This window comes from Actinomadura sp. 9N215, assembly GCF_044326345.1.
Lineage (GTDB): Bacteria > Actinomycetota > Actinomycetes > Streptosporangiales > Streptosporangiaceae > Spirillospora.
In genome coordinates this window covers 1-115,063 of record NZ_JBIRBA010000004.1, presented here as the reverse complement: position 1 = coordinate 115,063, position 115,063 = coordinate 1, and the positions used below count along the sequence as shown (strand labels likewise).

Below are 115,063 nucleotides of genomic sequence, written 5' to 3'. Positions count from 1 at the left end.
GAGCGGCCGGTTTCCAGGAAGCTCATATGCCTCGGGGTGGTCATCGCGGCCGAGGCGAGATCGAGCTGGCTCATCGCCCGCACCCGGCGCCAATACCGGACCAGGGCGCCGAAGCCGAAGGACGCCGGATCGGACATGAGGCGACCTTACGGCCGCCCGTGATTCGCGGCCCTTCCCTGCGAAGGAATCGTGAACGGACGCCGGAGCGGGAGAAGGTCGGCCCATCATCCGAACTCCAAGGAGCTGTGATGCGCCTTCCGATCCTCTCGCCGGAGACCGCGCCGCCCGCGTCCCGGACGATCCTCGACGGCATCGAGGCCGACCTCGGCTTCGTCCCGAACCTGGCGGCCGCGATCGCCGCCAGCCCGATCCTGCTCGCGGGCTTCGACGGGCTGCGGCGCGCCGTCGGCGACGCCTCCTTCGACGCGGTGCACCGGGAGATCGTGCCGAACAGTGAGCTTCCGCAGGTGGTCAATCCGCCCGCCGGGTTCATCGTCTCGGCGAACAACGACCCGACCGGCAATTCGTTCGACAATGACATGCTCAACCAGCTCCGTCCCGGCGGCGGAATCTCCTACCTCGGCTTCCTCCACCGGCACCCGGGCGGGCCGCATCACCGACATGCTGCGGGCCGCCGTCGCCAAGGGCCGGATCACGTCGGACGACGTCGTCACCATGCAGTCCGACACCTCGTCGGTGGACGGACGCCTCTTCACACCGTTCATCACCGCGCACTGAAGAGGGCCAAGACCAGCAAGAACGCGGAGCTGGCCGCGCTCGCCTCGGACCCGCGCGTGGCGGAGGCGGTGAACCGGCTGGCCAGGTGGGACCTCACCTACCCGACCGGAATCCCGGAGGGATACGACGGCGGTGACCGCGACGGCAACCTCGGCAGGCCGTCGCAGTACGAGATCGACAACAGCGTCGCCGCGACGCTCTACACGCTGTGGCGCGGCCGGTTCCTCATCAACGTCTTCGACAAGCGCCTGGCGCAGATCTCGCCGAAACTTCCGGCGCCCGCCGATTTCTACGCGCTGCCGGCGATTCGGCAACTCCTGGTCGACTTCGACGAGCGCAAGGGCCTCGGCCGGTCCGGAATCGACTTTCTTCGCCGTGCCGGACGTCGCCGACCCGGACGACCGGCGCGACCTGCTGGTGCTGCGCAGACCACCGGTACAACTTCCCGTCGCCGCTCGGCGCGCCGTACTCCATTCCGTCGGAGGGCAATCGGTTCACCTCGCCGCTGCCCGGTCTGCCGGGCATTCCCGCCGACGGCGGCGCGGGCATCGTGGACGCGTCCAGCCATCCGATCCGGGCCGACTCGCCGGACAGGTTCGCCTTCACCTTCGTCCCGGTCCGGCGGGGCGTCCACCAGGCCACACCTTTCGGCATGCGCGGGGTGGACTCGCTGGCCGGCGGCCCCAGCGAGGACCCCGGCGGCGAGTTCGAGCAGAACCTGCTGCCGGGCTGGCTGACCAATGACACCTATCCGATCCGGATGTACCCGTCGGACCTGAAGGGCGCCACCCACTCGGTGACGCGGTTCGCGCCCCTCCGGCATCAGTGACCGCAACCGTGCTCCCGCCGGGCCCTGTCGTGCGGATCGTCCGTTGCGGCGTTCCCTCCCGTGGGCGGCTATGGGTGGTCGGCGGTGTGGGGAACGTCGGCGGTGGCGCTCTTATGAGCGCAGGCGACGCGCTCGATCTCGGCGGCGGCGGCCCTTCCGGAGATGAGCGCGAGGATGTGCGCGTGCTCGGCCACGGAACGACGGGCGTGGCTGGGAACGTAGGTGAAGGTCGAGCGGCGCATGTGGTTCAGGAGGGTCCACTGCGCTTCCAGCAGGGAGCGCAGGCGCGCGTCCGGGCAGTGCCGGTAGATGGAGAAGTGGAACTCGCGGTTCAGCGTCGTGAAGGCTGTGGAGTCGAACTCCGCCAGCGCTTCCGTCATCCGGTCGTTGATCTCGTGGGACGCGGAGACCTGCGCGGACGTCATGTGCGGTGCGGCAGCGGCGGTGGCGTAGCCCTCAAGGCGGGCCAGGATCTGCTGCGTGTGCTCCACCTGCTTGGCGTCGAAGACCGCGACGCGGGCGCCGACGTTGCGCACCACCTCGACCACCCCGTCGGACTGCAGCCGGCGCAGCGCCTCGCGCAGCGGGATCGTGCTGACCCCGGTCTCCCGGGCGAGTTCCTTGATGACCAGCCTGTACCCCGGTACGTACGTGCCGTCCAGGATGCGCGACCGCAGCAGTTCGTAGCAGAACTCGGCCTTGCTCTCCTTGACGGTGCGCGGCGTCTTCGCGGAGTTCACCCGGTTCTCCTCATCTTCACTTCCTCGGGAGGAAAGCCCGACGATGCGAACGCGATGATCACACGGATCTCCCTAGATGATTTCGCATACGATTTCTCACACTACTTGATCTGAAGGGCCGCGTCCCGTTCCCTCTGAGGGCGCGTAAACTGTTCGATCCCAAACGATTGGTCCGTTTGAGCTCAAACGATTGGCCACCGCTGTACCTGCATCATTCGGATCTTGCGCGGACTCTGGACGCGGTGCAATACATACGATTAACTACACCAAATCAGATACGATTTCGATCAGCAGGTGCTGGTGTTCCGGCGGACTCGGAGGTGGCGATGCCCTCGGATTCCGAGCCCGGACCGCGGGTGCCGAGTGTCCGGTCGCCTGCGTCCCCGCCTCGCGTGCTGGTCAGCTCCCGTCGATCCGTTCGGCGTGACGACGGCGTGAAATCGCGCGGCCGTCGGCGCGCCGAGGTTGGGAAATGTCCCAACGGCCCCGAGAGGGCGCAGCTTCTCACCAACCCGGGAGGTCCCCCGATGCGCAAACTCGTCCCGATCATCAGCGCCTCAATGCTGGTCGCCGCCGCGTGCGGCGGAGCCGGCGGGTCTGGCGGCTCCACCGTCAAGGTCGGCTTCATCGAGTCCCTGACCGGCAATTACGCCCCGCTGGGCGGCGACGCGAAGAAGACCGTGGAACTGGCCGTCGACCAGATCAACAACGCCGGCGGAATCAAGGGCAAGAAGATCAAGCTGATCACGCTGGACGACAAGACCGCCCCCGACCAGGGCGTGCTGCACTTCAACAAGCTCAAGTCCGAGAAGGTCACCGCGATCCTCGGCTCGACGTTCTCCAACACCGCCCTCGCGGTGGAGCCGCTCGCCGAGCGGGAGCGGATACCGTACGTCTCGCTCGCCTCGACCGACGCGCAGGTCGACCCGATCAAGTCCTACACGTTCGTCGTCCCGGCGATCGCCTCCACCTACGCCCAGCAGATGCTGGCCTACTTCAAGGCGCACGGCATCACCAAGGTCGTGGTCGCCCACGACACCCAGAGCGCCTACGCCAAGGCAGGCCTGGGCGGTACTCGGAAGTACGCGGCCCAGTACGGGGTGCAGATCCTCAAAGAGGAGACCTACGAGACCGCGGCGTCGGACTTCAGCCCCCTGTTCGCCCACGTCCGCGCATCGGGCGCGCAGGCCCTGGTCGTCTGGGGCAGCGGCGCCCCCGTGGTGACGATGGCCAAGCAGTACCCGTCCTCCGGTCTGAAGCTGCCGCTGTTCCTGACCGGCGCGCAGGCCAGCAAGCTGTGGCTCGACCCGGTCGGGAAGGCGGCCGAGGGCGTGTACGTCCAGTCCGCCATCGGCGTCGTCGGTGAGCACCTGCCGGACGGCCGGCTCAAGCAGGCCGTCCGGGAGATGTCCGGGCCCTTCAAGCAGAAGTACGGCTACGAGCCGCCGCAGTTCGCGATGGACGGCTACGCGGGCGTCAAGCTCCTCGCCGCCGCGATCGAGAAGGCGGGCACCGACCGGAAGAAGATCCGGGACGAGCTGGAGCGCCTCACCCTCGTCACCCCCACCGGCAAGTACACCTACTCCAAGACCGACCACTCCGGGCTTAAGCCCACCGACGTCTCCATGAACCAGGTCGAGGACGGCAGGTTCGTCCCCACCAGGTGGTCGCTCAAGCAGCTGGCCGAGACCGCGAGGGCGGCCGGATGACCACGCTGCTGGAGATCGGCTCGCTCAGCCGGGCGTTCGGCGGCGTGTACGCCGTCCGCGACGTGACCATGAGGGTCGCCGAAGGCGAGACCCGGGCCGTGATCGGCCCCAACGGGGCGGGCAAGTCGACCTTGTTCAACCTGATCAGCGGCCATCTCGCCGCAGACCACGGCGCCATCCGCTACCGCGACGGGGAACGGTTCCGGCGCGTCCACCGGCTGCCGCCGCATGCGCGGGCGCGGCTCGGCGTCGCGATCGTCTTCCAGGGCGCCCGGCTCTTCCGCGGGATGACCGCGCTGGAGAACGTCATGGTCGGCGCGCACGCCCGCACCCGGCACGGCTTCCTGTCCGCGACGCTGCGGCTGCCCGCGCACCGCCGCGAGGAGGCCGAGATCCGCGCGGACGCGCTCGCCGCGCTCGGCCGCGTCGGGCTGGGCGACTGGGCACACCGCTCCGCGGAGGTCCTGCCGCTCGGCCAGCAGCGGTCGCTGCAGGTGGCGCGGGCGCTCTGCGCGCGTCCCCGGCTGCTGCTGCTGGACGAGCCGGCGTCCGGGCTGCGGGCCGGCGAGCGCGAAGCGCTGGCGCAGCTCGTCGAGGGCCTGCGCGCGGAGGGGTTGACGATGATGCTCGTCGAGCACGACGTGGCGTTCGTCGCGCGCCTCGCCGACCAGGTCAGCGTCCTGGACCTCGGCCGCCTCATCGCCGAGGGCACCCCGGCGCAGATCCGTGCGGACCCCGCCGTCATCGCCGCCTACCTGGGGCAGGAGGCCGCGTAGATGTCCACGCCCCTGATCGAGGTCGACGATCTCGTCGTCCGGTACGGGACGGCCACCGCGCTCGACCGGGTCGGGCTGAGCGTCCGGCCCGGGGAACTGGTCGCGCTGATCGGTCCGAACGGGGCCGGCAAGACCTCGCTGGTGAACGCGATCCTCGGCGTCGTGCGCCCGGCGGCGGGACGGGTGCGGGTGCGCGGCCGGGTCGCGCTCGTCCCCGAGGGCCGGCAGATGTTCGACGACCTGACCGTCGAGGACAACCTCGCCCTCGGTGCGTGGCGGCGGCGCCACGAGAAGGACGCGCGCGACACCTCCCGCGTCTACGCGGTGCTTCCGCAGCTCGCCGACCTCCGCAAGCGGCGCGCCGGGTCGCTGTCGGGCGGGCAGCAGCAGATGGTCGCGTTCGGGCGCGCGCTGATGGCGCGGCCGGACGTGATGGTCGTGGACGAGCTGTCGCTCGGTCTCGCCCCGCTCGTCATCGCCGACCTCGCCGCGCATCTGCGCGAGCTGAACGCCCGGCACGGCCTCGCCGTCCTGCTGATCGAGCAGAACGCCCGGCTCGCGCTCGACCTGTGCGGGCGCGGCTACGTCCTGGAGGCCGGATGCGTCCGCGCCCACGGCTCGGCCGCCCGGCTCGCCGCGGGCCCCGACCTCGCCGACGCCTATCTCGGCGCCGGCGGAGCGGCCGGCGGCCCCACGGAGGGAGAGCCCCGATCATGAGCGCCTTCCTGCAATACCTGATTTCCGGTGTCGCCGTCGGCTGCGGATTCGCGCTCCTGGCCAGTGGCCTTGTCACGATCCACCGGGTGACCCGCGTGGTGAACTTCGCGCAGGGCATGTTCGCCGTCGTCGGCGGCATGACCGCGGGATCGCTGCTGGGGGCCGGGCTCCCGCACGGTGCCGCCGAGGCCGCCGCCGTGCTGGTCGTGGGCGCCGCCGGACTCGCGGTCGGGATCGCCTCCACCGGACGCCGCGGCACCTCGCAGCAGTCCGCGTTGATCATCACGCTCGGGCTCGGCTTCCTGGCGTACGCGGTCGAGATCCTGATCTGGGGCGACGGCCCGCGGTCCTTCCCCGGGGTCGGCGGCGCCGTGACCGTTCTCGGCGCGCACGTCCAGAGACAGTCGTTCCTGGTCATCGCGGCCACGGCCGTCGTGTTCGCGCTGCTCGGCCTGTTCTTCACCCGCACCTACACCGGCAAGGCGCTCAGCGCGTGCGCGTCCAACCCGTACACCGCACGGGTCATGGGCATCGACCCCCTGCGCATGGGCCTGATCGCCTTCGCGCTCGGCGGGATGCTCAGCGGCCTCGCCGGAGTCCTGATCACCCCCCTCCAGCCCATCTCGTACAACAGCGACGTCCTGCTGATCACCAACGCGTTCGCGGCGGCCGTGCTGGGGGACCTGAACCGGCCGGCCGTCGCGCTGGCCGGTGCGCTGACGCTCGGCGTCGCCGAGGCCATGGTCGCCGGTTACGGCGAAGCGTCCTACCAGACCGTCGTCGCGCTCGTCCTGATGCTCACGATCATGATGGTGCGGGCTTCGCGCAGGACCACGCTCCAGGAGGAGGCCGCCCGATGAGCGTGTCCGTCCACAACACCTCGCACCGGGCCGGGCCGGCCACCGGACCACGACGCCGGTACCGGCCCACGCCGGGCGCCGCCGTCGCCACGGCCGTCGCCGCCGCCGCGCTGGCCGTGCCGCCGCTGCTCCCCGAGACGCAGGTGCCGGTGTACGTGCTGCTGCTGCTCGCCGCGATCGTGGTCGTCGGGCTGTCCATGCTCATGGGGTACGCGGGCCAGGTCTCGCTCGGCCAGGCGTCCTTCACCATGATCGGCGGCTACACCGCGGCGCTGACCGCGACGCACGGCCTGCCGGGCTGGCTCGGGCTGGTGCTGGCGCCGTTCGCGTCGGCCGCGGCGGCCGCGCTCGTCGGCGTCCCGCTGCTGCGGCTGCGCGGCCACCAACTCGCGTTCGCGACCCTCGCCATCCAGCTCATCCTGCTCAGCCTCGTCGGACGGCAGGAATGGACGGGCGGCGACATCGGCCTCCAGGGCGTCCCGCGCCTCCAGGCCGGCGGATACGAGTTCGCCACCGACATCTCCTACGCCTACCTGGCGCTCGGCGCGCTGGGGCTGGTCGTACTGGTCACCCGGCACATCGTGACCTCCCGTCCCGGACGCGGCCTGCGCGCCCTCGCGACCAGCGAGGTCGCCGCCGCGTCCTCCGGCGTGCCGGTCGCGGTCTACAAGCAGGCGGTGTTCAGCCTGTCCGCCGGGTTCGCCGGACTGGCAGGCGGCATCTACGCCTTCTACATCGGATACGTCGCGCCCGGTTCGTTCCCCGTCCTGCTGTCGTTCGAGTACGTCGTGATGGTCGTCGTCGGCGGCGCCGGGACGATCTGGGGCGCGCTCGCCGGCGCCACCGCGATCACGCTGCTGCTCCAGGTCCTGAACGACATTGGCACACGCGAAGGCCTGCCCGCCTCCGCACCCACCGTCCTGTCCTACGCCGTCTACGGCCTCCTCCTCGTGGTGATCGTGCTGTTCCTGCCCAGAGGGCTCGTGCCGTCCGCCACCAGCTGGTGGGAACGGCGCTCGACTTGCAAACGACGGCACGCACGACGCCCGACCTGAACCAGCGAACCCACGTCCCCGGAGAGGACAACCCCATGCCCAATCAAGAACCCGGGCCGCGGCACGCACCCCGAGCCCGGCAGTTCCCACGGACCCCCGCCCCGGTCCGCGCGGACCGGACGCTCACCTGAGCAGACCGCTGGGCCGCGTCACGTGACCGAGGCCCTTCACGTGACGCGGCCCCGGCGTCCGCCGAACCAGATGTCCGCTCTCGGCCCCGGCACGCGCGTGCCTGCGCGCCTTCGGCGGTGCTCCGGAACGTGGCGAGTTCCCGGACAGCGACGCCTAACGAGCACCCGCGAACGGGCCACCACGCCGACGCGCCAGCAGCCCCGCCGGGACCGGCAGCGCACCACTACCCCGGACCAGACGGCGCCCCGGCCACCGGACCAGGTCAACCAGCAGTTCACCGCCGACCGGTCGGATCGGTTGTGGCTGGCAAATATCACCTATGTGCGCACCTGGGACGGATGGGTGTACGCGGCGTTCGTGCTGGACCGCCTTCTCCCAGCGGGTCGTCGGCTGGCAGCGGGCTGACCATCTGCGCACCAACCTGCCGCTGGACGCGCGTCGAATGGGTCGGCTGGTACAACCACCACCGGCTGCACACCAGGATCGGTCACGTCCCACCCACCGAGTACGAAGCGGCCTACTACCTGCAAGTATCGCCCGGGTACGTGTTGAGCTGGGCTGTCGTGGATTCCTCAGGCAGGACGGCGGTACTCGTTGAGCAGTCCGTTCAAGACGGTGCGGCGCTGTATCCGGGCGGTCAGGTCCAACACGCGGCCAGGATCGTCCAGCGGTGGGCGGAGTTCGCGGCCTTGGCGCGGGCGGTGGGTGTTGTAGTGGTGCTTGTACTCGGTCAGGACCGAGCGCAAGTGTCTTTGCCCGGAGATGAGCAGGTGGTCAAGGCGCCCACGGCGCAAAGTGCCGACGGATCGCTCGGCGTGGGCGTTGGCGCGCGGTGAGCGCGGCGGTGTCTTCACCACGCGGATGCCCGCCGCTGTGAACACCGCATCGAATGCCGCGGTGTACTTGGCGTCGCGGTCGCGGATCAGATACCTGAGATGCTCGGCCCGCTCTCCCAGGTCCATCAGCGGGTTGCGGGCCTGCTGCGTGGTCCACAGCCCGGTCGGGTTGGTGGTAACACCCAGGATGTGCACGCGGGCGGGTCTCAATCTCCATCGCAGACCACACGTACAAGCGTCGGAGCAGAACGGTGTCGACGTGCCGGAAGGCGCACGCCAGCACACCGGAGGCCTGCGCGGTGCAGAATGCTGCCAGGTCGGCGAGGCCCTCCTCGGGGGCCCCAGCCCGGCCGCCGCCAGGATCCGCCGGACGGTGCCCACTGATCCGGTGACCCAGGCCGCGCAGCTCGCGATGGCCCCACCGCGGATTCTCGGTGACCAGTCGAACCACCAGGTCGCCGACCTCTTGCGAGACAGGCGGGCGACCGGCCTTGCTCGGGTAGGCCCAGTGCTTGGCGACCAGGCGCCGATGCCAGGCCAACAGCCTGCTCGGCCTCACCAGCCGATGCGAGCGCAGTCACAGCGGATCTCGACGCGCCAGTGCCGAGATCACCGCGCGGTCGGCCCAGGTCCCACCGCGGCTGCCCGACCTGCCGACGCAGCACCGCGACCTCGTGGCGCAGCACCAAGATCTCTGCCTCCTTCGAGGCATCACCGCGAGCGGGCAGCACCAGCCGAAAGAGCATGAGAGCCGAGGGTGGCCCGGCTCACCTGCCATGGACGAGTTCTGGCACCTCACAGGTTCGCAGCAGCCATTGAATTTTCATCTTCCCGCGCATTCGGTAAAAAACGGAGGCGACCTCTTTGCGCGAATCTTCCCTGGCGGGCATTGCGGCATTAACGCGGCATCGTGGACTCTGACTGGTAAGAACCCGATACCCTCGAGGAGGGATTTGACATGGCTGGACCGGCCTATCCTGGCTACGTCTTCAAGCAGCCGCCGCCGATGAAGGGCAAGGGCAACGACGTAAAGAACTGGCAGACCCAGATGAACAAGCGCGGATTTCATCTCAAGGTCGACGGCATCTACGGCCCGAAATCCGAGGACGACTGCAGGGATCTCCAGAAGATGGCAAAACTGAAGGTGGACGGGATCGTCGGCCCGAAGACCTGGCACGCAACCTGGAATGCCGCGATCACGCTGCCCGTGTAGCCGTTGAGCCGTCCGCCATTCATTGGTGACGCTCACCACAAAGCGTGCCGGAGCCCTGTTCCGGCACGCTCTGTTCTTCCCCGGCGCCGTTCCCCGGATCGGCTCTGCAGGGTCGGTACACCGGCGACCGGTTCATTCCCGCCGCGGTGGTCACCCGGTACGGCGACTACCAGTCGGCCTCCCGACTGGATCCAGCCGGGGAGCTGATCACCATGCTGGATGAGAAGCCATCGCGGATCAGCGTGGCGTTGCGGTGACTCGTCGGCAAGATCAATGCACTGATCGAGAGTGCGCGATGAGCCGGAACCTGCGCGCGTTCAAGGGCGGCGCAACCGAGTGGGTGCACCGGCAATCCGGCACCGCTCAACTGCTGCCCCGCCCTGCTCGGCGGCCGCAGCGCAGGACCGGTGCTTCTGACCGACCGGCGCGCCCCGTCCCGCACCCCGGTCGTGGACGTCTGCGCGATCACCCAAGCGGGCGCGGTTGTCGTACGGGCGCGCGCCGCCGAACTGTTCGAGGGCTACACCCGGCCGCTGGCGCACCCCGATATCACCGACGCGGTGCTGCTGGGCTGTCGGCGACGCCTGAACGCTGCAGCAGCTGCGGCACTTTCCTCTCCTCCCAGGGTTGGCAGTCCTGAGATGTTGAGCACCGGCCGGTGATCCCGGAGGGGATGCCGGTGCCGGTCGACGACGATCTGCGGGCGATCGCCTACGACCGTCCCGGATACGGCGAGGCGGTACAGGACGCCCTCCAGGGCCGGGAAGAGACCTTTGCTCGCTACACCCCACCAGGCTGGGAAGGTCGGGTGTGGCATACCGCTTCGACGGCTTCCACGCACGCGCGCTGTACGAACTGACCGGCCTCCCCGACGAAGTCCGCGACGGCGCACTCCTGAACCGCCTCCTCGACCTCCTAGAAGCCCCATGGGACGCAGTACCGGAACGGCCAGGTCAAACAGCATTCCGACACGCCTTCTTCGGTGACACAGCGAGGGCATGCTCACGATCGTGGTGAAGGAGGAATCCAGACGCTCCGCATCATCGACATCCTCTGGACGGGCGTACGGCGTAGCCGCTTTTCTTCCCCCAACCTTCCTCCCCCCGACCCCGACGAGACCTGCACTTAGCGGCGGACGGGTTCTGTCAAGGGTGGCGAAGCCATCACGTAGTGACGCCCGTAGGGCGCCCTTGACAGGTTCCGGCCGCCGCCATCCTCAACACGCGGGGTCGGGGGGCCACGCACATTTCCATCCCAGCTGGCGACGTCCTTGCGCCGGGGACACGTCGATCGCCTCGGCTGTACGCTGCGCGGCGTGATCGGAAACGCGCTGGAATGGCTGGTCATTGGTTGTGTGGCCTGCTTTGGCTTGGTGATGGCGATCGTGGTCCCCTTGCGGCGGAGGACTGGTCCATCCTGCACCGCGCATGGATGGCGTCGGGTGGGCTCTGCATGCTCGGGTGGTGCGTCCGGCAGGTCAGGACGCGGCTGACTCGCTGAGGGCGGCGGCGCGTACCCCGTGGCGGCCGGTCGGGGCGGGGCTGGCGGAGGTGGCGCGATGCGCGGCCCGGCGCGGCCGTCCGGTGACCGGCGCCCACGCCGCACGCTCCGGGCGGCCAGGCGCGGGGCCGCGCAGCGGCCTGAGCGCCGCCGCCCCTTGACCGGGTGAAGTGGCGTCCGCCGAAACAGAACGGGGCCGTTGATCGGCGCGTGGTGGTGAATCCGGCGCAGGCTCGGGAGCTGTTGGCGGCGGTGTCCTATGTCGGCCGGTCGCGTGGGCCACGGCTGCGGGCGATGTTCGCAAGCATGTACTTCGCTGGCCTTCGTCCGGCTGAGGCGGCGGGGCTGCGGCGGCAGGACTGCGAACTTCCGGCAACGGGCTGGGGCCTGATCACGCTCAAGAGGACTCGGCCGCAGTCCAACAAGAGGTACACGGACTCGGGGGAGACCTTCGACGATCGCGGCCTCAAGCATCGGGAGGACGACATCGTCCGCCCGGTCCCGATACCTCCAGAGCGGGTGGCGATCCTCCGCGAACACGTCGACACGTTCGGGACGGCCGAGGATGGGCGGCTGTTCGTCACCAGTAGCGGCGCGTCGTTCTCCGGCTCGGCCTACGCGCAAGTCTGGAAGCGGGCTCGTGCCCTGGCGCTGACTCCAGATCAGGTTGAGTCACCCTCGGCGGCGCGGCCGTACGACTTGCGGCACGCGGCGGTGTCGCTGTGGCTGAATGCTGGCGTCCATGCTCCCGAAGCGGCCGAACGCGCTGGGCACGGGGTCGATGTGATGTTGCGTGTTTACGCTAAGTGCATAGATGGGCAACGGGACGTCGCCAACCAGCGCATAGAGGATGCGTTGGCGGCATGACGAACGAGTGCGGTGGAGAGGCTTCGGAGCGTCCGGGGCCTCTCTTCGCTTGTGTGCTGACCTGGGCAAACGTAGGCGAGGTCATTCCGCGTATATTCCGGGAACGGTGCCGTGCGGCTGCTTCCGGTGGCACATGGCTGCATCCGGGCGAACAAGATCAAGAAGCGTTCTTGCAGGTCAGCGCCGAGATGTGCTGGTGGGTGGGCGCGCCCGGCAGGATTCGAACCCGCGACCGTCGGATTAGAAGTCCGATGCTCTGTCCAGCTGAGCTACGGGCGCCCGGCGCCCGGCGGGACGCCGGGACACAGTGTAAGGGGGCGGGTCCTCCGGCTCCACATCTATAACGCCGTTACCACGGGTGAACGGGCGGAGGTGGTGTATTGGGGGTCTTATCTTTGGTTGTTGTGGTGGTGGACTTTGAAGTGCCGCTCTCCGGCGGGGACGTGTCGGAGGGCGTGGTGCGGGTCGGGGACACGGTGCGGAGGCCGTTGGGGGCGCACAGTCCGGCGGTGCACGGGTTGTTGCGGCATCTGGAGGCGGTGGGGTTCGACGGGGCGCCTCGGGTGCTGGGGGTCGATGGGCGGGGGCGGGAGGTGCTGAGCTGGGTTCCTGGGGAGGCGCCGCGTCAGCCGCTGCCGGGGTTCGCGGTTTCGGAGGAGGCGCTGAGGGGGGTCGGGCGGCTGCTGCGGCGGTATCACGAGGCGGTGGCGTCGTATGAGGCGCCGGACGGGGCTCCGTGGGACGGGGAGACGTCGAATCTGGACGGGGAGCCCGAGGTGATCGGGCATTGCGATGTGACGCCGGAGAATGTGGTCTTCCGGGGCGGGACGCCGGTGGCGTTGATTGATTTCGATCTGGCCCGTCCTACGACGCGGTTGTTCGATGTGGTGACGGCGTTGCGGCATTGGGGGCCGATCGCAGATCCGGCCGATCGGGACGCGGTGCTTTACCAGGTGGATGTGGGGCGGCGGCTGCGGATTTTCTGCGATGCGTACGGGTTGGAGCGTGGGCTGCGGGGCGATGTGCTTCCGGCGGCACGGGTCAGGTTCGAGCGGTCCTATGAGGCTATGCGGATCCGGGCGGAGAGTGGCGGGGGCTGGGCTCGGATGTGGCGGGGCGGGGCGGGGCAGCGGATACTTCGGGCGCAGGACTGGCTGGAACGGAACTGGGATGAGCTTGATGCGTGTCTCTGGTGAGGGGCTTCTTCTCGGGGTGGCGCTGGACGCGCTTTTCGGGGATCCGAAGAGGTGGCATCCGGTCGCCGGGTTCGGGCGGGTCGCTTCGATGGTGGAGCGGTCGGTGTACGGGGACTCTCGGTGGCGTGGGGTTGTTTACGCGGGTGTTTTGGTGGGGGGTGCGGGGGCGTTGGGGGTTGTGCTTGAGCGGGTCGGGCGGGGGAGTGTTCTGGTGACGGCTGGGTGCACTTGGGCTGTGCTCGGGGGGACGTCGTTGGGGCGGGAAGGGCTCGTTATGGCGCGGGTGTTGGAGCGTGGGGATTTGGCCGCCGCGCGGGAACGGCTTCCGCATTTGTGCGCTCGGGATCCGAGGGGTCTGGACGGGCCGGGTTTGGCGCGGGCCGTTGTGGAGTCCGTGGCGGAGAATACGTCGGACGCGGCGGTCGCGCCTTTGGTGTGGGGTGCCGTGGCGGGTGTTCCCGGGCTGCTGATGTATCGGGCCGTCAACACGCTCGACGCGATGGTCGGGTACCGGAATCCGCGGTATGAGCGGTTCGGGTGGGCGGCGGCGAGGCTGGACGATGCCGCCAATTGGGTTCCGGCGCGGGTGACCGGGGGGCTGGTTGTGCTTTGTTCGGGTCGTGAGGCGTGGCGGGTTCTGAGGAGGGACGGGAAGAAGCATCCGAGTCCCAATGCGGGACGGTGCGAGGCCGCGTTCGCCGGGGCGCTCGGCGTCCGGCTGGGCGGTGTGAACGAGTACGGCGGACGGGTCGAGCGGCGTCCTGAAATGGGCGACGGCCGCGTTCCCGAGGTGCGGGACATCAGGCGGGCGGTGGGGCTTTCGGCGGTGGTGACGTTCGCGGCGGCGGCCGTGGTCTGGAGTTTGCGGTGAGCGGGCTGCTCGTCGCCGGGACGACGTCCGACGCGGGAAAGAGCGTGGTCACCGCCGGGTTGTGCCGCTGGCTCGCGAGGCGCGGGGTGAGGGTCGCGCCTTTCAAGGCGCAGAATATGTCGCTGAATTCGATGGTGACGAGCGACGGGGCCGAGATCGGGCGGGCCCAGTACATGCAGGCGCAGGCGGCGGGGGTGGAGCCGCGGGCCGTGATGAATCCAGTGCTGCTCAAGCCGGGCAGCGATCGGCGCAGTCAGGTCGTGGTTCTGGGACGTCCGGTGGCGGAGGTCGACGCGCTGCGGTACGGGGAGCACAAGGCGTGGCTCGCGGAGGTGGTGGCGGAGAGTCTCGCGGAGCTCCGGAATGAATACGACGTGGTGATCTGCGAGGGCGCGGGGAGTCCGGCCGAGATCAATCTGCGGGCGGGCGACATCGTGAACATGGGGCTCGCGCGGGCCGCGGAATTGCCCGTGGTCGTGGTCGGGGACATCGACCGGGGCGGCGTTTTCGCGTCGCTGTACGGGACGGTCGCACTTCTGGAACCCGAAGACCAGGCGTTGGTCGCGGGATTCGTCATCAACAAGTTCCGCGGCGCCAGGGAGTTGCTGGAGCCGGGGCTTGAGCAGCTTCAGAAGCTCACCGGACGTCCCACGCTGGGTGTCCTGCCGTGGAAACTCGGGCTGTATCTGGATTCCGAGGACACTCTGGCATTGGACGCGCCCAGGCCCGACGCCAGAGGCCCGGTCGGGAAGGAGACGCTGCGGATCGTCGTGGTCCGGTTTCCGCGGATCTCGAATTTCACGGATCTGGACGCGTTGGCCTGCGAACCGGGCGTCGTCGTCCGGTACGCGGCGAGCGCCGGGGATCTGCTGGAGGCCGATCTGGTCGTCCTGCCGGGAACGCGCGCCACGGTGAGCGACCTCGCCTGGCTGCGCGAGCGGGGAATGGACGAGGTGATTCTCGGGCGTGCCCGCGAAGGGCGGCCCGTGCTCGGCATCTGCGGCGGATATCAGATGCTCGCCGGCGAGATCGTGGATCACGTCGAATCGGGGACCGGACGGGTCGAAGGGCTCGGCCTGCTGCCCGCGAAAGTCGAATTCGGAAAGGAGAAGACGCTCGGGCGGCCGAGCGGGCGGGCATATGGCGAGGACGTCCACGCGTACGAGATCCACCACGGCGTGGCGATCACCGCCGGCGGGGAGCCGTTCCTCGACGGATGCCGGAAGGGCGCCGTCTGGGGGACGACCTGGCACGGCGCAATGGAGAACGACGGATTCAGGCGGGCCTTTCTCAGGGACGTGGCACAGGAGAGCGGACGCGATTTCACACCCGCGCCCGATGTGTCGTTCCAGGCATTGCGGGAGGCGACTCTGGACGCGCTCGGCGACCTCGTCGAACAGCATCTGGACACCGGCGCCGTATGGCGGATCATCGAGCACGGCGCGCCGCGCGGCCTTCCCGTCGTCCCGCCGGGCGGGGCGCCCACCGCGGCGGTAGGGTGATCCATTCGTAGGCACCGGCCTCATCAGGAGGAGCGTCCCGTGACCGAGCCGCGGTCCAGTCTGATCGTCCCGCTGATGAAGGCGCGGGTGCCGGCGGAGGTCCAGCTGGAGTTCCCGCTGCCGGCGGACGAGGAGCCGATCCGCGACCCGTTCGCCGCCGACCTGTACGTCACCTACGCGCTGGAGATCGCCGACGAGGGCGTCCCGTCCGGGCGGCGGCACGAGCATGTGGCGCTGCGGCACTGCGCCGAGCTCGGCGTGCAGCCGGAGGAACTGCGCCGCCGCGCGGTGCTCAACCTGCGCGACCGGCGTCCTGACCTGAGCCTGGGCTGGTACCCGGACGTCCGGGCCGTCACGGTCTCCCTCGGCGGGACCGCGACGACGGCGGCCGCGACGGCTGCGACGGCGGCGGCGGGCCGCGGCACCCTGGAGTCGGGCCTGCTCCTGGACGAGGCCTTCCTGGAGAAGCTCGCCCAGGACGTGGACGGCGACCTCGTCGTGGCCGTCCCGGCGCGGGACGTGTTCGTCGCGTCCGGAACCGGCCACCCGGACGGCGTCGACAAGCTCCGCTGGACCGTCGCGCAGGTGTGGGCCGGGGACCGCGGCGACAGCGGTGGCGGCGACGGGCCCTGGGACGTTCCCGCCGGGAGCCTGCTCACCCACGACCTGCTCATCCGCCGCGGCACGACCTGGGACGTCCTCCAGGCGTGATCACGACGAGCACGTGATCACGACGAGCACGTGATCACGACACGCGTGATCAGGACAGGGTCTTGAAGCGCGGCCACAGCTCCGGCCAGGGCGCCCGCTGCCCGCGGCAGATCCAGATGGGCTTGCCCTGCTCCTGGTTGTCGAGGTCGACGCCGTTGTCGACGCGGCTCACCGGGCGCACGTCCGTCCAGAACCGACCCAGGTAGGACGCGCCCGCGAGCGTCTCCGGGCCGACGACGACGGTGGGCCCGCCCGTGTCCGCCGGACGCCCGAAGTACCAGTAGCCGTTGTGGCCGCTGTACGCGCGGGGCAGGCCGAGGCCGGGCCCGTACTTGTCGAGCGCCCCCGCCTCGCCGTAGTTGCTGACGACGATCGTCGCCTTCGACCGTTCGTCCGGCGGCAGCGTCCGGTAGGCCGCCGCGACCTGGGCGGCGAAGCGGGGCCAGCGACCGGCGAGTCGCCTGACGCCGCCGTGATCGCGCGGGCGAGCAGCGGCATCAGCGGCGGCTGGTCCGGATAACCCCAGGCCAGATGGCGTCCGGCGACGCGGAAGTACAGCTCGTCGCGGTGGTACCCGTACCGTGCGCTGACGGCCAGCAGCAGGACGCCCAGCACACCGGCGATCAGCAGCACCGGCCGCCAGGCCACTGCGGCGGACGGGCCGGGGCGGGCGATCTCGACCGGACGGCCGGACGCCGCGGACGCTGGCGCGGACATGCGTCGAACCTATGCCGGGCCTCGTCCCGAGTCACGATCTTGAACCGGCCACCCCTGGACACCGTCCACCCTGGTGGGGCCGCCGCGAGCCGGGCCGGGCGGGCCGGGCCGGGCGGGCCGGATATTCGGTGGGACGAACCGGACATGCTGCGTAGTGTCGCGGTCATGGTGTCGACAGATCAGATGCTCGCCTTCTCCGCGATGGCCTTCGCCATCATCATCATTCCCGGCCCGTCCGTGCTCTTCGTCGTCGGACGGGCCCTCGCGCACGGCCGCCGCACCGCGCTCGCCGGCGTCGTCGGCGGTGTGGCCGCCGCGCTCGTGCTGACCGTCGCCGTCGCGGTCGGCGTCGGCTCGATCGTGGAGCGTTCCGCCGTCGTGTTCACGACCTTGAAGATCGTCGGGGCCGTCTACATCGTCTACCTCGGGGTGCAGGCCATCCGGCACCGCCGCTCGCTGCAGGAGACGATCGGCGCGGACGAGGAGGGGCAGGGCGGCGACGTCCGGGCCTTCGCGCAGGGCTTCGTGGTGGGCGTCACGAACCCGAAGACGACGGTGTTCTTCGCGGCCGTCCTCCCGCAGTTCGTCGTCCGGGAGCACGGGCACGTGCCGCTGCAGATGATCGTGTTCGGGCTGCTCTTCGCGGTGATCGCGCTGCTGAGCGACAGCGTCTGGGGCATCGCCGCCGGCGCGGCCCGCGACTGGTTCGCCCGCTCGCCCCGCCGCCTCGCCGCGATCGGCGGCACCGGCGGCCTGATGATGATCGGCCTCGGCGTCACCGTCGCCACCACCGGCCGCAAGGACTAGCGAGGCGCCCCCGCCCCGCCCGACCGGCCCCGCCCCCGCTCGACGGCGCCCGATCGCGCTCGGCCGGCCCCGCCCCGCTCGACGGCGCCCGAGCGCGCTCGGGCGCGCCTCGGGTGTCAGAGCTCGCAGAGTGAGAAGTTGTCGAACGTCGCCTCTCGCGTGGCGCCGTCGGGGCTGGTCACGAGGAGCCCGATGCCGCCGTCGCCGCCCGTGGGAGCGGGCGCGGTGGCGGACGTGACGAGCTCGTCGTTGACCCACATGCCGAGTCTCATGGACGGCCCGTCCGGCACGCACGCGGCGTGGATCAGGTCGTCGTTCTCGCTGAGGTCGCCGGCGGCGCCGGTCACCAGCTGCCGCCTCGGCTCACCGCCCTCCATCGCGACGATGCGGGCGCGTCCGTCCGAACGGAGGAGGAACGCGAAGCCGCTCCGCGTCCCGCGGCAGTACACCCCCGCCTCGCCGTCGCCGCCCGGCTCCACCTCCACCTCGATGAGGTGCGACATGGACGCGGGCGGCGAGACGGGCGCCCCGATCACGTTCTGTTTCGCCGCGGGGAGGACGTGGACCTCGTACTTCCGGTCGAGGTAGGCCGCCTCCCAGAAGACGTTGGACGTGGCGGCCCTCTTCCAGCCCGACGTCTCGTCGCTGAAGTTGTCTGCGTAGAGCTTCTGCTCGGGCTCCGGCGGCTTCTCGCCGAAGCCGGAGGAGGAGGCCGCGGCGGAGTCGTTCGGCGTCCGGTCGGGGCCCGGGGCGAGCAGACCGGCCAGTATCGGGACGACGACGCCGACCGCCGACAAGGCCGCGATGAGCAGGCGGCGCTGCTTCAGCGGACGTCCCGCAAGGCGCCCCGCAGTGCGCCCCGCTGAGCGCCCCGCGGGAGAACGCGCAGGGGGAGCGGACGGCGGCGGCGCGTTCACGGGACGCGTCACCGGGACGGGGTCGACGGTGGTCTGCGGAACCGTCCCGCGCTCCGGTGGCCGCCCGGACTCGGGCGCCGGTGGGGGAGGCGGCGCGTCGTTCTGCGGCGGCGCGGGCGCCACCGGGGTCGCGGGTGGCTCGTCCTCGCCGGTCAGGGCTTGGATCAGCTGCTTGACCGTGGGGCGTTCGGCCGGCTTCTTGGCCAGCGCCCGGGCCACGAGGGCGCGGACGGCCGGGTCGAGGCCGTCCAGGTCGGGGTCGCCGGTCGTCACCCGGTTGATGACCTCCGGGAGCGTTCCGCCGCTGAACGGGACGCGCCCCGTGCCGGCGTACGCGACGACGCAGCCCCAGGAGAACACGTCGGCCGCGGGCGTGATCTCCCTGCCGTGCATCAGCTCGGGCGCGATGTAGGCGGGGGTGCCGACGAACTGGCCGGTGCGGGTCGGGCCGTCGGAGGAGTCCAGCGCGCGGGCGATGCCGAAGTCGATCACGCGCGGGCCGGTCGGGGACAGCAGCACGTTGGACGGCTTGAGGTCGCGGTGCACGATCCCGGCGCCGTGGATCGCGCCGAGCGCCGTCGCGATGTTGACCGCGAGGGCCTCCAGGTCGCCGCCGCGCAGCGGCCCGCCCTGCTTGACGGCGGCCTCCAGCGACGGTCCTGCGACGTACTCGGTGACGACGTACAGCGGCTCGCCGTCGAGGCGGGCGTCCAGCACCGCGGCCGTGCAGAACCGGCTGACCTGCCGCGCGGCCGTCACCTCCCGGCGGAACCGCTCGTGGAAGGCCTCGTCGTCGGCGAGCTCCGCGTTGATGACCTTGACCGCGACCTGCCGTCCGGCCCCGTCCTCGCCGAGGAAGACGGTGCCCATGCCGCCGCGCCCCAGCCTCCCGGCGAGGCGGTACGGGCCGAGCCGCTGCGGGTCGCGGTCGCGAAGAGGGGCCTGCATGGCTCGACTCCCGGGGGCCGGAGGGCGTGTTGTGGTTCGGGCGGTCTACGGTTCAGTCTTCTATGACGTTCGATCAAGGGGAATCAGTTCGCCCGCCTGGGGAGGAAAGAAGCATGGACGTGACGGAGGATGTGCTCGGCCCCGGGTACGAGGCGATCGAGCTGCCGATGGGCCGGGACGCCGAAGGCGAGGTCGTGGCGACCCTGGTACGGCGGCGCGGCCCTGGTCCGTCCCGGCGGGCGGTGCTGTATCTGCACGGGTTCGTCGACTACTTCTTCCAGCGGCATCTGGCCGACTTCTACCTGGACCTCGGATTCGACTTCTACGCGCTCGACCTGCGCAAGTACGGGCGGTCGCTGCGTCCGCACCAGACGCCGAACTACGTGGAGAGCCTGGCGGACTACTTCCCGGAGATCGACGAGGCCGTCCGGATCGTCCGGGACGTGGACGGGCACGACACGGTCCTGCTGAACGGCCACTCGACCGGCGGCCTCATCGCCGCGCTGTGGGCGGACGGGGCGAAGGGCCGGGGCCTCGTCGACGGCCTCTTCCTGAACAGCCCGTTCCTCGACATCGCGGAGCCGCTGGTGATGCGCAAGCTCGGCGCTGGCCTGGCGCGGGCGCTGCGCCCGCGGTTCCCGAAGGCGAGGCTGCCAGCGGGCGTGTCCGACCGGTATCCGCGGAGCATCCACCGCGACCACGAGGGCGAGTGGGACTTCGACCTGGCTTGGAAGCCGATCCTCGGGTTCCCGGTGCGGGCGGCGTGGCTGGCGGCCGTCCGCCGCGGGCAGCTCCGCCTGCGCAGGGGGCTGGACGTCGACGTGCCCGTGCTGGTCATGGCGTCGACGCGCAGCGTCCGGCCGACCCGCAAGGCGCTGGACGTGTCCGGGGCCGACGCCGTCCTGGACGTCGAGCACATGGCCCGGTGGGCGCCCAGGATCGGGCGGCACGTCACGCTCGTCCGGATCGACGGCGGCCTGCACGACCTGGTGCTGTCGGCCGAGCCCGCCCGCGCGCGGGTCTTCGCCGAGCTGACCCGCTGGACGGCCGCCTACCTGCCCGCGAAGAACGCCTGACCCAGGCTCGGAAGAACGCCTGGGCCAAGCTGGGAAGAACGCCTAGCGGAGGATCTTCGAGAGGTCGAAGTCGTCGAAGACCGCGACGATCTGCTGGGCCGGGTTGCCGCCCCGCGCCGCATGCAGCCCGGCCTTGCCGTTGGGGAGCGGCTGGTCGTCGTCCGTCGCGTCGATGACCTGTTCGCCGTTCACCCAGAGCCGCAGCCGCACCTTCTTGCCGCCGTCGGCGCTCTCGCAGCCGATCTGGATCTTGTTCGGCTCGTCGTCGGAGAGCCCGGGGACCGACGTCGGGGCGGCGAGCTCCTTGGCGCCCCTTTCCTCGCTCGTCTTGCGCAGTGACGCGCCCTTGCCGTCGTTGCGGATCATGAAGGTGTACCGGTCGTCGAGGTCGTCGTGCGAGCGGCAGTAGAGGCCGTAGCCGCCGTCGGGGGGTCCGCTCGCCACCGAGACCGTGACCGTGGCCAGCATCGGGTCGGGGGCGGGCGCGTCCTTGGGCACGTCCTGCGCCACCGAGTCGGTCGAGGCGTCGGTCAGGATCCGGTACTTGCCGTTCTGGTAGTTGTTCTCGCCGCTGTAGGTGCGCCAGCCGGACTCGCTGTTCGAGAAGTCGTCGCTGAACGCGGTCGCCAGCTTGTCGGGCGGGCCGTCCGAGCCGAGGAGGGTGAACCCGACGACCGCGAGCGCGGCCACCACGGCGACGGCCGCGGCACCGATGACCAGCGGGAGGCGCCGGGACCTGCCGGACGGCGACGGCCTGGCGTCGCGGCGCGTCACGTCGGCGCCGAGCATCGACGTCGGCTGCTGGAACGCGGCCTGACCGGTCGCCTGACCAGGTCCCTGGACGGGCGGGTGGGCGTGCGTGGGCTGGCCGGGCGGGCCGGTGCGCGCCTGCACGGTCGGGTCGGTCGCGGTGCCGTGCCAGCCCGCCTGGACGGTCTCCGCCAGCCTGGCCGGGTCGGTCTGGCCGTTCCCGACCAGCCGGCCCAGCAGATCCTGGACGGACGGCCGGTTCCGCGGGTCCTTGTCGAGCGCGGCGGCGACGACGTCGCGCAGGGCGGCGTCGAGGCCGTCCAGCTTCGGCTCGTCGTGCGCGACGCGGTAGAAGATCTCCGGGACGGTGTTGCCCGCGAACGGGGCGCTGCCCGTCCCGGCGTAGGCGACGACGCAGCCCCAGGAGAACACGTCCGACGCCGGCGTGACCTGCTCGCCGCGCAGCAGCTCGGGCGGCAGGTAGTTCGGGGTCCCGACGAACTGGCCGGTGCGGGTGGGGCCGTCGGCGGCGTCGAGCGCGCGGGCGATGCCGAAGTCGATCACGCGCGGCCCGGTGGACGACAGCAGCACGTTCGCGGGCTTCAGATCCCGGTGGACGATCCCGGCCCCGTGGATCGCGGCGAGCGCGGTGGCGACGCCGACCGCGAGGCCCTCCAGGTCGGACCCGGGCAGCGGGCCTCGGTCGGCGACGGCACGTTCCAGGCTCGGGCCCTCGATGTACTCGGTGACGACGTACAGCGGGTCCTCGTCGAGCTCGGCGTCCAGGACGGGGGCGGTGCAGAACCGGCGGACCTGCCGGGCGGCCGTCACCTCGCGGCGGAACCGGTCCCGGAACGCGGTCTCCCCGGCCAGCTCCCGGTTGATCACCTTGACGGCGACGCGGCGGCCGCCGCCGTCCTCGCCGAGATAGACCGTCCCCATGCCGCCGCGGCCGAGCCTGCCGACCATCCGGTAGGGGCCGAGTTCCGCTGGGTCCTCGGGGCGCAGGGCCTCGCCGTTCTCTCCTGCGTGCGTGGTCATCGTGATCCTGAACTGGAAATCGGGAGTCGTTTCCGTAGAACCCTAGCGGGATGCACCAATTCAGACGCGCAAAGTAAGAGGGTCAGCGGTTTCGGCGGGCGCGGGGCAGCGTCCGGAACGGCGGAAGCATCTCGCCGGTGAGCCCGAACGCGTACGCCACGACCCGGGCGGACCAGCGCTGGCAGCCGACCACCAGCCGGTACAGCCAGCGCGGGTAGCGGCCGGTGAACGGGATGACCAGCCAGCTCAGCGCCATCAGGACCACCAGGACCACGAACACGACCATCATCACCAGCAGGTGCGGGATGACCAGGATGCCCCTGACCAGGGTGAACCAGCGGCGCGGCCCCTGCCACTCCGCCGGGAACGGCAGGTCGACCACGACGGTCCCCTCGTCCGGGGCGGGCTCCTGGGCGGCGGGGGAGGCCGCGGCCAGCGTCGGCTCCGCCGCCTGCTCCTCCACCTCGGGGACGGGTCTCGGCCGCGGCACCTCCGCGGCCGGGGCGCGCTCCGCGGCCGGGGCCGGGGCCGTCCAGGTCGTCGAGATCGTCTCTGCGGCGTGCTCCGGGCTCTCCTGGCCGACGAGCCGGGTGAGGATCTGCCGCGCCGTCGGACGGGTCCGCGGGTCCTTGCCGAGCGCGGCGCCGACGACGTCGCGCAGCCGCGGGTCGAGGCCGTCGAGGTCGGGCTCGTCGTGGCCGATGCGGTGGAACGTGTCCGCGACCGTCTTGCCCTGGAACGGCGGGCGTCCCGTCCCGGCGTAGGCGACGACGCAGCCCCAGGAGAACACGTCCGACGCCTGCTCGACGGGCTCGCCGCGCAGCACCTCGGGCGCGATGTAGGCGGGGGTGCCGACGAACTGGCCGGTGCGGGTGGGGCCGTCGGGCGCGTCGAGCGCGCGGGCGATGCCGAAGTCGATCACGCGCGGCCCGGTGGACGACAGCAGCACGTTCGCGGGCTTCAGATCCCGGTGGACGATCCCGGCCCCGTGGATCGCGGCGAGCGCCGTGGCGACGCCGACCGCGACGCCCTCCAGGTCGGACCCGGGCAGCGGCCCCTTGCCGCCGACCGCCTTCTCCAGGCTCGGGCCGTCGATGTACTCGGTGACGATGTAGGGCGGGTCCTGGTCGAGCCCGGCGTCCAGGACGGGTGCGGTGCAGAACCGGTGGACGCGCCGCGCCGCCGTCACCTCCCGCCGGAACCGGGCGAGGAACGCCGGCTCCCCGGCCAGCTCCCGGTTGACGACCTTCACCGCGACGCGGCGGCCGTCCGGCTCGGCGGCCAGGTAGACGGTGCCCATCCCGCCGCGGCCGAGTCGTCCGAGCAGGCGGTAAGGACCGAGGACGCGCGGTTCGTCCTGCTCCAGCGGTTCGGCGGCGTATGCGGTCATGGCGGAGGGACTCCTCGAAGATCGTATATTCCCGCCCAGCCTAAGGCAGCCGCCGCCCGCCCGAGCGGACGATCAAGGGATCAGCAGGAGCTTCCCCGTCGTCCGCCGCGCCTCCAGATCGGCATGCGCGGCGGCGGCCTCCGCGAGGTCGTAGCGGCGCCCGACATGCACCCTGACGTCGCCTGCCCCGACCCATCCGTAGACGGCGGCGGCCCGTTCCCGCAGCTCTTCGCGGGTCACGATGTAGTGGGCGAGCGTCGGCCGGGTGAGGAACAGCGAACCGGCCGCGTTGAGGCGCTGCGGGTCGAACGGCGGCACCTTCCCGCCCGCCGCCCCGTACAGCGCCAGGGTCCCGCGCCTCCGCAGGCTCGCCAGGCTCCCCTCGAACGTGGGCGCGCCGACGCCGTCGTACACGGCGGCGACACCCTCCCCGCCGGTCAGCTCCCGGACCCGGTCGGCGAAACCGTCGTAGCCCATCGTGACGTCCGCGCCCGCGTCCTCCGCGAGCTTCTCCTTCTCCGGCGTGGACGCCGTCCCGATCACCCGGGCGCCGAGGGCCTTGGCCGCCTGGGTGAGCAGCAGCCCCATCCCGCCGGCGGCCGCGTGCACGAGGACGGTGTCGCCCGCCCGGACCGGGTACGTCGACCGCGTCAGGTAGTGCGCGGTCATGCCCTGCAGCAGCGACGCCGCCGCGTCCTCAAGGTCCACCCCGTCCGGGACGGGGACGAGCCTCTCCGCCCGCACCAGGGCCTTCGCCGCGTAGGCGCCCTGCACGTCGCTGGACGCGACGCGGTCGCCCACCGAGAACTCCCGGACGCCGTCGCCGGCCGCCGCGACCGTCCCCGCCGCCTCGATGCCCGGCGTGTACGGGAGCCGCCGCGGGTACGCGCCCGTCCGGTAGTACACGTCGACGAAGTTGACGCCCGCCGCGGCCACGTCGATGAGCACCTCGCCGGGCCCCGGCTCCGGGGCCGGACGCTCCGCGGCGGCCAGCACCTCGGGGCCGCCGTTCTCGGTGATCACGATCGCGCGCATGCCGTGCTCTCCTGCCTGTCGGGGCGGCGGACTGATCTCGGCAACCCGGCCTCTCCGCGGGCTATTCCACCGCCGGAAGGGCTAAATCCAGTCGCGCATAGTCTGGCCGACCAGCGCGACGGCCTCCTCCACGCGGGCCGCTACCGTCGGGGGGTCCCAGATGTCCAGCCGGGCGCAGTCCTCGAACGCGATCTTGGTCGCGGCCATGAAGAACGCGACGACGATCTTGGGCCGCAGGTCCTCGTCGGGATCCGCGTCCTCGCGCCGCGCGATCTCGGCGGCGAGCGCGTCCGTCGCCGCCCCGTACCGCGCCATCTGCGCCGCCATCAGCGCCGGCGTCGCCTCGATCACCTGCCGGACCCGGCGGAACCTGGCGCTGTCGGCCGGGTCGCCCTCCGCGATCGTCCGCAGCATGACGCGCAGCGACTCGTACAGCGCGGTGAACGGACGCTCCCCTGGCGGGCGCTCCGCGAGGGCGGCCGCCAGGGCCCGGTCGTGCTCGGCGAGGAAGCTCGTGACGACGTCCTCCTTGGTGGCGAAGTAACGGAAGAACGTCCGCTGCGACACCTCAACGGCCGCGACGATCTCGTCGATCGTCGTCGCCTCGTACCCCTGGGAGACGAACAGCTCCAGCGCGGCGTCGACGAGCGCGAGCCGGGTCCGCTGCTTCTTGCGCTCGCGGAGCCCCGCGAGCGCGGGAGCGGGCTCGGGCGCACCCGGGGCCGCCGGGTCGTCGTTCGCGTTCGCCGGGTCGTCGTTCGTGTTCGCGGGGTCGGCGTTCGGGGTCGCCGGGTCGCCGTCCGTGGGGCCTGACGGGTCGCCGGCGGGGACGGCGCTCATCGGCTCGCTCCTTCTGATCCGCGTGACGCGGGCGGGTGGACGCCCGTCTTCACAGAGGCTTCTATCACGGACGGACCCTCCGCCTACGCGGCGGGGGTTCCATCATCCGGAACCCCGTCCTCCAGCCCGCACCCACCGCCATTTCAACGGACGAGCTCCGCCCGGCGCTCCGCCGCGCGATTGGCGCATGTGAGCGCGGCGCGTCGTGGCGCCCAGCACGGACCATCGCATGGCCGGAAGGGAAACAGCCGTCCCACTCTCCGGGAATTCCCTGCGCAGCCCGCGGATTCGGGTCATGCTGAGGGCCGGTCACCAATTGTCGCCGGACGGTCGCCGAAGGTCATCGTCCGGCGCCTCGGACCATGCTGAGGCGGCTGATGTGTCAGTAGTCGGTGGGCGGGAGATCGCCGAGGTGCGCCGGCGTCACCTCGCGGCGCTAGCGCACGAAGTCGAGGTCCGCGGGCTCTCCTGGAGGCTCGCCGGGCCCGAGGAGTCCCTGCTGAGCGTGTCCGGCACGCGGACGCGACGCCAGATCATGGTCGTCGCGACCCCGTGCGGCGACGGCTGGTACTACCTGTGGCCGGGCGGCGGCATGGCCGAGGTCACCGAGGCCGCCACGGTCGCCGACCGCCTCAGCAAGTTGTGAGGCTGCCTCCGCCTTGCTCCCTGGTGGACGGCTTCCCTAGACTCGGGCCCGAACATTTGTTCTAATGCCCGCATGTCCTTCCCCCGTGCGGTGAGCGCGAGGGGGAGGCAGATGACACGCGTGTTCGGCGACCCGGTGGACGTCTGGGTGAGCGATGGACGTCCTGTCCGGTTCGTCTGGCGTGGCCGGCTCTACACCGTGCGGCGGGTGCTGGAGCACTGGGTCACGACCCGTGACTGGTGGCGGGAGCAGCAGCCCGACGGCGAGGCCACCGGAGAGCGGGAGTTCTGGCGGGTCGAGGCGACTCCGGACAGGGAGATCGGCGTCTACGAGCTGCGTTATGACGTGGCCGCCGACAGCTGGCTGCTTTCCCGGGTATGGGACTGACGTGCACCTTCATGTCGCCTCGTGCTATTCGCTGCGGCACGGCGTCGCGCCGCCCGCCGCGCTGGCGGAGCGCGCCGCGGGCCTCGGCATGGAGACGCTCGCGCTGACCGACCGCGACGGGCTGTACGGCGCCGTCCGTCACGTTCGGTCATGTGCGGACGCGGGGATCGGGGCCGTCGTCGGCGCCGATCTCCGGGTCGCGTCCACCGGCGAGGAGCGGATCGTGGTGCTCGCCGAGGGGCGTGCCGGGTGGCGGTCGCTGTGCCGGTTGGTGACGGCGGCGCACGCGGCGGGTGAGCGCGGGAACCCGCTGGTCACGCGGCAGATGGTCGGTGCGCATGCGGAGGGTCTCGTCGTCCTGCTCGGTCCGGCGTCGGACGTGGGGCGTGCCGTCGGCGGGCGGCGTCCGGACGTGGCGGGGGCCCGGCTGGACGCATGGCGCGCGACGGCCGAGAGCGTGGTCGAGATCGTCGACCATCACGGCAAGGGCGAGGGGCCCAGGGCGGCCCGGATGCTCGCGCTCGCGCGCGAGGCCGGGGTGCCCGCGGTGCTCGGCAACGCGGTGCGCTATCTGGAGCCGTCCGACCATCCGGTCGCGCAGGTCCTGGACGTGACGCGCCGCCTCGCCCCGCTGGACCGGCGGCATCTCGACGACCGCACCGGGCACGCCTACCTGAAGTCGGTCCCGGAGATGCGCCGCGTCGCGGAGCTGGGCTGCGGGGCGGACGAGGCGGACGCCCTCCTGGCCGCGACCCGGCGGCTCTCCGAGCGCTGCGTCCTCGACCCGGGGCGCGATCTCGGCATGGACGGCGTCCATCTGCCGATCGGCGAAGGCGACCCGTACGCGCGGCTCGTCGCCCGCTGTGCGGACGGGCTGGCCCGGCGCGGGCTGGACGGATCGCGGAAGGCCGCCGCGCGGCTCGATGAGGAACTCGGGGTGATCGCCCGGAAGGGGCTGGCGTCCTACTTCCTGACGGTCGCCGACGCCGCGGCGCTGATCAGGTCGCGCGGGATCCGGTGCGCCATCCGCGGCTCGGGCGCGGGCAGCCTGGTCAACTACCTGCTCGGCATCGGCGACCTCGACCCGCTGCGGCACGACCTGGTCATGGAGCGGTTCCTCGCCGACAGCCGGGAGGGGCTGCCCGACATCGACCTGGACGTCGAGTCGGCGCGGCGACTGGAGGCCTACGAGGCGCTGTTCGATCGGTTCGGCGCCGAGAGCACCGCGTGCGTGTCGATGATGGAGACCTACCGGGCGCGCAGCGCGCTCCGCGACGTCGGCAACGCCCTCGGGCTCCCGCCGCTGGAGATCGACGCGATCGCGAAGGCGTTCCCGCAGATCAGGGCCGGCCAGATTCGCGCGGCCCTCGACGACCTGCCCGAGCTGCGGCAGAGCGGCCTGGCGAGCGGGCGCCTGGAGGTGCTGTTCCGGATCGCCGAGCGCCTGGACGGCCTGCCCCGCCACATCGCCATGCACCCGTGCGGCGTCCTGCTGTCGAACCCGACGCTGCGCGACCGGACGCCCGTCGAGCGGGCCGCCGTGGGGTTCCCGATGAGCCAGTTCGACAAGGACGACGTCGAGGCGATGGGCCTGCTGAAGCTCGACGTCATCGGCGTCCGGATGCAGTCGGCGATGGCGCACGCGGTGGCGGAGGTCGCCCGGCTCACCGGCCGGACGATCGCGCTGGAGGACGTCCCACGCGACGATCCCGCGACGTACGAGCTGGTCCGCACGTCCCGGACGCTCGGCTGCTTCCAGATCGAGTCGCCGGGACAGCGGGAGCTGATCGGCCGCCTCCAGCCCCGCGACCTGGACGATCTCGTCCTGGACATCTCGCTGTTCCGGCCGGGCCCGGTCAACTCCGACATGGTGACGCCGTTCCTGGAGTCCCGCGCCGGGACGCGGGAGCCCGCCTACCCGCATCCCGATCTCGAACCGGTGCTGCGGGAGAGCCTCGGCGTGATCGTCTTCCACGAGCAGGTGCTCCGCGTCTTCGACGTGATGACCGGTTGCGGCCTCTCCCGGGCGGAGGCCGCGCGCCGGAGCCTCAACCACGAGCGCGGCCAGGCGGTGGTGGGCGCGTGGTTCCGCAAGACGGCGCTGGCGCGCGGCTACGACGAGGCGTCCGTGGAACGCGTCTGGCGGATGCTGACCGCGTTCGGCGCGTTCGGTTTCTGCAAGGCGCACGCGGCGTCGTTCGCGCTGCCCACCTACCAGTCGGCCTGGCTGAAGCGGCACCACACGGCCGCGTTCTACGCCGGCGTCCTCACCCATGATCCCGGGCTGTACCCGAAGCGCGTCATCCTGGACGACGCGCGGCACTTCGGCGTCCCGATCCTGCCCCTGGACGTCAACCGGTCGGCCGCCGGCTGGCACGCCGAACCCGTCTCCGGCGGCGGGCCGACCGGGATCCGGGTGGCGTTGAGCGAGGTCAAGGGCATCTCCGACGCGGAGGTCGGCAAGATCGTCACGGCCCGTCCGTTCGCGTCGCTGGGCGACTTCTGGCGCCGGGCGCGCGTGTCCCGTCCGATCACGGAGCGGCTGGTGCTGGCGGGCGGGTTCGACGCCGTCCACGACGCCCCGCGCCGCGACCTGCTCTGCCGCGTGGGCGCGCTGGAGCGGGCCGGAAGCCGTGCCGCGCACGTCATGGAGGGCCAGCTTCCCCTCGGCCACGAGGACGGCACGCCGCCCGGCCCGGTGGAGGAGATCCCCGCGGGCGAGCTGCCCCCGATGACGCCCGCCGAGGTGGTCGAGGCCGAGCTGGACATCCTCGGCATGGACGTCAGCCGCCACCTCATCACCTTCTACGACGGGCTGCTCGCCGGGCTCGGCGTCGTCCGGGCCGCGGACCTGCCGGGACGTCCCGCCGGAAGCGAGGTGCTGGTCGCCGGGGTCAAGGTCGCCACGCAGACCCCGGCGGTCAGGTCGGGCCAGCGCGTGATCTTCGCCACGCTGGACGACGCGACCGGCCCCGTCGACCTCACCTTCTTCGAGTCGGTGCAGGACAGGTGCGCCGCGACCGTCTTCGGCTGCTGGCTCCTGGTCGCCCGCGGCCGCGTCCGCCGGGCGGGGGACCGCGCCGTCTCGATCGTCGCGAACGCCTGCTGGGACCTGAACGCCCTCGACGAGGAGTGGCGCCGCGGCGGGCCGGACGCCGTCCGCGCCGCGATGGCCGCCCCGTCGCCGCCCGCCCGCGCCGTCGGCCGCCGGATCGTCCAGCCGACGGGGTTCGCGATGTCTCCGTACTCCGACATCGGGCATGCGGGAGCGGCTGTCAAACGTCCGCCCGCCGCCCGCCTCTGGCACAGCAGCCAGGGCAGCTCGGGCCCCTAGCGGCCCGCCGGCCGGCCCGTCAGGCGCCGGGGGCCTGGGCCGAAGGCGTCACCGACAGGCACTGGAGCCGCGTGATCTGGAAGACCGTGGCCATGCACAGGGTGGCGGCGAGGGCCTGGAACGCGGCCGCGGCGACGCCGACGTGGACGTCGAAGCGGGCGTCGGCGAGGGTGTCCACGCTGCCGTGCGTGAAGGCGCGGCCGAGGACGAGGCCGAGCAGGGCGCACGTCCACCAGGCGGCGACGACGAGGCCGGCGCCCTGGCGTTCGGCCGTCCGGTACCGGCCACTGTTGACCCAGATGTCGTAGACCATGCGCGGCGGCAGCCACAGGTTGACGACGGGGCAGAGCCAGCCGAGCACGACCCAGGCGCGGTGGTGCCGGTGCGGGCCCGGCGACTGCCGGTACGCGCGCCACAGCCACGTCAGGTACAGCACGCCGGTGACGACGGCCATGATCGCGCTGATCGTGAACACGTCCGTGTAGGGGGCGAGCTCCTGACCGGTGACGGCCGGGTCGTAGTTGCCGTGGGTCGCCCCGCGCAGGGGATGGGCGAGGCGGAGCAGGCTGATGCCGGAGCCGAGGGCGATGAACGCGTTGAAGCCGAGCAGCATGAACACGGCGACGCCGACGGCGCGGAAGTCGCGGCGCCGCGCCCATGCCCCGCATGCCGGGCAACGGGTGACCTCGGCCGGGATGATGTCGCCGCACAGCGCACACGGCATGGTTCACCTCCGACGGCCTTTGCGTTTCGCTGCTTTGGATACTACGTACGTTTGACTGGCGCGGCCCACCACGGGTTCGGACGCACCGCGTGTGGATGTTCACACGCGTAAGACCGTTCACCCGCGCCAGACCCGTCCACCCGTGGGAGAGCGCTCACACGTGGAAGACGAGGCGCGCGGCGGCGTACGTGGCGGCGGCGGTGACGGCCGCCCAGGCGGCGAGGCGGCCGAGACCGCCGCCGCTGAGGAGCCGCTCGGGCCGGAACCCGGTGACGAGGAGCAGCGCCCACCATTCGGCGGTCAGCGCGATCGTGGCGTACAGCGACCCGAAGCCGATCAGCGAGCACGTCAGGATCACGCCCGCCGGGGTTGCGGTGTGCGCGAAGAGGCAGGGGCCGCGGGCCGGTCCGTGGACGCCGCCGCGCAGGCAGGCGAGGACGGCGCCCCATCCGGCGGCGCACAGCACCCAGACGGCGACGACCGTCGTGGGCAGCCCGTTCAACGACTCCGGTGCCAGCGCCTCGTCCTTCCCCCGCGTGTTCTCGTCCCGCCCGCCCGGTGGGCGGGTCAGGTCATGAGGCCCGACTCCCAGGCCCAGGCGGCCGTCTCGACCCGGTTCCTGGTCGCGAGCTTCCGGTGGACGCTGCCCAGGTGCGTCTTGACCGTGGACAGCGACACGTACAGCTCCGTGGCGATCTCCTCGTTCGTCCGGCCGCGGGCGACGAGGCGCACGACGTCCAGCTCCCGGTCGGTGAGGGGCTCGCGGGGCGGGGCGGGCGCGGCGGGGGGCGCCGCCAGGTGCTCCAGCAGCCGGACGGTGATGGACGGCGACACCAGCGACTCGCCGTTCGCCGCCGCCCGGACGGCCTCGACCAGCAGCGCGGGCCCGCTGTCCTTGAGCAGGAACCCGACCGCGCCGCCGCGCAGCGCCCCGTACACGTACTCGTCCATGTCGAACGTCGTGACGATGACGATGCGGGGCGGGTCGGCGACGCCGGGCCCGGCCAGCACGCGGGTCGCCTCCAGGCCGTCCATCCGGGGCATCCGGATGTCGAACAGGCACACGTCGGGGTGGAGGCGGCGGGCCAGCGCGACGGCCTCGGCGCCGTCCGCCGCCTCCCCGACCACCTCCATGTCGGGCTGCGAGTCGACGATCATCCGGAACCCGGTCCGGACCATCTGCTGGTCGTCGGCGATCAGTACGCGGATGGCCACGCGCTGATTCTGTCAGGTCGTCCGTCCCCGGCGGGCAGGTCGTCCGTCCCTGGGGGGCAGATCATCCGTGCCCGTTGGGCAGATCGTCCGTCCGCGGCGGGCGGGTCAGCGGTCCCCGGCGGGCAGGACGGCGACGACCTCCCAGCCGCCCTCGGGGCGCGGACCGGCGTACAGCCGCCCGCCGAGCGCGCCGATCCGCTCCGAGAGCCCGGTCAGCCCGAACCCGCTGGACGGGAGCCGCCGGCCGCGTCCCCGCCCGTCGTCGCGGACGGCCACCTCGATGGCGCCGCCGACGCGCGCGAGCGTGACGCGGACGGTCGCCGCGTCGGCGGCGTGCTTGCGGACGTTGGTGAGCGCCTCCTGCACGACGCGGTGCGCCGACGCCGCCACCTCGGGCGGCAGCGTGCCGAGGTCGGGCGCGAGCGTCAGCGTGGCGGGCGGGTCCGCGAATCCGTCGACGAGGTCGTGGAGCAGAGCCAGGTCGCCGACGGGACGGGTCGCGGCGCCGCCCACGCCGCCCACGCCGTCCGCGGCTTCCGCGCGGGCGTCGCCGTCGGGCGTCCCGACGTTCTGCGCGTCGCGCAGCAGCCCGACCATGCGGCGCATCGAGGTGAGCGCCTCCGTGCCGGCCTTCTCGATCCCGCCGAACATGGCGTCCAGGTCCCCGGGCTCCGGCGGCGCGGCCCCCGACCGGGCCGCGAACCGCGCCGCCTGCGCCTGGACGACGATCCCCGTCACATGGTGGGCGACGAAGTCGTGCAGGTCGCGGGCCAGTTCCAGCCGCTCGTCCCGCCGCGCGGCGGCGAGCGACCTGGCCCGCCGCGCGTCCATCGCCCGCAGGTACAGCCCGATGCCGGCGGCGATCGCCACGGTGATGCCGAGCGGCGCGGTGAACAGGATCGCGGCGATCGGCGACCAGCGCAGCGGGACCGACAGGATCGCGACGGCGAGCAGCCCCGCCAGCGGGACGAGCGGCCGGCGGGCAACCTTCCATGTCGTCCGGGTGATCAGGATCAGCAGGCCGCCGATCTCGGCGAACAGGCTCGGCACGTCCTCCACGAGGCCGACCGCCGTGCCGAGGAAGAGGGTCGTGAGCGCCGACAGCGCCCCGGCGGCGATCGCCCAGGCGGCGAAGCGCCGACCGGAGACCGCGGCGGCGTTGGTCGCGGCCGCGACGAACACCATCCACGCGGTGGTCTCCGCGCCGAAGCCGGCGGCGAGGCAGCCCAGCAGGAAAAGCCCGGCGAACGCCGCGTACGCGGCGCGCGCCAGGCAGCCGCCCACCGAGTGGATGCGGTCCAGCCGTGCTCCGACGTCGCTCACGCCAACGCAGCGTACGACCCGCGGCCGACCGCCGGATCGACCGTTCGGCCGATAACCGGCGCCGGGAACCGGTCCCGCGCCCGATGCGGGGGCGGGGCGGCCGCGCGCACGCTGGAGGCATGGAACTCATCTACATACCGTTCGTCCTCGTGTTCGCCGCCTTCGTGATCTACGCGGGCATCGTGATGCCCGCGATGGAGATCGCCGAGTCCTTCCGGGGCCACCGCCGTTCATGAGGCGGTCGAATAAAGGTTCGAGAATGTCAGAGGTGACGCGTAGCGTTGACCTTGTGATTCGGGCGACACCTGGGAACAGATGTCGAACCGAGTGGCTTGTACAGACGTACCAATGGGTATGTGACTGACGGTGGCGATCCGCACTGGAGCGGCCCACCGGGCTTTTGGAAGGGGTGTTGGCATGAGCGCAGCTACCGGCACGTTCCATCTCTCCCACCCGCGGCTTGACGGGCCCGCCGAGCGGACCGTCGTGGAGCCGTGGCTCACCGACCTTTCCCACGCGACGCTCAACGCCTACGCCGAGACTCCGCCCGCGCTGGCCCCGGTCGAGGCGCTGCCGATGCGGCCCGTCCCGGCGGCCCCGTCCGTCCGGCCCGCGCCCGCCCGCATCGCCGTTGCGGCCTGAGCGGCGCTGGGGTCGAGGCTGCATGACGGGTTAACGACGGCGAAGGGGACCGAGGAGACTCGGTCCCCTTCTCTTGTGACCTGTCGTCTCAAATAGTGATACTTAATTCTCAAAGTGTGAGAAGAGGTCGTAGGGTGTGGGCACGGCACAGAGAGGCGGTCCGATGTCCCCAGACGCGACCTACACCCACGGCCACCACGAGAGCGTTCTGAGCTCGCACACGTGGCGCACCGTCGAGAACTCCGCGGCCTACCTGGTCGGGCGGCTGCGGCCCGGCGCGTCCGTCCTCGACATCGGCTGCGGGCCCGGCACGATCACCGCCGGTCTCGCCGAACGCGTCGCGCCCGGCCGGGTCGTCGCCGCTGACTCCGCGCGGACCGTCCTGGACGAGGCCCGCAAGAACACCGCCGCCCTGGACAACGTCGACTTCGCCGTAGCCGACGTCCACGCCCTCGGCTACGCCGACGACACGTTCGACGTCGTCCACGCCCACCAGGTCCTGCAGCACGTCGCCGACCCCGTCCTGGCCCTCCGGGAGATGCGCCGCGTCACCAGGCCCGGCGGCGTCGTCGCCGCGCGCGACGCCGACTTCGGCACCATGGCCTGGTACCCGGACCCGCCCGGCATGGACGCCTGGATGCCGATCTACTACAAGGTCGCCCGCGGCAACGGCGGCGAACCCGACGCCGGACGCCGGCTCGTCTCCTGGGCCCGCGCCGCCGGATTCACCGACGTCGAGGCCTCCACTTCGTCCTGGTGCTACGCCACCCCCGAGGAACGCGAATGGTGGAGCGAATCGTGGGGCGGCCGCCTGCTGCGGTCGTCCGTCGCCGACCACGCCGTGGCCGGCGGCCACGCGACCCGCGACGAGCTGCAACGCGTCTACCAGGGCTGGAAGGCCTGGGCCGCCGCCGACGACGGCTGGTATTCCGTCACGCACGGCGAGATCATCTGTCACGCCTGAACGGGCTCGGCCTCGGGCCGAGATCACGCCGATCGTAGAATGGACCGGTGCCCGACGCTGACCTGCTGGTCGTCGAAGACGATGCTGACATCGGCTCCGATCTGGTCGCGATCCTGAGCGACCACGGGTACGCGGCGTCGCTCGCGCGGGACGGCGAACGGGCGGCGGACGCGGCGCTGCGCGTCCGGCCGCGACTCGTCCTGCTCGACCTCGGGCTCCCCGACATGGACGGCGTCACCCTGTGCCGGTGGCTGCGGACCCGGCTGCCCGACGTGGGCATCCTCGTGGTCACCGCCCGGACCCGCGAGGGCGAGATCGTCAAGGCGCTGGACGCCGGAGCCGACGACTACGTCGTCAAACCGTTCCGGGTGGGCGAGCTGCTGGCCAGGCTCCGGGCGCTGGGCCGCCGCCGCGGGGCGCGCTCCGGCCTGCTGAACGCCGGCCCGCTGACGCTCGACCCGGCGGCCCGGCAGGCGTTCCTGGACGATCGCGAGCTGACCCTCCGCCCGCGCGAGTTCGACCTGCTGGCGGCGCTGGTCCGGCAGGCCGGGCGGCCGGTGGCGCGCGAGCGGCTGATGCGCGAGGTGTGGGGCGAGGACTGGTTCGGCGCGACCAAGACGCTCGACGTCCACGTGTGCGTGCTGCGCCGCAAGCTGGCGGCGGACGGGCGCGACGCCGGCCGGATCGCCACCCTGCGCGGCCACGGATACCGCTACGACCCGCCCTCCTCACCCGCCTCCGCGTCGGGCGTCTCCGCGTCGGGCGTCTCCGCGTCGGGTGCCTCCGTGTCAGGCGCCGCGGACGTCGCGGTGGCCGGACAGCGCGGCGGGGTGCTCGCCGAGCCCGGACCCGGACGAATCGGCGCCGAGAACGGCCGTCCCGAGGGTGGCGGCCGTGTCGAGGGCGGCCGGGAGCACGAGGGTGAACACCGTGGGGCCGAAGCCGGAGAGGTGGAGGTCCCCGCCTTCGGCGCGGGCGAGTGACCGCGCCAGCGCGAGGCCGATCCGGTGCCGCGGACCGACGTCGCCGTCCGGGTCGCCGCCGTCCGGGTCGCCGCCGTCCGGGTGACTGCCGTCCGGGTCGTCGCTGCCCGGGCTGGGGCCGTCCGGGGCCTCGGTGGGGTGGACGCGCCGGAACACGTCGTCGTCCGGATCGGGGCCCGTGCCCTCGTCCATGACGTCGACGGCGACGCCGGGATCGGCGCGGCGCGCCGTGACGGTGATCGTCCCGGCGCCGTGCGCGAGGGCGTTGTCGATCAGCACGTCCATGATCTGGATCAGGGCGGCGGGGGAGGCGTGGACCGGCGGCAGCGGCCGGTGGACGGCCACGGCGAACCGCCGCCCGGCGGACGTGACGTCCGGGTCGCGGCGCCGGTGCGCCTCGTGCACGAGGTCCGCCGGGTCGAGGCGCTCCCGCGCGTGCGCGTCCCGGGCGAGGCGCAGCAGGTCCTCGACCGTGTCGGCGAGCGACCAGCCGCGGTCGAGCGCCGTCCGGATCGCCGCACGCGGGTCGCCGGGCCGCCGCGCCGCCGCTTCGAGGCCGAGCAGGAGCCGGGTGAGGGGCGTGCGGAGCTGGTGGGCGACGTCGCTGCTGAAGGCGCGTTCCCGTCCCAGGGCCTCTTCGAGGTGCCGCGCCGTGTCGTCCGCGAGGCCGCGGATCGGCTGCGCGGTCCGTCCGGCCAGGAGGCGGGCCGCGGCCACCGACAGCAGGAGCAGGACGATCGCGACGCTCGCGATCAGCGCCCAGGCCCGTTCGGTTTGATGGCGGACCCGGGCGGACGGCACGCCGACCCGCACCACGGTGATCGCACCCTCCGGATGCAGCAGCGGGGCGGTCGCGGTGAGCTGGCCGTCCTCGACGGTGTCGTGCATGCGGCCGTCCCGGCACAGCGACGCCGCGCCGGAGACCGGGGGGCCGTGGCCGACGAGGAGGCGGCCGTTCGGGCCGTACAGCCCGACGACCGCGGGGGCGGCGTGGACATGGACGTCCGCGCCGGCGTCCGGACGCGTCGTCTGCATGGCCCGCGCGAAATGGTCCAGCTCCGTGACCGCCTCGTCGTGGTAGAAGCGCTGGACGGCGAACGTCAGCGGGACGGCGCAGACGAGCACCGTCAACGCGGTGATGCCGACCACCAGCCCGACCAGGTGGCGGGGCAGCGGCGCGCCCGTGCCGGCGGGCGGCCGCCGGTCAGGCCCTCTGGCGTCCATCGCGACCATGGGCGCCGCCCCGCGACCGGTACACGATGTACGGGCGCACCAGATAGCCGACCGGGGCGGCGAACGCGTGCATGAGGCGGCTGAACGGCCACAGCGCGAACAGCGCCATCCCGGCCAGCGTGTGCACCTGGAACAGCACCGGCGCGTCGCCCATGGCGTCGACGTTCGGGTCGAGCGCGAACAGGCTGCGGAACCAGACCGAGACCCCCAGCCGGTAGTCGTAGTCGCCCGACGTCCCGCCCACGAACGTGGCCGCCAGCCCCGCGGTCAGCACCACCGCCAGGACCGGGTACAGGACGCGGTCGCTGCGCAGCGACGAGCCGCGCACGGCCGGAGTGCGCAGCCGCCGCCAGATCAGGACGGCCAGCCCGGCGACCGCCGCCAGCCCCGCGGCCCCTCCCACCGCAAGCGCGTTGGCGCGGTAGACGGGCTCGGAGACGTGCAGCCGTTCGGTGAGCCCCTCGGGGACGACCAGCCCGATCACATGACCCGCGATGACCATCAGCAGGCCGAGATGGAAGACGGGCCCGGCGACCTTCAGCAGCCGGCTCTCGTGGAGCTGGCTGGAGCGGGTGGTGACGCCGAACCGGTCGTAGTGGTAGCGCCAGGCGCAGCCCAGCGTGAACAGCGCCAGGACCAGGTACGGCAGCACCCCCCACAGCGCGATGTGCAGATGCCTCAACGTCGTGATCCTTCCCGTGGGGAGCGGGCGGCGTCGAAGCCGCTCTCCGCGCCGAAGCCGGTCTCCAGGCCGACCGCCTCGGCCGGGGGGCCGGTGCGGGCGAGCCTCCTGGCGTCCCTGCGGTCCTGCGGGCTCGACCCTGGGAGGACGCCGCACACGGCGCGCGGGACGGCCTCGTACGCGCTGCCGAAGTCGTCGAGCGCGAGCTGGAGCAGGTCGAGCCCGGCGCGATGCCCGGCGAGCAGCGGGGTACCCGCGTCCGGGACGCGGGCGGCGAACTCCAGCATGACCGGCAGGAAGTCCGGCAGCTCACCGTCGTCGCCGAGGACGAACCCGTTCCGGCGGTAGAGGGCCTTCAGCTCCGCGAGGCGGGCGCCGCGCGCGCGGGTGTCGCCGTCGGTGTAGTAGGTCATGTACAGGGTTCGGCGGCGGCTGCGGTCGAAGGTCGCGACGTACCGTTCGCCGAGTCGCAGGGGCGGGACGTCCGCCACGTCCTCGCAGAACCGCCTGAGGGTCGCCGCCTGCGGGCCCTGCGCGCCGGCCAGCGATCCGGCGACCAGGGACAGGGTCTCGGGCCAGCGCTCGTCCGGGTACGTGAGCAGCAGCGAGGCGGCCTGGCAGATGAGCCGGACGCTCACGCCTCCTCCCCGGCGCTCCCGGCGTGCCCGGCGCTGCCGGCGTGTCCGGCGCGTGGCGGGAACAGGCCCGCGGGACGGCCCCGTCCGCTCCAGTTGAGCAGGTTGACGCGGCGCGGCGCGGAAGCCGGCCCGGGCGGCGGACGGCCCTCCAGCATCCCCGGACCGCCCGGCCCGTCCAGGCTGCACTCGTGCACGGCGTCGCCGTCACCGGCGGCGGACGAGGCGGAGTACGCGGTCGGGATCACGTAGCGGTCCTCGTACTTGGCGAGCGCGAGCAGCCGGTACATCCGCTCGATCTCCGCGGGCTCCATGCCGACGCTCTTCGCGATGCCCGGGTCCTCGTCCTCGCCGAGGTTCGCGCGGCGCATGTGGGAGCGCATCGCCGCCAGCTTGCGCAGCGTGTCGCGCACCGGCCCGGGGTCGCCCGCAGTGAACAGCTCCGCCAGGTAGGACACCGGGATCCGCAGCGCGTCGATGGCGCCGAACAGGTTGCCGGCGTCCTCGCCGTCGTTGCCGGTGCCGGCGAGCGCGTCCACGATCGGGGAGAGCGGCGGGATGTACCAGACCATGGGCATGGTGCGGTACTCCGGATGCAGCGGCAGCGCGACGCGGTACCGGCTGATCAGCGCGTGGACTGGCGACCGCCGCGCGGCGGTCACCCACTCGTGCGGGACGCCTGACGCCTCCGCCGCCGCAGCGACGTCCGGGTCGTCCGGGTCGAGGAAGCAGCCGAGCTGCGCCGGATAGAGGTCGTGCTCGTCCTCGACGGAGGCCGCCTCGCCGACGCGGTCGGGGTCGTACAGGACGACTCCGAGGTAGCGCAGTCGCCCGACGCACGTCTCCGAGCAGATCGTCGGCTCGCCCGCCTCGATCCGCGGGTAGCACATCGTGCACTTCTCGGCCTTGCCGGTGCGATGGTTGAAGTAGACCTTCTTGTACGGGCAGCCGGACACGCACATCCGCCAGCCCCGGCACCGGTCCTGGTCGACGAGGACGATGCCGTCCTCCAGCCGCTTGTACAACGCGCCGGACGGGCACGCCGCCACACACGACGGGTTGAGGCAGTGCTCGCAGATCCGCGGCAGGTAGAACATGAACGAGTTCTCGTAGTCCAGCCGCACGTCGTCGCCGACCTTGCGGAGCACCGGGTCGGCGGCGAGCTGCCCGGGGCCGCCGCCGAGATCGTCGTCCCAGTTCGGGCCCCAGGTGACGGCCGTCGGACGCCCGTCGACGAGCGAGCGCGGCGGGGCGGTCGGGACGTCGTCGCCGAGCGGCGCGGTGGTGAGCGTCTCGTAGTCGTACGTCCAGGGCTGGTAGTAGTCGTCCAGTTCCGGCAGGTCGGGGTTGGCGAAGATCCGGGCCAGCCGCGAGAACCGTCCGCCCGCGCGCGGGACGAGCCGTCCGCGCCTGAGCCGCCAGCCGCCGCGCCAGGCGTCCTGGTCCTCGTAGCCGCGCGGATACCCCTGGCCGGGTCGCGTCTCGACGTTGTTGAACCACGCGTACTCGGTGCCGGCGCGGTTCGTCCACGTCTGCTTGCAGGTGACGGAGCAGGTGTGGCAGCCGATGCACTTGTCGAGGTTCATGACCATGGCGATCTGCGCCAGCACGCGGCGGGGGGCGGGCGGGGCGGGCATCAGTAGCGGACCTCCTGGGAGCGGCGGCGGACCACCGTGACCGCGTCGCGCTGGTTGCCGGTGGGGCCGTAGTAGTTGGGAGCGAACGACAGCTGGGCGTAGCCGCCGATGAGGTGCGTGGGTTTGACGAGCAGCTTCGTCAGCGCGTTGTGGACGCCGCCCCTGCGCCCGGTGGACTCCGCCTTCGGCACGTTCACCAGGCGTTCCTGCACGTGGTACATGAAGACCGCGCCGCGCGGGATGCGGTGGGAGACGATCGCGCGGGCGACGACGACGCCGTTGGCGTTCTGGGCCTCGATCCAGTCGTTGTCGGCGACGCCGATCGCGTCGGCGTCCTGCACGCTCATCCAGATCACGGGCCCGCCGCGCGCGAGCGTCTGCATCAGCAGGTTCTCCTGGTACTCCGAGTGGATCGACCACTTGGAGTGCGGCGTGATGTACCGCACCGTGACCTGCCTCCCGTCGCCGGGCACCGCGTCCGGACGGGCGGGGTCGCTCTCGCCGAGCGCGGCGAGGTCGAGGGGCGGACGGTAGATCGGGAGCTGCTCGCCGTACTCGATGATCCAGTCGTGGTCGAGGAAGAAGTGCTGGCGTCCGGTCAGGGTGTGCCACGGCTTGCGGTGCTCGGTGTTCACAGTGAACGGCGAGTAGCGGCGGTCGGGGGCCTCCTTGCCCGACCACTCGAAACTGGTCCCGACCTGGACGGGCCGGTCCTGGGTGTCGGAGAAAACGATCCGCCGCTCGGCGACCGAGGCGGCCAGCTCGGCCAGCCCGGAGGCGGGCCCGCACCGCGCGTCGAGCTCCCGCAGCCCCTCGGCGGCGATCCGTCCGTTGCAGGTGCCCGACAGGGCGAGAACGGCCTCGCACAGCTTCACGTCGGTGTCCAGCAGGGGGCGTCCGCGTGCGGGCCCTCCTTCGGCGACGCCGCAGCGGGCGGCCAGCCAGTCGTCCTCCGGACCCGTCCTGACCCGGACGCCCTTGACGGTCATCCCCACCTCGCGGGGCAGGGGCCCGAGCGCGGCGAGCCGGTCGGCGACGGCGGTGTAGTCGCGCTCGACCAGCGTGATCGACGGGAAGTCGGCCCCCGGCACGGGCCGCCCGCCCTCGCTCGGGACGCGTCCGCCGGGCTGGGCGGTCTCCGTGGGCGTGTCGTGCTGCAGCGCGGTCGCGACCAGGTCGTGGACGGTGTCGAGCCGTCCGCGGGCCAGCTCGCTCAGCCGCCGCGCCAGCGCGTGGAAGATCTCGAAGTCGGTGCGGGCCTGCCAGGGCGGCGCGATCGCGGGCGAGAACGCGTGCACGTACGGATGCATGTCCGTGCTGGACAGGTCGTGCTTCTCGTACCAGGTCGCCGCCGGGAGCACCAGGTCGGCGAACAGCGTCGTCGACGTCATCCGGAAGTCCAGCGCCATCAGCAGGTCGAGCTTGCCGCGGGGCGCCTCGTCCCGCCACGCCACGTCGCGCGGACGGCGTCCCGGCGCGGCCTCGTCGGCGCCGACCGCGTCCTGCGCGCCCAGCAGATGCCGCAGGAAGTACTCGTTGCCCTTGGCCGAGGACCCGATCAGGTTGGCCCGCCAGACCGTCAGCACGCGTGGCCAGTTCTCCGGGGCGTCGGGGTCTTCGCAGGCGAAGCCGAGCCGTCCGTCCGCGACCTGCCCGGCGACCCATTCCGCCGGGTCGCCGCCGTCCGCCCGCGCGCCGCGTCCGAGATCCAGCGGGTTGGCGGCGAACGTCGGGTAGGACGGCATCCAGCCCAGCCGCGCCGACTCCGCCACCAGGTCGGCGGTGTGGCGTCCGGCGAACAGCCCCGTTCCCGTCGCGGACGACAGCGCGTCCGCCGCGAAGCTCTCATACCGCCACTGGTCCGTGTGGACGTACCAGTACGGCGTCCCCGCCATCTGCCGGGACGGACGCTCCCAGTCGGCGGCCGTGGCCAGCTGCTGCCATCCGGCGAGCGGACGCACCTTCTCCTGCCCGACGTAGTGGGCCCAGCCGCCGCCGTTCACCCCCTGGCAGCCGGTGAGCAGCAGCAACGACAGGAACGACCGGTAGATCGTGTCGGAGTGGAACCAGTGGTTGGTGCCCGCACCCATCACGATCATCGACCGGCCGCGGGTGCGTTCGGCGTTGGACGCGAACTCCCGCGCGATCGACGCGACCCGCTCCGCCGGGACGCCCGTGATGCGCTCCTGCCAGGCGGGCGTGCAGGGGAACCGCGGGTCGTCGTACCCCTCCGGCCACTCACCGGGCAGCCCCGGACGTTCCACGCCGTACTGGGCGAGCAGCAGATCGAACACCGTCGTGACCGTCAGCCCGCCGACCCGCCGCACCGGAACCCCGCGACGAACCGTCCCCGTCCCGTCCAGATCGTCGAACCGGGGCAGGACGACCTCAGCGCACTCATCGCCCTCATGGAGGCTCAGCAGCGGGTCCACGTCGCCCAGATCCAGATTCCAGCGTCCCCGGCCCTCCGCGGCCCAGCGGTCGGCCAGCGTCCCGCCCGGTGCGACGGGCGAACCCGTGCGCGCGTCCACCAGGACCGGCTGCCAGCGCCGCTGCTCCGGAGCGGCCTCCGTCTCCAGGCCGAGCGCGGCGGCCGTCACGAACTTGCCGGGCGCGAATCCGCCGTCCGGGAGTTCCCGCAGTTCCACCAGGAACGGCAGGTCGGTGAACTTCTTGATGTAGCCGGCGAAATAGGGCGTCGTGCGTTCGACGAAGTGCTCGCGCAAGATCACGTGGCCCATCGCCATGGCCAGCGCGCCATCGGTTCCCGGATGCGGGTGCAGCCATTCGTCGGCGAACTTGGTCGCGTCCGAGTAGTCCGGCGAGACGACCACGACCTTCTGCCCGCGATAACGCGCCTCGGTCATCCAATGCGCGTCCGGAGTGCGCGTCACCGGGACGTTGGAGCCCCACAGCATCAGATATCCGGCGTCCCACCAGTCCGCCGATTCCGGGACGTCGGTCTGGTCGCCGAACACCTGCGGCGAGGCGATCGGAAGGTCGGCGTACCAGTCGTAGAAGGACAGCATCGGCGCGCCGATGAGCGCCATGAACCGCGCCCCCACCGCGTGCGAGGCCATCGACATGGCGGGGATGGGCGAAAAGCCCGCCACCCGGTCCGGCCCGTAGGTCATGATCGTGTGGACGTGCGCGGCGGCGGCGATCTCCAGCGCCTCGTCCCACCCGATCCGCACGAGCCCGCCGCGCCCCCGCGCCGACTGGTACTCGCGGCGCCGTTCCGGATCCGCCGTGATCTCCGCCCACGCCGCCACCGGATCGTCCAGGCGGCGCCTGGCCTCCCGGTACATCTCGACCAGCACGCCTCGCGCGTGCGGGTAGCGGATTCGCGTGGGCGAATAGGTGTACCAGGAGAAGGACGCGCCACGCGGGCATCCGCGCGGCTCGTACTCCGGACGGTCGGGACCCACGCTCGGGTAGTCCGTCTGCTGCGTCTCCCAGGTGATCAGCCCGTCCTTGACGTACACCTTCCAGGAACACGACCCGGTGCAGTTCACGCCATGGGTGGAGCGCACCACCCGGTCATGCGCCCACCGTTCCCGGTACGGCGCGTCATTGACCTTCTGGTCGTCGCGGTACACGGTCCGGAGGTCCGCCGAGACGCCCGTGGGCCGCAGCATCCGCCCCGCCTCCAGCAACCGCGCTTCGGCGACGGCCGCCACCCGTTCGGCGCGCTTGCGATTTCCACCAAAGACCACGGCATGCCCCTTTGTGAAATCTCCGAAGGCAGGCGGCGTCCTGGCGGACATGTCGTCCTCAGAGCCGCCCATCGAAAAATCTCACGCGCCTTGACCGCCCAAGTCAATCTTCTTTGCCATGCCCTAATCTTCGCCGAGTGCACCGAACCGGTTCCGATTATGCGGGCGAGACATGAGCAAAAGCGGGAATCTGTCAGCTCCGAGGCCGTCCCACGGTATTTGCCACACGCACAATCCACCGCCCCAGGGCTTGCCGGAGCCGCCCGCACCCGAACACCCGGCACCCAACCAGGGTTTTGGGTCAGCAGAACCCCGCAAACCGACCACACCCCACCACCAACCGCTCCAGCCCCCCGCGGACCCCCGCCCAACCAGACCACTGTCCCTGCCGGAGCTCACGGCAGGGACAGCACGAGCCTGGATTCAGTCGAGAAGCTCTTCGACGGTGTCGATGACCGCGGCGCGCTTGACCCAGCGCTCGAGCTGCTCGATGTCGGTGCAGCCCGTGACGCGCTCGCGGACGTCGTTCGGGACGGCGATGCCGCGCCCTTCCAGCACGAGCAAGATCGCCTTCGCCTCACCCTCGGCGATGTGGGACTTGGCCCAGTCCGACTGCCACTCGTAGTTCTTGATGTCCACCGTGTCCTCCATCAGCTTGCGAGCGGCGTCAGAGAGCCGGGCCCTCAGGTAGTCATGGTACAGACGGCTGGTGTCGCGGTTGAGGTCGGCGAGGCCGATGGTCACGCTGTTCAGGACGGCTTCGGCGTCCGGACCGTCGGCGTGGACGGGGGCGCCCAGGACGGCGAGTTCGGGAAGCCGGCGCGCCTCGTCAGGGTCGGTGATGGGCGGCAGCATCCCCGGGTGGAAGGTCAGCGGCACCAGCACCCACTTGGGGTGTCCCATGCCGATGGGGGCGGCACAGGCGCGAGCGGTGGCCTGGTCGGGGCAGAAGACCAGCAGGGTCATCGGGCACTTGTGGCCATTCTCGAACTGGTCAGAATGGGTCGGTGAGTTCGCCCAGCTTGTCCGTTAGCTGGAGGTTGTGGGAGTAGTCGACGGGGACGGTGATGACGGAGACCGCGTCGTCGGCCAGGGCCTTGCGGAGGGTCGGGAGCAGGTCGTCGGCGGACTCGACGCGGTAGCCGCGGGCGCCGAAGCTCTCCGCGTACTTCACGAAGTCGGGGTTGCCGAACTTGATGTTGGAGCTGGTGCCGAGGTCCAGGTCCATCTTCCACTCGATCAGGCCGTAGGCGGAGTCGTCCCAGATCAGGACAGTGATCGGGACGTTCTCGCGGACGGCAGTCTCCAGCTCCTGCGAGTTCATCAGGAACGCGCCGTCGCCGGTGGCGGCGAGGACCCTGCGGTCCGGGTGGGCGAGCTTCGCGGCGATCGCGCCCGGGACGGCGAACCCCATCGACGACAACCCGTTGGAGACGAGCAGGGTGTTCGGCTCGTACGTCGGGTACATGCGGGCCATCCACATCTTCACCGCGCCGGTGTCGGCGAGGACGATGTCGCCGCGGCCCATGGCGGCGCGGACGTCGGAGACGATGCGGCGCGGCGACAGCGGATGCCCGCCCTCGGTGGCGCCCTCGGCCAGCTCCTCGCGGATCATCTCGCGAATCTTCCGGCCAGTACCGTTGACGTCGAAGCGGCGGTGGACGGAGTCGGCCAGCGCGCGGAGCGTCCGGGAGATGTCGCCCTGGACGCCGACCTCGACCGGGTAGTGGTCGTCCACCTCGGCGGGGAACTGGTGGATATGGATGATCTTCTTGTCGGCCTTTGGGTTGATCTTGACGGGGTCGAACTCCTGCAGCTCGTAGCCGACGGCGATGAGGACGTCCGCCTCGTCGAAGCCGAAGTTGACGTAGTCGTGGCGCATGAACCCGACCGCGCCGAGCGCGTTGCGGTGGTCGTCCGGGAAGACGCCCTTGCCGTTGAACGTGGTCGCGACCGGCAGGCCGAGGTGCTCGGAGAAGTACAGCAGCGCTTCGCTCGCGCGGGCGCGGGTCGCGCCGTGTCCGGCCAGGACGACCGGCCGGGCGGCGAGCGCGAGCACGTCGGCGGCGCGGGCGATCTGCGACGGCGAGGGCTCCTGCGTGCGGACGACGTTGACCGGCAGCGGCTTCAGGCCTGCGGAGACCTTCGCGGCCTCGACGTCCTCCGGGATCGCCAGGTATACGGCGCCCGGACGCTCCGTCTGCGCCGTCTTGAACGCCTTGCGCACCATCTCCGGCAGCGCCTCGGCCCTTGGCGCCAGCTCCGACCACTTGGTGATCGGACGGAACAGCGACACCAGGTCGACGATCTGGTGCGACTCCTTGTAGATACGGTCCAGGCCGACCTGGGCGGAGATCGCGACGACCGGGGTGCTGTTGGTGGTCGCGTCCGCCACGCCGAGCTGCAGGTTGATCGCGCCGGGGCCGAGCGTCGCCGACGCCACGCCCGCCTTGCCGGTGAGGCGGCCGTAGATCTCCGCCATGAACGCCGCGCCCTGCTCGTGCCGGACGAGGACGTACCGGATGGACGAGTCGTTCAGCGCGTGGACGAAATGGATGTTCTCCTCGCCCGGTATGCCGAAGACGTATTCGACGCCCTCCGCCTCAAGGGCCCGGACGAGTAGCCGGGCGGCGTCCTCTTGGGCGGGGGCTTCCTGCGTGGACATCGTGTGTCCCATCTCCAGTCTGCTGATCGCTGGGTGCTGTCCGGTGCAGCACCCGTGGCCCTACCTCCATTCCGGGAGTTGATGTGCGATCGGTCTCAAAGGGCGTCTCAGGAGTGGGTGAGCTCTCTTCGAGAACGGCTCAGGAGTCGGCGAGGTTCTTGATGGCGCGGAGGGTCGGCTCGTCGCGCACGCCGGCGATCAGCACGGTGGTGACGGGGCTGTCGCGCCAGAGCTGGAGCCGCTCCTTGATCCGTCCGATGGGGCCGAGGAGGGAGACCGCGTCGGCCAGCTCGTCGGGCACGGCCCTGATCGCCTCGTCGCGGCGTCCGTCCAGGAACAGCTCCTGGACGCGGGCCGCCTGCTCCGCGTAGCCGAGCCGGCCGATCAGGTCGAGGTGGAAGTTGCGCTGCCGGGCGCCCATCCCGCCGATGTAGAACGCGACGGGGATCTTGGCGAACTCCAGCGCGGCCCGGAGGTCGTCGGTGACGATCGTGGCGACGGTGGCGGCGATCTCGAAGCCGTCCGGACGGTCCGCCAGCGACGCGCCGAACACCGCGTCGATCTGCGCCGGGTCGACGAACAGCGGCAGCCAGCCCTGCGCGATCTCGGCGGACAGCGCGACGTTCTTCGGCCCCTCCGCGCCCAGGTAGACGGGGATGTCCGCCCGGACGGGATGGACGATCGACTTCAGCGGCTTGCCGAGGCCCGAAGCGCCAAGGCCCGCGCCGCCAAGGCCCGAGGCGTCAAGGCCCGAGGCGTCAAGGCCCGAGGCGTCAAGGCCCGAGGCGTCAAGGCCCGAGGCGCCAGGGCCGGAGGCGCCGAGGTCCGTGCCGCTGGGGGCTGAGGCGCTGAGGCCCGCGCCTGCGGGGAGGGGCAATGGGTAGTGCGGGCCCGGGCTGGTCACCGGGGCCTCGCGGCGCCAGACCTGCCGGACGATGTCGATGTACTCGCGGGTGCGGGCGAGCGGCTTCGGGAACGGCTGCCCGTACCAGCCCTCGACGACCTGCGGCCCGGACGCGCCGAGCCCGAGGATCACCCGTCCGCCCGACAGCGCGTCCAGCGTCAGCGCGTGCATGGCGGTGGCGACGGGGGTGCGCGCCGAGATCTGCGCGACCGCGGTGCCGAGCTTGATCCGGGACGTGCGGGCCGCGTACCAGGTCAGCGGGGTGAAGGCGTCCGAGCCGTACGCTTCCGCGGTGAACACCGAGTCGTAGCCGCAGCGCTCGGCCGCGAGGACGGTGTCGGTCTGGTCGTCGGCGTCGCGCTGCCAGTAACCGACGTTGATGCCGAGCTTCAGGTCCGCGGTCACGGTGCACCCTCCGGATGTCGTCGCACCGCGATACTAGAACACGTTCTAGTTCCCGGAAAGGGGCGGAGGCCGCGGCGATTCGTCGCCGCGGCCTCCGGAACCGTCGCTAGACCTCCTTGATCGCGCTCAGCAGGCTCCGCCAGGCGGGCGGCGTCAGCACCAGCGCCGGGCCGGCGGGGTCCTTGGAGTCGCGGACCGCGCGAAGGGCGCTGGACAGGGGGGCCACCTCGACGCACTGGTCGCCGCTCCCGCTGTGGGACGACTTGCGCCAAGCGGCACCGGTGAGTTCGCGCTGCAGGTTGGTCACGGGCTGCTCCTTGCTGCCTCGGCTATGAGGTGCGCGGATTCCTCGGGGGACAGGGCGGCCGCCTCGATCCGATCGAAGCGATCCCTATGTTTTGCTATTGCCTCCGCACTCTCAAGGTAAACGTCGCCCATGGTGCCCTCTACGTAGGCGATATCTGGGTCAGCGGGGTCTGGATACGACAATATGGTGAATCGTCCATCGAGGCCCGCATGCTCCCTCGCCGTATACGGAAGTACCTGAATCGTGACGGATGGGCGGGTATTCACCGCGGCCACGAGAGCTTCCAATTGAGCGCGCATCACCTTCGGGCCGCCGATCGGACGGTGCAGCACCGCCTCGTCGAACACGACGTTCAGGCGCGGCGCGTCCGTCCGGTCCAGCAGCGCCTGCCGGATCTTGCGGGCGGCGATGCGGCGCTCGATGTCCTCCGGCCCCGGCAGCAGCCGGCCGGCCGTGATCACGGCCCGGGAGTATTGCTCGGTCTGCAGCAGCCCGTGCACGAGCTGCGGATCCCAGGTGCGGATGTGCGACGCCTCGTCCTCGAGCGCGACATAGCTGCCGGCGAAGACGTCCTGGTAGGCCGTCCACCAGCCGCGCTGCCCGGCCTGCCGGGCGAGGGTGATGAGCGCGTCGCGGCCGGGGCTGGGCACGCCGTAGAGATCGAGGATGTCGGCGATGTCGCCGGGTTTGGGCCGGGTCTGGCTCGTTTCGAGGCGGGAGACGGTGGCTCGCGACCAGTCGAGCCGATCCGCCACCTCCTGCAGGGTCAGGCCCTGCTCCTCTCGCAGCTTGCGCAGTTCCCGCGCCAGGCGGCGGCCACGGACGGTGGGGCGGTAGGTCATGGGAGTGGAGTCTTACCACTCTTGCCGCGCGTCACAACGCGATTGACGAACCCGGCAGGAAGGGCAGAGCAATTCAGCGAAGGCAGTTGCGCTCGTGAGATTCTCACGACACGCTTGGCTCCGTAATCACTGGGGGACCGACAGTGACGAGCGGGCCGGCCGCGCGCCCGGGCACGTAGACCGCGGGAGGAACCCGTGAAGAGCACGACAGCCGGACTGACGGCCGACACCATGGCCGACGCGATGGCCGACGGCGGCGGCGACGCCCGTGCCGCTGCGGGCAGCATGCCCGGGTGGGTCTGGGCCCTGCCGGGCGGGGCCGGATGCGCCGGCCACGCCCGCCGCGTCCTGCGCGACGCGCTCGCCTCGCTGGGCGTGTCCCGGGACGCGATCGCCGACGCGCAGCTCATGGTGAGCGAGCTGGCGACGAACGCGCACCAGCACGCAGGCGAGCACGGCCCGCACGAGCTGTGGCTGTACATCGGCGAGACGGACGCGCACGACGGCCTCACGGGCGACGGCCTCACGGGCGACGACACGGCCGGTGACGGCGCGGAAGGTGACGACGTGGGCGGCGGCGGTGTGATCGGTGAGGTGCGATGCGCGGTGTTCGACGCGCTGCCCGACGCCGCGCTCCCCGGTTACTCGTGGACGTCAGGCGACTGCGGACGCGGGCTCAGCATCGTCCGGGAGCTGTCCGGCGGACGCTGGGGCATGCGGCGGACGCGATCACGGCTCGGGCCGTCCGTCCGCGGCAAGGCCGTCTGGTTCGCCGTGCCCGGCGCCGCCGCCGGCCCCGTCCTCGGCTAGCCCCCGCCTTACCGGCCCGCCCTCGGCTGGCCTCCCCGCCTTACCGGTGCCGTCCTCGGCTGGCCTCCCCGGACCACCCGCCCGCCGGGCCCTATGCTCTGCCCACGTGGTGAACGTTCCGCGGCTCGTCGTGGCCGCGCCTTCCACGGGAAGCGGCAAGACGACCGTCGCGACGGGTCTGATGGCCGCGTTCGCCGGCCGCGGCTTGGCGGTATCCCCGCACAAGGTCGGGCCCGACTACATCGACCCCGGCTACCACGCACTGGCCACAGGACGTCCTGGACGGAACCTCGATCCATGGCTGACGTCAGAGGAACTGGTCGTCCCCTTGTTCTTGCATGGCGCGGACGGAGCCGACATCGCCGTCATCGAAGGCGTCATGGGGTTGTACGACGGCGCCGCAGGACTGGGATCGTCCGATGCGGCCGGTGGCGGCGACTACGCGTCCACCGCGCACGTCGCGACACTGCTGGACGCGCCCGTCGTCCTGGTGGTGGACGCCTCTGCTGCGGCTGGACGGTCAGTGGCCGCGCTCGTACACGGCTTCCGTTCCTACGGGACGGTGAGAGTCGGCGGCGTCATCCTCAACCGGCTCGGCTCGGACGGCCACGAACGCATGTGCCGCGACGCCGTCGAAAGCCTGGGCCTGCCTGTGCTGGGAGCGCTCCGCCATCACGATGAGGCGGCGTCGCCGTCCCGGCACCTCGGGCTGGTCCCGGCGGCCGAACGGCGGGCGGACGCGGTCGAGACCGTCCGGCGGCTGGGAGATCTGATCGCCGCGTCCTGCGACCTGGACGCGATCCTCGCCCTGGCCGGCGCGGCGCCTCCACTGGCGGCCGAGCCCTGGGACCCGGCCGAGGCCGTCGGGGTGAGGGGCGGGGTCGAGGAGAGGGGCGGGAAGGCCGTCGAGGAGGCGGGCGGGAGGGCGTCTGCCGCCGTCCAGGAGAAGGCGGCGGGATCGCCGGGGAGGGTGGCGGGACGTCCGCGGGTCGCGGTCGCCGGAGGGCCCGCGTTCACGTTCGGGTACGCGGAGAACGAGGAGCTTCTTACCGCGGCAGGCGCCGAAGTCGTCCGATTCGATCCGCTGCGGGACGAGACGCTCCCCGAACGGACGAGAGGCGTCGTCATCGGCGGAGGCTTTCCCGAGATGCACGCGGCGGAGCTTTCGTCCAATGAGCCCTTGCGCAATGAGCTGTCCGCGTTCGGTGGGGCGTCCCGTCCCGTGTACGCAGAATGCGCGGGCCTTCTCTATCTCGCGCAAGAGTTGGACGGCGCGGCCATGTGCGGCGTCTTGGACGGAGTAAAGGCCACCATGGCCTCGCGGCTGACACTGGGTTATCGTGCCGCGGTGGCGGTGGCCGACTCGGTCGTCGCCCGCGCGGGCGAACGGGTGCGCGGCCACGAGTTCCACAGCACGGTCACCGAACCCGTCCATGGGGAGACGGCGGCCTGGCAGTGGGCCGCGTCCGGTCCCGTGGGGTTCGTGCAGGGCGGCTGTGTCGCGTCCTACCTTCATCTGCATTGGGCAGGGTCGCCCTGGTTCGCGAGCAGGTTCGTCGACGCCTGCGGAGGGGAGCGCGAGTGAACGCCTTCGAGGAGAACGTCCGGCTGGAGGGCGAACGGCTCGTCGTGCGCCCCTTCTGCCTCGACGACGCGCCCGGGCTGATCGAGGTGATCCGCGCCGGGGAGGACTTTCTGCCGCCCAGTTTCCCGGGCGCGCTTGAGGCGGAGCCCATCGCCTGGTTCCTGGGCGAGGGCGTCCACAAGGTCCAGCGTTATGGCATGGCCATCCACTTGGCCGTGACCGACCGGGACACCGGCGACCTCTTCGGCACCATCGGGCTGTTCAAGGTGAACTGGGAGCACCTGACGAGCGAGGTCGGCTACGGGATGCGGCCGGCGGTGCGCGGGCGCGGCTACGCCACCGAGGCCCTCGCGCTCGTCGCCGAGTGGGCGCTGCGTACCTGCGGGCTCTTCCGCGTCGAACTGCGCGCCATGGTCTCCAATCACGCGTCCATCCGCGTCGCCGAGAAGACCGGGTTCGTGCGCGAGGGCATCGCGCGGGGCGCGGAGCGCGACGACGGCGGCGTCAACCAGGACATGATCGTCTTCAGCCGGATCGCGCCCGATCCGCCGCCGCCCGGATCGCAGGCCAGGTCGGGGGTGGGGGCCGGGGCCGCGTCGCAGGCCGGGGCGCAGGTCGAATCGTCGGCCGGATCGGGGTCCACCGGCGCGCCGCGCGGGCGGTCGGGCGGCGCCTTCGAGAGGCTCGACGCCCAGGACGAGGAGGGACGGCCCGGGTGATCGACGCGGACAGGACGCTCGTGCTCTACGGGGAGCACGCGCGCGACGCGGCCCGCCGGATGCTGCCCGGCCTGCCGGACGCGTGCTTCGTCCCGGCGGGCGCGCCCGGCGAGCCCGGCCCGACCAGGCTGAGCGCGGCGTTCGGCGCGGCGTTCGAGGAGGCGGCCGGGGACGAGCTCGCGCAGGTCGTCCTGGTCGCCGGGATGGACGAGCAGGCCCTCTTCGTCGGCGGCGTGTGGGGCACCGCGGGCGTCCTGGAGTCGATCACCCTCGACATGGGCGGGGACGTCACGCTGGCCGCCACCGTGGCCGACGCGCCGACACTGAGGGACGCCTATGACCGGTGGGAGGCCGCGGGAATGCTCGGGCCGTGCGGCAGGGAACTGTGCCGCAGGACCGCGGGGGAACTGGAACGTCTCGCCGCCGAGGCCGCCGATGCGTCCACCAGCCCGGTCGCCGCGCAGGTGGTCATGGTCGACCCGGAGGGCGAGCACATGGTCGGCATGTTCGGGCGAATGGCCCGGTAGGCAGTTGGCGGGGTAGCGATGCTGACGGTCGTCGGCCGCGACGGTTCACCGCTTAGCGAGGCGGCCCGCGCGGCTCTGGAAAGCGCTGCGCTGGTGGTCGGCGAGCCCACCCGGCTGGACGATCTGCCATTGGCGCCTGGTGCTCGAAAGGTCGCCACCGAGGATCTGGCGGAGGCGCTGCAAGGCGTAGACGTCACCGACCAGGACGTCGTGCTCGTCGTGGACGGCGACCCCGGCTACTTCGGAATCCTCCGGCTGCTGCTCGAACAGGGTCATGCCCCAGAGGTCCTGCCGTCCGTGCCCATGGTGGCGCGGGCTTTCGCCCAAGCGGGACTGCCCTGGGAGGACGCGCTGGTCGTCTCCGCCAGGGACGGACACCTCAGACAGGCCGTCAACGCATGCCGAGCCCACCCCAAGGTGGCGGTGCTGACCGGACCGGGCGCGGGGCCGGCAGAACTGGCGCGCGCGCTGTTCCCCGTAACCCCGCGGTCGTTCGTCGTCTGCGAAGACCTGGACGGGCCTGGGGAGCGCGTCGTGTACGTCCGTCCGGCGGAGGCTACGACCCGGCCGTGGAACGAGCCGGATGTGGTGCTCGTCCTGGACAACCGGCACGCACTCGGCGAATCGACCTGGATTTCGGGAGCCGCGCCCGGCCCGGCCGGATGGGCGCTGCCCGCGGAGGCCTTCGGCGATGGAGGCGACCGCCTCCGACCGGACGTTCGCGCCTTCGTCCTGGCCAAGCTCGGCCCACGGGTCGGCGACATGGTGTGGGACGTGGAGTCCGGCGACGGCTCGGTCGGCATCGAATGCGCGCGTTTCGGCGCGGCGGTCGTCGCCGTCGACCGCGACTACGCGACGTGCGAGCGGATCAGGGAGAACGTCCGCCTGCACGGCGTCAAGGTCGCGATGGCGTCCGGGGACGTGCGCTCCACGGCCGGTCACCTGCCCGAACCCGACGCGGTGTTCATCGGCCCCGGGTTCGCCGGGCCGGGCGGGCCGGACGCCGTCCGGACGTGCGCCGCCCTCCGGCCCGCCCGGCTCGTCGCCGTCGCGGCCTCAGGAGGACCGGAGCGGGACGACGCCGAGGCCGCCGCGGAGATGATGGACGCGCTGGCCGAGCACGGCTTCACCGTGGAGGCCGTCCGGCTCACAGCGACCCCGCTGAACGCGCGGCCAAAGCCATCCGACGACCACCCCGACGACTCGTCCGACGAGCCGTTGGACCAACCGTTGGGCGCGCCTCCCGGTGAGTTGTTCGGCGCGGCTGTGATCGTCGTGTGGGGTGAGCGGGACGTCCAGGCGCGGGGACGGCGCCCGGCCAAGACCGTCCGCCCCATCGAGACCATTTCCGCCCTGCCCGCCGAGCCGGACGAACCAGGTGCCAAAGGGTCGACCTAGTCCATGGCCGACATCGAGGACGTAACGCCTCGCAAGCCGTGAAACCCTGGTGTCCGTCCTGGAAGCGACGCAGGAGGCCCAGTTGACCGTCCGCCAGCCCCACCCGATCGAGGCCCGGTCGTACGAGCAACGCGCCGCGGCCCTTCGAGACGGGGCGTCCATGACCGCGGGTCCGGCCGGACTTCCGGACGTCGACCTGCGGCATCACGGGGACGCGGAGGTCGGCGACGGGCTCGCCGACTTCGCCGTCAACGTCCGGACGGGCATGCCCCCGGCCTGGCTCGCCGAGCGGCTCCGCGCGTCCGTCGCGGACCTCGCCGCCTACCCCGACCCGCGTCCGGCCCGCCGCGCCGTCGCGCGGCGGCACGGCAGGGCCACCGGCGAGGTGTTGCTCACCGCCGGTGCGGCGGAGGCGTTCGTCCTGCTGGCGCGGGTCCTGGCGCCGCGCAGGGCGGTGGTCGTGCACCCGCAGTTCACTGAGCCCGAGGCCGCGCTGAGGGCCGCCGGGCACACTGTCGAACGGGTGATCCTCGGCAAGGACTTCACCCTCGACCCCGCGGTCGTCCCCGCCGACGCCGACCTCGTCGTGATCGGCAACCCGACGAACCCGACCTCCGTGCTGCACCCGGCGGGCGCCGTCGCCGCGCTGGCCGCGCACGGCCGGACGGTCGTCGTCGACGAAGCCTTCATGGACTGCGTCCCCGGCGAGCCGGAGACCTTGGCGGGCAGGCTGCCCGCGGGCATCGTCGTCATCCGCTCCCTCACCAAGACGTGGGGCCTCGCCGGCCTGCGCGCCGGATACGTCCTGGCCGACCCCCATCTGATCGGACGGCTCGCCGACGCGCAGCCGCTCTGGCCGGTGTCCACGCCCGCGCTCGTCGCCATCGAAGCGTGCTCCACACCGGAGGCCGTCGCCGAAGCCGAAGCCTGGGCCGTCGCACTCGCCGCCGAACGAGACCGGTTGGCCGCGGAACTCACCGCACGCGGCCTCTACGTCGTCCCGGAGGCGCGAGCGTCGTTCCTGTGCGTGCGCGTGCCCGACGCCCTCGGCATCAGGGCCCTGCTAAGGCAGCGTGGCTACGCCGTCAGGCGCGGTGACACATTCCCAGGGCTCGGCTCCGACTGGCTGCGCATCGCCGTGCGCGACCGGACGTCCAACGACACCCTCCTGGACGTGCTCGGCGAGCTGGGCATTTGAGAGAGGACGCCGTGAACCTGATCGACGAGACCATCGCCGCCATCGCACCGCTGGACGAGGCGGCCATGCGGGACGCTCGCGACCATCAGGCACGCCTCACCAAGCCGCCCGGGTCGCTCGGCGTCCTGGAAGAGCTGTCGGTCAGGCTCGCCGGGCTGGCCGGGCGGTGCCCGCCGCCGCTGCCCGAGCCAGCCGCCGTCGCCGTGTTCGCCGCCGACCACGGCGTCCACGCGCAGGGCGTCACCCCGTGGCCGCAGGAGGTCACCGCGCAGATGGTGGCCAACTTCCTGGCGGGCGGCGCCGTCGTCAACGCGTTCGCCGCCCAGGTCGGCGCGGAGGTCAGCGTCGTCGACGTTGGCGTCGCCGCCGACCTCCACCCGGCCCCCGGCCTGCTCCCGCGCAAGATCGCGCGCGGCACCGCCGACATGACGCTCAGCCCCGCGATGACCATGGACGAGGCCTGCCGCGCCGTCACCGTCGGCATCGAAGCGGCCCGCGACCTGGCCGCCGGTCCCCCTTCGAACGCCCTGAACAGCGCAGGCGGCGCCCGCTGCCTGATCACCGGGGACATGGGCATCGCCAACACCACCGCGTCCGCCGCGCTGATCGCCGCCTTCACCGGCCTCCCGCCCGAACGGGTCACCGGCCGGGGGACCGGCATCGACGACGCCACCCACGCCCACAAGGTCGAGATCGTCCGGACCGCCCTGGCGCGCCACGGCCTGCCCGACGCCGACGCCGCCCCCCTGGACGTGCTGGCGGCGGTCGGCGGGCTCGAACATGCCGCGATCGCCGGATTCGTCCTCGGCGCGGCGGCCCTGCGCGTCCCCGTCGTCCTGGACGGGGTGATCGCCGGAGCGGCCGCCCTCGCCGCCGCCGCCCTCTGCCCGGACGCGATCGGCGCCTGCGTCGCCGGACACCGCTCGGCCGAGCCCGGCCACGCCGCCGCCCTCGCCGCGCTGGGCCTGCGCCCGCTCGTCGACCTGGAGCTCAGGCTGGGCGAGGGAACGGGCGCTCTGCTGGCATTGCCGCTGGTCCAGGGCTCGGTACGGGTCCTGCACGAGGTCGCCACGTTCGACTCCGCCGGCGTCAGCGGCAAGGACGCCCAGACCCGTAACTAAACGATCACGGAATGAGTCACGCTCGGCTATCGACTGGGCGGAGGCCCTCTCCATGCACTCCTGAACCCGAGTACCTTTGTTCCACAAAGACACCTGTCCGTCACCGGAGTTCGCCAGCTGATCCGCACATCCGATCGAGAGAATCACCACGTGCCCCCGTACCTGCTAGGCCTGCGACTCGGCGGCCGGCGCGTCCTCGTCGTCGGCGGGGGCCGGGTCGCCCAGCGCCGCGTGCCCGCGCTGCTGGACGCGGGGGCCGACGTCACGCTGGTCTCCCCGGAGGTCACGGCGTCCCTGCAGGGCCTCGCGGAACGCGGCACGATCACCTGGCACCGGCGGGGCTACCGGACCGGCGACTGCGCGGGCGCCTGGCTGGTCCAGGCCGTCACCGACGACGCCAAGGTCAACGCGGACGTGGTCGCGGAGGCGGAGGCCGCGCGGATCTGGGCCGTCCGGGCCGACGACGCCGAGTCCTCGCCCGCCTGGACGCCCGCGAGCGGCCACGCTGGCGACGCGACCGTCGGCGTCCTGCTCGGCGGCGACCCGCGGCGCGCCGCCGGCATCCGCGACGCCGTGGTGGACGGCCTCCGCGCCGGCGCCCTCGAATCCCGGCATTCCCGGCGCAAGCCCGCCGGCGTCGCCCTCGTCGGCGGCGGTCCAGGCGACCCCGGGCTGATCACCGTCCGCGGCCGCCAGCTCCTGGCCATGGCGGACGTCGTCGTCACCGACCGGCTGGCCCCAGGCGGCCTCCTGGACGAGCTGGCCCCCGACGTCGAGGTGATCGACGCCGCCAAGATCCCCTACGGGCGGACGGTCGCGCAGGACCGCATCAACGAGTACCTGGTCGAGCACGCCAGGCAGGGGCGCTTCGTCGTCCGGCTCAAGGGCGGCGACCCGTTCGTGTTCGGCCGCGGCGCCGAGGAGGCGCTCCACTGCGCCCGGCACGGCGTGCCCGTCACGGTCGTCCCCGGCATCACCAGCGCCGTCGCCGTCCCGTCCGCCGTCGGCATCCCGGTCACGCACCGGGGCGTCGCGCAGGAGTTCCACGTCGTCTCCGCGCACGTCCCGCCCGGGCACCCCGACTCGACCGTCGACTGGGCCGCGCTGGGCCGCGGGGGCGGCACGATCGTCCTGCTCATGGCCGTGGAACGGATGTCGCTGATCGCACCGGCCCTCATGCGCTATGGTCGGTCGTCCGACACGCCGGTCGCCGTGATCCAGGACGGCACCCTCCCCGGCCAGCGGTCGATGACGGCGACGCTGGGCACGGTGGCCGACGAGATGGCCGCCGGCGAGGTCAGGCCCCCGGCGATCGTGGTCGTGGGCGACGTGGTCAACGTGGCACGAGAGATCGACATGATTCGAGCGGACATGGGACGGGATCCGTGACACCCCCGGCAGAGCAGAGCGCGGTCCACGACGAGCAGGCCGGCGCCGGCCCGGGACGCGGGATCGAGGACTCCGCGCTCCCCGGGAACGACGCCGCGCCCGAAACGGACACGCGCGACGAGCCCGTGCGTCCCGAGGGCCAGGCGGACGACAGGGACGAGAAGTCTGAGGGAACGTCCGGTAAAGCCCGTCCCGCCGCCGAAGACGCCGAGCACGCGCCGGACACCGAAACCGCCGAGCCCCCCAGCGAGCAGCCCCCCGACGAGCCTGCCAAAGAGCTGCCCACCGCCAAGGAGCAGCCCAAACGAGGCCGCTACGCCCGCCGCGGCAAGGCCGCCCAGCCGTCCCAGACCGGCAAGGACGCGCAGCGGGGCCAGAGCGCGCCGTCCGACGAGCCCGCGCCCCCAGGACGAGCCAGGCGATCAAGCCGAGGCAGGCAGCCCGGCCAAGGCGCCCAGCGAGAGAACGACGCGCAGGCCACCGAAAACGCGCGACCAGACCAAGGCACACAGCAAGGCACACAGCCCGCCAAGGCGGCGCAGTCAGGTCAGAGCACGCGTTCGGGCCAGGGCGCGCAGTCCAGTAGGGCCGCGCGGTCGGCGAAGGGCACGCGGCCGGGCAGGCACGCGAAGCCCAGCGGCAACGCGCCCACGGCAACGAAATCGGAGTCCGCCGGCGCCACGCCGCCAGGCAAGGAAACCCAGCCCGACAAGAACGCGCAGCCTGCCAAGAACGCGCAGCCAGACGAGGACACACAGCCTGGCCAAGACACACAGTCCGGCGACGACGCCCAGCCCAGCCGTGACACAAAGCCCGGCAACGACACCCAGTCCGGTCAAGGCACGCAGCCCGGGAAAGACGCCCAGCGCGTCAAGGACGACAGGCCGCCCAGGAGCGGCGGACGGCGGCGCGCCGCCAGGCCGCCCGCCGGGGGCGGCACGGTGCGCCAGGGCGAGCTGATCCGGGCCGTCACCGGCCTGCGCGACCACCTCGGCGCGTTCAACTTCCTCCTCGACGTCCCCGGCGTCCAGGAGGCCCGCGAAGCCCGTGACGAGCTGCGCGACCAGCTCCAGGACTACGTCCTCCCGCGCATCCAGGCCGCGGGCGCGCCGATGCTGGTGGTGCTCGGCGGGTCCACGGGCGCGGGCAAGTCGACGCTGGTCAACACGCTGGTCGGGGCCCGCGTGAGCGCCACCGGCGTGCTCCGCCCGACCACCAGCAGCCCGATCCTCGTCTGCCACCCCGACCACGCGCGGTGGTTCCTTGAGGGGCCGCTGCTGCCGGGCATGGGACGTGTCCGCGGCCCGGCCCCCGACGCCATCGCCGGCGACCAGCTGGTGATCATCACCAGCGACGTCCTCCCGCCCGGCCTCGCGCTCCTCGACAGCCCCGACTTCGACTCCGTCTTCGAGGACCACTACGAGTTCGCCACCAAGCTGATGTCCGCCGCCGACCTGTGGCTGTGCGTCACCACCGCCGCCCGGTACGCCGACGCGCAGGTCTGGCAGATGCTCCAGCGCGCGAAGGAGAACGGTGCGACGATCGGCGTCGTCCTGTCCCGGGTGCCGCAGGGCGCGGGGCCGCAGGGCGCCGAGATCGTCGAGCACTTCGGCGAGATGCTGGACGACAACGAGGTCGGCGACGCGCGCCGCTTCACGATCCCCGAGACCCGGATCGAGGACAGCCGCCTCCCCGAGGAGACCGTCGGGGACCTCCGCGCCTGGCTCACCGGCGTCGCCGAGGACGCCGAGGACCGCGAGATCGTCATCAGCGACACCCTCGCCGCCGTCCTGGACAGCTTCCGCACCCGCGTCCCCGAGCTCGCCCGCCAGGTCGAGGCGCAGGTCGAGCAGCGCGGCGAGCTGGCCAGGGAGGTCGAGGCCGGGTACGGCACCGCGCTCGCCGAGCTCGACGAGGCCACCCGCAACGGCTCCCTGCTGCGCGGCGAGGTCCTCGCCCGCTGGCAGGACTTCGCCGGCACCGGCGACCTGCTGCGCTCCCTGCACGCCCAGCGGTCCAGGCGCGGCCGGTCCGCGCGGCGGCGCAGCCGCAGCCCGGCCCGCGTCCGCGCGCTGAAGGCGGCGCTGCGCAGCGGCCTCGAATCGCTGATCATGGCGTCCGCCGAGCACGGTGCCGAGCAGGTCATCGCCCGCTGGCGCGACCACCCGGCCGGACGGCAGGTCCTCGCCGCGGCGGACGCCGAGGTCGGGCACGTCTCCCCGGAGCTGTCGCGCCGCGTCACCCGGGCCGTCAGCTCCTGGCAGGACCACGTCCAGGAGCTGATCCGCACCGAGGGCGTCACCAAGCGCTCGGTCGCGAAGCTGGTGTCGTTCGACACCGAGGCGGTCTCCCTAGTCCTGATGATCGGCCTGCTCGGGTACGGCACGTCCGACGTGGCCGTCGAGGGCGGCAACAGCGCCGTCCCGCAGCGGCTGCTGAAGGCGCTGTTCGGCGCCGAGTCGCTGCGCGGCATGGGCGCCAAGGCCCGCGCCGACCTGCGCAGCCGCATCGGGATGCTGTTCGACGAGGAGTCCATCCGGTTCGAGCAGGTGCTCGACTCCGCCGGCATCCCGGACGAGACCGTCCCCGTCCAGCTGTACCAGGCCACCTACAACCTCGAGGTTGCCCGATGACCACCTCGGCCATCCCCGCGAACTCGCCGCCGGGAACCGGCGGGATCCCGATCCTCGGCGCGTCCGGCCCCGGCGCGGCCACCGTTCCCGCCGGTCCGCCCGGGCTGACCGACCGCCTCAACGGCCTCGACCGGCTCGTCCGCGCGGGCGCCGGACGGCTCGACCAGCCCGTCCTGGCCGAGGCGGGGGCGCTCCTCGACCGGGCCGGGCAGCGGCTCCGGCTGTCCGGCGAGCACACCGTCGTGACCCTCGCCGGCGGCACGGGAAGCGGCAAGTCGTCCCTGTTCAACGCCATCTGCGGGCTGGAACTCTCGCCGACCGGGATGCGGCGCCCCATGACGTCCCAGGCGCACGCCTGCGTCTGGGGCCTGGACGGCGCCGGCCCCCTCCTCGACTGGCTGGACGTCGACAAACGCCACCGCTACGCCCGCGCCAGCGCCCTCGACCTGGAACGCGCCGACTCCTCGCTGCAGGGTCTCGTCCTGATCGATCTGCCCGACCACGACTCCATCCAGGCGATGCACCGCGCCGAGGTCGACCGGTTCGTCACCATCGCCGACCTGCTCGTCTGGGTCGTCGACCCGCAGAAGTACGCCGACGCGGCCCTGCACCGCAACTACATCGTCCCGTTCGCGCGGCACACCGGCGTCACCCTCATCGTCCTCAACCAGGTCGACCGGCTCGCCCCGCACGAGATCGACGACTGCGTCGCCGACCTGCGCCGCCTCCTGGAGGCCGAGGGCCTCGCCGACCCGCGCATCGTCACGACCTCCGCCGTCGCCGACGACGGCGTCTACGGCTTCCGCGACATCCTCGTCGACACCGTCGCCGCCCGCCGCGCCCGCACCGAGCGGCTGTCCGCCGACGTCGACAGGGCCGCCGAGCGCTTCATCGGCTACCGCGCCGACACCGAGCCGCCCACCACCATCGACGACGGCCGCCGCGGCGACCTCGTCCAGGCCCTCACCGACGCCGCGGGCGCGCCCGCCGTCGCCGAGGCGATGGAGAGCGCCTACGAGCTGCGCGCCGCCGACTTCGTCGGCTGGCCCGTCGCCGCCATCGTCGCCCGCCTGCGCTCCGACCCGCTGCGCCGGATGCGCCTCACCGAACTGCGCGAGGAGCTCCGCGGCGCCTTCACCGGCCCGATCGGCGCCCAGCAAGGCGACGTCGACACCGCCCTCCAAGGCGTCACCGAGGGCATCACTCCGGAACTCCCCGCCCACTGGGGACGCTCCGTCCGCGCCGCCGCCCGCTCCCACGCCACCGAGATCCCCGAGGCCCTCGGCGAGTCGCTCAAGGACGCGCTGCCCACGTTCAACCAGGTGCCGCGCTGGTGGTGGCTGGTCAAGACCTGGCAGTACTTCCTGGTGCTGGTCGCCGTCCTCAGCGTCGTGTGGATCGGCTTCCTCGTCGCCTACGGCCTGCTGGACGCCGGCGGAGAAGACCCGGGCGGCCTCGTCGGCGAGGCGGGCCTCATCCCGTACGTCGCCGTCCTGGTCGTGTGCACGCTGGGAATGGGGTGGCTCACCTCGTCCGCCTGCCGCAACCTGGTCGCCCTGTCCTCCGCCAAACACGGCGACAAGATGGAGCACCACATGCGCCTGGGCATCGAACGCGTCGCGCACGAGAAGGTGATCGTGCCCATCGAGGACGACCTCCAGGTCTACGCCCGCTTCCGCCAGGACGTGGACGTCGCCCTCGGCCGCGGCTGAGTTATCCACATTCGAGCTCCCGCTCCCGCCGCTCCCACTCGTTGCGCCACCGTGGACTCGTACGCGCGAGACAACGGAGGACCGCGATGAACGAGGCGCACATCACCATCACCGGCTGGGTCGCCGCAGAGCCCCGCTACGCCGTGACGACCAACGGAACGCCGTTCCTGTCCCTCAGGGTCGGCTGCACGCCCCGGCGCTACGACCGGCAGTCCGGCCAGTGGCAGGACATCGACACGCTGTTCCTGACCGTCAACTGCTGGCGGAACCTCGCCGACAACGTCAACGCGTCCGAGTTCCAGCGCGGCACCCCCGTCCTCGTCACGGGCCGCCTGCGCATCCGGCAGTACGAGCGCGAGGGCCAATGGCGCTTCTCCGCCGAGGTCGAGGCCACCACGCTCGGCCCCGACCTCGTCCGCGGCACGGCCGACTTCCGCCCCATCCAGCGAGGCGGCCCCCTCAACGAAGAAGACCTCCAACTGGCCCGCGACGCGGCCGATGAATGGGCCCTGACCACCCCCACAACTGACGAGGACCAACCCAAGGCCGCCTAACCCCCCGGAGCCACCGCGTCCCGCAACCTGCCCAGAGCCCCAAGACAACGCCCAGCAAGGCGCCCCTCGAGCCCGCAACGCCACCCAACGCGCCCCCGTACCACACCGCCCGCCAACCCGACGCCCTGAGGCGCACCGCCCGCCAAGGCGCGGTGGCCGGAGGCGCGGTGTCAGGGGGGCGGCCCTAGGGAGACGGCGTCAGGGGAGACGGTGTTCGGGGAGGGGGTGTTCGAGGCCGTGGTACCCAGGGACGGGGTGTCCGGGGACGCCGGGGTTTGGGAACGTGCGGCGTCTGTCTCGGGGGTTGGCGAGCGGGGGCGTGGCCGACAGATGCAGTCGCCGCCGGTCGGCACCCCCGCACCGTCGGGGTTCTGCGGCCTGGTCAGATCCAGGAAACGCCGCGCATGGTGGTATCCCCCTCAGGATTGCCTCGGGCCGCGAGTCCGCGGACCCTGATGCGTGGTGATCTCAACGGTCACCCGCATGTGCGTTCCCGAACGTACCTGTTTCACGCCCCTTCCGCACACGTTGCAACTATCGTGTTACACAACGTGATGCGCGTAAGGGGGAAGGATGACGGCAGTGCAGTCGTCCGCCGAGGACCGTGGTGGGGAGCTGGCCCGCAGGCCCAGGCGCCGGGCGCTACTGGGGCGTCCGTCCCTGCTCGTGATCTATGTGCCGGTGGTCGTGGCCGTCCATCTCGGGCTCACCGTCGCGGGGCTGGTCAGCACGCCCTACCGGGCCGACGATCTGACGACGTTCGCGGCCCTGCTGGCGTGCGGGGCGGTCTGCATCGAGGCGACGCGGCGGCTCGGCATGCCGGCCGGAGTCGCCCGTGACCTGCTGTCGGCGTGGTGGCTGCCGGTCGCGCTGCTGCTGCCGCCGGTGTACGTGCTCCTGATCCCCGTCCCGCTCCAGGCGCTGCTGCAGTTCCGGGTGCGCCGGACGCTGGTCTACCGGCGGGCCCTCGTCGCGGGCGCGCACGGGATCGCCGGGGCGGGCGCGTCCATGGTGTTCCACCTCGTGGTGCCCGAACCGCTGGAGGGGGCGCCGCAGTGGCTCGTCGACGCGTACCCGGGCATCCCGGCGGCCGTGGGATGCGCGGCGCTGTTCACCGTCGTGAACACGGCGATCGTCGCGGTCGCAGCGCACGCGGCGAACCCCGAGAGCCGCTGGCGGGACGTCCTGTGGACGCGCGAGAGCCTCCTCCTGGACGTGGTGGAGCTGTGCGTCGGCATCCTCGTGGCGATCACGAGCGCGCTGTCGCTGGCCCTGCTGATCCTGGCGCTGCCACCGGTCGTCCTGCTGCAGCGCAGCCTCATGCACCAGCAACTTCAGGCGGCCGCGCGCACGGACGCCAAGACCGGGCTGCTCAACGCGGCGGCATGGCAGCGGGAGGCCGACACCGAGCTGTCCAGGGCGCAGCGCACCCATGACGCGGTGGCGCTCCTGCTGATCGACATCGACCATTTCAAGCGGGTCAACGACACCCACGGGCACCTCATGGGCGACCAGGTGCTGGTCGGCGTCGCCAGCACGCTCTGCCACCAGCTGCGCGACTACGACGTCGTGGGCCGCTTCGGCGGCGAGGAGTTCGTGGTCCTCCTGCCGGGCGCCGACACCGTCGAGGCGTGCCGCGTGGCGGAGCGGCTCCGGGGCCGGGTGCGCCGACTCGCCGTCCCCGCCGAAGAGGGGACGGTGACGGTCACCGTGTCCGTGGGCGTCGCGCTGTTCCGCACGCACGGCGAGGACCTCCTGGAACTCCTGGCCGCCGCCGACCTGGCCCTCTACCGCGCCAAGTCGTCCGGCCGCGACCGCGTCTGCCTCCCCGCCCTGGAGGGCCCCGGCGCCCCCGCCGCCTAATCGCACACCCAGCCCCCATCCCACCCACCCGGCCCCACACATCAATGTTGCCTTCCGGCCCTGCCCGGCCGGTGTTCCTACCGCATGACCAGACGACCAGACGATCCCAGCCCGCCCGGCCGCGTGGTTGTGTTTGCCTCCCGACTCTGGGGCCACGGAGGTCCTACCGCAGAGGCGGACGGAGGCGGGTGGGCTGTCTCGTGTGTTCGTGTCTGACTTCCCGTCGCGGGGGCCTGGTGTGAGCGCAGCTGTGCGATAAACAGTTCGCGGGACCCTCTAGGCTTGCGGATATGGCCGAGTACATCTACACGATGCAGCGTGTGCGCAAGGCACATGGCGACAAGGTTGTCCTGGACGACGTCACCCTGCACTTCCTTCCAGGCGCGAAGATCGGTGTCCTGGGACCGAACGGCACCGGTAAGTCGACGCTGCTGCGCATGATGGCCGGTCTGGAACAGCCGTCCAACGGGGACGCGCGCCTCATGCCGGGGTTCACCGTCGGCATGTTGCAGCAGGAGCCGCCGCTGAACGAGGAGAAGACCGTCCTCGGGAACGTGCAGGAGGGCGTCGCCGAGACCAAGGCGATGGTCGACCGGTTCAACGAGATCGCCGAGAAGATGGCGACGGACTACTCCGACGAGCTGATGGAGGAGATGGGCAAGCTCCAAGAGCAGCTCGACCACCGCAACGCGTGGGACCTCGACAGCCAGCTCGAACAGGCGATGGACGCGCTGCGCTGCCCGCCGGGCGAGGCCGAGGTGACGAAGCTGTCGGGCGGTGAGCGCCGCCGCGTCGCGCTGTGCAAGCTCCTGCTCGAAGCCCCCGACCTGCTGCTGCTGGACGAGCCCACCAACCACCTCGACGCGGAGAGCGTCCAGTGGCTGGAGCAGTTCCTCGCCAAGTACGAGGGCACCGTCCTGGCCGTCACCCACGACCGGTACTTCCTCGACAACGTCGCCACCTGGATCCTGGAGCTCGACCGGGGCCGCTGCTACCCCTACGAGGGCAACTACTCCGTCTACCTGGAGAAGAAGGCCGAGCGGCTGAAGGTCGAGGGCAACAAGGACGCCAAGCGCAAGAAGCGCCTCCAGGACGAGCTGGAGTGGGTCCGGTCGAACCCGAAGGCGCGGCAGACGAAGAGCAAGGCCCGCCTGGAGCGGTACGAGGAGATGGCGGCCGAGGCCGCGAAGACCCGCAAGCTGGACTTCGAGGAGATCCAGATCCCGCCGGGCCCGCGCCTGGGCAACACCGTCATCGTGGCGGACAAGCTGACGAAGGGCTTCGACGACCGGGTCCTGATGGACGACCTGTCGTTCAACCTGCCGCCGAACGGCATCGTCGGCGTCATCGGCCCGAACGGCGTCGGCAAGACCACGCTCTTCCGCATGATCGTCGGCGAGGAGCAGCCGGACGGCGGCGAACTGCGGCTCGGCGAGACCGTCAAGGTGTCCTACGTCGACCAGGGACGCGGCGGCATCGACCCGAAGAAGACGGTGTGGCAGGTCGTCTCGGACGGCCTCGACCACATCAACGTCGGGCAGGTCGAGATGCCGTCCCGCGCGTACGTCGCGGCGTTCGGGTTCAAGGGCCCCGACCAGCAGAAACCGGCGGGCGTCCTGTCCGGCGGCGAGCGCAACCGCCTGAACCTGGCGCTGACGCTCAAGCTGGGCGGCAACATCCTTCTCCTGGACGAGCCGACCAACGACCTCGACACCGAGACCCTGTCCAGCCTGGAGAACGCCCTCCTGGAGTTCCCCGGCTGCGCCGTGATCACGTCGCACGACCGGTGGTTCCTGGACCGCATCGCCACGCACATCCTCGCGTGGGAAGAGGGCTCGAACTGGTTCTGGTTCGAGGGCAACTTCGCCGACTACGAGAAGAACAAGATCGAGCGCCTGGGCGCCGACGCCGCCCGCCCGCACCGCGTCACACACCGCAAGCTCAAGCGCGACTGACCCAGACCGTCCGCACCGCACTGCGCCTTCCAAGGCAACGGCACTTGGGAGGCGCGGTGCGGAACGGCGGCCAGCCGAGGTGCCGGTACGCCATTCACCGCCTCACCGCCTCGCCGTTTCGGCGCGTGCGCACTGACGGACGGCCCTGAATGCTGAGATTGGACGGCACGGCACCGTCCCCGACGTCGGGCTCAACCGTTCGATCGCCAGGTCGTCGCTCTCGTTCCGCCCGTGGTGGTGGTGTCGAATGCGCGTCGGGTTGTTCGGGTCCTTTGCCGTGTCCTGAGTCGGGCGGCGGATTGCGTCGGCTCATGAACGATCAGGATCAACCGCCGCGCCGGGCTCCTGGACCTGACGTGATGAGGTGTCGCGAATGCCCTCGACGAGTGGGGTGCAGGTCGTCCCAACGCCTCGGATTGGCAGTGGCTGCCGCCGTTCTCACTGGTTCTGGTGCACGAGCAAAGTGCGCTTCGGACATTGGTGAGGTGGGATGAATGAGATCATTTTGGCGGTCGGATAACGGGCTCCCCGAAATGACCTGGCGGTCATGCGGGGTGCCGATCACGCTCCGATATCGGCGCAGGTGGTGCGGCTATTTTGGGATGGATGTCAACGATTGTGACCTCTGGCGGCAGTTATTTGCGTAAGACTGCTGAGGCGGAAGTCGCTCTCAGCATCGCGCGGATACCCGAGGAGTCCCCGTGTTCGAGTCGCTGTCGTGGGAGGTCGCCGTGGTCGTTCCGGCGTGTCTGGGGCCCGGGCTGGTGAACGTCCTGCGCCTGGCGGTCGGCCGCCGCGCCGCCGTCCTGCTGGAGCGCGAGCGGCGTGCGACCCTGGCCGCCGTCCTGCGGTCGCCGGGCGTCCTGGCGGCGGTAAGGCGGGCGCCGGGAGTCCTGGTGGTCGAGGGGGCCGGGGACGGAGGCGTGCGTCTCATGTGCGGAACGTCCACCGACTCGGGAGCGATGCGGTGAACGCGGACCGGGAGGCCCGCGAGACGCTGTCGTCGTTCCCCGAGTTCTACCGCCACTGGATGCCGCGCATCACCGGATACCTGCGGTCCCAGACGTCCGACGGCCGCTGGGTCGAGGACATCGCGCAGGAGTGCATGCTCGCCGCGCAGCGCAGGTGGGACGAGCTCGTCACGTATGACAAGCCGGGCGCCTGGCTGTTCCGGGTCGCGACGACCATGCTGCGGCGCTGGCAGGCGAAGGCGCGCGAGCAGTGCACGTCGCTGGACGACATGATCACGCGCGGGGACGCCGGGCTTCCGAGCGCCGGGGAGCGCGGGACGGACGGGCGGCTCGACCTCATGGCCGCGGTGCGGAGCCTCCCCCGCCGCCAGCGGGAGGCCGTCGCGCTGCACTGCCTGCTGGAGTTCCCGATGCCGGAGGTCGCCCGGATCCTCGGCATGAGCGAAGGCTCGGCGAAGACGCATGTGCACCGGGCGCGCAGGCGGCTGGAGGAACTGCTCCGCGAGCCGGCGCCGGTCGAACTGGAGGGCCGCACATGAATCTGGACGCCATGCTGGCCGCCGCCGCGTCCGCCATCGCCCGGATGCCCGAGGCCGAGTTCGCGGTCGGCTATGGACGGCTGCAGGAGGAGATCCGCCGGCAGCAGTTCGACGACATCGCCAGCGCGCGGCACGCGGCGTTCGTCGACTCCCTCGACCTGGACCGGGCCGCGTACGAACTGGCCCGCCTCCACGACGCGGACGGCAACCTGGGTGAGGCGGCCCGCTGGTACCGGGTCGCGGCGAGGAGCGACCACGCGGACGCGGCCCTCCGCCTCGGCCGGACGCTCGACCTGCTCGCCGACCGGTGCGCCGCGACCGGCCCCTACAGCGCCCAGCGGGAGGAACTGCATCTGATCACCGAGGCCGCGCAGGCGTACGCGGAGGCCTATGCGGCGGGCTACACGGAGGCCGCCGACCGGATCGACGAGATGCTGGCCGCGTTCACGTGCAGGCAACGGTCCCCGGACCGTCCGCGGCCCGAGTCCGAGCCGGACGCGGCCTCGTGCGCCCACGTCCGCGATTTCGCTCCGGCGAACGGCGTGCTCAGCGACCAGGAGATCCAGGAGCTCAGCCACCACGCCTCCCAGTGCATTTCCTGCCTGGAGGACTTCGTCGCCCTGGTCCGGGCGGCGGCCTCCGCGACCCCGACCGGAACGGTGTCCGACCCGTTCGCCCCTGCCCAGTGAGACCCACACCCGTTGAGCAGGAGCCCGCGCCCGTTCGGCACGCGTGACCCGGGACGGCCGCGCGACCACCGAGGGCGGCGCGCGGGGGAGGGGCCGGGCCGGTGAACCTACTGCCGGTAACATCGGCCCGGACCGGTTCCCCGTACCCCCAGGCGAGGACATGCAGCAGACCGATCTGCCCGCAGCCGAGTACCGGCACGTCTACGAGTTCCACGTCCGGTTCGGCGACATCGACTCCCAGGGCCACGTGAACAACGTCAAGTTCCTCGGCTACCTGGAGGACGCGCGGCTGGAGATGTTCCACGGCGACCCGGTCCGCAAGGGGGAGAAACCGGTCCGCGGCATGGTGATCTCGCGGCACGAGATCGACTACCTGCGGCCGCTGCTGCCGACCGTCTACCCGATCCGGGTGGAGACGTGGGTGACCGAGGCCCGCGCCGCCTCGTTCACGCTGGCCTACGAGGTGCGGGACGACGAGAACGTGTACGTCGAGGCGACCTCGACCCTCGCCGCGTTCGACCCGGAGACCAACCGGTTGCGCCGCTTCACACCGGAAGAACGGGAGTTCATCGGCCGCTACACGGCGCCCACGGCATGACGGCCCTCGCCGGCCCGCCGCCCCCGCTGGCCGACCGCCCTCAGCCGGGGGTGCGGCTCCGCGTCGTCCAGATGGCGGACGCCGAGGCCCTCGCCGCGCTCTGCAGGTCCAACCGCGCCTACCTGCGTCCCTGGGAGCCGGAACGCGACGACTCGTACTTCACCGTCGACGGCCAGCGCGACAACCTGCACAGCCTGGTCGAGGCGTACGCGACGGGGGAGATGTGGCCCGGCGTCATCCTGGTCGACGGTGAGCTCGCCGGACGGATATCGCTCAACCACATCCTGCGCGGCCCACTGCAGACTTGCTTCGTCGGCTACTGGGTGGCGCGCGCGCACGCCGGACGCGGTGTCGCGACCGAGGCGCTGAGGCAGGCGCTGGACGTGGCCTTCGACGGCCTCGGTCTCCACCGCGTCGAGGCGTTCACGAGGGTCGACAACCTCGCGTCACAGCGCGTCCTGGAGCGGAACGGTTTCACGGCCGTGGGGACGGCCCGCCGCCACATCCACGTGGACGGCCGCTGGCACGACGAGCGGTTCTTCGAGCGCCTGGCCCCCTGGGACGACGGCATCACACTGACCCCACCTGCCTGACGCCAACACCCCACCCGCCTGACGCCAACACCCCACGCAGGGACGCCGGTTTCGATGCCGTCTAGCGATCATTATTACCGGGTATTACCGGAAATAAGGAGTTCGTCTTCGCTGGAGAAAGCGTCCAATGTCCCCCTATCTCGCTGCATGGATCCTCTGGATCCTGATGTTCTTCGCCATCGAGCTGCCCGCCGTCTTCAACCGCCGGGACGGCGACACGCTCTCCGAGCTCGTCTGGAACGTCTTCGCCATTCGCGGCAAGCCCCTCGGCTGGCAGCTGCGCCGGCTGGCCCTCGTCCTCGGCCTCGGGTGGCTGGTCGCCCACTTCCTCACCGGTGGCGCCATCTGACCGTTGTGGCCCCGGCTGTCCGGGTGACAACCGGGCCGTCACGGATAGATAACAAGCACTGCAGCAATCCGTTTCCGGCCCACTTCTCGCTCTATTGTCGCGACGCGAATGTGGAGATCCCACGTGGAAGGGGCACAAATGCGGCGCGTCTCACGAGGAGCGATGGCACTGCTGCTCGCCGCGGGAGTGACCGGGGCCGGCACCACTGCGGCGCTGGCAGTCACGGACCAGGCGAGCACCGCCCAAGCGGGTACGGCCCAGGCCGGCGACATTCTCGACCGGCTCAAGGCGATTCCCGGAATGCAGGTGACGGAGAAGACTTCGACGCTGCCCGGTTACCGGTGGTTCTGGCTCGAATACAAACAGCCGGTCGACCATCGCAACCCCAAGGGGAAGTGGTTCGCGCAGCGCGTCATGCTGCAGCACAAGGCGGCCGACCGGCCCATGGTGCTCTACACCAGCGGTTACAACACGCCGGAGGTGATGTTCACGTCCGAGCCGGCGGCGCTGGTCGACGGCAACCAGATCTCCGTCGAGTACCGCTACTTCACCCCGTCCCGTCCCGAGCCCGCGGACTGGACGAAGGACAACATCTGGCAGGCCGCGACGGACGAGCACCGGCTCATCCGCGAACTGAAGAAGATTTACAACACCAAGTGGATTTCGACGGGCGCCAGCAAGGGCGGCATGACCGCCGTCTACCACAAGCGCTTCTACCCGCATGACGTCGACGGCAGCGTCGTCTACGTGGCCCCGAACGACGTGCGCAACGACGACGACCGCGCCTACGACAGGTTCTTCCAGACGGTCGGCGACGACCCCAAGTGCCGCGCCCACCTCCAGGGCCTCGCGCGGGAGTTCCTCGAACGCCGTCCCGCCATGCTCGACCGCTTCAAGGCCGCCGCCGACAAGGGCGGTTGGACGTTCGAGATCCTGCGCACCCAGGACCGCGCGTTCGAGAACTCGGTGATGGACTACGAGTGGGCGTTCTGGCAGTACAGCCTGCAGTCCGACTGCGCGTCCCTGCCGTCGGTGGACGCGTCCGACGACGAGCTCTACCAGTCGCTCGACACCATCTCGGGCCTGTCCTTCTACAGCGACCAGGGGCTCGCCCCCTACATCCCGTACTACTACCAGGCGGGCACCGAGCTCGGCTGGCCCTCGCCGAAGTTCAAGCACCTGCGCCCGCTGCTGCGGTACGAGAGCAGCTACCAGCCGCGCACGTACGTCCCGAGCGACATCCGGATGCGTTTCGACCACGGCCGCGCCATGCGCGACATCGACCGCTGGGTGCAGCGGAACGCGAGCCAGATGCTGTTCCTCTACGGCTCGAACGACCCGTGGGGTTCCGAGCCGTTCCGTCTCGGCCGGGGAAGCCGTGACTCGGCCGTGTACGTCGCTCCTGGCATGAACCACAGCGCACGCCTCATCGACCGGCTGCCCGCCGACGAGAAGGCCAAGTCGATCGCGTACGTCAAGCGCTGGGCGGGCGTCGACCCAGGCGCGCAGACGCTCACGACCGGACCGTCCGCCGACGATCCGCTCCAGTTCCAGCGCCCGCCGCTGTAGCGGAACCCCGCCGTGGCAGGACCTGCCGTCAGCAGGACCACTGCCACAGCGGAACTCGCGGTGTGCCGTGCCGTGCGCTGACCCCTGGCGCGGCCGGCACACCGCGTCGCCGCGTTCAGCGGGTGGTGAGCCAGGCGGCGGCGTTGCCCGGGAGGAGGTCGCCGTACAGGGGAGTGCTGGTCAGGAGCGGGCTGCCCGGCGGGAGGCGGATCGGGTTCTCGCCGCAGTTGAGCGCGCAGACGAGCGGGCCGCGCCTGAAGAAGACGGCCGTGTCGGAGGAGCCGAGCCACTCCATGTCCGCGGGCAGGTCGTCCAGCAGGCGGCGGCGCAGCGCCAGCGCCTCGCGGTAGAACGCCAGCATGGACGACGGGTCGGACGACTGCGCCTCGACGGTCATGGACGCCCACCGTTCCGGCATCGGCAGCCAAGGACGGACGCCGTCAGGCGAGAAGCCGTAAGGCTCGGCGGTGCCCGACCAGGGGAGCGGGACCCGGCAGCCGTCCCGTCCCGCCAGTCGCCCGTTCGTGCGTTTCCAGATCGGGTCCTGTCGCGCCTCGTCCGGGAGGTCGGTCACCTCTGGCAGGCCCAGTTCCTCCCCCTGGTACAGGTACGCCGACCCTGGAAGCGCCAAGAGCATGAGCAGCGCCGCCTTAGCCCGCGCATGGCCGATGCCAGGGACGCTCTCCGGCTGTTCATACCGGGTGACATGACGAATGGAGTCGTGACTGGACAGCACCCAGGTCGGCGCGGCCCCAGTAGGCGCGACGGCCTCCACAGCGGCCGTCACCACATCACGGAACGCCGTCGCCGACCATGGGGCGAGTTGCAAGTCGAACTGGAAGACCTGGTGCAGTTCGTCTGGACGCAGGTAGAGCGCGAGGTCTTCCGTCCCTTCCGTCCATACCTCGCCTATGGCCATGCGATCGTCGTCGTACTCGTCCAGGATCTGCCGCCACTTCCGGTACACGTCGTGGACTTCTGGACGGCCATACATGGGGCCGTTCAGTAGGTGGCGGTTCCGTCCGTCCAGGTCGCGGAACGATTCGTCCTTGAACAGTCCGGCGGCCACGTCGATGCGGAAGCCGTCCACGCCGCGGTCGAGCCAGAAGCGCAGGATCTCCTCGAATTCTCGCCGCACATCGGGGTGGCGCCAGTTGAAGTCGGGCTGCTCGCGCGCGTACAGGTGCAGGTACCACTCGCCGTCGTCCACCCGCGTCCAGGCCGGGCCGCCGAACGCGGACGGCCAGTCGTTCGGCGGCTCCTCCTCGCCGCGACGTTCACCTGCGGGGTGACGCCCCGGAACGGACTGTTCGCCTTGCCTTCCCGACCGGAAAATGTAGCGGGACCGTTCGGGCGACCCGGGCGGCGCGGCGAGCGCCTTCTGGAACCACGGGTGCCGGTCGGACGAGTGGTTCGGCACGATGTCGACGATCAGCCGGAGGCCGTGCGCGTGGACGTCCGCCACCAGGGCGTCGAAGTCATCGAGCGTGCCGAAGCGCGGGTCGACGTCGCGGTAGTCGGCCACGTCGTAGCCGCCGTCCGCGAGCGGCGACGTGTAGAACGGGGTGAGCCACAGCGCGTCCACGCCGAGGTCGCGCAGGTGGCCGAGCCGGGACCGGATCCCCTGGAGGTCGCCCTCGCCGTTCCCGTCGGAGTCGGCGAAACTGCGGACGTAGACCTCGTACACGACGGCGTTACGCCACCACGGGAATCGCGTCATACAGGGCGATCTACCCGCTTATGTCGGGGCGTTCACCATGCTCCGCGCGGCCATCGTGAGGTAGTCCCAGAGCTGCTTCTCCAGGTGCTCGGGCAGCTCCAGCTCGTCGACCGCGTCCCGCATGTGGCGCAGCCAGGCGTCGTGCTCGGCCTGGCCGATGACGAACGGGACGTGCCGCATCCGCAGCCTGGGATGCCCGCGCCGCTGACTGTAGGTGGTCGGGCCGCCCCAGTACTGGATCAGGAAGAGGCGCAGCCTCTCCTCGGCGGGCCCGAGGTCTTCCTCGGGGTAGAGGGCGCGAAGGTCGGGGTCGTCCGCGACGCCCTGGTAGAAGCGGTGCACCAGCCGGTGGAAGGTCTCCTCGCCGCCGACCGCTTCGTAGAAGGTCACCTGTTCAGCCATAGCGCCTCCCACCCTATGTGAGAGCCGGCGCCGTCCTCACCTTGATCCACTAGGGGGTGGCGGGGGTGGCGACCGTGACGCCCGCCTCGTCGAACGCCCGCTTGACGCGTTCGCGCAGCTCGCGGGCGATGTCGCCCTGCTTGCCCGGCGCCGTCTTCAGCACGACGCGGATCACGAGGGCGTCGCCGGCGAGCGCCTGCACGCCCCACACCGACGGCGTCTCCAGGACGAGGTCCTTCCACCGCTCGTCGGCGGCGAGCTCGTCGGCGGCGGCCTGCAGGATCTCCTTGACCTTCTCGGTGTCCTCGTGGATGTCGACGGGGATGTCGAGGACGGCCCTTCCCCAGTTCTGCGACTCGTTCCCGACCTTCTTGATCTCGCCGTTCGGGACGTACCAGACGACGCCGTCCATGTCCCGCATCCGGGTGACCCGCAGCGTGACGGCCTCGACCGTGCCCTTGGCGGTGCCGACGTCGATGAAGTCGCCGACGCCGTACTGGTCCTCCAGCAGCATGAACAGTCCGGCGAGGAGGTCCTTGACGATGTTCTGCGCGCCGAAGCCGACCGCGACGCCGATGACGCTCGCGCTGGCCAGGATCGGCGCGAGGTTCAGGCCGAGCGAGCCGAGGATGCTGAACGCAGCCGTCCCCATGATCAGGACGGACGCGATGGAGCGCAGCACCGAGCCGAGCGTCTGCGCGCGCTGCGCCCGCCGCTTGTTGAGCAGGGTGGGGCTGCCCTCGAAGACCGTCCGGGACCGTTCCCTGGCCCGCTCCGTCATCGTGCCCTCGGACATCCGCACCGTCACCCTGGTGATCATGCGGTGCGCGATGCTCTTCAGGATCAGCGCGATCACGAAGGTGACGACGATCCAGAAGAGGGTGGTGAGGGGCCCGTCGAGCCAGGTCGAGAAGAACTCGGTGAACCCGCTGTTGTGCGAGACGTTCCAGACGAGCCGGCACGCGGTGGTGGGCGTCGGGTCCCCGCAGGCGTGCTCGGGGGTTCCGTCCTGCGCCCAGGGCAGGAACGGCTCGGCGGCGAGAAGTGACATACGGCAGACCCTCCCCGGCCATTGTGGTGCCTGGACACCTCGCCGTGGTCCCGCGGCGGGTTCGAGCCGATCGTAGGGGACGATTCCGACCGGTTCATCCCGGTGTCCGCGAGGTGCCGCGGGGTGTCGTGGCCTGGCCGGGGAGGGCTGATCCGGCGAACGTGTCCCGCGAGGTCCGTGGCTGCCGCGCCGTTCCGGCCACGGCCCCGCGGGACACGCCCGGTCTCACGGGCGCCGCCGTTGGGGCGGCGCCCGAGCTTTCCAGGGAGCCTGCTGATCGCCGACGGAGGGAGCGGTCAGCGGCGGAGGGGCTGGAGGACGTGGGCCAGTTTCATGGCCGCGCCGCCCACGTCGTCGACGCGGTGCATGCGTTCGCCCCACGACCACCAGAAGTAGTGGTCCTTGGTCTCGGGAGCCGGTGCGCACGTGACGTCCTCCGCGAGGCTGGCGGCCTCCGGGTTCACGACGCGCAGGAACGCCGGGCCCGAGCGGGTCCTGACGACGCGGGCGACGAGGCCCTGCGTGTCGAGTTCGTGCTCCAGTTCCTCCAGGTAGCCGACGCGTCTGTCGCTGACCACCTTCGCACCCCCTCTGTCGGCGAGGACCGGTCAACTGATCAACTCTGCGAGTCCGTTCGGTCACTCGCGGCGAGAATTGCAACTCTCACGGTGGCTGGTCAAGTGATCGGGCATACGGCGGAGTACCGGATTACCCCACCTCAGAGGAAGTCCGCACCCCTGCGGAGGAAGAATCTCTACCCGCGTGGGGCGGTCGGCATCCCGGCGGCCGCTTCTTCGCCGGAATCGCTTGGCGGGCCCTGTGACGAGGGTTACGCTGCGTGCGCAAGAGATTATCAGTCGTGGCCATGACCATGTGACCGGTCGCCGTGGCGGGACGATCGCCCTCCCCCGAGGGGAACGGCGTCCCGGCCGGACGGTGGAGGAGGCCGGAGTCGATGTCGGATCCCCCTCGGAAAGAGACGGAAGCGGCTCGCCGGATCCGCGCGCACGCTCTGGCCCGAGGCCGCGGCCCGGTCGAGATCGCCCAGGAGATCCACGAGCAGTGCGGCCCGCTGTTCGGCACCAGCCGCGTCAAGGCGCACCGGCTGGCGCACGGCGTCGCGCTGTCCGACATCGTGGCGCAGGTCAGGGCCCTCTACGAGGTGGACGGCAAACCGCCGCCCCGCCTCGGGGAGACGCTCCTGTCCGCCTACGAGAGCGGCTACAAGCGGCCCGGCCCCGAATACCTGCACTACCTGTGCGCCGTCTACCGGGTGGAGCCCGACGCACTCGACTACCAGAGTCCCTGTATCTGCGGACGCGGTCACGCCGTCCGTCCGGGCGCCGCGAGCGTCCCGAAGCCGCGGCCGGCGGAGCGGCACGCGGCAACCGCCCCCGACACGCTCGTCGGGGCGATCGTCCCCAGGGCCGGAGAGCGGCCCTGGGCAACAGTCAACGACCTACGGGGCCACAACCGCGCTGACGGCCCCCTGACCATTGATGTGGGAGAGGAGGACATCGTGCTTCGTAGGACCCTTCTCCAACTTCTGGCCGGAGCGGGCGTGGCGCTCGACGGGCAGATCCTTGGGGCAGTCGACAACCTGCGCCGCAAGATGGACGACACGCTCGTCGGCGCGACCGTCTCGCCGACCATGCTCGACCAGTGGGAGGAGACCACCTACGGCTACGGCCAGCAGTACCAGGCGACGCCTTCCCTGCGCATGCTCTGCGACGTCCTGCTGGACTTCAGCGAGGTGCGGCGCATGTGCGACAAGCGCCAGCCCGTCGAGCTGCAGGAACGGCTGTGCCGGATCGCGGCGCAGCTGTCCGGGCTGTCCGGCCTGATCATGATCAATCTCGGCGACCACCGGCTGGCCCGCTCGTTCTTCCGGACGGCCCGCACCGCCGCCGACGAGACCGGCGACCGGCAGCTGCGCGCCTGGGTGACCGTCCGCGAATCGCTCGTGCCGATGTACTACGGCGACCCCCGCGAGGCGCTGCACCTGGCCCGCAAGGCCCAGGACCTCGCCGGCCGGACGCCCGGCGTCGCCGGGGCCATGGCGCCCGCCGTGGAGGCCCGCGCGCTCGGCATGCTCGCCATGCGCGGACGCGGCGACGCCGCCCCCAGCGCCCGGCGCGCCCTCGTCCGCGGGCGCTCGGTGTTCGACCAGCTGTCCAAGGCCGACACCAGCGACCTCGTGTACGGGTTCACCGACCGGCAGATGGCGTTCTACGAGGGCGACACGTTCACCAGCCTCGGCGACCACAAGCACGGCGACGAGGTGCTCAGCCACGCCCTGACCCTGTACTCGCCGACCGACCGCGTCGACCTGACCCTCGTCCGCATCGACCGCGCCATGTGCAAACTCCACGCCGGCAACCCGGACGCCGCGCTCGCGGCCGGGCGGGAGGCCATCCTCGAACTGCCGGCCGACCACCGGTCCGACATCCTCGTGCACCGCGCACGGCAGATCGGCGCGGCCGTCACCGCGAAACACGGCGACTTCCCGGCGGTGAAGGAGTTCTACGAGGCCCTCGCCGGCCCCTGGGTGACGAGCCCCACACAGGAAAGGCCGTCCGTCCCTCCGTCCGAGCAGGTCTGACCCGGCATGGGCACCCCTGACGGCACGCCCTGGCAGGACCACCCCGCCCGCGTCCTCGTCCGGCTCAAGGACGAGCCCCCCGTGTGGAGCTTCGGCGAGGTCCGCCTGCGCCGCTACGGCGGCGCCGACCACGACACCGTCCTCGCCCTGCACCGCGAAGGCCTTGCCCAGGTCGGCCTGCGCCCCGGCGACGGCGTCTACTACGACCACGACTTCTTCCGCATGGAGGACATCTACCTCCGCAACGACGGCGAGTTCCTCGTCGGGGAGCTCGACGGCCGCATCGTCGCCATGGGCGGGCTGCGCCGCGCCGACCTCGTCCCCGGCGGCCGGGCCCGCGCGTTCGGCGGCTACGCCCCCGGCACCCCGGCCCTCGACGCCGTCGAGATGGTGCGGCTCCGCGTCCTGCCCTCCGTGCAGCGCCGCGGCTACGGCACCGCCGTCGTCCAGGCCCTCGAACAACGCGCCGTGGAATACGGCTACCGCGTCCTGCGCGCCGACACCACCGAACTCCAGGGCCCCGCCCTGGCCCTCTACGGCAAGTTCGGCTGGACGGAGACCCGCCGCGAGACCATCGGCGGCATCGTCAACATCTACCTGGAGAAACAGCTCCGCTGAAGGCACCCGAGCCGCGGGCCCGTCCGCCGGTGGCGCGGCCCAGCGGACACCCGCGGCTCGGGGCGGTGTTTATTGCATTTCTCTCCTCCTTCGGGCCCTGGGGGCCCTCCATCGTCGAGAAACGCTGTGCGATCGCTGGCATCGCTCCGGCTCGCCTTGCGGCTCGCTGCGCGATCAGGTTTCTCGCTTCGCTCGAAACCTGCCTTCGGACGCGATCGCGATGGTTTTGGTTGTTGCGGGGTTGCGGCGGTGGTTGCGGTCTGCGCGGTTGTGGTGCCGGTTATGCCCAGGTTGAGGTGGGTGCGGGCCTGCGGCCCTTTCCGGTTCAGGGGCGTTGGGCTCCGACTAGTTGCATCAAGGGGTAGCGGTGCTGGCGGATTGCGGTGTAGTCGCGGGCCATGGCGTGCTCGGTGGCGGTGTCCGGGCCGATGGGCCAGCCCTTGGCGAGGTTGAAGCCGATGGGCCGCCACACCCGCTCGTAGATCTGGGGGAGGAACGTCGACTGCATGACCGACTGGGCGAGCGACGGGGACGGCTTCGCGGACGGTCCGAGCAGGTCGAGGTAGCCCGCCGAGGTGTCGGGCTCTGCGGGCGGGTCGCGGAGCAGGGCGAGGACACGGTCCATGGTGGAGGGGACGTCCGTCATCCCCGTCCTCCAGCCCCCACCCGCCACCATTCAACGGACGAGCTCCGCTCGGTTGTCACCCGGCTATTAGATCACGCGTCAACTCGTCCGGGAGGCCGAGGCCCGTCTGGGCGGCCATGAACGCGAGCGTGTCGGCCATCAGGTCGATCGAGCGGCTCACCGAGCGGGTGGCGTGGCCGACCTCCGACTCGTTGCGGAGCAGGACGGGCGCGTCCGACGCGGTGGCGTGCTGCAGCGCGGCGCACATCTTGCGGGCGTGCAGCGGGTCGACGCGGGTGTCGCTGCCGAACGTCGTGAACAGGACCGCCGGGTAGGCGGTGCCCGCGTGGACGTTGTGGTACGGGGAGTAGCCGATGAGCCAGCCGAACTCCTCGGGGTCGTCGGCCGTCCCGTACTCGTCGTTCCAGGTCTGGCCCAGGCCGAACCGCTCGTACCTGGCCATGTCCAGGAGCGGGGCCGAGCACACCACCGCGCGGTACAGGTCGGGGCGCTGGGTGAGCGCCGCGCCGACCAGCAGGCCGCCGTTGGAGCCGCCGGAGATCGCGAGCTGGGACGGCGTCGTCAGGCCGTCGGAGATGAGCTTCTCGGCGGCGGCGTGGAAGTCGTCGAACACGTTCTGCTTGCGGTCGCGCATCCCGGCGCGGTGCCACTCCTCGCCCTCCTCGGACCCGCCGCGCAGGTTCGCGACCGCGTACACGCCGCCCGCCTCCACCCAGGCGAGGATGCTCGCCGAGTAGGCCGGCGCGAGCGAGATGTTGAACCCGCCGTACCCGTACAGGACGGCGGGGCGCGGGCCGGAGAGGCCGGGACGCGACGCGACGAGCATCCTGACCTCGGTCCCGTCCAGGGACGTGTAGACGATCTGGCGGGTCTCGATCTCCGGGACCTCGACCGTGCCGGGCGCGGACGCCCACAGGACGGTCTCGCCGGTCCGGGCGTCGTAGCGCATGACCGACGACGGGGTGACGTCGTCGGTGTAGCCGAACCACGCCTCGTGGCCGCCCTCGGGCCGCTCGACGATCCCGCCGATCGAACCCAGCCCGGGAGTGGGCACGGTCCCGAGCCGCGCCCCGGTCTCCAGGTCGTGGACGGTGATCTCGCTGATCGCGTGCCGCGTCCACCCGGCGAGGAGGACGGGACGGTCGAGATCGTCGAGGATCGCGAAGTCGGTGAGGACGGCCTCCGGGTCCTGCGGGACGAGGTCGCGCCAGTTCTCGTAGGACGGGTCGGCGGGGTCGGCGACGCAGAGACGAGAGCGGGGCGCGTCGCGGTCGGTGAAGACGTAGGCGCGGCCGTCCCGTCCCACGCGCAGGCCGGTGCTCGCGTCCACGCCCTCCTGGACGGCGCGGAGGACCGGCGCCTCGGGCGGCGACGCGGACAGGTCGGCGATCCACAGGTCGTTGCGCGGCGCGGTGCCCTGCGACGCGGAGACCGTGAGCCAGCGCCCGTCCCGGCTGACGCCGACGCCGTAGTAGTTGGTCTTGTCCAGCCCTTCGCCGAAGATCAGCACGTCGTCGGTGTCGGGCTCGGTGCCGACGCGGTGCAGGTAGACGCGCCGGTGGTACTGCTCCTCGCCCTCCGGGACGTCCCGGGCGGGCAGCCGGCGGGTGTAGTAGTAGGCCTCGCCGTCCGGCAGCCAGGCGATCGACGAGTACCGCGCCCGGTCGATCGGGCCCTCGACGCGCTCGCCCGTCGCTACGTCCATGACGTGCAGGAGGGACTCCTCGTCACCGCCGGTCGAGATCTTGTACGCGAGGCGGCGGCCCTCCTTGTCGGGCTGCCAGCCGTCCAGCGTGGTGGTGCCGTCCGGGTCGAGGGCCATCGGGTCGACGAGGACGCGTTCGGAGCCGTCCGGATCCACCGTGTACAGCACGGGATGCTCCTGGTCCGCGGTGCGGCGTGTGAAGAACCGCCGTCCGCCCCGCCACACCGGCGATCCGACGCTGCCCGCGCCGAGCAGCTCGCCGAGCCGTCGCCGCAGGCCGTCCCGTCCCGGCAGCGCGTCCGCGACCTTGTGGAACAGCCTGTCCTGCGCGGCGAGCCATGCCTTGGTGTCGTCGCCGGCGGCGTCCTCAAGCCAGCGGTACGGGTCGGCGACCCGGTGACCGTGGATGTCCTCGACGATGTCCTGGCGCTGCGCGGGCGGATACGGCGTCATAGGTTGCACTGTATTGGCCGTTCCGGACTGCCCGTCGCATACACTTCGACCCGCCGCGAACGCGTGTTTGCGTTCGACCGGCCCCCTGAAGGGGGATTATTGGGGTAGCGGACGGCCTCCCTCAGACGCCACACTGATTTGGTCGGTTCGCCCCGGGGAGGTCCTCATGGCGAGTGCGCAGGTACCGGAGACAATAATCGGGCCTCGGTGCGAGGCGCGCCCAGGCGCGCCCGCCGAGGCGAACAGACAGCGGCACGGCCCGGTGGAGGGCGTCTGAGATGCGACAAGTCCTCCTCCTGAACGCGACGTACGAACCACTCACCACGCTCCCGCTTCGGCGGGCGGTCTGCCTCGTGCTTCGGGAGAAGGCGGAGATCGTCCACCACGACACCTCAGGCGCGGTCCTCCATTCGGCGACGATGACGGTCGAGGTCCCCTCCGTGATCCGCCTCCGCCGCTACGTGCGCATCCCGTTCCGCACCCGCGTGCCGCTGACCCGCGCCGCGCTGATGCGCCGCGACAACTTCCGCTGCGTCTACTGCGGCCACCGCGCGGAGACCATCGACCACGTCCATCCGCGCAGCCGCGGCGGCAAGCACGTCTGGGAGAACTGCGTCGCGTCCTGCATGACCTGCAACCACCGCAAGGCCGACCGCCTCCTCGAAGAGCTCGGCTGGACGCTCAGCGTCACCCCCGGCGTCCCGCGCGGCGCCCACTGGCGCCTCATCGGCCTGATCCACGACGGCGACCCCCAGTGGGCCGCCTACGTGTCCGAACCGGCTGCTTAGCCCAGGGGGACGACCCCCTGGAACTGTGCTGGCCCAGGGGGGACGACCCCCTGGAACCCCCCGTTGCGAGCCGGTCGATCCTCACGCCACGGTGCGGGTGTGTTGTGACCGTGCGGGTTTGTTGCGTGGCGCTGCGGTCGCCCGGCTCGTCGGGTCGTGCGACCTCCGGCGCGGGGCGCCTACGGCCGCACGACCCGTGACCCCGGCTGAGGTTCGATGTGCCGGGGGTGAGGCTCAACCCGCCGGGGGCGAGGCTCAACCCGCCCGGGGGCGAGGTTCGATCTGCCGGGGGTGAGGCTCAACCCGTCGGGGGAGGCTCAACCCGCCGGGGGCGAGGCTCAACCCGCTGGGGGTGAGGTTCGATCTGCCGGGGCGAGGCTCAGAAGGTCGGGGGTTGAGGTCGTATCCTTGGGGCGTGCCTCGTTATGACTATCGTTGCCGCGCCTGCGGGTCGACCTTTGAGGTCTCCCGTCCGATGATCAACGCGTCCGATCCGGCTCGGTGCCCGGACGGCCACGACGACACGGTCAAGCTTCTGTCCACGGTCGCCGTCACCGGCACGTCGCGGGGTGCCGCGGCGCCGCCGAAGCCCGCGGGCGGAGGCGGCTGCTGCGGCGGAGGCTGCTGCTCCTAGCCCCTGGCCTGCGCGTCGCGCATCTTCTCGGCGGTCGCGGCGGCGTCGTAGCCGTCCGGGACGCCGGGGAGGAGGACGACGGTGCCTTCGATGTGGTCCGTGCGCATGGGCAGGATCTCCTGGTAGTCGTCCGACTCGTACCAGGCGCGGGCCTTGTCCATGTCGGGGAACTCGACCAGCACGTAGGCGCCCTCGAAGGGGCCCTCCAGGACCTCGGGAAGGCTTCCGTGGACGAGGAAGCGCCCCCCGAACGGCTCGAAGGTCGACTGGATGCGCTCCAGGTACGTGAAGACGTCGTCGTGGGCGGACGGCTGCGGGAGCAGGTGGGCGAGGGCGTAGGCGGTCATCGCGATCTCCTTCGGCGAGTGGTCGGGCATGTCCCACTCTGGTCCCGCCGGGGGAACGGTGGCGATTACCTCGGAGGTAGCGGTCAGCCGTTGAGGCGGTCGAGCTGGGAGACGTCGCGGGCCGCGCCGGTGGACGCCGACGTCGCCATGGCGGCGTAGGCACGGAGCGCGGCGCTGACGGGACGTTGCCGGTCGCGGGGGCGGTAGCCGCCGAGGTCGGCGAGGAGCTTCTCGCGCCGGATCTCCAGCTCGTCGGACGGGACGTCGAGCTCCAGCGTCCGGTTCGGAATGTCGATGATCACGCGGTCGCCGTCCTCGACCAGGGCGATGATGCCGCCGCCCGCGGCCTCCGGGGAGGCGTGCCCGATGGACAGGCCGGACGTGCCGCCGGAGAACCGCCCGTCGGTGACCAGCGCGCACGCCTTGCCGAGCCCGCGGCCCTTGAGGAAGCTCGTCGGGTACAGCATCTCCTGCATGCCGGGGCCGCCCTTCGGGCCCTCGTAGCGGATCACGACGACGTCCCCGGCCTTGACCTTGTCGCCGAGGATGCCCTCGACGGCGTCGTCCTGCGACTCGAAGACGACGGCGGGGCCGGTGAACGTCCACAGTTCCTCGTCCACGCCGGCGGTCTTGACGATGGCGCCGTCGGGGGCGATGTTGCCGCGCAGGACGGCGAGGCCGCCGTCGGCGGTGTAGGCGTGCTCGACGGAGCGGATGCAGCCGTTCTCGCGGTCGAGGTCGAGCGACTCCCAGCGGGCGCTCTGGCTGAACGCGGACGTGGTCCGGACGCCGCCGGGCGCCGCGTGGAACAGCTCCACGGCCTCCGGCAGGACGCCGGGGGAGCGGACGTCCCACTTGGCGACGAACTCGTCCAGCGACGCGGAGTGGATCGAGTGCGCGGCGCCGTGCAGCAGCCCGCCGCGGTGCAGTTCGCCGAGAAGGGCGGGGATGCCACCGGCGCGGTGGCAGTCCTCGACGTGGTACTTGCCGGTGGCGGGGGCGAGCTTGCAGACGCAGGGGACGCGGCGCGACAACTCGTCGATGTCGGAGAGCCCGAAGTCGACGCCGGCCTCGGTCGCGGCGGCGAGCAGGTGCAGGATCGTGTTGGTGGAGCCGCCCATGGCCACGTCCAGGACCATGGCGTTCGCGAACGCGTCGCGGGTGGCGATGTTCAGCGGCAGGACGGACGCGTCGTCGCCGTCGTAGTAGCGGCGGGCGACGTCCACGACGGTGCGGCCCGCGTCCTCGTAGAGGCGGCGGCGGGCGGTGTGGGTGGCGAGGACGGTCCCGTTGCCCGGCAGCGCAAGACCGATCGCCTCGGTGAGGCAGTTCATCGAGTTCGCGGTGAACATGCCCGAGCAGGACCCGCAGGTCGGGCAGGCGCTCTCCTCCATTTCGAGGAGCTTCTCCTCGGAGAGCGACGCGTCGGCGGACGCGATGATCGGGTCGATCAGGTCGAGCTTGTTGCCGCCCATGACGCCCTCGACCGGCTTGCCCGCCTCCATCGGCCCGCCGGACACGAAGACCGTCGGGATGTTCAGGCGCAGTGCCGCCAGCATCATCCCTGGAGTGATCTTGTCGCAGTTGGAGATGCAGACGAGCGCGTCGGCGCAGTGCGCGTTGACCATGTACTCGATGGCGTCGGCGATCACCTCGCGGGACGGCAGCGAGTACAGCATGCCGTCGTGGCCCATGGCGATGCCGTCGTCCACCGCGATCGTGTTGAACTCGCGGGGCACGCCGCCGGCCTCCCGGACGGCGCCCGCGACGACCTTGCCGACCTCGTCCAGGTGGACGTGGCCCGGCACGAACTGGGTGAAGCTGTTGGCCACCGCGACGATCGGCTTGCCGAAGTCGTCGCGTTCGACGCCGCTGGCCCGCATGAGCGCGCGGGCGCCCGCCATGTTCCTGCCGTGGGTGACAGTGCGTGACCTGAGCGGTGGCATATGGGTGACCTCTCCAACGTGGGGCGTGCCGTGACGGCGGTCGCCGGCCCCGCGCGTGGTCCGGCGCGGCGGAGGGCGAGTCGCTTCGCTTGTGCTCGCAGCGGCGGATCGCGGCGCTGCCGCCGGTCCGGCTGAGGTCGTCCGCGGCCGGCCGTGTCCCTCGATGCTACCAACCGGGCGGAGGGCATGAAGAAAGCCGGGACGCGGCGTCCCGGCTTCCGTGCCGTTGTGTCCGGCCTTCGCACCGGTGTGCGGGGCGTACACCGGTTCACGGACCGTCGAGCGGAGCTCGTCCTTTGGATGGTGGTGGGTGGGGGCTGGAGGACGGTCCGTCGTCGGGCGTTTGCGGGGCGGCCCGGGGAAGGAGGGCCGCCCGCGATTTCAGTCGGGGTACTTCGGCGGGAGGGCGTCCTCGGCCGCCTGGAAGATGCGCTGGACGTCGCCCTCGGTCAGGATCGTCGGACGGCGGCGCAGGTACGCCCGCGCCCGGTTGCCCGCGTAGACGTCGACGTCCCTGACCCGCATGACCTTCCACGGGATGGACGGCCCGTAGATCGCCACCGAGGGCTGCACGGGCACCTCGAAGCCGACCTTCTCGGCGAGGATGTTGCTCGCCATCTGGGCCTCCCAGCGGGCCTCGTCCAGGCGGTCCTTCTTGTTGAAGGGGCCGTGGAAGAGCTTGAGGTGGGACATGGTGCGCACGGGGAGGCGCTTGTCCCACTTCTCGGAGTCGATGGCGTAGACGCCGCTCGGCCCGATCACCAGGTGGTCGATCCGCCCGTCGCTGACGCCGTCGTCGTCGCGCGGCACGGCCCGGGCGTGCAGCACGAGGTACCCGCTGCGCTGCAGGGCCCTCAGCTGCTTCTCGGTGCGCCGTTCCGCGGCCGAGGACTTCTGCCAGGCGGCGACGGTGGAGTCCCTGCGGGACCGGCGGACGAAGTCCGCGACGACCACCAGGACCGCGACGGTGAGGCCGAGCCGCCAGCCGAGCAGGACGGAGACGACGACGCCGGCGGCGAGGCCGGCGCCGGCGCGCTGGATCCAGCGGCGCGTCCGCGGGTCGTCGAGCATCGCCGCGGCGGTGCCCTCCTCGGGACGCTCCTTCACCGGAGATGGGTGATGGTGCTCACGGGCTTCCTCCGACCCCGTTCCGTCCGAACCCGCTGTGTTCGGTCCCGCTGCCTTCGACTGGGGCTGGCCCCTGGCCCCGTGCGTGTTGCCCCGCTCCATGATCGCCATGAGTGACGCTCCGTATTCCTTTCCCATCGGGGGCATGATCCTCCGTGCGCACAGTAATCATCCGTGGGGTTGGCGACTAGTCATGCCGGGTTAATAGTTTTGTCGCCGTCCGTGGGTGATTCACTGACGTGTGGGATGGGTACGTCAGTTATCTTCTCCTTTCGCCGCTGCAGTCGTGCCTGCCCTCTTTGATGCCCGCGCACACGGCGTCTAGCGTTCGGATTCGTGACACAAACCCATGACCTCAGCGCCACCCGGATGGCAGCGGCCGTCCGCACCGGGGAAGTATCCCCGGTCGAGCTCACCGACCACTACCTGGCCCGCATCGAACGGCTCGACGAGCAGGTCGGCGCGTACGTGACCGTCACCGCCGAGCGCGCCAGGGACGAGGCGCGGCAGGCGGAGAAGGTCGTGCGGGACGCCGCCGACCCCGCGGACCTGCCGCCGCTGCACGGCGTCCCCGTCCCGGTCAAGGACCTGAACATGGTGGACGGCGTCCGGTTCACCATCGGATCGGGCGTGTACACGGGGCTGACCGGGTTCGCGGACGACAACGTCGTGACCCGGCTGCGGGCGGCGGGGTCCGTGCTTCTCGGCAAGACCTCGGCGCCCGAGTTCGGGCTGCCGTGCTACACGGAGGGTGACGTCGCGCCCCCGGCCCGGACGCCGTGGGACCTGTCCAGGTCGGCGGGGGGCTCCAGCGGCGGGGCGGCCGCCGCGGTCGCGTCCGGGCTGGCCCCGGTCGCGCAGGGCAGCGACGGCGGCGGCTCGATCCGGATCCCGAGCAGCGCGTGCGGGCTCTTCGGGATCAAGCCGACCCGCGGCCGGGTCTCGCAGGGGCCGATCATCCCCGACCTCTTCGGGCTGTCCACGAACGGGCCCATCGCCCGGACCGTCCGCGACGCGGCGCTCCTGCTGGACGTCATGGCGGGCCACATGCCCGGCGACCTGTACGCGGCGCCGCCGGTCGAGGGGACGTTCGCGTCGTACGCCGAGCGCCCGCCGGGACGGCTGCGGATCGCGCGGACCCGGGAGCCCGCCGTGCCCGGCGCCGTCGTGCATCCCGACTGCGTGGCGGCCTACGAGGCGGCGTCCGAGCTGCTGGAGGAGCTGGGCCACGAGGTCGTGGACGTGCCGCAGGTGTTCGGGCCCGACCTCGTCCCGCATTTCGAGACGCTCTGGGGCGTCATGGCGACGATCACGCCCGTCGCGGACGACGACGAGCATCTCCTCCAGCCGCTGACCCGCTGGCTGCGCGCCCGCGGCGAGGCGACGACCGCGCCCCAGGTGTTCCAGGCCCATGCCGCGCTGCAGGGGGCGCTGCGGGCGGCGTTCCCGGTGATGGACGAGTTCGACGCGATCCTGCATCCGACGCTGGCCGAGCCGCCCGCGCCCGTCGGGTACTTCCACGACCAGGAGCCCGAGGAGAACTTCGAGCGGCAGAAGCGCTTCACGCCGTTCTGCGCGATGTACAACATCTCCGGCCAGCCGGCGGTGAACGTCCCGCTGCACTGGAACGACGACGGGCTGCCGATCGGGATCATGCTCGCGGGACGGCTCGGCGGCGAGGGGACGCTGATCTCGCTGTCCGCGCAGCTGGAGGAGGCCCGCCCCTGGATCGGCCGCAAGCCGGACATCTGGACGGCGTGAGCCCGCCGCCGCAGGGCATGGGTGCAGACGTGGGAGACGACGAACTGGCCAGGCTGGCGGGCCTGCACGGGGTGGCGACCCGGTACGCGGACTGGCGCGGGCGCGAGGTGGCGGTCTCCCGCGACACGCTGGTCGCGGTGCTGCGGGCGCTCGCCGTGGACGTGTCGTCCCCGGCCGCCGTCCGCGACGCGCTGGAGCGCCACGGGGAGCGGCGGCGTTCTGGGCTGCCGAACCTCATCGTCCGGCGGTCGGACGGTGCCGTGACCGATCGGGTTTTGGCGGCGCTCCGGAGCCGTCTGCGGCCGGGTGAGCATTTCGAGGCGTGGATCGAGGTCGGCGCGGAGGAGGTCCTGATGCCGCCGCGCGCCGATGCTCGTCCGGGTGCGGGTGCGGCGGCGTTCCGGCCGCTGGCAGAGCTCGCGGACGTGCCGGACGGCTGGCATCGGCTCCGCGTCCGGCGGTCGTCCGAGGGGACGTTCCGGTCGCCGGACGGGCGCCTGGGCCGCACCCGGCGGGGAGAGCGGGCGGTTGACACGGCGCTGCTTGTGGCCCCGGCGTCGCTCGCGCCACCGCCCCGGACGTGGGGATTCACGGCCCAGCTGTACTCGGTGCGTTCCAGCTCGTCCTGGGGGCTCGGCGACCTGCGCGACCTGGCGGATCTCGCGGCGTGGAGCGGGCGGGCGCTGGGCGCGGGCTTCGTCCTGGTCAACCCGCTGCACGCGACGGAGCCCGTCCCGCCGGTCGGGCCGTCCCCGTACGCGCCGATGAGCCGCCGCTTCCCCTCGCCGATCTACCTCCGGGTCGAGGACATGCCGGAGTACGCGGCGCTGCCTCCCGCCGACCGGGAGCGGTTCGCCGCCATGGCCGCCGACCTGCGCGCACGCGGCGGACCGCTCGACCGGGACGCGGTCTGGACGGCGAAGCTAGCGGCCTTCGAGGCGATGTACCGGCTGCGCGGCCACCGCAGCGAACCGGAGCTCGACGAGTTCCGCAGGCGCGAGGGCGACGCGGCCGAGGCGTTCACCGTCTGGTGCGCCGTCGCGGAGGAGCAGGGCACGGCGGACTGGCGGCGCTGGCCCGCCCACCTGCGGAATCGCGGCAACCCTGCCGTCGCCGACGACATGGGGTACCACGTCCGCGCCCGGTTCTACGAGTGGCTGCTGTGGCGGCTGGACGAGCAGCTCGCGTCGGCCCAGCGGACGGCCGAGGACGCGGGAATGCCGGTCGGGATCGTCCACGATCTGGCGGTCGGCGCGCCGCACGGCAGCGCGGACGCCTGGGTGTTCGGCGGCTCGCTCGCGCACGGCGTCAGCGTCGGCGCGCCGCCCGACGAGTTCAACCAGCGCGGCCAGGACTGGGGGCTCCAGCCGTGGCGGTGGCGCGACTCCGGCGTCGAGGACTACCGGCCGTTCCGCGAGATGGCGGCGTCCGCGCTGCGGCACGGCGGCGGCGTCCGCCTCGACCACGCGATGCAGGTGTCGCGGCTCTGGTGGATCCCCGAGGGGGCGTCCCCGGCCGAGGGCACCTACGTCCGCCAGGACCGCGACGCCCTGCTCGCCTGCCTGACCTGGGAGGCTCGGCGGTTCGGCGGCGTGGTCGTCGGCGAGGACCTCGGCACCGTCGAACCCGAGGTCCGGGAGGCGCTGGCGGACCACGGCGTCCTCGGCACGTCCCTGCTCTGGTTCGAGCGCGGCGCGGACGGACGTCCCAAGCCCGCGAAGCGATGGCGGGAACTGTCCCTCGCGACGGTCGGCTCGCACGACATGCCGACGATCACCGGGTTCGTCCACGGCGACCACATCGGGCTGCGCGACCGTCTCGGCCTCCTCGCCCACTCGCGCGCCGAGGAGGAGGACGACCACCGCCGACAGCTGTCCGGCTGGCTGGCGCTGCTCCACGACGAGAACCTGCTCGACGCCCCGCCCGACCAGATCATGCGGGCGCTGGCCGAGGGCTCCGCCGACTACGACGAGGACATCGTGACCGCCCTGCATGACTTCCTGACCACGACTCCGGCCCGCCTCATCGGCATCTCCCTGGCCGACGCCGTCGGCGAGCGCCGGACCCAGAACCAGCCGGGCACCACCGACGAATACCCCAACTGGCGCATTCCGCTCGCCGGCGCGGATGGCGTCCCCGTCCTCCTGGACGATCTCCAGGCGGGCGGGGCGCCGCGGCTCTTCAGACGAGGGTCGACGTGATCCGCTTCGTCACGTCGTGCAGCAGCGTGTCGGGGCGGAGGTCGTCCGCCGCGATCGCGGAGAAGAGCGCGGGCAGCCCGGGCAGCGGGTAGGCGTCGTCGTCGGCGCCCGCGAGGGCCGACTTGCCCAGCGGCTGGTGCGACAGCGACCTGCGGGCGCGGGCCCAGGCCTTCTGCACCTCCTCCGGGGACGGGACGCCGAAGCCGTGCCCGACCGGAGCGGCGTGCCGGAGCTTGACCAGTGCGCCGTCGGTGAAGTCGGCGGCGAGCTTGCAGCGCTCGGTCAGCTCGGCGCGGACGAGGTCGTCTAGCCGGGTCATGACCGTGCACGGGGTGCGGCAGCGGGCCGCGCAGTCGCCGAGCGCGGCGGCGACCTGGCTGTGCTGGCGGTCGAGATAGGTCTGCCAACCGGACGGCGGCTCCCTGGACACGCGGAGCGTCCGCTCGCAGGCGGAACGTTCCGGACGGGTGTGGTCGCACCTGCGGGCCGAGCCGGGCTCGACCGGCACCCCGAACCGGCTGCCCTCGCCCTCCACCGACGCCCCGATGAGGGCGGGGTCGCCGGCGTGGCCGAGGACGGGCTCCCAGGCCAGCATCGGCAGGTACTCGCCCGCGATGTGGACGGCCGCGACCAGCGCCGCCATGTCGCGCCGGTGCCAGCGGATCGCGATCACCTCCAGCAGGAGGCGGTAGGCGGGCCGGAGGCTGGCGAGCGCCCCGCGGGGATGTTCCCGAGGGGCCTGCGGCATGCGGCTGGCGCGGGCCCGGTCGAGGAGGTCGCGCGGGACGTCGCCGACGGCCTCGGGCATGCCGAAGTCCTCGGCGTCCAGGTCGAGGACGCGCTGCCCGAACGCGCACAGGGCCGCGACGTCGCCGGCGCGCGCGTCCGGGACGAGCGTGCCCTGCGTGATCAGTGCTTCGAGGTCCCCGAACGCGTAGCGCCGTGCCAGTGCCGTGAGAACGTCCCGCGCCGTCTCCACATCGAACCCTTCCCCGTGGCCATGCGATCCCCCACCCCCGTGACCATGCGATCGTCGCACGGCCACGGGGATCGCGCCCAGGCCCGGAGCCGACCGGTCAGGACGAGGCGGCGTCCTTGGCGCGGGCGCGCAGCGCGCGGGCGACGCCGTCGCGCCCCTCCGACAGGAGCCGCGCCAGCGCGGGCGGCGGCCGCTCGTCGGCCAGGTACGCCTCGGTGCGGTCGATCGTCGACTGCTCGATCACCAGGAAGGGGTAGGCGACCTCGGCGAACGTCTGGGACATGTCGCTCGTCCACTCCTTCCAGACGCGTCCGACCTCGGCGAAGTACTTGTCGACGTAGGGCCGCAGGAGTTCGGCCTGGTCGGGCTCCACGAAGCCGCCGAACGTCGCCCGGTAGACGGCGTTGGGCAGGTCGCCGGACACGATCCGCTCCCAGGCCGCGGCCTTGGCGTCGGCGGTCGGGATCGCGGCCTTGCAGGCGGCGGCGTGCCGCTCGCCCGCGGCGGTCTTGTCGCGCTCGTGCTCGGCGTCGATCTCCGCCTCGCCCGCCCTGCCGGTGACGACGAGCCGCCGCAGCAGAGACCACCGCAGGTCGGTGTCGACGGTGAGGCCGTCGAGGACCTCGGAGCCGTCCAGCAGGCCCTGGACGAACGCCAGGTGCTCGTCCGACACGGCGGACGCGGTGAACGCCTGCGTGTAGGCGAGCTGGAGGTCCGAACCGGCGCCGGCCTCCCGGGCCAGGCCCGAGAGGGTGTCCGCCAGCAGCGCCAGCCCCTCCTTGCGCCAGGCCGGGTCGGCGTACTGCTGGACGGCCGTCCGCGCCTGCCGCAGCAGCGTCTGCGTGACCGAGATGTCCGTGACGCCGCGGATGCCCTTCGCGACGAGCCGGACGTAGTCGCGGGTGGCCATCTCGGCGTCGCGGGTCATGTCCCACGCGGCCGACCAGCACAGAGCGCGGGCCAGGCTCTCCCTGACGTCGCCGATGTGCTCGATCAGGGTGGTCAGGGAGTGCCCGTCCAGGCGGATCTTGGCGTACGTGAGGTCGTCGTCGTTGATCAGGACGAGGTCGGGCCGCCGCTGCCCGATGAGCTGCGGCACCTCCGTCCGGGCGCCGACCACGTCCAGCTCGACCCGCTCCCGCCGGACGAGTTTCGTGTGGGGGGACGACCCCCCACGCCCCCCGGCGGAGTCTGTGCCGTCCGCCGTCTTGTCGTAGAGGCCGACGGCGAGGCGGTGCGAGCGCAGCGTCGGATAGTCGGGCTTGGCCTCCTGCAAGACGGCGAACGATGTGAAGTTCCCGTCGGCGTCCACCTCGTACTCGGGCCGCATCGTGTTGACGCCCGCGGTCTCCAGCCACTCCTTCGACCATGCCGCCAGGTCGCGGCCGGACGTCTCCTCCAGCGCCCCCAGCAGATCGGCCAGGACGGTGTTGCCCCACGCGTGCCGGTCGAAGTACCGCCGGACGCCCACCAGGAAGTTGTCGAGCCCGACGTACGCGACGAGCTGCTTCAGGACGGACGCGCCCTTCGCGTACGTGATCCCGTCGAAGTTGACCTCCACCGCGCGGATGTCGGGGATGTCGGCGGCGATCGGGTGCGTGGACGGCAGCTGGTCCTGCCGGTACGCCCACGCCTTCTCCAGGTTCGCGAACGTCGTCCAGGAGCCCGTCCACTTGGTGGCCTCGGCCTGGCACAGGACGCTCATGTACGTGGCGAACGACTCGTTCAGCCACAGGTCGTCCCACCAGCGCATGGTGACGAGGTCGCCGAACCACATGTGCGCCATCTCGTGCAGGATCGTCTCGGCGCGCCGCTCGTAGGCCGCGTCGGTGACCCGGGACCGGAAGACGTAGTCCTCCAGGAACGTGACGGCGCCCGCGTTCTCCATCGCGCCCGCGTTGAACTCGGGGACGAACAGCTGGTCGTACTTCCCGAACGGGTACGGGCGGCCGAACACCTTCTCGAAGTAGGCGAACCCCTGGCGCGTCACGTCGACGATGGCGTCCGCGTCCAGGTGCTCGGCCAGCGACGACCGGCAGTACACGCCGAGCGGGACGACGGTGCCGTCGTCGCGGCGGTACTCGTCCCGGACGACGTGGTACGGCCCGGCGATGAGCGCGGTGATGTAGGTGGAGATCTGCGGCGTCGGCGTGAAATGCCATGTTCCGACCCCGTCGCCGCCGCTGCCGTTCTGGGGGGACGACCCTCCAGACCCCCCGGTCGTCTCGGGAGCCTCGTTGGTGACCACCTCCCAGCCCTCCGGCGCCCTGACGGTCAGCTCGAAGGTCGCCTTCAGGTCGGGCTGGTCGAAGCACGTGTACATCCGGTGCGCGTCGGCCGTCTCGAACTGCGTGTACAGGTAGACGCTCTCGTCGACCGGATCGACGAAGCGGTGCAGGCCCTCACCCGAACGCGAGTAGGCGCAGTCGGCCACGACGCGGAGCTCGTTCTCCGCGGCGAGACCGGGCAGCGGGACCCGCCCCTTCTCCGCGTCATAGGACGCCGGGTCCAGCGCCTTCCCGTTCAACGCCACGTCCCGCACGATGGCGCCGTGCAGGTCGATGAACGTGGACGCGCCCGGCTCGGCGCTCCCGAACCGCACCACCGTGGTGGAACCGAACCGTTCCTCACTCGCCGTCGTCAGGTCGAGCTCGACCGTGTACGACTCGACGGTGAGGAGCCGGGCCCGTTCCCGCGCCTCGTCGCGCGTGAGGTTGCCTGCCACATGATCTCCTTGGTCGGCTTATTCGCTTGGTGCCCCCATGTCTACCAACCCGGCGCCGGAACGGCCCGCCCGCCACGGCTCGCGAACCTTCGCGCGACCGGGAATCAGGGCGCCCGGAGCCCGGTTGTCGCACAGGGAAAACCCTGTATCGCGCCCTAGGAGGCGACGTTGAGTAAGGACGCTCTCACACCGGTTGACTTCTGGTTCGACCCCCTGTGCCCCTGGGCCTGGATCACCTCCCGCTGGATCCTGGAAGTGGAGCGGCAGCGCCCGATCGAGGTGCGCTGGCATGTGATGAGCCTCCGCGTCCTCAACGAGGACAAGGACGTCTCGGACGGCTACCGGCGCAACCTCCAGGAGGGCTGGGGCCCCGTGCGCGTATGCGTCGCCGCCGAGCAGAAGTACGGGAGCGAGGTCCTCGGACGCCTCTACACCGAGATGGGCACGCGCCGTCACCACGAGCGGCAGAAGTTCGACCGGGCCTTCTTCGAGGCGTCGCTGACCGCGGCCGGCCTCGACCCAGCGCTCGCGGACGCCGCCGAGTCCACCGATTTCGACGCGGCCGTCCGCGCGTCCCACAAGGACGGCATCGACCGGGTCGGCCAGGAGGTCGGCACCCCGGTGATCGAGGTCGAGGGCAGCGCGTTCTTCGGTCCCGTCGTCACGCCGATCCCGCGCGGCGAGGCCGCCGTCAAGCTCTGGGACGGCGTCGTCGCCGTGGCGTCCACCGACGGCTTCTTCGAGCTCAAGCGCACCCGCACCCGCGAGCCGAGCTTCGACTGAGCCCGGGCCGCGGCCGCCGTCCCGCCCTCCCGCCGCCGCGGCCGCCGTCCCGCCCCCCGGCTAGGCGACCATGTGTGGTCGGGCGATGACATATCGTCAAATATCCCGCAGGACACATCCAGCTTGCTATTGCGAGCGTATTGCAACTACTAGCGATGTGTCGCCAAACTGGGTTCTGGTGGCGAAAACGGTAAGGGGCGGATGAAGCATGCACGTACCGGACGGGTTCATCGACGCACCGGTGTCGGTCGCGGCGGGTGCGGTGGCGGTGGCAGGGGTAGGGGTCGCGCTCCGCGGCGCCCGGCGCGAGCTGGACGACCGCACCGCGCCCCTCGCGGGCCTGACGGCCGCCTTCGTGTTCGCCGCGCAGATGCTCAACTTCCCGGTGGCGTCCGGGACGAGCGGGCACCTGCTCGGCGGGACGCTGGCGGCGATCCTCGTCGGGCCCTACACGGGCGTCCTGTGCGTCTCGGTCGTCCTGCTCATGCAGGCGCTGCTGTTCGCGGACGGCGGCCTCACCGCGCTCGGCGTCAACATCACGACGATGGCGCTCGTCACGGTCGTCGTCGGCTACGGAACGTTCCGGCTGCTGCTGCGGGTGCTGCCGAAGACGAGGGCGTCCGTGGCCGGTTCGTCGTTCGCGGCCGCCGTCATCTCGGTGCCCGCCTCGGCCGCCGTGTTCACGGCGTTCTACGCGGTCGGCGGGACGACGGACGTGTCGATCGGGAAGGTCGCCACCGCGATGATCGGCGTCCACGTGCTGATCGGGATCGGCGAGGCGCTGATCACGGCGGTGACCGTGTCCAGCGTGCTCGCCGTCCGGCCCGACCTCGTGCACGGGGCGCGCGGCCTGATCAAGCCGCTGGAACTCCGCACCGCCGAGCCGCGACCCGACGGCGCCGGCGGCCCCGCCGAACCGTCGCGGGCCTGAGGGAGGACGACATGACCACCAAGCGGTTCTTCCTCGGATTCCTCGTCGTCTCGCTCGTCCTGGCGGGGATCGTGAGCTTCTACGCCAGCGCCAACCCCGACGGGCTGGAGAAGGTCGCCGACGACAAGGGCATCAACGCCAAGGAGGAGGACCACTCCTTCAAGGACTCGCCGCTCGGCGACTACGGCGTCAAGGGGATCGACAACACCCGGCTGTCCGGCGGTCTGTCGGGCGTGATCGGTGTCGGCGCCGTCCTGCTCGTCGGCGGCGGGCTGTTCTGGGTCGTGCGGCGGCGCGGCTCGTCCGGGCCCGACCCCGCTCCAGAGCAGCGCGAGGAGAGCGCGGCGGCTGGTAAGGGCTGATGGGCGCGGGACACGCATCCGGCGCGGCGCACCGGCTCTACGTGCCGGGCGCCTCGCCGGTGCACCGCCTGCCGCCGCAGTGCAAGCTCGTCGCCGTCCTGGCGTTCGTGCTGCTGGACGTCGCCACGCCGCGCGAGCGGATGTGGGCGTTCGGCGTGTACGCGCTGCTGCTCGCGGGCGTCACGGCGGCCGCCGGGATCCCGTTCGGGACGGTCGCGCGGCGGGTCGTCATCGAGGTCCCGTTCGTCGCGTTCGCGTTCCTCCTGCCGTTCGTCGCGAGCGGCGAGAAGATCACTGTGCTGGGGCTGGAGGTGAGCGAGAGCGGGCTCTGGGGCGCCTGGAACATCCTCGCCAAGGGGACGCTCGGCGTGGTCGCCTCGATCCTGCTGGCCGCCACCACCGAGCCGCGGCTGCTGCTGCTCGGCATCGAACGGCTGCGGATGCCCCAGCTCATCACGCAGATCGCCACGTTCATGCTGCGGTACGGGGACGTCGTCGCGGCCGAGCTGGGCCGGATGAAGGTGGCGCGGGCGTCGCGCGGCTTCGAGGCCCGCGATCTGCGCGCCACCCGCGTCATCGCCAAGTCGATCGGTGCCCTGTTCCTGCGCTCGTACGAACGCGGGGAGCGCGTCCACCTGGCGATGCTGAGCCGCGGCTACGACGGCCGCATGCCCGTCATGCACGACGTGGGCGCCACGGCCGCGCAGTGGACGTTGGCCGCGGCCCTGCCCCTGGCGGCCGCCCTGGTGACGCTGGCTGCTTGGATGACCCCATGACCGCGGAGCCCGGTGAAGCGCCGTCGCCTGAGGCGCCGTCGCTTGAGGTGCGGGGCCTCGCCTACGCCTATCCGGACGGCACGCAGGCCCTCTTCGGCGTCGACCTCACGATCGGACGCGGCGAGCGGGTCGCGCTGCTCGGGCCGAACGGCGCCGGGAAGACCACGCTCGTCCTGCACCTGAACGGCATCCTGCACGGCGGCCTCGGCGCGGTCAGGGTCGGCGGCCTCGCCGTCGACCCGAAGGACAAGAAGGCGCTGCGGGAGATCCGCCGCCGCGTCGGCATCGTGTTCCAGGACCCCGACGACCAGCTGTTCATGCCGACCGTCCGGGAGGACGTCGCGTTCGGCCCCGCCAACCTCGGCCTGCGCGGCCCCGACCTCGACCGCCGCGTGCGCGACGCGCTGGCCCGCGTCGGCATGCTCGACGTCGCCGACCGCCCGCCGCAGCACCTCAGCTTCGGGCAGCGCCGCCGCGTCGCCGTCGCGACCGTCCTGGCGATGGAGCCGGAGATCCTGGTGCTGGACGAGCCGTCGTCCAACCTGGACCCGGCGAGCCGCCGCGAGCTGGCCGAGATCCTGCTGAGCCTGGACGTGACCGTCCTGATGGTCACGCACGACCTCCCGTACGCGGCGGAGCTGTGCCCGAGGTCGGTGATCCTGTCCGGCGGGGTCATCGCCGCCGACGCGCCGACCCGCGACGTGCTGACCGACGCGGGCCTCCTGAAGACCCACCGCCTGGAGCTCCCCTTCGGCTTCGACCCCGCCGCCACACTTCGCTGACCGACGCCTGAAGACGTCTGGAGCGGGCCGCCGGTCGCCGCGGGCCCCGGCGGCCGGCGCGGTCGCCGGGGGCGTCCTCCCAATGAACTGGGGCGTCCTCCCACTGAACTGCTGACTGGCGTCACAGGCCGGGTTGACGAGGTTTTCACAGGTGCGGGCGCTGTTCGTGGGCGTTCGCGGCGAACGCTCGACGAGGTGAAATTTCGGTTCGGGGTTTCGGCTTGCGCCGGTCCCGCTGCCTTGCCACACTCGTGGCGACCACCAGTAATGGTAATGGTTATCATCTCCGAAATGGGGCATTCGTGAAGGTTGCGTTCGTTGGCAAGGGCGGCAGCGGCAAGACCACCCTGTCGGCGCTCTTCGTCCGGCACCTGGCCGGGCGCGGGCTCCCGGTGGTGGCCGTCGACGCCGACATCAACCAGCACCTCGGCGTCGCGCTCGGGCTGGACGAGGACCGTGCGGCCAAGATCCCCGCGCTGGGCGACCGGCTCACCGAGATCAAGGACTACCTGCGCGGAGACAATCCCCGGATCTCCTCGGCGGCCACGATGGCGAAGACCACCCCGCCGGGCGCGGGCTCGCGGCTGCTGCGCTTCCGCGGCGACGACCCCATCCACGAGGCCGGGCAGGAGGTCGGCGCGGGCGCCGAGACGGGCGGCGCCGGGATCACCCTGCTCGCCACCGGCCCGTTCAACGACGAAGACCTCGGCGTGGCCTGCTACCACTCCAAGACCGGCGCGGTCGAGCTCTACCTCAACCACCTCGTGGACGAGCCGGGCGAGTACGTCGTCGTCGACATGACCGCCGGGGCCGACACGTTCGCGTCCGGGCTGTTCACCCGGTTCGACCTGATGTTCCTGGTCGCCGAACCCACCCGCAAGGGCGTCGGCGTCTACCGGCAGTACACCGAGTACGCCCGCAACTACGACGTCGCCATCCGCGTCGTCGGCAACAAGGTTCAGATCGACGAGGACATCGCCTACCTGCGCGATCACGTCGGCGACGACCTGCTGACGTGGGTCGGGCAGTCCGCCGCCGTCCGCGCGCTGGAGCAGGGCCGGCAGGGCGTCCCGCTGGAGGACGCCAACGTCGCCGCCCTCGACCGCATGCGCGCCGAGGTCGACTCCCGCACCAAGGACTGGGACAAGTTCCAGCGCCAGGCCGTCGAGTTCCACGTCAAGAACGCCCGCAGCTGGGCGAGCAAGGCGGCGGGCGAGAACCTGGAGGAGCAGGTCGATCCGGGGTTCCGCTTCCCGGCCGCCTACGCGGGGTGACGAACGGCTACCGGCGGCCGGAGATCGGCACTACCCTTCGGGCATGACGATGCGGCGGATGTTCATGATGGCTGTCGGCGCGGTGATCCCGGTCGCCGTTGTCGCCCTGCTCTTCGACAACCAGTGGGTCGTCGACGCCATCAGGGAGAGCGACTTCGAGTACGACGAGGGCATCGGCCCGCTGGTGTCGTGGTCGCAGGCCCTCGAATGGCGGCTCACGCCCGCCGACGGGATGGAGTGGAGCTTCGTCCTCGTCACGGACTTCGCCGTACTGCTGTTCTTCGTCCTGCTGGCGCTGCTCGTGGTGGGCGCGGCCCGGTTCGTCGACCCGGACCGCGGCCCGTTCGGCGCCGTGATCGTCGGCTGGTGGGCCGCGATCCTCGCCGGCGGGATCGCCGGGCTGGTGTACGGGCCCCTCGCCCACTGGACGCTCAACTTCACGCACGCGTCACAGGTCATCTTCACCTCCATCAGCCAGGGGGCCACCGCCGGCCTCGTGTTCGGCTGGCTCGCGGGGCTCGGCGCCCTGGGCGGCTTCGCCGTCTCGCGCCCGGGGACGGCGGGCGCCCAGCAGCCCTACGGGGGCCAGCAGCAGTACCAGCAGCGGCCGCCCTACGCTCCCCAGCAGCCCGGCATGCAGATGCCGCCGCAGATGCCGCAACCGCCGATGCAGCAGCAGCCGATGCCCCAGCAGCACCTGCAGCAGCCGGGAATGCCGCAGCCGCAGCAGCCGATGCAGCCGCATCCGTCCGCGGTTCCGTACGTCCCTCCGCAGGGCCAGCCGCAGCAGCAGCCGCCGTGGGGCGCCGCGCCCGTCCCGCAGCAGCAGCCCGGCGCGCCCGCTCCCCAGCAGCCTGGCGCGCCCATGCAGCAGCAGCCGGGATCGCCCGTGCCGCAGCAGTTCGGCGCGCCGCCCGCGCCGCCCGTCCCGCCTCAGCAGCCCGCGCAGCCCGCGGCGGCCGTTCCGCCCGCCGTCGAGCAGCACGAGCCCGAGACCGCCGCGGACGACCCCGAACCGGCCGAGCCCGCGACCGAGTCCGCCGCCGAGTCCGAGCCGCCCGCGGACACGCCGGAGGACGACGACCTGAACCTGGCCGACCGGACGATCGTCGACCGCAGGCACGGCGACGACTAGGACCCCTCCGCGACCACCAGGGCTCGCGGCGCGGGCGGTGTGCGGGGCCTGCGAGAATCGGGCCCATGCGCGTGTTTCTTGGGACCGACCATGCCGGCTTCGAGCTGAAGGAGCACCTGGTCTCCTGGCTGAAGGAGAACGGGCACGAGGCCGTGGACTGCGGCGCGTCCGAGTACGACGCCGCGGACGACTACCCGCCGTTCGTCCTGCGGGCCGCCGAGCGGACGGCCGCCGAGCCCGGCACGCTCGGCGTCGTGATCGGCGGTTCCGGCAACGGCGAGGCGATCGCGGCCAACAAGGTCAAGGGCGTGCGGGCCGCGCTGGTCTGGAACGAGGACACCGCCAGGCTCGCCCGCGAGCACAACGACGCGAACGTCATCAGCCTCGGCGCCCGGCAGCACGACCTCGCGACCGCGACGCGGTTCCTGGAGCTGTTCCTGGAGACCCCCTACTCCGGGGAGCAGCGCCACACCCGCCGGATCAGGATGCTCGGCGGCTACGAGGACACCGGCGATCTCCCGCCCCTGCCGCACGAGAACGGGTAGCGGACCTGCCGCACGAGAACCGAGTAGCGGAGCCGATCGTCCGCCGGGCCTAGATTCCGTTCGGTCCTGGCGGTTTGCGGGCGCCGCGCTTGCCGAGGCGGCGCCGCTCGTTCTTGGCGGCCTTCGTCCGCTTGGCGGGCTCGGCCTGCTGCCGGCCGCCCGACCCCGACCCCGATCCCGGCTCTGTGGCCGCCGCAGGGCCGTTTCCCGATCCCCGGTCGGCTCCCGGCGGCTGCTCGCCCTCCGGCCGCGGACGGGACACGTCCCGCGCCCGCATCGCCGCGTCCACCGTGATCCGCATGCCCGGCTGCCCCATCGAACCGCCTCCTCGCCCACCAGCCACCTACTGGATGATACGGAGCTGGACCGGTGCAACAGGTCACCCATGGTCCGGATGCCGACCGGCGACGGCGATTGCTCGATACAGTGCCCGAGTCATGCTTCAACGACTGGTGCAGCTCCTACCGCCGCGAGTCCGCGACGTGCTGCGCAGGATTCCGCTGCTCGTGGCGTTCTACCGGTGGCTCAGGCGGGGGAAGCTGACCCGCGAGCGGTACGTCTTCGCGGCGCTCGCGATGATCGCGATCGCGATCGGGCTGGCCACGTCCAGCGACTCGCGCGGGCTGGCCCCGTCCGGCGCGCTGGTGCTGATCGTCCTCGGCGGCGGGCTGCTGCTGAAGGTGCGGAGCCTGGTCGCGCTGATCGCCGTGGTGGTGGCGGTGACGGCCTACAACGCCTGGCACGACGCCGCCGCGATCGGCCCCGGCATGGTCGCCACGCTGTCGATCACCGCGGTGCTCGCGCTGTCCCTGGCCAGGACGCGGCAGAAGCTCGGCGTGCAGGGCCTGCGCGGCGACTCGATGCTGCTGGAGCTCCGCGACCGGCTGCAGCGCCAGGGCGAGATGCCCGTGCTCCCGGACGGCTGGGGCACGCAGGTCGTGCTGCTGCAGGCCGGCGGGTCGTCGTTCGGCGGCGACTTCGTGGTGTCGTCCTGCGAGGGCGACTCGCTGGAGGTGGCGCTGGTCGACGTGTCCGGCAAGGGCACCGACGCGGGGACGCGCGCGCTGATGCTCTCCGGTGCGTTCGGGGGGCTTCTTGGATCGGTCCAGCCTGATCGTTTCCTGCCCGCCTGCAACGCCTACCTGCAGCGCCAGCGGTGGGACGAGGGGTTCGTCACGGCCGTGCACGTCGTCGTCGACCTGGCGACGGGGGAGTACACGGTCGAGTCGGCGGGGCATCCGCCGGCCGTCCAGTTCGACGCGGGCAGCGGCGCCTGGCAGGTCAGCTCCGCCAAGGGCGTGGTCCTCGGTGTCGTCCCCGACCTGAAGTGCGTTCCCGAGCAGGGGACGCTGCGTCCGGGCGACGCGCTGCTCCTCTACACCGACGGGCTGGTCGAGTCGCCGGGCAGCGATCTGGACGCCGGCATCGACCGGCTGCTCGGGGAGGCGGAGCGGCTCGTCCCGCAGGGGTTCGGCAGCGGCGCGCGGGAACTGGTGGAGACGATGGCCGCGACCCGCGACGACGACTGCGCCCTGGTCGTGATCTGGCGCACCTGACGCCCCCCGTCCCCGGGCGCCGTCCTAGTGGCGCCTGTGCCTGGTGGGCGGCGTGAGCTGGTGGGCGCCCTTGTGGTGCGTCCGTCCGGCGAGGATGGCGCCGATCACCACGGTGCCGGCGGCCGCCCCGAGGCCCGCCAGCAGGCGCGCCCGCGTGGACGACATCGCGCCCGCCATCCCGATCGGCGTGAACGCCTTGGTGTCGGTCTCCACGCCCCGCCCCGGCGAGCCCGCACCGGACGGGCCGGACGGACGGGCCCGAGCGGCCGGGCCGGACGGAGAGCCCGGACCGGACGGGCCGGGCGGATCGGATCGGTCGGACCGCCTGGGCGCGGCGCAGACCGGCGTCCCGGCCGTCGAGCGCGTCCATCCCGCCGCGGGCCAGGCGTCGGTCGGCGGCTGCTCCACGAGCGCGAGCAGCAGGTCCGACGCGGTCGGACGGTCCATCGGGTTCTTCGCCAGCGCGGCCCGCACCGCCGGGACCAGCGATCCCGGCAGGCCCGACAGATCGGGCGTGTCGGCGCACGTCCGGAGGGTCGCCGGGTCGCCGCCGATGGGCATCCGTCCCGTCCCGGCGTGGGCGATGAGGCAGCCCCAGGCGAACACGTCGGCCGCCGGCGTCGCGGGCCCGCCGATGAGCACCTCCGGCGCCATCCAGCCCGGGGTGCCGAGGACCTTGCCGGTCGCGGACGTCACGCTGATGGAGTCCTGGCTGCGGGCGATGCCGAAGTCGATCACGCGGCAGCCGGACAGGGTGAGCATCACGTTGGCGGGCTTCAGGTCGCGGTGCACCAGGCCCGCCGCGTGGATCGCCGCGAGCGCCGACGCGACGCCTACGGCGACGCCGTGCAGGTCGGCGGCCCGCAGCGGGCCGTCGTCGACGAGCCGGTCGTGCAGCGAGACGCCGCCCACGTACTCGGTGACGAGGTAGGGGCGGCCCTCCTCCTCGCCGTGCGCGAGGACCCGTGCCGTGCAGAACGAGGCGACGCGGCCGGCGAGGTACGCCTCGTCCAGGAAGCGCCGCCGGTAGGACGGGTCGCCGGCGAGGTGCGGGTGGATGGTCTTCACGGCGACCCGCCCGCCGGACACCGGGTCGGTGCCGAGATAGACGGTGCCCATGCCGCCGGACCCGAGGCGGCCGAGCAGCGTGTGCCCGCCGACCTCGCGCGGGTCCGCGGGTTCGAGCGGCCTGATGTCTCCGTCCATGGGTCTTTCCGGCCCCCTTGCTCTCCTCGTGACCGTGCATCCCCGTTCGGCGGCGGATTATTGGGGCGTCTTCCCAGGAAGTGCCCGGAAACGTGATCGTCACGTCGATGTCGCGCCCCGTGCATCTGGGCACGGCAGAGTGGGCGTCGGTTCGGCAGCACGGCCCGGTCCCGTCGGAATTTCCTCCTCGGCGCGCGGACGGCGGGCGGCGCCGGACCAGGTGCCCGCACGGGCGGCTCCCCAGGGGTGGGAGGCGCCGCCCGCGCGGGCATCCGTCCGTTGCGAGCCGGTATCAGGCGATGTTTCGCAGGGCAATGGGCAGGTAACAACCAGTTCTGCGTTCACCCCCCAGGCGCGGAGCGCGGCGCGGACCCGGTGCCGCGTGCGAGCCGGAAGGGGGAGGGGCGCCGGGGTGCGGATTTCCGTGGGCAGGCTCTCGCCGTCGCGCTGGTCGGTGCGGACGCGCGTGACGGCCGCCGCGACCCTCATCGTCCTCATCCTGCTGGTGGCCGTGGTCGTCCTCTTCTACCAGGCCGTCCGCGGCACCGTGTACGGGGACCTGCACGACCGCGGGAGCTTCGTCGTCACCGATCTGACCACGATCGTGAGCACCACCGACCCGCACGGCACGCTGCCCGTCCAGGACCCGGACTTCACGCTCCTCCAGGTCGTGAACGCGGAGGGCGGGCTGGTCGCGTCGAGCGAGTCGCTGCACGGCCGCGGCCCGCTGGACGTGCCGCCGCCGCGCGTGCCGGGCCGTCCCGACTACCGCACCGTCGACATCCCGGGAAAGGGCGCGGTCTACCTGGTCACCGACAGCGTCCGGACGCCCGACGGCTTGCGGATCGTCCACGCCGGCGCCCCCATCAGCGCGCTCACCCAGTACAAAGGGCTGGTCATCGGCCTGCTCGCGGGGTCGGTGCTGCTCGCCACCGGGGCGGTCGGCTGGATCGTGTCGCTGTCGGTGCGGCGGGCGCTGCGCCCGGTCCGGGTGATGAGCGCCGAGCTCGCCGAGATCACCGGCCGGGGGACGGGACGCCGGGTGACCGTCCCCGGGCCGAACGACGAGGTGTCCGAGCTCGGCGAGTCGGTGAACGTGACGTTGAGCAGGCTGGAGGCCGTCATGGCCCGGCAGCGCGGCTTCGTCGCGGACGTCTCGCACGAGCTGCGCAGCCCGCTCACCGGGCTCCGCGCCCAGCTGGAGGTGGCGCTGGAGCGTCCGGACGACGAGGACTGGCCCGCCGTCGCCCGGGCCGCGCTCGCCGACGCCGACCGGCTCCAGGGCATCGTCAGCGACCTGCTGATCCTCGCCAAGCTGGGCGCGGGCGTGCACGTCGCGCGGGAGCGGGTCGATCTCGGCGAGCTGGTCCGGGCGGAGGTGGCGCGGCGTCCGCGGCGGGTGCCGGTCGAGGTCGAGGTGGACGAGCGGGTCGTGGTGCGGGCCACGGCGCACCATGTGGTCAGGCTGCTGACGAACCTGCTCGACAACGCAGAGCGGCACGCCGCGTCGCGGGTGTGGGTCACCGCGACCCCGGAGGGGGACGAGGCCGTCCTGCAGGTCCTGGACGACGGCGCCGGCATCGCCCCCGAGGACCGCGAACGGATCTTCTGGCGGTTCCAGCGGCTGGCCGAGGGCCGCGAACGCGACAGCGGCGGCACCGGCCTCGGGCTGACGATCTCCCGCGACATCGCCCGCGCGCACGGCGGGACGCTGGTCGCCGCGGACAGCGACAAGGGCGCGCGGTTCGTCCTGCGCCTCCCGCTCGACAAGCCGTCGAGGTTTCCGGGCCCCTGACCGTCCACCTCGGCCGGGCACTGACCGCCCATCCGGCCTTGCTGGGCCGATCCAGGCGGGGTCAGGCGATGGGCGGGCGGCGGGCGCCGTGGCGGGTGGCCTGCTCGAAGGCGTGGCCGATCCGGAGGACGTCGAGGTCAGCGCGGTGCGGGCCGACGATCTGCAGCCCGACCGGCAGGCCGTCCCCCGTGAAACCGGCCGGGACCGACAGGGCCGGGCAGCCGGTCGCCGAGACGAGGAAGCAGGACCGCATCCACTCCAGGTAGTCGGGCATCGGATGCCCGGCGACCTCGTCCGGGTACTCGATCGCGGCGTCGAACGGCGGCACCTGGCTGACCGGGAGCAGCAGCGCGTCGTACCGTCCGAAGAACTCCCGGACACGGTGGAACAGCGCCGTGTGGAGCGTCTCGGCGCGTCCGACGTCGGCGCCGGTGAGGGCGCGGCCCGCGTCGATGTTCGCGGCGAGCGACGCCTTGAAGTCGGCGCGCCGCTCGGCGAGGAGGGCGCCGAGCGCGAGGTCCCACTGCCAGGCGCGCAGCGTCCGGAAGACCTCGTCCGCGCCCGACAGGTCAGGACACGCCTCCTCCACCGTGCAGCCGAGCTCCTCGAACACCTTCACCGCCGGTGCGAGGACGCCGGTGACCGCCGGGTCGACGGGCACCGTTCCGCCGAGGTCGGGGGACCAGGCGATCCGCAGCCCGGCGACGTCCCGGTCGAGCGGGCCCGCGAACGCCGACCCCGGTGTCTCCAGCGCGATCGGGCTGCGCGGGTCGGGCCCGGCGAGCACGGACAGCAGCAGCGCCACGTCCGCCACCTCGCGGGCCATCGGCCCCTGGACGCCCATCGTCGACCAGCCCGCGGGCACCGGCCACGACGGCACCCGTCCCGGGGACGGACGGAACCCGACGACGTTGCAGAACGACGCGGGGTTGCGCAGCGAGCCGCCCATGTCGCTGCCGTCCGCGATCGGATGCATCCCGCAGGCCAGCGCGGCCGCCGCGCCGCCGCTGCTGCCGCCCGCCGACCGCGACGGGTCGTAGGGGTTGCGGGTGAGGCCGAACACGGGGTTGAACGTGTGCGACCCGGCGGCGAACTCCGGCACGTTCGTCTTGCCGATCGCGACGGCCCCGGCGGCGCGCATCCGCTCGACGACGAGCTCGTCGGCGTCCGGGACGAGGTCCGCGAAGATCGGCGAACCGGAGGTCGTGCGGATCCCTCGGGTGGCGTGCGTGTCCTTGTGGGCGACGGGCAGCCCGTGCAGGGGGCCGGCGGCGTCTCCGGCGGCGAGGCGCTCGTCGGCGTCCAGCGCTTGTTGCATCGCCCGCTCGGCGACCAGCGTCACGATGGCGTTGACCTGCGGGTTCGTCCGCTCGATCTGGTCCAGGTGCGCCTGGACGACGTCCCGCGCCGACAGCTCCCGCGCCCGCATCCGGCGGACGAGCTCCCGCGCGGACGCGAAGTGGATCTCCTCTGACACCACGATTCTCCTTCTCCCGGCTGCGCCCCAGTCTCCACCTCCCCCGGCAGGCGGGCTGACCTGGCCCTGCGGTCATGATGGATGCCGTGACGGAACGAGCCGGGGCGCGCGAGCTGCTGCGCCGCGTCCTGGACGCGGACGGCTGGACGTCCTGGGACACCCCGCCCGCCGCGCACCCCGACCCGTCGTCGTCCTACGGCCGGGACCTGGCCGCCGCCCGCGACCGCAGCGGCTGCGACGAGGCCGTCCGCACGGGCGAGGGCCGCCTGCGGGGCCGCCGCGTCGCGTTCGTCGTGTCGGAGTTCCGTTTCCTCGCCGGTTCGATCGGCCTGGCCACCGCCGACCGGATCGTCGCGGCGGTGGAGCGCGCCACCGCCGAACGCCTGCCGCTGCTCGCCGCCCCGGCGTCCGGCGGAACCCGCATGCAGGAGGGGACGGCCGCGTTCGTCCAGATGGCCCGCATCACCGCCGCCGTCATGGCGCACCGCGCCGCCGGGCTCCCGTACCTCGTCTACCTGCGCCATCCCACGACCGGCGGCGTCTTCGCCTCCTGGGGGTCACTCGGCCATGTGACGGCCGCCGAACCCGGCGCGCTCATCGGGTTCCTGGGCCCGCGCGTATACGAGGGCCTGCACGGCGAGCCGTTCCCACCCGGCGTCCAAGTGGCGGAGAACCTCGCGGCAAAGGGACTCCTGGACGCCGTAGTCGGCATCGACGACCTGCCAGACGTGGCGTCCCGCACGCTGAACGTCCTCTGCGAGAAACCACCCGCGACCGCTCGGGCCACCGACCCGCCCTTCAGCGCGCCACCGGATATCCCGGCCTGGGAGTCGATCGAGCGATCCCGGCGTCCCGGTCGTCCGGGTGTCCGTGATCTGCTGCGCCTGGGTGCGTCCGACGTCACGCCGCTCTCCGGAACGGGGGAGGGCGAGTCCGGCCGGGGGTTGCTCCTCGCGCTCGCCCGTTTCGGTGACGCGCCCTGCGTCCTGATCGGCCAGGACCGCCAGAGCCAGCACACCGGCCACCCTCTCGGCCCGGCCGCCCTCCGCCTCGCGCGCCGCGGCATGCGCCTCGCCGCCGAACTGGCCCTCCCGCTGGTCACCGTCGTCGACACGCCGGGCGCCGCCTTGTCGGCCGAGGCGGAGGAGGGCGGCCTCGCCGGGGAGATCGCCCGCTGCCTCGCCGACCTGATCACGCTCCCCGCGCCGACGCTCTGCCTCCTCCTCGGCGAGGGCGCCGGCGGCGCGGCGCTCGCCCTCCTCCCCGCCGACCGCGTGCTCGTGGCCCGGCACGGCTGGCTCGCCCCGCTCCCGCCGGAGGGCGCCTCGCTGATCGTCCACCGGACCCCGTCCCGGGCGGACGAGCTGGCGGCCGCCCAGGGCGTCCGTTCGGCGGACCTCCTCCGCGACGGCGTGGCCGACGTCCTCGTGGACGAGCACCCCGACGCCGCCGACGAGCCGGAGCCGTTCTGCCGCCGCGCCTCGGCCGCCGTCGAACGGGAGCTGTCCGGCCTCGCCCCCGGCGCCCCGGCCGTCCGTGCGGCGCGCTACCGTCCCGAGCCATGACCGAAGCCGCCACCCGATCCGCGTACGACTCCGTCGCCGTCCTCTACGCCGACATGTTCCGCGACGTGATGGACGACCTGCCGTTCGACCGCGCCCTGCTCGCCGTCTTCGCCGAGCTGACCCGGGACTCCGGCCCGGTCGCCGACCTGGGCTGCGGCCCCGGCCGCCTCACCGGCCACCTCGCGTCCCTCGGGCTGCCCGCCTTCGGCGTCGACCTGTCGCCCGGGATGATCGCCCAGGCCCGCAAGGAGCATCCGGATCTCCGCTTCGACGTGGGCACCATCACGGCCCTCGACCTCGCCGACGGCAGCCTGGGCGGCATCCTCGCCTGGTACTCCACCATCCACGCCGCCCCCGAGGACCTGCCGCGGATCTTCGCCGAGTTCCACCGCGTCCTGGCCCCGGGCGGGCACCTGCTGATCGCCTTCCAGGCCTGCGAGGGCGACGCGCCACAGCCCTTCGACCACAAGGTCGCGCTCGCCTACCGCTGGCCGCTGGACCCGCTCTCGGCCCTGCTCCGCCGCGCGGGCCTGACCGAGGTGGCCCGCCTGCACCGCGAGGCCTCCGTGCACGAGCGCTTCCCCGCAGGCCACCTCTTGCTCCGCAAGCCGTGACCGCGGTCGCCAGACCCGGCGTTCTCTAGACCCGGCGTTCTTAGAGTTGGCGTTCCTTGACGTCGTCGTCCTGCCTGGCCGCAGGCACCAGCGCCCCGCTCCAACCACGCTGCCAGGGCCGCTGACGGCGCAGGCGGCGCGTCCCACGGCGGTGATCGCCCCGCGGGAAGAACGCGGCGACGAACCCGGCGGCCGCGACGGTGACGAGCGCGGCGAGGAACCAGGCCGCGATCTTGAGGCCGATGCATCCCCGGGCGCCATTCCGGCCCGGCGGATTCGAGAGGATCGGGTGCGCGTCGCCCGCCACGGTACTGTCCGCCATGTCGTTCGCTTTCTTTGTTCCGAGATGGCCCGCCCTTTATAGCGGTGACAGCATGTCATGAAACGACCACCCGTCGCATGACGGCAACCTGGAAGACCGACAACGTTCAGCCGCCCGCGAACGAATGGCCGCGACTGGCGGGGCCGTGGCGGGGCACGTGGTGTGTGCGGGGTGGCGAATGGTCGTTTGGGGCCTTACGATCTGGGGACGTCGTGGGGAGGGATTCAGTGCGGGCGCTCGTCGTGCAGCATGATCATGTTTCGCCGTCCGGGCCGGTGGGAGAGCGGCTTCGGGGGCGGGGGTTCGACATCACCGAGGTGTGCGTGGTGCCCGAGGAGCGGCATCTGACGCCGGACGTGCGGTTCGATTTCCCCGATCCGCGGGAGTGGGATCTCGTCGTGCCCATGGGCGCGCCCTGGTCGGTGGACGGTCCGGGCGTCGCCTCATGGGTCGAGCCTGAATTGCGGATGCTCGCCGCGGCGCATGACGCGGATGTGCCGGTTCTCGGGGTCTGCTTCGGCGGGCAGGCCCTCGCGGCGGCGCTCGGCGGGCGGGTGGAGCGGGCGCCGCGGGCGGAGATGGGGTGGGTCGGGGTCGAGACCGACGACCCGGAACTGGTGGGGGCCGGGCCCTGGTTCCAGTTCCATTTCGATCGGTGGGTTCTGCCGCCCGGCGCCGTGGAGGTCGCGCGGAGCGCCGTGTGTTCGCAGGCGTTCGTGGTGGGACGGTCGATGGGCGTGCAGTTCCATCCCGAGATCACGGCGGAGCAGTTCGGGCTCTGGCTGGAGAACGGCGCCGCGAGCCATATGCGGGCCAAGGGCGTCGACCCCGACGCGGTGATGGCGGAGGTCAAGCGGACGGAGGCCGACGCGGCCCGCCGCACGCACGCTCTCGTCGACGCCTTCCTGGACCGGGTGGCTATGCCGACACCCTGACCAGGGCGTCGAAGAGGGACTGCTGGGCCGGGTCGGCGGCGGCCGTGTCCTCGGGGTGCCATTGGACGGCCAAAAACCACGAGCCCGGGGACGTCAGTTCGGCGGCCTCAAGGGTGCCGTCGGCAGCCTGGGCCGTGGGCGTCAGGGAGGGCGCCAGGGTCGCCGTTGCCTGGTGGTGGTAGCAGGACGCGGTCGTCCGCTCGGATTCCAGGGTCTTGGCCAGGAGGGTGCCCGCCTTCACGGTCACCGGGTGGAGCTTGTGGCGGTGGTCTTCAGGCATGTGCTGGGTGAGGGTGCCGCCCAGGACGGTGTTCACCACCTGGAAGCCGCGGCAGATCGCGAGGGTGGGGATTTTCGCTTCAAGCGCGTGGGCGGCCAAGGCCATGTCGAAGGCGTCCTGGTCGTCGTTCATGTCGTAAAGGGACTCGTGTTCGGTTTCCACGCCGTAATGGCGGGGGTGGATATCACCGCCGCCCGGGAGGAGGAGGCCGTCGCAGCGGGTCAGCCGGGACGGTTCGTAAGGGCCCGCCGGATGCATGATGAATGGTTCGCCGCCCGCCCGGTAAACCGCCTCGACGAGGGCCTGGGCGGCGACCTCCGCCTTGTAGCGAAGAGCGGAGGCGGAGGCGGAGAAACGGGCCGGAAGGGCGATCAGCGGACGGGTCACAATTCGATCCACGTGGTCTTGAGATCGGTGTACTTGTCGAGGGCGTGGAGCGATTTGTCGCGGCCGTGGCCCGACTGCTTGACGCCGCCGAACGGGACGCTCATGTCGCCCTCTTCATAGCAGTTGACCCAGACCGTTCCGGCGCGGAGGGAGCGGGAGACCCGGTGGGCGGTGGAGAGATCGGACGTCCAGACGGCGGCGGCCAGGCCATAGTCGGTGTCGTTGGCCAGGGTGATCGCCTCGTCGACGCCGTCGAATTCCAGGACGGCCAGAACGGGGCCGAAGACCTCGTCGCGGGCTATCCGCATTCCCGGTTTGACCTGGTCGAAGACCGTGGGGGCGATGTGGCGGCCGTCCACCGTCGCGCCGGTGCGCAGGCGGGCGCCGTCCGACTTCGCGGCCTGGATGTGCGACATGACGCGGGCGTGGTGCGGCAGCGAGACCAGGGGGCCCATCTCGGTGGACGGGTCGAGCGGGTCGCCGGTGCGGAGGGCTTCGGCGCGGGCCACGACGCGGTCGACCACCCGGGACGCGATCGAGCGGTGCACCAGGAGGCGCGACGGGGCCGTGCACATCTCACCGGCGTTGAAGAAGATGCCCCAGGCGGCGGTGTCGGCGGCGGCGTCCAGGTCGGGGGCGTCCGGGAGGATGATGTTGGGGGACTTGCCGCCGAGTTCCAGCCAGACGCGCTTGAGGTTGGAGTCGGCGGCGTAGCGCAGGAAGTGGCGTCCGACCTCGGTGGAGCCGGTGAACGCGAGGACGTCCACGGACGGGTGCTCGCCGAGCGCGCGCCCGGCCACCTCGCCGGGGCCGTTGACGACGTTGAACACGCCGGGCGGCAGGCCCGCCTCGGCGGAGAGCGCGGCCAGGTGCAGGGCGGAGAGCGGGGACTCCTCGGCCGGTTTGAGGACGGCCGTGCAGCCGGCGGCGAGGGCGGGCGCGATCTTCCAGGCGGCCATGGTGAGCGGGAAGTTCCACGGGACGACCGCCGCGACCACGCCCACGGGCTCGCGCGTCACCAGGGCGAGGGACGAGCCCCCGGTGCGGGGCGACTCGTCCAGCTGCTTGTCGGCGGCCTCGGCGTACCAGCGGATGCAGTTGATCACGGCGCGCAGCTCGATGCCGAGGGCCTCGCTGATCGGCTTGCCCATCTCCAGGCTGATCAGGAGCGCGATCGTCGAGCGGTCGCGTTCGATCAGGCCGGCCCAGCGCAGGAGGGCGGCCTTGCGCTCGGCGGGGGCGAGGCGGGGCCAGGGGCCGGTGTCGAAGGCGCGGCGGGCGGCGGCGACGGCGGCGTCCACCTCGGACCGGCCGGCGGACGCGATGTGCGCGATCGTCTTGCCGTCGCGGGGCGAGCTGACGGGGGTCGAGCCCGTGCCGGTGAACTCGCCGTCGACGTGGTGGCCGGTGTGCGGGACGAGCCCGGCCGCACGGGCGCGCCATTCCTCGTACGGGACGTCGGTCACGGACCCTCCTCTAGAGTCGTTTGTACCCGAACAGTAGCGTCGGCGGCTTGACCGCCGCCATCCCGGGTTCCTAGATTATTTGGGACCAAACAAAATGGAGGTGGAGCGATGGCAAGCGTCGCGGGCGTCGCCGTCGAGCCCGGACACTGGATCGGCGGAGAGCGCACCGGCTCGGCGGCGACGTTCACCAGCGTGTCGCCGATCGACGAGCGTCCGATCGCGGAGATCGCGCGGGGCGGGGCGGCGGAGGCGGAGGCCGCCGTGGCCGCCGCGCGCCGCGCCTTCCCCGCCTGGGCCAGGACGAGCCGGGACGAGCGGGCGCGGCTGCTGCACGCCATCGCCGACGGCGTGGAGAAGCGGATCGAGGAGCTCGCCCAGGTCGAGACGGCCGACAACGGGGCGCTGATCCGCTCCCACCGGCGCGGGGTGATGCCCCGGGTCGCGCACAACTTCCGGTTCTTCGCCGACTGGCTGCTGAAACTCGGCCACGACGACTTCGAGACCCGGGGCCACACCAACCATGTCAGCTGGGACCCGGCGGGCGTCGCGGCGCTCATCACCCCCTGGAACGCGCCGCTGATGCTCGCCACGTGGAAGATCGCGCCCGCGCTGGCGGCCGGGAACACCGTCGTGCTCAAGCCCGCCGAGTGGACGCCCCTCACCGCGTCGCTGCTGGCCGATATCACCGCCGAGGCCGGGCTTCCGGACGGCGTGTTCAACGTCGTCCAGGGGTATGGCGCGGAGGTCGGCGGGCCGCTGACCGCGCATCCCGGCGTCAACCGGATCAGCTTCACCGGATCGGTTCCGACGGCCCGGACGATCTCCGCCGCGGCCGCGCCCAACCTGACGCCGCTGTCGCTGGAACTGGGCGGCAAGTCGCCGCTGCTGGTGTTCGCCGACGCCGATCTCGACCTCGCGGTCGACCTGGCCGTCGAGCAGTACGACAACGCCGGGCAGGTCTGCCTCGCCGCGACGCGGCTGCTCGTCGAGTCGTCCGTCGCGGACGAGTTCACCGCGCGTTTCGTGGAGAAGGCGTCCCGGCTCAGGCAGGGCGATCCGCGCGAGGACGCCACCGACATCGGGCCGCAGGTCCATCGCCGCCATCTGGAACGCGTGGACGGGTTCGTCCGGCGGGCCGGGGAGGCGGGGGCGCGCGCGCTCATCGGCGGCGGCCCGAACGAGGAACTGGGCGGCCTCTACTACCGGCCGACCCTGTTCACCGACGCCCAGGAAGGGGCCGAGATCCTCACGGAAGAGGTGTTCGGGCCCGTCCTGACACTCCAGACGTTCGACACCGAAGAGCAGGCTGTCGCGATGGCGAACGGCACCCGGTTCGGGCTCGCCGCCACGCTCGCCACCGGTGATCCAGAGCGCGCGCGGCGCGTGACGGAGCAGCTCGTGGCGGGGACGGTGTGGGTCAACTGCTTCTTCGTCCGCGACCTGAAGGCCCCGTTCGGCGGGTCCCGGCAGTCCGGGGTCGGACGCGAGGGCGGCGACTGGAGCTTCGATTTCTACTGCGACCTGAAGAACACGGTGACGGCACCATGGGCGAGATAGTCGGCGCGGGTCTCCTCGCGCACGTTCCCACGATCGTCCTGCCCGAGGTCACTCGGCGCGAGCTGAACGGCGGTGAGGACACCACGCTCGTCCCCGGCCTGCAAAGGCTGCGCAAGGACGTCTTCGAGAAGGACGACTACGACACCGTCGTCGTCCTGGACTCGCATTGGGCGACGACCGTCGAGTTCGTCACCACCGCGCAGGATCGCCGGGCCGGGCTGTACACGTCCGAGGAACTGCCGCGCGGCATGTGCCGCATGCCGTACGACTTCCCCGGGGACCCCGAGCTGGCCCACGCGGTCGCGCGCTACGCCGACAAGCACGGGACGTGGATCACCCCGATCGACGACCCGTACCTGCCGATCTACTACGCCACCGTCAACCTGTGGACGCACCTCGGCGTGCGCGACGACCCGTACCTCGGCGACCCCGGGAAGCGGTGGATCTCGATCGGCGTCTGCCAGACCGCCGACACCGAGGACTTCCTGCGCCTCGGCCGCGCCCTCGGCGACGCCGTCGCGGCCACGGACCGGCGCGTGCTGCTGATCGCGTCGGGCGCGCTGTCGCACACGTTCTGGCCGCTGCGGGTGATCCGCGACCACGAGGCGTCCGGGCCCGAGCACATCTTCACCCCGGCGGCGCGGGCCGCTGACGAGGAGCGCATCGCCTGGCTCCGCAAGGGCGACCACGGCCGGGTGCTCGACACCATGCCGGAGTTCCTGACCTTCAAGCCGGAGGCCCGCTTCGGCCACTACCTGATGATGATCGGCGCCCTGGGGGAGCACGCCTGCACGGCCCCGGGACGCCTCTACAGCGAGTACGAGAACTCCGTCGGGACGGGCCAGGTGCACATCTGGTTCGACCGCCCAGAGACCGGATGGACCGCGTAATGCCTGAATACCGACGGATCCTGCTCGATGGCGCCGCCACCCAGGTCATCAGGGACGGCGACGACCTCGTCAGCGCGGACGGCCGGAGGGTGCGGGCGGACGACGCCGTCCATCTGCCGCCGTGCGAGCCGTCCAAGGTCGTCGCGGTGCATCTCAACCACCGCAGCCGCGTCGAGGAGTTCCAGACGAAACTTCCGCCCGCGCCGACGTTCTTCCACAAGCCGATCTCGGCGCTGAACGCGCACGGCGGGGCGGTCGTCCGTCCCGAGCGGTGCAAGTACCTCAACTACGAGGGCGAGATCGCGATCGTCATCGGGCGGACGGCCCGCAACGTCACGCCGAAGGAGGCCGGCGACTACATCGCGGGCTACACGGTCGCCAACGACTACGGCCTGCACGACTTCCGCGACACCGACGCCGGGTCGATGCTGCGCGTGAAGGGCTCCGACACCCTGTGCCCGCTCGGCCCCGGCCTCGTCACCGGCTGGGACTTCCACGGCAAGTACCTGCGGACGTACGTGAACGGCGAACTGGTGCAGGACGGCAGCACCGACGAGATGGAGTGGGACATGCACTACCTCGTCGCCGACATCGCCCGCACCATCACGCTCTACCCCGGCGACGTGCTGCTGTCGGGGACGCCGGCGAACTCGCGTCCCGTCCGGCCGGGCGACGTCGTGGAGGTCGAGGCGGAGGGGCTCGGACGGCTCCGCAACCACATCGTCGCCGGTCCCGTGCCGATCCGGGACGACTGCGGCGCCCAGCCGACCGAGTCGGAGGAGGTCATCTCCACCGCGTTCGGCGGCGACTGGGAGTTCCGCGGCATCCGCGCCCCGCGCCGCTAGCGGTCGCCGCCGGTCGTCGGGCGTCCGCGCGGGCGGCCCCCCGGGGGGGGGCGCCGCCCGCACTTCTGTCTAAAGAATCTTGGGC

102 protein-coding genes, 1 tRNA gene and 3 pseudogenes (1 of these 106 cut by a window edge) are annotated in these 115,063 nt (G+C 72.0%); 65 read left to right on the top strand and 41 right to left on the bottom strand.

Annotated elements, in window-relative coordinates:
- Positions 1–137 carry the beginning of a helix-turn-helix domain-containing protein gene (locus tag ACH34T_RS08785; protein ID WP_395991492.1) on the bottom strand. 670 nt of this gene lie to the left of the window's left edge, so the window shows 137 of its 807 coding nt (coding positions 1–137); it begins with the start codon at positions 135–137; the stop codon falls past the left edge of the window.
- Between ACH34T_RS08785 and ACH34T_RS08780 the strand changes: the two are divergent.
- Together ACH34T_RS08780 and ACH34T_RS08775 are read left to right on the top strand one after the other, a co-directional pair.
- A pseudogene (locus ACH34T_RS08780) lies at positions 27–971 on the top strand (penicillin acylase family protein); the annotation flags it as partial. The gene ACH34T_RS08785 and the pseudogene ACH34T_RS08780 overlap by 111 nt on opposite strands.
- A 317-nt stretch (positions 972–1,288) precedes the next feature.
- Entirely contained in the window at positions 1,289–1,567 is a 279-nt protein-coding gene (locus ACH34T_RS08775; protein ID WP_395991801.1) for a hypothetical protein, read from the top strand.
- Positions 1,568–1,635: 68 nt separating this feature from the next.
- Here the strand turns inward: ACH34T_RS08775 and ACH34T_RS08770 are convergent, their stop codons facing one another.
- Complete coding sequence (locus ACH34T_RS08770) at positions 1,636–2,307, bottom strand: GntR family transcriptional regulator (RefSeq protein ID WP_395991491.1); 672 nt, start codon at positions 2,305–2,307, stop codon at positions 1,636–1,638.
- A 527-nt stretch (positions 2,308–2,834) separates the two neighbouring features.
- Here ACH34T_RS08770 and ACH34T_RS08765 point away from each other — a divergent pair.
- From ACH34T_RS08765 to ACH34T_RS08745, 5 genes are read left to right on the top strand one after another with little or no spacing between them, the layout of a single operon-like run.
- Entirely contained in the window at positions 2,835–4,016 is a 1,182-nt protein-coding gene (locus ACH34T_RS08765; RefSeq protein WP_395991490.1) for an ABC transporter substrate-binding protein, read from the top strand.
- Positions 4,013–4,792 carry an ABC transporter ATP-binding protein gene (locus ACH34T_RS08760; protein ID WP_395991489.1) on the top strand — a complete coding sequence of 260 codons (780 nt, stop codon included), beginning with the start codon at positions 4,013–4,015 and terminating at the stop codon, positions 4,790–4,792. Before ACH34T_RS08765 ends, ACH34T_RS08760 begins: the two co-directional genes overlap by 4 nt.
- Positions 4,793–5,509 carry an ABC transporter ATP-binding protein gene (locus ACH34T_RS08755; RefSeq protein WP_395991488.1) on the top strand — a complete coding sequence of 239 codons (717 nt, stop codon included), beginning with the start codon at positions 4,793–4,795 and terminating at the stop codon, positions 5,507–5,509.
- Positions 5,506–6,369 carry a branched-chain amino acid ABC transporter permease gene (locus ACH34T_RS08750; RefSeq protein ID WP_395991487.1) on the top strand — a complete coding sequence of 288 codons (864 nt, stop codon included), beginning with the start codon at positions 5,506–5,508 and terminating at the stop codon, positions 6,367–6,369. The genes ACH34T_RS08755 and ACH34T_RS08750 overlap by 4 nt, the downstream gene beginning before the upstream one ends.
- Positions 6,366–7,424, top strand: a complete 1,059-nt coding sequence (locus ACH34T_RS08745) for a branched-chain amino acid ABC transporter permease (RefSeq protein WP_395991486.1) — start codon at positions 6,366–6,368, stop codon at positions 7,422–7,424. Before ACH34T_RS08750 ends, ACH34T_RS08745 begins: the two co-directional genes overlap by 4 nt.
- A gap of 704 nt (positions 7,425–8,128) precedes the next feature.
- Here the strand turns inward: ACH34T_RS08745 and ACH34T_RS08740 are convergent.
- Positions 8,129–8,587, bottom strand: coding sequence for an integrase core domain-containing protein (locus ACH34T_RS08740; RefSeq protein ID WP_395991485.1), 459 nt, complete (start codon positions 8,585–8,587; stop codon positions 8,129–8,131).
- Between the two features lie 763 nt (positions 8,588–9,350).
- Between ACH34T_RS08740 and ACH34T_RS08735 the strand changes: the two genes are divergently transcribed.
- From ACH34T_RS08735 to ACH34T_RS08720, 4 genes are all read left to right on the top strand, one after another.
- Complete coding sequence (locus ACH34T_RS08735; protein WP_395991484.1) at positions 9,351–9,605, top strand: peptidoglycan-binding protein; 255 nt, start codon at positions 9,351–9,353, stop codon at positions 9,603–9,605.
- Between the two features lie 407 nt (positions 9,606–10,012).
- Positions 10,013–10,267: a hypothetical protein gene (locus tag ACH34T_RS08730; protein WP_395991483.1), complete on the top strand. Its 255-nt coding sequence runs from the start codon at positions 10,013–10,015 to the stop codon at positions 10,265–10,267.
- 17 nt (positions 10,268–10,284) lie between these two features.
- Positions 10,285–10,464: a hypothetical protein gene (locus ACH34T_RS08725; RefSeq protein ID WP_395991482.1), complete on the top strand. Its 180-nt coding sequence runs from the start codon at positions 10,285–10,287 to the stop codon at positions 10,462–10,464.
- Between the two features lie 806 nt (positions 10,465–11,270).
- Positions 11,271–11,972, top strand: a complete 702-nt coding sequence (locus ACH34T_RS08720) for a tyrosine-type recombinase/integrase (RefSeq protein ID WP_395991481.1) — start codon at positions 11,271–11,273, stop codon at positions 11,970–11,972.
- Between the two features lie 205 nt (positions 11,973–12,177).
- Here ACH34T_RS08720 and ACH34T_RS08715 read toward each other — a convergent pair.
- Positions 12,178–12,251 (bottom strand) — tRNA-Arg (locus ACH34T_RS08715).
- 125 nt (positions 12,252–12,376) lie between these two features.
- Here ACH34T_RS08715 and ACH34T_RS08710 point away from each other — a divergent pair.
- Genes ACH34T_RS08710 through ACH34T_RS08695 form a run of 4 tightly spaced genes read left to right on the top strand, consistent with a single transcriptional unit; the run spans position 12,377 to position 16,252 of the window.
- A complete protein-coding gene (locus ACH34T_RS08710; RefSeq protein ID WP_395991480.1) occupies positions 12,377–13,168 on the top strand; it encodes a phosphotransferase enzyme family protein in 792 nt (263 codons plus the stop codon).
- A complete protein-coding gene (locus ACH34T_RS08705; RefSeq protein WP_395991479.1) occupies positions 13,143–14,039 on the top strand; it encodes a cobalamin biosynthesis protein in 897 nt (298 codons plus the stop codon). Before ACH34T_RS08710 ends, ACH34T_RS08705 begins: the two co-directional genes overlap by 26 nt.
- Positions 14,036–15,541, top strand: a complete 1,506-nt coding sequence (locus ACH34T_RS08700; protein ID WP_395991478.1) for a cobyric acid synthase — start codon at positions 14,036–14,038, stop codon at positions 15,539–15,541. The genes ACH34T_RS08705 and ACH34T_RS08700 overlap by 4 nt, the downstream gene beginning before the upstream one ends.
- Positions 15,542–15,580: 39 nt before the next feature.
- A complete protein-coding gene (locus ACH34T_RS08695; protein ID WP_395991477.1) occupies positions 15,581–16,252 on the top strand; it encodes a DUF1444 domain-containing protein in 672 nt (223 codons plus the stop codon).
- 49 nt (positions 16,253–16,301) lie between these two features.
- Here ACH34T_RS08695 and ACH34T_RS08690 read toward each other — a convergent pair whose 3' ends face one another.
- Complete coding sequence (locus tag ACH34T_RS08690) at positions 16,302–16,424, bottom strand: hypothetical protein (RefSeq protein ID WP_395991476.1); 123 nt, start codon at positions 16,422–16,424, stop codon at positions 16,302–16,304.
- A gap of 710 nt (positions 16,425–17,134) precedes the next feature.
- Here ACH34T_RS08690 and ACH34T_RS08685 point away from each other — a divergent pair.
- Positions 17,135–17,776, top strand: coding sequence for a LysE family translocator (locus tag ACH34T_RS08685; RefSeq protein WP_395991475.1), 642 nt, complete (start codon positions 17,135–17,137; stop codon positions 17,774–17,776).
- A 116-nt stretch (positions 17,777–17,892) separates the two neighbouring features.
- On the opposite strand, the gene ACH34T_RS08680 is transcribed toward ACH34T_RS08685, so the two are convergent.
- A complete protein-coding gene (locus ACH34T_RS08680) occupies positions 17,893–19,641 on the bottom strand; it encodes a serine/threonine-protein kinase (protein WP_395991474.1) in 1,749 nt (582 codons plus the stop codon).
- Positions 19,642–19,754: 113 nt separating this feature from the next.
- Between ACH34T_RS08680 and ACH34T_RS08675 the strand changes: the two genes are divergently transcribed.
- A complete protein-coding gene (locus tag ACH34T_RS08675; RefSeq protein ID WP_395991473.1) occupies positions 19,755–20,717 on the top strand; it encodes an alpha/beta hydrolase in 963 nt (320 codons plus the stop codon).
- 42 nt (positions 20,718–20,759) lie between these two features.
- On the opposite strand, the gene ACH34T_RS08670 is transcribed toward ACH34T_RS08675, so the two are convergent.
- From ACH34T_RS08670 to ACH34T_RS08655, 4 genes are all read right to left on the bottom strand, one after another.
- Positions 20,760–22,508 carry a serine/threonine-protein kinase gene (locus ACH34T_RS08670; RefSeq protein WP_395991472.1) on the bottom strand — a complete coding sequence of 583 codons (1,749 nt, stop codon included), beginning with the start codon at positions 22,506–22,508 and terminating at the stop codon, positions 20,760–20,762.
- Between the two features lie 82 nt (positions 22,509–22,590).
- On the bottom strand, positions 22,591–23,898 hold the full coding sequence (locus ACH34T_RS08665) for a DUF4389 domain-containing protein (protein WP_395991471.1): 1,308 nt from the start codon (positions 23,896–23,898) through the stop codon (positions 22,591–22,593).
- 72 nt (positions 23,899–23,970) lie between these two features.
- Complete coding sequence (locus tag ACH34T_RS08660) at positions 23,971–24,933, bottom strand: quinone oxidoreductase family protein (RefSeq protein WP_395991470.1); 963 nt, start codon at positions 24,931–24,933, stop codon at positions 23,971–23,973.
- A gap of 81 nt (positions 24,934–25,014) precedes the next feature.
- Entirely contained in the window at positions 25,015–25,773 is a 759-nt protein-coding gene (locus ACH34T_RS08655) for a TetR family transcriptional regulator (protein WP_395991469.1), read from the bottom strand.
- A 379-nt stretch (positions 25,774–26,152) separates the two neighbouring features.
- Between ACH34T_RS08655 and ACH34T_RS08650 the strand changes: the two genes are divergently transcribed.
- From ACH34T_RS08650 to ACH34T_RS08640, 3 genes are all read left to right on the top strand, one after another.
- Positions 26,153–26,419, top strand: coding sequence for a hypothetical protein (locus tag ACH34T_RS08650; protein ID WP_395991468.1), 267 nt, complete (start codon positions 26,153–26,155; stop codon positions 26,417–26,419).
- A 111-nt stretch (positions 26,420–26,530) separates the two neighbouring features.
- The gene (locus tag ACH34T_RS08645) at positions 26,531–26,806 is read left to right on the top strand and encodes a DUF6504 family protein (RefSeq protein WP_184881879.1); all 276 of its coding nucleotides are present in this window, start codon (positions 26,531–26,533) and stop codon (positions 26,804–26,806) included.
- Position 26,807: 1 nt separating this feature from the next.
- On the top strand, positions 26,808–30,140 hold the full coding sequence (locus tag ACH34T_RS08640; protein ID WP_395991467.1) for a DNA polymerase III subunit alpha: 3,333 nt from the start codon (positions 26,808–26,810) through the stop codon (positions 30,138–30,140).
- A gap of 19 nt (positions 30,141–30,159) precedes the next feature.
- Here ACH34T_RS08640 and ACH34T_RS08635 read toward each other — a convergent pair whose 3' ends face one another.
- From ACH34T_RS08635 to ACH34T_RS08620, 4 genes are all read right to left on the bottom strand, one after another.
- Complete coding sequence (locus ACH34T_RS08635) at positions 30,160–30,864, bottom strand: DUF4328 domain-containing protein (RefSeq protein WP_395991466.1); 705 nt, start codon at positions 30,862–30,864, stop codon at positions 30,160–30,162.
- Between the two features lie 154 nt (positions 30,865–31,018).
- On the bottom strand, positions 31,019–31,366 hold the full coding sequence (locus tag ACH34T_RS08630) for a hypothetical protein (RefSeq protein ID WP_395991465.1): 348 nt from the start codon (positions 31,364–31,366) through the stop codon (positions 31,019–31,021).
- Positions 31,367–31,431: 65 nt separating this feature from the next.
- Positions 31,432–32,079 carry a response regulator gene (locus tag ACH34T_RS08625; RefSeq protein WP_395991464.1) on the bottom strand — a complete coding sequence of 216 codons (648 nt, stop codon included), beginning with the start codon at positions 32,077–32,079 and terminating at the stop codon, positions 31,432–31,434.
- 105 nt (positions 32,080–32,184) lie between these two features.
- Positions 32,185–33,402 carry a sensor histidine kinase gene (locus ACH34T_RS08620; RefSeq protein WP_395991463.1) on the bottom strand — a complete coding sequence of 406 codons (1,218 nt, stop codon included), beginning with the start codon at positions 33,400–33,402 and terminating at the stop codon, positions 32,185–32,187.
- A 417-nt stretch (positions 33,403–33,819) separates the two neighbouring features.
- Between ACH34T_RS08620 and ACH34T_RS08615 the strand changes: the two genes are divergently transcribed.
- The 3 genes and pseudogenes from ACH34T_RS08615 to ACH34T_RS08605 form a co-directional block, all read left to right on the top strand.
- Positions 33,820–34,044, top strand: a complete 225-nt coding sequence (locus tag ACH34T_RS08615; RefSeq protein ID WP_395991462.1) for a hypothetical protein — start codon at positions 33,820–33,822, stop codon at positions 34,042–34,044.
- Between the two features lie 163 nt (positions 34,045–34,207).
- Positions 34,208–35,008, top strand: a complete 801-nt coding sequence (locus tag ACH34T_RS08610) for a methyltransferase domain-containing protein (protein WP_395991461.1) — start codon at positions 34,208–34,210, stop codon at positions 35,006–35,008.
- 47 nt (positions 35,009–35,055) lie between these two features.
- Positions 35,056–35,709, top strand: a pseudogene (locus ACH34T_RS08605) (response regulator transcription factor); the annotation flags it as partial.
- Positions 35,710–35,796: 87 nt separating this feature from the next.
- Here the strand turns inward: ACH34T_RS08605 and ACH34T_RS08600 are convergent.
- From ACH34T_RS08600 to ACH34T_RS08555, 10 genes are all read right to left on the bottom strand, one after another.
- Positions 35,797–37,215: a sensor histidine kinase gene (locus ACH34T_RS08600; protein WP_395991460.1), complete on the bottom strand. Its 1,419-nt coding sequence runs from the start codon at positions 37,213–37,215 to the stop codon at positions 35,797–35,799.
- Positions 37,196–37,906, bottom strand: coding sequence for a respiratory nitrate reductase subunit gamma (gene narI, locus ACH34T_RS08595; protein WP_395991459.1), 711 nt, complete (start codon positions 37,904–37,906; stop codon positions 37,196–37,198). The genes ACH34T_RS08600 and narI overlap by 20 nt, the downstream gene beginning before the upstream one ends.
- Positions 37,903–38,544, bottom strand: a complete 642-nt coding sequence (gene narJ, locus ACH34T_RS08590) for a nitrate reductase molybdenum cofactor assembly chaperone (RefSeq protein WP_395991458.1) — start codon at positions 38,542–38,544, stop codon at positions 37,903–37,905. The genes narI and narJ overlap by 4 nt, the downstream gene beginning before the upstream one ends.
- Positions 38,541–40,178, bottom strand: a complete 1,638-nt coding sequence (narH, locus tag ACH34T_RS08585) for a nitrate reductase subunit beta (RefSeq protein WP_395991457.1) — start codon at positions 40,176–40,178, stop codon at positions 38,541–38,543. The genes narJ and narH overlap by 4 nt, the downstream gene beginning before the upstream one ends.
- Positions 40,178–43,816, bottom strand: coding sequence for a nitrate reductase subunit alpha (locus ACH34T_RS08580; protein ID WP_395991791.1), 3,639 nt, complete (start codon positions 43,814–43,816; stop codon positions 40,178–40,180). The genes narH and ACH34T_RS08580 overlap by 1 nt, the downstream gene beginning before the upstream one ends.
- A 501-nt stretch (positions 43,817–44,317) precedes the next feature.
- Complete coding sequence (locus ACH34T_RS08575; RefSeq protein WP_395991456.1) at positions 44,318–44,860, bottom strand: hypothetical protein; 543 nt, start codon at positions 44,858–44,860, stop codon at positions 44,318–44,320.
- Between the two features lie 28 nt (positions 44,861–44,888).
- Positions 44,889–46,559, bottom strand: a complete 1,671-nt coding sequence (locus ACH34T_RS08570; RefSeq protein ID WP_395991455.1) for an acetolactate synthase large subunit — start codon at positions 46,557–46,559, stop codon at positions 44,889–44,891.
- A 139-nt stretch (positions 46,560–46,698) separates the two neighbouring features.
- Positions 46,699–47,868, bottom strand: coding sequence for an LLM class flavin-dependent oxidoreductase (locus tag ACH34T_RS08565; protein ID WP_395991454.1), 1,170 nt, complete (start codon positions 47,866–47,868; stop codon positions 46,699–46,701).
- A gap of 106 nt (positions 47,869–47,974) precedes the next feature.
- Positions 47,975–48,175, bottom strand: coding sequence for a DUF397 domain-containing protein (locus ACH34T_RS08560; RefSeq protein WP_395991453.1), 201 nt, complete (start codon positions 48,173–48,175; stop codon positions 47,975–47,977).
- Positions 48,172–49,017 (bottom strand): helix-turn-helix domain-containing protein, encoded by an 846-nt coding sequence (locus ACH34T_RS08555; RefSeq protein WP_395991452.1) that lies wholly within the window; start codon positions 49,015–49,017, stop codon positions 48,172–48,174. Before ACH34T_RS08555 ends, ACH34T_RS08560 begins: the two co-directional genes overlap by 4 nt.
- 195 nt (positions 49,018–49,212) lie before the next feature.
- Between ACH34T_RS08555 and ACH34T_RS08550 the strand changes: the two genes are divergently transcribed.
- From ACH34T_RS08550 to ACH34T_RS08455, 20 genes are all read left to right on the top strand, one after another.
- Positions 49,213–49,827 carry an ATP-binding protein gene (locus tag ACH34T_RS08550; RefSeq protein ID WP_395991451.1) on the top strand — a complete coding sequence of 205 codons (615 nt, stop codon included), beginning with the start codon at positions 49,213–49,215 and terminating at the stop codon, positions 49,825–49,827.
- 106 nt (positions 49,828–49,933) lie between these two features.
- Complete coding sequence (locus ACH34T_RS08545; protein WP_395991450.1) at positions 49,934–51,412, top strand: cobyrinate a,c-diamide synthase; 1,479 nt, start codon at positions 49,934–49,936, stop codon at positions 51,410–51,412.
- Entirely contained in the window at positions 51,409–52,131 is a 723-nt protein-coding gene (locus tag ACH34T_RS08540) for a GNAT family N-acetyltransferase (protein ID WP_395991449.1), read from the top strand. The genes ACH34T_RS08545 and ACH34T_RS08540 overlap by 4 nt, the downstream gene beginning before the upstream one ends.
- Entirely contained in the window at positions 52,128–52,658 is a 531-nt protein-coding gene (locus tag ACH34T_RS08535) for a hypothetical protein (protein ID WP_395991448.1), read from the top strand. The genes ACH34T_RS08540 and ACH34T_RS08535 overlap by 4 nt, the downstream gene beginning before the upstream one ends.
- Positions 52,659–52,676: 18 nt before the next feature.
- Positions 52,677–54,056, top strand: coding sequence for a precorrin-6y C5,15-methyltransferase (decarboxylating) subunit CbiE (cbiE, locus tag ACH34T_RS08530; RefSeq protein ID WP_395991447.1), 1,380 nt, complete (start codon positions 52,677–52,679; stop codon positions 54,054–54,056).
- 160 nt (positions 54,057–54,216) lie between these two features.
- Complete coding sequence (cobC, locus tag ACH34T_RS08525) at positions 54,217–55,254, top strand: Rv2231c family pyridoxal phosphate-dependent protein CobC (protein WP_395991790.1); 1,038 nt, start codon at positions 54,217–54,219, stop codon at positions 55,252–55,254.
- Positions 55,255–55,265: 11 nt separating this feature from the next.
- Positions 55,266–56,375, top strand: coding sequence for a nicotinate-nucleotide--dimethylbenzimidazole phosphoribosyltransferase (gene cobT / locus ACH34T_RS08520; RefSeq protein WP_395991446.1), 1,110 nt, complete (start codon positions 55,266–55,268; stop codon positions 56,373–56,375).
- A 150-nt stretch (positions 56,376–56,525) separates the two neighbouring features.
- The gene (gene cobA, locus ACH34T_RS08515; RefSeq protein WP_395991445.1) at positions 56,526–57,764 is read left to right on the top strand and encodes a uroporphyrinogen-III C-methyltransferase; all 1,239 of its coding nucleotides are present in this window, start codon (positions 56,526–56,528) and stop codon (positions 57,762–57,764) included.
- Entirely contained in the window at positions 57,761–60,397 is a 2,637-nt protein-coding gene (locus ACH34T_RS08510; RefSeq protein ID WP_395991444.1) for an AAA family ATPase, read from the top strand. Before cobA ends, ACH34T_RS08510 begins: the two co-directional genes overlap by 4 nt.
- Positions 60,394–62,109, top strand: a complete 1,716-nt coding sequence (locus ACH34T_RS08505) for a GTPase family protein (RefSeq protein WP_395991443.1) — start codon at positions 60,394–60,396, stop codon at positions 62,107–62,109. Before ACH34T_RS08510 ends, ACH34T_RS08505 begins: the two co-directional genes overlap by 4 nt.
- A gap of 86 nt (positions 62,110–62,195) precedes the next feature.
- Positions 62,196–62,663: a single-stranded DNA-binding protein gene (locus tag ACH34T_RS08500; RefSeq protein WP_395991442.1), complete on the top strand. Its 468-nt coding sequence runs from the start codon at positions 62,196–62,198 to the stop codon at positions 62,661–62,663.
- 573 nt (positions 62,664–63,236) lie between these two features.
- Positions 63,237–64,526: a GGDEF domain-containing protein gene (locus ACH34T_RS08495; RefSeq protein WP_395991441.1), complete on the top strand. Its 1,290-nt coding sequence runs from the start codon at positions 63,237–63,239 to the stop codon at positions 64,524–64,526.
- Between the two features lie 290 nt (positions 64,527–64,816).
- The gene (gene ettA, locus ACH34T_RS08490) at positions 64,817–66,481 is read left to right on the top strand and encodes an energy-dependent translational throttle protein EttA (RefSeq protein ID WP_395991440.1); all 1,665 of its coding nucleotides are present in this window, start codon (positions 64,817–64,819) and stop codon (positions 66,479–66,481) included.
- Between the two features lie 701 nt (positions 66,482–67,182).
- Positions 67,183–67,452 (top strand): hypothetical protein, encoded by a 270-nt coding sequence (locus ACH34T_RS08485; protein WP_395991439.1) that lies wholly within the window; start codon positions 67,183–67,185, stop codon positions 67,450–67,452.
- Positions 67,449–67,991: an RNA polymerase sigma factor gene (locus tag ACH34T_RS08480; RefSeq protein WP_395991438.1), complete on the top strand. Its 543-nt coding sequence runs from the start codon at positions 67,449–67,451 to the stop codon at positions 67,989–67,991. The genes ACH34T_RS08485 and ACH34T_RS08480 overlap by 4 nt, the downstream gene beginning before the upstream one ends.
- Positions 67,988–68,680, top strand: coding sequence for a hypothetical protein (locus ACH34T_RS08475; RefSeq protein WP_395991437.1), 693 nt, complete (start codon positions 67,988–67,990; stop codon positions 68,678–68,680). The genes ACH34T_RS08480 and ACH34T_RS08475 overlap by 4 nt, the downstream gene beginning before the upstream one ends.
- A gap of 160 nt (positions 68,681–68,840) precedes the next feature.
- On the top strand, positions 68,841–69,278 hold the full coding sequence (locus ACH34T_RS08470) for an acyl-CoA thioesterase (protein ID WP_395991436.1): 438 nt from the start codon (positions 68,841–68,843) through the stop codon (positions 69,276–69,278).
- Complete coding sequence (locus ACH34T_RS08465) at positions 69,275–69,871, top strand: GNAT family N-acetyltransferase (RefSeq protein ID WP_395991435.1); 597 nt, start codon at positions 69,275–69,277, stop codon at positions 69,869–69,871. The genes ACH34T_RS08470 and ACH34T_RS08465 overlap by 4 nt, the downstream gene beginning before the upstream one ends.
- Before the next feature lie 127 nt (positions 69,872–69,998).
- Positions 69,999–70,220 (top strand): hypothetical protein, encoded by a 222-nt coding sequence (locus tag ACH34T_RS08460; RefSeq protein WP_395991434.1) that lies wholly within the window; start codon positions 69,999–70,001, stop codon positions 70,218–70,220.
- A 162-nt stretch (positions 70,221–70,382) separates the two neighbouring features.
- Complete coding sequence (locus tag ACH34T_RS08455) at positions 70,383–71,789, top strand: S28 family serine protease (RefSeq protein ID WP_395991433.1); 1,407 nt, start codon at positions 70,383–70,385, stop codon at positions 71,787–71,789.
- A gap of 115 nt (positions 71,790–71,904) precedes the next feature.
- Here the strand turns inward: ACH34T_RS08455 and ACH34T_RS08450 are convergent, their stop codons facing one another.
- From ACH34T_RS08450 to ACH34T_RS08435, 4 genes and pseudogenes are all read right to left on the bottom strand, one after another.
- Positions 71,905–73,509 carry an alpha-amylase family glycosyl hydrolase gene (locus tag ACH34T_RS08450; RefSeq protein WP_395991432.1) on the bottom strand — a complete coding sequence of 535 codons (1,605 nt, stop codon included), beginning with the start codon at positions 73,507–73,509 and terminating at the stop codon, positions 71,905–71,907.
- 24 nt (positions 73,510–73,533) lie between these two features.
- Positions 73,534–73,899 (bottom strand): annotated as a pseudogene (locus tag ACH34T_RS08445) (globin); the annotation flags it as partial.
- A gap of 61 nt (positions 73,900–73,960) precedes the next feature.
- Positions 73,961–74,962 carry a mechanosensitive ion channel family protein gene (locus tag ACH34T_RS08440; protein WP_395991431.1) on the bottom strand — a complete coding sequence of 334 codons (1,002 nt, stop codon included), beginning with the start codon at positions 74,960–74,962 and terminating at the stop codon, positions 73,961–73,963.
- Between the two features lie 296 nt (positions 74,963–75,258).
- Positions 75,259–75,540, bottom strand: coding sequence for a hypothetical protein (locus ACH34T_RS08435; RefSeq protein WP_395991430.1), 282 nt, complete (start codon positions 75,538–75,540; stop codon positions 75,259–75,261).
- Positions 75,541–75,917: 377 nt separating this feature from the next.
- Between ACH34T_RS08435 and ACH34T_RS08430 the strand changes: the two genes are divergently transcribed.
- A complete protein-coding gene (locus tag ACH34T_RS08430) occupies positions 75,918–77,564 on the top strand; it encodes an XRE family transcriptional regulator (protein ID WP_395991429.1) in 1,647 nt (548 codons plus the stop codon).
- Positions 77,565–77,570: 6 nt separating this feature from the next.
- The gene (locus ACH34T_RS08425) at positions 77,571–78,182 is read left to right on the top strand and encodes a GNAT family N-acetyltransferase (RefSeq protein WP_395991428.1); all 612 of its coding nucleotides are present in this window, start codon (positions 77,571–77,573) and stop codon (positions 78,180–78,182) included.
- Between the two features lie 325 nt (positions 78,183–78,507).
- On the opposite strand, the gene ACH34T_RS08420 is transcribed toward ACH34T_RS08425, so the two are convergent.
- Together ACH34T_RS08420 and ACH34T_RS08415 are read right to left on the bottom strand one after the other, a co-directional pair.
- Positions 78,508–78,828 carry a hypothetical protein gene (locus ACH34T_RS08420; protein ID WP_395991427.1) on the bottom strand — a complete coding sequence of 107 codons (321 nt, stop codon included), beginning with the start codon at positions 78,826–78,828 and terminating at the stop codon, positions 78,508–78,510.
- Positions 78,829–78,883: 55 nt separating this feature from the next.
- Entirely contained in the window at positions 78,884–80,986 is a 2,103-nt protein-coding gene (locus ACH34T_RS08415; RefSeq protein ID WP_395991426.1) for a prolyl oligopeptidase family protein, read from the bottom strand.
- A 278-nt stretch (positions 80,987–81,264) separates the two neighbouring features.
- On the opposite strand from ACH34T_RS08415, the gene ACH34T_RS08410 reads away from it, so the two are divergent.
- On the top strand, positions 81,265–81,774 hold the full coding sequence (locus tag ACH34T_RS08410; protein ID WP_328366665.1) for an HNH endonuclease: 510 nt from the start codon (positions 81,265–81,267) through the stop codon (positions 81,772–81,774).
- A gap of 415 nt (positions 81,775–82,189) precedes the next feature.
- Entirely contained in the window at positions 82,190–82,408 is a 219-nt protein-coding gene (locus ACH34T_RS08405) for a zinc ribbon domain-containing protein (protein WP_395991425.1), read from the top strand.
- Here the strand turns inward: ACH34T_RS08405 and ACH34T_RS08400 are convergent.
- From ACH34T_RS08400 to ACH34T_RS08390, 3 genes are all read right to left on the bottom strand, one after another.
- Entirely contained in the window at positions 82,405–82,755 is a 351-nt protein-coding gene (locus tag ACH34T_RS08400; RefSeq protein ID WP_395991424.1) for a DUF1330 domain-containing protein, read from the bottom strand. The two genes, ACH34T_RS08405 and ACH34T_RS08400, sit on opposite strands and share 4 nt — an antisense overlap.
- Before the next feature lie 83 nt (positions 82,756–82,838).
- Entirely contained in the window at positions 82,839–84,701 is a 1,863-nt protein-coding gene (ilvD, locus tag ACH34T_RS08395) for a dihydroxy-acid dehydratase (RefSeq protein WP_395991423.1), read from the bottom strand.
- Positions 84,702–85,082: 381 nt separating this feature from the next.
- A complete protein-coding gene (locus tag ACH34T_RS08390; protein WP_395991422.1) occupies positions 85,083–85,808 on the bottom strand; it encodes a nuclease-related domain-containing protein in 726 nt (241 codons plus the stop codon).
- 357 nt (positions 85,809–86,165) lie between these two features.
- Between ACH34T_RS08390 and ACH34T_RS08385 the strand changes: the two genes are divergently transcribed.
- A complete protein-coding gene (locus tag ACH34T_RS08385) occupies positions 86,166–87,590 on the top strand; it encodes an amidase (protein ID WP_395991421.1) in 1,425 nt (474 codons plus the stop codon).
- Positions 87,591–87,619: 29 nt separating this feature from the next.
- The gene (gene malQ / locus ACH34T_RS08380) at positions 87,620–89,791 is read left to right on the top strand and encodes a 4-alpha-glucanotransferase (protein WP_395991420.1); all 2,172 of its coding nucleotides are present in this window, start codon (positions 87,620–87,622) and stop codon (positions 89,789–89,791) included.
- Here the strand turns inward: malQ and ACH34T_RS08375 are convergent.
- A complete protein-coding gene (locus tag ACH34T_RS08375; protein ID WP_395991419.1) occupies positions 89,772–90,770 on the bottom strand; it encodes a hypothetical protein in 999 nt (332 codons plus the stop codon). The genes malQ and ACH34T_RS08375 overlap by 20 nt on opposite strands.
- Positions 90,771–90,867: 97 nt before the next feature.
- Positions 90,868–93,495 (bottom strand): aminopeptidase N, encoded by a 2,628-nt coding sequence (gene pepN, locus ACH34T_RS08370; protein ID WP_395991418.1) that lies wholly within the window; start codon positions 93,493–93,495, stop codon positions 90,868–90,870.
- A 168-nt stretch (positions 93,496–93,663) separates the two neighbouring features.
- On the opposite strand from pepN, the gene ACH34T_RS08365 reads away from it, so the two are divergent.
- The 8 genes from ACH34T_RS08365 (at position 93,664) to ACH34T_RS08330 (ending at position 100,083) form a co-directional block, all read left to right on the top strand.
- Complete coding sequence (locus ACH34T_RS08365; protein ID WP_395991417.1) at positions 93,664–94,278, top strand: disulfide bond formation protein DsbA; 615 nt, start codon at positions 93,664–93,666, stop codon at positions 94,276–94,278.
- Between the two features lie 208 nt (positions 94,279–94,486).
- The gene (locus ACH34T_RS08360) at positions 94,487–95,209 is read left to right on the top strand and encodes an energy-coupling factor ABC transporter permease (RefSeq protein WP_395991416.1); all 723 of its coding nucleotides are present in this window, start codon (positions 94,487–94,489) and stop codon (positions 95,207–95,209) included.
- Between the two features lie 11 nt (positions 95,210–95,220).
- Positions 95,221–95,571 (top strand): PDGLE domain-containing protein, encoded by a 351-nt coding sequence (locus ACH34T_RS08355; protein WP_395991415.1) that lies wholly within the window; start codon positions 95,221–95,223, stop codon positions 95,569–95,571.
- Positions 95,571–96,347 carry a cobalt ECF transporter T component CbiQ gene (gene cbiQ, locus ACH34T_RS08350; RefSeq protein ID WP_395991414.1) on the top strand — a complete coding sequence of 259 codons (777 nt, stop codon included), beginning with the start codon at positions 95,571–95,573 and terminating at the stop codon, positions 96,345–96,347. The genes ACH34T_RS08355 and cbiQ overlap by 1 nt, the downstream gene beginning before the upstream one ends.
- Positions 96,344–97,129: an energy-coupling factor ABC transporter ATP-binding protein gene (locus tag ACH34T_RS08345; protein WP_395991413.1), complete on the top strand. Its 786-nt coding sequence runs from the start codon at positions 96,344–96,346 to the stop codon at positions 97,127–97,129. Before cbiQ ends, ACH34T_RS08345 begins: the two co-directional genes overlap by 4 nt.
- A 302-nt stretch (positions 97,130–97,431) precedes the next feature.
- Positions 97,432–98,403, top strand: coding sequence for an ATP-binding protein (locus tag ACH34T_RS08340; protein WP_395991412.1), 972 nt, complete (start codon positions 97,432–97,434; stop codon positions 98,401–98,403).
- 43 nt (positions 98,404–98,446) lie between these two features.
- A complete protein-coding gene (locus ACH34T_RS08335; RefSeq protein ID WP_395991411.1) occupies positions 98,447–99,538 on the top strand; it encodes a hypothetical protein in 1,092 nt (363 codons plus the stop codon).
- Between the two features lie 65 nt (positions 99,539–99,603).
- The gene (locus tag ACH34T_RS08330; RefSeq protein ID WP_395991410.1) at positions 99,604–100,083 is read left to right on the top strand and encodes a ribose-5-phosphate isomerase; all 480 of its coding nucleotides are present in this window, start codon (positions 99,604–99,606) and stop codon (positions 100,081–100,083) included.
- A gap of 49 nt (positions 100,084–100,132) precedes the next feature.
- Here ACH34T_RS08330 and ACH34T_RS08325 read toward each other — a convergent pair whose 3' ends face one another.
- Positions 100,133–100,399: a hypothetical protein gene (locus ACH34T_RS08325; protein WP_395991409.1), complete on the bottom strand. Its 267-nt coding sequence runs from the start codon at positions 100,397–100,399 to the stop codon at positions 100,133–100,135.
- 121 nt (positions 100,400–100,520) lie between these two features.
- Between ACH34T_RS08325 and ACH34T_RS08320 the strand changes: the two genes are divergently transcribed.
- Complete coding sequence (locus ACH34T_RS08320) at positions 100,521–101,639, top strand: PP2C family protein-serine/threonine phosphatase (protein ID WP_395991408.1); 1,119 nt, start codon at positions 100,521–100,523, stop codon at positions 101,637–101,639.
- Positions 101,640–101,663: 24 nt separating this feature from the next.
- Here ACH34T_RS08320 and ACH34T_RS08315 read toward each other — a convergent pair whose 3' ends face one another.
- Positions 101,664–102,845 carry a serine/threonine-protein kinase gene (locus ACH34T_RS08315; protein WP_395991407.1) on the bottom strand — a complete coding sequence of 394 codons (1,182 nt, stop codon included), beginning with the start codon at positions 102,843–102,845 and terminating at the stop codon, positions 101,664–101,666.
- Positions 102,846–103,257: 412 nt separating this feature from the next.
- Between ACH34T_RS08315 and ACH34T_RS08310 the strand changes: the two genes are divergently transcribed.
- Positions 103,258–104,640: a sensor histidine kinase gene (locus ACH34T_RS08310; protein WP_395991406.1), complete on the top strand. Its 1,383-nt coding sequence runs from the start codon at positions 103,258–103,260 to the stop codon at positions 104,638–104,640.
- Between the two features lie 61 nt (positions 104,641–104,701).
- On the opposite strand, the gene ACH34T_RS08305 is transcribed toward ACH34T_RS08310, so the two are convergent.
- Positions 104,702–106,120, bottom strand: a complete 1,419-nt coding sequence (locus ACH34T_RS08305; protein ID WP_395991405.1) for an amidase — start codon at positions 106,118–106,120, stop codon at positions 104,702–104,704.
- A gap of 74 nt (positions 106,121–106,194) precedes the next feature.
- Here ACH34T_RS08305 and ACH34T_RS08300 point away from each other — a divergent pair, with 74 nt between their 5' ends.
- Together ACH34T_RS08300 and ACH34T_RS08295 are read left to right on the top strand one after the other, a co-directional pair.
- Positions 106,195–107,682, top strand: coding sequence for a carboxyl transferase domain-containing protein (locus ACH34T_RS08300; protein ID WP_395991789.1), 1,488 nt, complete (start codon positions 106,195–106,197; stop codon positions 107,680–107,682).
- Positions 107,679–108,296, top strand: coding sequence for a class I SAM-dependent DNA methyltransferase (locus tag ACH34T_RS08295; protein ID WP_395991404.1), 618 nt, complete (start codon positions 107,679–107,681; stop codon positions 108,294–108,296). The genes ACH34T_RS08300 and ACH34T_RS08295 overlap by 4 nt, the downstream gene beginning before the upstream one ends.
- 40 nt (positions 108,297–108,336) lie before the next feature.
- On the opposite strand, the gene ACH34T_RS08290 is transcribed toward ACH34T_RS08295, so the two are convergent.
- Positions 108,337–108,618 (bottom strand): hypothetical protein, encoded by a 282-nt coding sequence (locus tag ACH34T_RS08290; protein WP_395991403.1) that lies wholly within the window; start codon positions 108,616–108,618, stop codon positions 108,337–108,339.
- A 212-nt stretch (positions 108,619–108,830) separates the two neighbouring features.
- Between ACH34T_RS08290 and ACH34T_RS08285 the strand changes: the two genes are divergently transcribed.
- Positions 108,831–109,553: a type 1 glutamine amidotransferase gene (locus tag ACH34T_RS08285; protein WP_395991402.1), complete on the top strand. Its 723-nt coding sequence runs from the start codon at positions 108,831–108,833 to the stop codon at positions 109,551–109,553.
- Here the strand turns inward: ACH34T_RS08285 and ACH34T_RS08280 are convergent.
- Positions 109,537–110,220, bottom strand: a complete 684-nt coding sequence (locus ACH34T_RS08280) for a gamma-glutamyl-gamma-aminobutyrate hydrolase family protein (protein WP_395991401.1) — start codon at positions 110,218–110,220, stop codon at positions 109,537–109,539. The genes ACH34T_RS08285 and ACH34T_RS08280 overlap by 17 nt on opposite strands.
- A complete protein-coding gene (locus ACH34T_RS08275) occupies positions 110,217–111,686 on the bottom strand; it encodes an aldehyde dehydrogenase family protein (protein ID WP_395991400.1) in 1,470 nt (489 codons plus the stop codon). The genes ACH34T_RS08280 and ACH34T_RS08275 overlap by 4 nt, the downstream gene beginning before the upstream one ends.
- A 108-nt stretch (positions 111,687–111,794) precedes the next feature.
- Between ACH34T_RS08275 and ACH34T_RS08270 the strand changes: the two genes are divergently transcribed.
- Genes ACH34T_RS08270 through ACH34T_RS08260 form a run of 3 tightly spaced genes read left to right on the top strand, consistent with a single transcriptional unit; the run spans position 111,795 to position 114,978 of the window.
- Positions 111,795–113,243, top strand: coding sequence for an aldehyde dehydrogenase (locus tag ACH34T_RS08270; protein ID WP_395991399.1), 1,449 nt, complete (start codon positions 111,795–111,797; stop codon positions 113,241–113,243).
- A complete protein-coding gene (locus ACH34T_RS08265; protein WP_395991398.1) occupies positions 113,231–114,133 on the top strand; it encodes a 3,4-dihydroxyphenylacetate 2,3-dioxygenase in 903 nt (300 codons plus the stop codon). Before ACH34T_RS08270 ends, ACH34T_RS08265 begins: the two co-directional genes overlap by 13 nt.
- A complete protein-coding gene (locus ACH34T_RS08260) occupies positions 114,133–114,978 on the top strand; it encodes a fumarylacetoacetate hydrolase family protein (protein ID WP_395991397.1) in 846 nt (281 codons plus the stop codon). The genes ACH34T_RS08265 and ACH34T_RS08260 overlap by 1 nt, the downstream gene beginning before the upstream one ends.
- Positions 114,979–115,063: the final 85 nt, after the last annotated feature.

Coding starts and splice junctions, on each gene's coding strand:
- ACH34T_RS08355 (WP_395991415.1), top strand. CDS start 95,221: ATGACCACCAAGCGGTTCTTCCTCGGATTCCTCGTCGTCTCGCTCGTC.
- ACH34T_RS08260 (WP_395991397.1), top strand. CDS start 114,133: ATGCCTGAATACCGACGGATCCTGCTCGATGGCGCCGCCACCCAGGTC.
- ettA (WP_395991440.1), top strand. CDS start 64,817: ATGGCCGAGTACATCTACACGATGCAGCGTGTGCGCAAGGCACATGGC.
- ACH34T_RS08610 (WP_395991461.1), top strand. CDS start 34,208: ATGTCCCCAGACGCGACCTACACCCACGGCCACCACGAGAGCGTTCTG.
- ACH34T_RS08430 (WP_395991429.1), top strand. CDS start 75,918: ATGTCGGATCCCCCTCGGAAAGAGACGGAAGCGGCTCGCCGGATCCGC.
- ACH34T_RS08600 (WP_395991460.1), bottom strand. CDS start 37,215: ATGGACGCCAGAGGGCCTGACCGGCGGCCGCCCGCCGGCACGGGCGCG.
- ACH34T_RS08335 (WP_395991411.1), top strand. CDS start 98,447: ATGACGATGCGGCGGATGTTCATGATGGCTGTCGGCGCGGTGATCCCG.
- ACH34T_RS08455 (WP_395991433.1), top strand. CDS start 70,383: ATGGCACTGCTGCTCGCCGCGGGAGTGACCGGGGCCGGCACCACTGCG.
- ACH34T_RS08360 (WP_395991416.1), top strand. CDS start 94,487: ATGCACGTACCGGACGGGTTCATCGACGCACCGGTGTCGGTCGCGGCG.
- ACH34T_RS08400 (WP_395991424.1), bottom strand. CDS start 82,755: ATGACCGCCTACGCCCTCGCCCACCTGCTCCCGCAGCCGTCCGCCCAC.
- ACH34T_RS08505 (WP_395991443.1), top strand. CDS start 60,394: ATGACCACCTCGGCCATCCCCGCGAACTCGCCGCCGGGAACCGGCGGG.
- ACH34T_RS08325 (WP_395991409.1), bottom strand. CDS start 100,399: ATGGGGCAGCCGGGCATGCGGATCACGGTGGACGCGGCGATGCGGGCG.
- ACH34T_RS08300 (WP_395991789.1), top strand. CDS start 106,195: ATGGATGCCGTGACGGAACGAGCCGGGGCGCGCGAGCTGCTGCGCCGC.
- ACH34T_RS08635 (WP_395991466.1), bottom strand. CDS start 30,864: ATGCCGTGTGCGCTGTGCGGCGACATCATCCCGGCCGAGGTCACCCGT.
- ACH34T_RS08675 (WP_395991473.1), top strand. CDS start 19,755: ATGGACGTGACGGAGGATGTGCTCGGCCCCGGGTACGAGGCGATCGAG.
- ACH34T_RS08500 (WP_395991442.1), top strand. CDS start 62,196: ATGAACGAGGCGCACATCACCATCACCGGCTGGGTCGCCGCAGAGCCC.
- cobC (WP_395991790.1), top strand. CDS start 54,217: ATGACCGCGGGTCCGGCCGGACTTCCGGACGTCGACCTGCGGCATCAC.
- ACH34T_RS08755 (WP_395991488.1), top strand. CDS start 4,793: ATGTCCACGCCCCTGATCGAGGTCGACGATCTCGTCGTCCGGTACGGG.
- ACH34T_RS08750 (WP_395991487.1), top strand. CDS start 5,506: ATGAGCGCCTTCCTGCAATACCTGATTTCCGGTGTCGCCGTCGGCTGC.
- cbiE (WP_395991447.1), top strand. CDS start 52,677: ATGCTGACGGTCGTCGGCCGCGACGGTTCACCGCTTAGCGAGGCGGCC.
- ACH34T_RS08270 (WP_395991399.1), top strand. CDS start 111,795: ATGGCAAGCGTCGCGGGCGTCGCCGTCGAGCCCGGACACTGGATCGGC.
- ACH34T_RS08410 (WP_328366665.1), top strand. CDS start 81,265: ATGCGACAAGTCCTCCTCCTGAACGCGACGTACGAACCACTCACCACG.
- ACH34T_RS08495 (WP_395991441.1), top strand. CDS start 63,237: ATGACGGCAGTGCAGTCGTCCGCCGAGGACCGTGGTGGGGAGCTGGCC.
- ACH34T_RS08440 (WP_395991431.1), bottom strand. CDS start 74,962: ATGTCACTTCTCGCCGCCGAGCCGTTCCTGCCCTGGGCGCAGGACGGA.
- ACH34T_RS08345 (WP_395991413.1), top strand. CDS start 96,344: ATGACCGCGGAGCCCGGTGAAGCGCCGTCGCCTGAGGCGCCGTCGCTT.
- ACH34T_RS08745 (WP_395991486.1), top strand. CDS start 6,366: ATGAGCGTGTCCGTCCACAACACCTCGCACCGGGCCGGGCCGGCCACC.
- ACH34T_RS08685 (WP_395991475.1), top strand. CDS start 17,135: ATGGTGTCGACAGATCAGATGCTCGCCTTCTCCGCGATGGCCTTCGCC.
- ACH34T_RS08680 (WP_395991474.1), bottom strand. CDS start 19,641: ATGCAGGCCCCTCTTCGCGACCGCGACCCGCAGCGGCTCGGCCCGTAC.
- ACH34T_RS08475 (WP_395991437.1), top strand. CDS start 67,988: ATGAATCTGGACGCCATGCTGGCCGCCGCCGCGTCCGCCATCGCCCGG.
- ACH34T_RS08660 (WP_395991470.1), bottom strand. CDS start 24,933: ATGCGCGCGATCGTGATCACCGAGAACGGCGGCCCCGAGGTGCTGGCC.
- ACH34T_RS08765 (WP_395991490.1), top strand. CDS start 2,835: ATGCGCAAACTCGTCCCGATCATCAGCGCCTCAATGCTGGTCGCCGCC.
- ACH34T_RS08425 (WP_395991428.1), top strand. CDS start 77,571: ATGGGCACCCCTGACGGCACGCCCTGGCAGGACCACCCCGCCCGCGTC.
- ACH34T_RS08265 (WP_395991398.1), top strand. CDS start 113,231: ATGGGCGAGATAGTCGGCGCGGGTCTCCTCGCGCACGTTCCCACGATC.
- ACH34T_RS08665 (WP_395991471.1), bottom strand. CDS start 23,898: ATGACCGCATACGCCGCCGAACCGCTGGAGCAGGACGAACCGCGCGTC.
- ACH34T_RS08575 (WP_395991456.1), bottom strand. CDS start 44,860: ATGACCCTGCTGGTCTTCTGCCCCGACCAGGCCACCGCTCGCGCCTGT.
- ACH34T_RS08570 (WP_395991455.1), bottom strand. CDS start 46,559: ATGTCCACGCAGGAAGCCCCCGCCCAAGAGGACGCCGCCCGGCTACTC.
- ACH34T_RS08615 (WP_395991462.1), top strand. CDS start 33,820: ATGAGCGCAGCTACCGGCACGTTCCATCTCTCCCACCCGCGGCTTGAC.
- ACH34T_RS08460 (WP_395991434.1), top strand. CDS start 69,999: ATGTCCCCCTATCTCGCTGCATGGATCCTCTGGATCCTGATGTTCTTC.
- ilvD (WP_395991423.1), bottom strand. CDS start 84,701: ATGCCACCGCTCAGGTCACGCACTGTCACCCACGGCAGGAACATGGCG.
- ACH34T_RS08330 (WP_395991410.1), top strand. CDS start 99,604: ATGCGCGTGTTTCTTGGGACCGACCATGCCGGCTTCGAGCTGAAGGAG.
- ACH34T_RS08645 (WP_184881879.1), top strand. CDS start 26,531: ATGACACGCGTGTTCGGCGACCCGGTGGACGTCTGGGTGAGCGATGGA.
- ACH34T_RS08470 (WP_395991436.1), top strand. CDS start 68,841: ATGCAGCAGACCGATCTGCCCGCAGCCGAGTACCGGCACGTCTACGAG.
- ACH34T_RS08295 (WP_395991404.1), top strand. CDS start 107,679: ATGACCGAAGCCGCCACCCGATCCGCGTACGACTCCGTCGCCGTCCTC.
- ACH34T_RS08735 (WP_395991484.1), top strand. CDS start 9,351: ATGGCTGGACCGGCCTATCCTGGCTACGTCTTCAAGCAGCCGCCGCCG.
- cbiQ (WP_395991414.1), top strand. CDS start 95,571: ATGGGCGCGGGACACGCATCCGGCGCGGCGCACCGGCTCTACGTGCCG.
- ACH34T_RS08315 (WP_395991407.1), bottom strand. CDS start 102,845: ATGGACGGAGACATCAGGCCGCTCGAACCCGCGGACCCGCGCGAGGTC.
- ACH34T_RS08705 (WP_395991479.1), top strand. CDS start 13,143: ATGAGCTTGATGCGTGTCTCTGGTGAGGGGCTTCTTCTCGGGGTGGCG.
- ACH34T_RS08465 (WP_395991435.1), top strand. CDS start 69,275: ATGACGGCCCTCGCCGGCCCGCCGCCCCCGCTGGCCGACCGCCCTCAG.
- ACH34T_RS08290 (WP_395991403.1), bottom strand. CDS start 108,618: ATGGCGGACAGTACCGTGGCGGGCGACGCGCACCCGATCCTCTCGAAT.
- ACH34T_RS08580 (WP_395991791.1), bottom strand. CDS start 43,816: ATGCTGCGGCCCACGGGCGTCTCGGCGGACCTCCGGACCGTGTACCGC.
- ACH34T_RS08320 (WP_395991408.1), top strand. CDS start 100,521: ATGCTTCAACGACTGGTGCAGCTCCTACCGCCGCGAGTCCGCGACGTG.
- ACH34T_RS08655 (WP_395991469.1), bottom strand. CDS start 25,773: ATGAGCGCCGTCCCCGCCGGCGACCCGTCAGGCCCCACGGACGGCGAC.
- ACH34T_RS08670 (WP_395991472.1), bottom strand. CDS start 22,508: ATGACCACGCACGCAGGAGAGAACGGCGAGGCCCTGCGCCCCGAGGAC.
- ACH34T_RS08420 (WP_395991427.1), bottom strand. CDS start 78,828: ATGACGGACGTCCCCTCCACCATGGACCGTGTCCTCGCCCTGCTCCGC.
- ACH34T_RS08415 (WP_395991426.1), bottom strand. CDS start 80,986: ATGACGCCGTATCCGCCCGCGCAGCGCCAGGACATCGTCGAGGACATC.
- ACH34T_RS08555 (WP_395991452.1), bottom strand. CDS start 49,017: ATGACCTACCGCCCCACCGTCCGTGGCCGCCGCCTGGCGCGGGAACTG.
- narH (WP_395991457.1), bottom strand. CDS start 40,178: ATGCCCGCCCCGCCCGCCCCCCGCCGCGTGCTGGCGCAGATCGCCATG.
- ACH34T_RS08450 (WP_395991432.1), bottom strand. CDS start 73,509: ATGACGCGATTCCCGTGGTGGCGTAACGCCGTCGTGTACGAGGTCTAC.
- ACH34T_RS08760 (WP_395991489.1), top strand. CDS start 4,013: ATGACCACGCTGCTGGAGATCGGCTCGCTCAGCCGGGCGTTCGGCGGC.